Here is a 114,982-nt window from a genome sequence, read left to right on the forward strand (position 1 = left end):
CCGACGAGTCAAAGACGGCCCCCTTTACGGAGTCGGGCGCGGCCCCATGGCGCCCAACCCGTTTGTATGGCGGTAATACCCGGACGCATACACGCCCTTCTCGACGACGTCGTCGATGCCTCTCCATGCTCCGAGAACCCAGGACTGTCCCGATGAACCACCGGCTCCCGTCTCTATCATCCCTGGTGGCCTTCGAGGCCACGGTACGGCTGGGCTCCATGACGGCGGCGGCCGAGGAAGAGGGCACGACCCAACCCACCATCTCGCAGCGTATCCGTACCCTTGAGGAACGGCTGGGCCTGCCGGTGTTCGACCGCCACGGCGGTCGCCTGACGCTTACGGTCCAGGGGGAACGTTTCTTTCGGGACATCTCGCCCGGCCTCGAGTCGATTCGTGATGCCTGCGAACGACAGATTCAGCAGGGGCAGCGCCCATCGCCCTCGGTGGTGATCGCCGCTGGATCGGGCTTCACGCACCTCTGGCTACTGCCGCAGCTGCCGGCGCTCAAGCAGGCCTTCCCGGGCTTCACGTTCAAGCTGATGCCCATCGATCGTGCCGATGCCCCCGAACTGCAGGCCGCCGACATCGCCATCCGCTTCGGCCCTTACATGCCACAGGACAAGGGACGACTGCTGGTCAGCGAGGCGGTCTTTCCGGTGTGCAGCCCCGACTATGCAAGCGAGCAGGGCTTGGGCGGCACGCTGACGGCGGACCACCTGCCACGACTATCGCTGCTGCATCAGGACATCAAGGATCCGCGCTGGCTCGACTGGGCCCAGTGGTGCCGGCACGTCGGGCTGAGCCTGATGCCGCGGGACGACGTCTTCGCCTACCACAACTACGCCCTGCTGCTGAATGCCGCGCTCGCCCATCAGGGTGTGGCGCTGGGCTGGTCTCCGCTGGTCGAGGATTACCTGGCGAGCGGCCAGCTTATCGCCCTGGCGCCCCGAGTGACGCGCCAGGACTATGGCTACTGGCTCAGCGTCAAGCATCGCCACAGCGCAGTCACCGAACCGATCAGCGACTGGCTGGTCGATGCCATACATCGGCAGGCGGCCTGCGTGCATGCCTGAGAACGCCTGGGCGCGCCTACCGGTGGAGAAGGAGAGGTCATGCCTCCAGCGGAAGCTCCTTGCCGATCACCACCGGATCGAAGGGCGTGCGGGCGAATACCCGGCGCAGCATCGGCTCGAAGTGCTCGAGCGGCGGCGTCGGGTAATCGGGGTCGAAGGCGGCCTGATCATAGCGTTCGCAGAAATCGACGCAGCTCTGATACCAGGGGTGACCCCGGTAGCGGTCGCGCTCGTTCGGGTTCTCGCCAAAGTGGTGGGCGTAGTAGACCTTCTGGAACAGCCCGTGGTGATGCACCACCCAGGTGACCTCGCCACGTACGTAGGGGCGGATGATCGACGCAGCCAGCTGTGAATGATTGTAGGGTGCCAGCTCGTCGCCGAGATCATGCAGCAGGGCCCCAACGACCATGTCGTCGTCGGCCCCATCGGCCTCGGCACGGGCGGCCGTCTGCAGCGAATGCTCCAGCCGCGACACCCGGTAGCCGCTCAGGCTGTTATCCAGATGGCGCAGGGCACGCAGCAGGCGGTCCACCAGCCCCTGGTTGAACTCGTCCTCCAGGCGCTCGAGAAAGACATACTCTTCTCGGGTGCCGTCCTTCATCTGCCGGAATGCGACCTCTTCCATTTCAGGCGACCTCTTCGATCGGATCACGGTATTTCAAGAGGCTCGCGAAACGCTCGCGCGGGCCGTCGGTGTCGAGGTAACACCCCTGCAGGTGGCGATGTCCCTCATCGGTGTTGTAGCTGGTGCGCCCGTGCAGCACGCGACTGTTGTCGAACAGCATCAGCTCGCCGGCCTCGAGGGCGAAGCGAACCTCGTAGGCCGGGTCCGTGAGCAGTTCACCGAGGCGCTGGCGGGCCCGGTGGAACAGCCGCGTCTGGGCCTCGGAGAGCAGTGGTAGCGCGTCCAGCCGCGGACTGTAGTGAACACCGGTGGGGTGGCCATCGTCGTCGGTCTGGATCATGGTCCGGTGCGTGACCAGTTCGGTCCCGGCATCGATGAAGCGGAAGCGTACCGAGGTGGTCTTGAGCAACTCGTAGCCCTCGGGCGTCTCGTGACGTAGCTGCTCGAGCACCTTGAGGCTGTCGGCCAGGGTCGAGAGCCCACCGGAAGTCTCGTTGACCAGACAGTGCAGCAACTGGATGCCCGGCACCGGATTGCGATACGGATTGTCGGTGTGCGGGCCTAGCGCCACGCTGCGATAGGCCAGATCGTTGCCGCTGGGGCGCGAGTAGACCTCGAAATAACGCCCGAAGTTAGTTTCTTTGACGTAGCCGTAGTGGCCGCCGACCTGAAGGATGCGCTCGGGGTCGGTGGGCACGCCGTAAAGCACCAGGTAGCCGTAATGCAGATAGGCCTCCAGCGAGGCACGAAAGTAGGCCGGCTCCTCCAGCACCCGCCGCCAGTCGAAGCGCACGCGCTCCTGATCCAGGCTGGCATCCCAGGGCTCGGGAGCGGGAAAGGCCGTGGCATCGTCGAGTTCATCGGCCAGCACGCGAAGATCATAGGTCTCGCGATGCCCGTCGCTGAACGCGATAGCCGCATGGTACTCATCGACCCGGAAAGCGCTGACGAGCGTCAACGTCGCATCAATGGCGTGTGAATCGAACAGGCGCTGCCGGGTCAGCGGCTCCAGTTGGTCGGGGGCTTGGGTCCGTTCGCGCAGCCACAACGGGCTGATCTCGCGCGGCTGCTCACCGTCGTCGAGAACGATCGCCGGGGGCTGCTCGCGAACGACAAACGCATGATGGGTGGACATGTCGGACTTCCTCGGTTGGCTGGGGTCATCACGCTAGCGATCACGGGCATGATGACGATCGAGACGTCGCACGAGTAGAGTCGGCACCTTATTCCTTGGCATGCCATTTTCTTATGGCGGCTGGCGACTCGCTTCCTCAGTGCTGGCGAGTAATAAGGTCATTCAGTAGTTCCAGCAGCGTAGGGGGCGGTTCTCGTCTGGTCCCCTGTCGTCGTCGGCCTTATCATCGAAGGCCCATATTCAGGCCACTCACGACCGCCCCTTCATCGACGCGAGGATGCCATGTCACCATTCGTCTTCCTGCTGCCGGCGATCAAGCCCGCCAACAGCAGCCCGCCCCCCAGGATCCGACTCAGTCGCTCCCACCAGACTTCATGTCCGTAAGCAACAGGCCTGCTCCCAGGCCCGTCATCAATGCACCCAGAGACGCCAGCCCCGTGTGCTCCCGAAAGAACAGCACCACGCCAAATCCCAGCAGCATGGCACCGCCGATGACCCAGGCGCCCTTACTCAATGCATCCTCAATCACCGCCCCTCGCGATTCACGCCAGACTGCCCGACGACGAAACTCATATCGGCTTTGACAGTCTTGGTCAGGTGGACGAAACGTACCAATGACATCAAGCAGGACAGCAACGCTAACCTTGAAGAAGGAGAAGTTGCGGAAGAAAGCGGTGTGGATTCCGCTAACGAAACCTGATAATCAGCGCCGCCGCTGATGAATCAGACCCCGGCCATGCCGGGGTTTTTGCGTTTGGACAGCCACCCCGCGCCAACGACATACTGACAATCCGTTGCCAAGCGCACATGCCAACACCTGGAGAAGCTTCATGCCCGATAACGTGCATTTCTATCGCCCTGATGACGGCCATGGCCTCCCCCACAACCCCTTCAACGCCATCATAGGGCCGCGCCCCATCGGTTGGATTTCCTCGCAGAGCGCAGCAGGTACCCTCAATCTGGCGCCCTACAGCTTTTTCAACGCGTTCAACTACACGCCGCCGATCATCGGGTTCGCAAGCGTCGGCTACAAGGACAGCGTGCGCAACATCGAGGAAACCGGCGAGTTCTGCTGGCAGCTCTCGACCCGCGAACTGGCTGAGCCGATGAACCAGAGCTGCGCGGCGGTAGACGCTGAAATTGACGAATTCAGCCTGGCCGGCCTAACCCCCACTCCCTCACAGATCTTAAGCGTGCCCCATGTTGCCGAGGCACGCGTGGTCTTCGAGTGCCGGCTGAGCCAGATATTGCAGCTCACCTCTGCCGCCGGTGATGCCGTCAATACCTGGCTGGTGCTGGGCGAGGTGGTCGGTGTCCATATCGACCAGACCCTGTTGAAGGACGGCGTCTATCAGACCGCCGACGCAGGCCCCATCTTGCGTGGCGGTGGCGCTGCGGACTACTTCGAGATCACTCCTGAGCAGCACTTCGAGATGCATCGCCCTCGCTAGCGTCACCCCCTGTCAGTAACGATGAGACAGCTGTTTTCTGTCGTATCCACGCCAGTCCGCGCCGTGCTGATGCATGGCCAGCCGCCCGCCGATGAACCAGACTTAACGAATGGCGAGAATGCCCTAGCGAAGCACAACAGAGCTAAGTGGATGACCGGTGCGAAACGCGCCCAGGAGGAAGACATGGCAGGAGGATGGTCAAAAGATGGCGCCGTGCAGGAGCAGATCGACAGCACGATAGAAGACGCCCTCGAACGGGCGCGAAGCGAGCTGCCCCGGGGGGAAAGCCTGGAATACTGCGAAGAATGCGAGGCAAAGATTCCGCAAGCACGGCGAGAGGCCGTGAAGGGTGTACGCCTGTGCATCAATTGTCAGAGCGAACGCGACAAACAGCGTTCATCCGTCAGCGGCTACAACCGACGCGGCAGCAAGGACAGCCAGCTGCGTTAGGCTCTCTTCCTTTCTTTCATATCCGCCCACAACATTCAGACGACCGCAGCAAGCTGTCTAGGGACGCTTCAGTCTCTAGGTGCGCGCGAACAGTCAGGGAGGTATGGGCATTCACTCAGGGCTTCTTCTTCGCGAAAAAGCCCGGTGACGAGCGGCGTTCTTCTGGGGCAGGGCTCTCCACCGAGCAATAGGCCGTCAAGCGACGGCCTCGGCAGGCGACAAGGACGCCTGCCATCAGGGAGCAATCACCTCCCCTGTCCACCGCCGGCCATCGCGGGACGGCCGGCGGCACGGACTCAGCGGCTGCCGACCTCATGGTCAGCGAGCGCCTCCAGGGCACGGACGATGCCGGAATGGTCCCAGTCGGCTCCACCGTGGGCGACACAGGCCTGGAACAGCTGCTGGGCATTGGCGGTACCGGGCAGCGCAAGGTCGAGGCTGCGCGCGCCTTCCAATGCCAGGTTGAGGTCCTTCTGATGCAGCTTGATCTTGAAGCCCGGATCGAAGGTGCGGTTGATCATGCGCTCGCCGTGGACGTCGAGAATCTTCGACTGGGCCAGGCCGCCGAGCAGCGACTCGCGGACCTTGGCCACGTCGGCGCCGGCCCTGGAGGCGAACAGCAGGCCCTCGGAGACCGCCTCGATGGTCAGGGCGACGACGATCTGGTTGGCCACCTTGCAGGTCTGGCCGGCACCCTGGTCGCCGATATGGGTGATGGTCTTGCCCATGAGCTCGAACAGCGGCTTGGCGCGCTCGAAGCCTTTCGGGGTGGCACCGACCATGATGGTCAGGGCCGCATTGATGGCACCGCCCTCGCCGCCGGAGACCGGCGCATCGACGTACTCGCCGCCGGCCTCCTGGATGCGCTTGGCGAACGTCTGAGTAGCCAGCGGGGCGATGGAGCTCATGTCGATCACCAGGGTGCCCGGCTGGAGGCCCTCGATGACGCCGCCCTCGCCGAACAGCACCTGCTCGACGTCGGGGGTGTCAGGGACGATGGTGATGATCACCTCGGAGGCCTCGGCGACCGCCTTGGGATCGGCGAGCTCCTGCATGCCCTTGGAGGCCAGGGTCTCGTCCAGGGTGCCGCGCTTGACGGTGGAAAGCGTGTGGCCGGCGTCCAGCAGGTGGCCCGCCATGGGACGGCCCATGATGCCCAGTCCGATAAAACCGATCTTGCTCATGATGATTCTCCTGTCACGTTACTTGCTGACGTTGGGTCGTGATCGTCGTGCGGAAAACGTCGGTCAGGGCTCCAGGGGATGAGCGCCGGGGGCAAGACGACGCGAGGGTCCTACGCCATGGATGGCGTCGGTAGCGCCCAGGGAGGGGTTCACAGCGCCCTCGCGGCGTCTTGACGCCGGAACAGCTCATCCCGGCCCGGGGCCTGTCACAGCACTCCGGGGAAGCCCTTCCACCACCGCCATGATTCAGCGGACGGTGTCCAGCCAGCCCAGCCCTTCCCGGGTCCCCGCCTGGGGCTTGTACTCGCAGCCGATCCAGCCCTGGTAGCCCAGGCGGTCGAGGTGCGCGAACAGGAAGGGGTAGTTGATCTCGCCGGTGCCCGGCTCGTGGCGGCCTGGGTTGTCGGCCAGCTGGACGTGGGCGATGCGATCGAGGTGCTTCTCGATGGTCGGGGCCAGGTCCCCTTCCATGATCTGCATGTGATAGATGTCGTACTGCAGCTTCAGGTTTCGGCTTCCCACCTCGTCGAAGAGCGCCAGGGCCTGCGCGGTGCGGTTGAGGAAGAAGCCCGGGATGTCGCGGGTGTTGATCGGCTCGGCGATCAGCAGGATGCCCTCGGCCTCGAGCTTCTCGGCGGCGAAGCGCAGGTTGTCGACCAGCGTCTGGCGCGCCTCGTCATCGCTCACGCCTTCCGGCTGGATGCCGGCCAGGCAGTTGACCTGAGTATTGCCGAGCACCCTGGCGTACTCGATGGCACGGTCGACGCCGGCGCGAAACTCCTCGACGCGATCCGGGTGGCAGGCGATGCCGCGCTCGCCGGCGCCCCAGTCGCCGGCCGGCAGGTTGAACAGCACCTGGGTCAGGCCGTTGGCGTCGAGGCGCCGCTTGATCTCGGCGGCCTCGACATCATACGGGAAGAGGTATTCGACTCCCTTGAAGCCGGCCGCGGCGGCGGCCTGGAAGCGGTCGAGGAAGTCGACCTCGGTAAACAGCATGCTGAGATTGGCGGCGAACTTGGCCATATCGAACTCCTCTGGGTCGCTAACGTTGTAACGGGGCTTGGCTGGCGACAGGCCTTTTAGGAGGCGCTGTAAATACATCCCTGTACGCTACCGATTCCCTGCGGCGCTCTCGCATCCTGCTCCGCTTGCAGGGCCGGTGCTGGCCATCCATGGCCAGCCCGTTCGGAGCAGTGCTCCTCACCCCTGGAATCGGACCTCCTCTGCGGCCTGTCCCCGGTGTCCTTTGCGCTTTCTGTAAGGCAATCAGGCCAGGGCGGCGATGGAGCTCGGCGCATCGGCCACGTTCTCGGCCAGCGCCTCGAACTCGTTGATGCCGGCCAGATCGGTGCCCATGGAGATGTTGGTCACCCGCTCCAGGATCACCTCGACCACCACCGGCACACGGTGCTGCTCCATCAGTTCGCGGGCCTCGGCGAAGGCCGGGCCGATCTGGTCGGGCTCGGTGACGCGAATCGCCTTGCAACCCAGCCCCTCGACCACCGAGACGTGGTCCACCCCATAGCCGTTGATCTCCGGACAGTTGATGTTCTCGAACGACAGCTGCACCTGGTAGTCCATCTCGAAGCCGCGCTGGGCCTGGCGAATCAGCCCCAGGTAGGAGTTGTTCACCAGCACGTGGAGGTAGGGCAGGTTGAACTGCGCCCCCACCGCCAGCTCCTCGATCATGAACTGGAAATCATAGTCGCCGGACAGGGCGACGATCTCGGCGTCCGGATCGGCGCGACGCACGCCCAGGGCTGCCGGGATGGTCCAGCCCAACGGGCCCGCCTGGCCGCAGTTGATCCAGTGGCGCGGCTTGTAGACGTGCAGAAACTGGGCGCCGGCGATCTGTGACAAGCCAATGGTGCTGATATAGCGGGTGTTCTTGCCGAACGCCTTGTTCATTTCCTCATAGACGCGCTGCGGCTTGACCGGCACGTCGTCGAAGTGGGTCTTGCGCAGCAGGGTGCGCTTGCGCTCCTGGCACTCCTCGGCCCAGGCGCGGCGATCCTTGAGCCTGCCCGCGGCCCGCCATTCCTTGGCCACCGCCACGAACAGCTCGAGCGCCGCCTTGGCGTCGGACACGATGCCGTAGTCCGGGCCGAAGATGCGGCCGATCTGGGTCGGCTCGATGTCCACGTGAACGAACGTGCGATCCTCGGTATAGCTATCCAGCGCTCCGGTGTGCCGGTTGGCCCAGCGATTACCGATGCCCATCACGAAGTCGGACTCGAGCAGGGTCGCGTTGCCGTAGCGATGCGAGGCCTGCAGGCCGACCATGCCCGCCATCAGTTCGTGATCGTCCGGGATGGTGCCCCAGCCCATCAGGGTCGGGATGACCGGCACGCCGGTGAGCTCGGCGAACTCGGCGAGCAGGTCACTGGCGTCGGCGCTAATGATCCCGCCCCCGGCCACCAGCAACGGCTTGTCAGCCTCGTTGAGCATGCTCAGGGCCTTCTCGATCTGGGCGCGGCTGGCGGCCGGCTTGTAGGCCGGCAGCGGCTCGTAGGTGTCCGGGTCGAACTCGATCTCGGTCATCTGCACGTCGATCGGCAGGTCGAGCAGCACCGGACCCGGCCGCGAGCTGCGCATGATCTGGAAGGCCTGCTGGAAGACCCGCGGCACCTGGGCCGGCTCCCGCACGGTGATGGCCCACTTGGTGACCGGGCCGGCGATGGCCTGAATATCGACCGCCTGGAAGTCTTCCTTGTGCAGCTTGCTGACCGGCGCCTGCCCCGTGATGCACAGGATCGGGATGGAATCCGCCGAGGCCGAGTACAGGCCGGTGACCATGTCGGTGCCCGCCGGCCCGGAGGTACCGATGCACACCCCGATGTTGCCGGCCTTAGTGCGGGTATAACCCTCGGCCATATGCGAGGCGCCCTCGACATGGCGCGCCAGGACGTGATCCACCCCACCGACCTTACGCATGGCGGCATAGAAGGGGTTGATGGCGGCCCCGGGCAGGCCGAAGGCGACCTCGATACCTTCCTTCCTGAGCACGTGAACGGCGGCTTCTGCGGCGGTCATGCGAGCCATGGCGATTCCTCCTGAGGCGGTTTTTATTCTAATCACTCTTTGTATACAGAGGTTAGTTCGGCCTCACCATCGCGTCCAGTTTTTATGGAAAATGTTTCCACAAAAACTGCATAGTGGTAAATAACATTAAAATTCAGTTATTTATGAAAATAATTTGCCCTCATCATGCTCACTGAAACCACTGTGGCATTACTGAAATACCGCATCCCGCTCCACGCTTTAAGTGGCAACTATTGTATACAAATACTATTTACCCCCTTGCAGCATCGACTCCTCGATCCAGGCTAGACGAGCTTGCTGGCCATTCCATATATCGATCACTCATTCCAAACGCCAGCCGGGAGGCGCTAAGGAAGTGCAACAGCACACACGCACTGTGTTTGCTGACCGGCAGAGAATCAGCCGATCAGTCAGAGCTATCACGACGCCTGAACAAGCTTTTCTCCAGTTTCATTTACCTGTTCATACGCCAGAAACGACGACACCCGCCGAAAGGCGGGTGCCGAGACACATCGATTTCAATCTTGAGCCGATCAGGAGCGCTTGCTGTAGGGTAGCGCCATGTGTCGGTTGACATCCTTGTACAGCAAGTAACGGAAGGGCCCAGGTCCACCCGCATAGCAGGCCTGCGGGCAGAAAGCGCGTAGCCACATGTAGTCGCCGGCCTCGACTTCGACCCATTGCTGATTGAGGTGGTAAACCGCCTTGCCCTCGAGCACATAGAGACCGTGCTCCATGACGTGAGTCTCATCGAAGGGAATCACGCCGCCCGGCTGAAAGCTGACGATATTGACGTGCATGTCGTGGCGCATGTCGTCCTGATCGACGAAGCGGGTGGTCGCCCACACCTCGTTACAGTCCGGCATTACCGCGGGCTCGATATCGTTCTCGTTGGTGACGAAAGGCGCTGGCACCTCGATACCGTCAACGAACTCATAGGCCTTGCGAATCCAGTGGAAGCGCACCGGTGCGCCAGCCTCATTGCGCAGCTGCCAGTCAGTTCCTGGCGGGATGAAAGCATAGCCCCCCGGCACCATGTGGTGCTTCTCGCCAGCCAGCGTCAGCGCCATCTCGCCATCCACCACAAAGAGCACGCCCTCGGCGCCCGGATCAGTCTCGGGCCGCTCGCTGCCACCACCGGGCGAGACCTCCATGATGTACTGGGAGAAGGTCTCGGCGAAGCCGGACAGCGGACGCGATAGCACCCAGAGGCGAGTGTTCTCCCAGTGGGGCAGCTTGCTGGCGACGATGTCGCGGTACACGCCCTTGGGAATGACCGCGAAGGCCTCGGTGAACATGGCCCGGTCGGTGGTCATCACCTTCTGGCTCGGGTGGCCGCCCTGGGGGACATAGTACTGATGAGCGGACTGTCGCTGGCTCATGAAGTTGCCTCTTCGTTGCAGTGAGTCGTGACGGCCATGCCTTCCGGCAGGATCACGCGGATATCAAAAGGATGCTTGTCGCAGTTGTTGGCCTCTCCAACGCGGTCGATCACCGGCACTCGCCTGGACGCGCCAGCACCGACTGAAGGAGAGAACCTAGCTCAGGCATGCCAGCTCCTGCCAAACGCAGGACGGGATGGATAAACTACCCCGCCCGAGCGCTCGCGACGATGCGCCTGTAACAACGCGCTCAGGTCGCCGGGTGGTGTTCGGCCCAGTGCCGCGCGATGTCCACGCGGCGGGTCACCCAAACACGGTCGTGGGCCTCGATATGATCGAGGAAGCGCTGCAGCGCCCGGAAACGACCGGGGCGACCGAGAAGCCGGCAGTGCATGCCCACCGAGAGCATCTTCGGCGTGTCCTCGCCCTCGGCATAGAGGACATCGAAAGCGTCACGCAGGTAGGTGAAGAAGTGATCCGCGGTGTTAAAGCCCTGAGGGGCGGCGAAACGCATGTCGTTGCTATCCAGAGTATAGGGCACCACCAGGTGGCTATGCTCCCGGCCCTGGCTGTCCTTCTCGCGGGCCCAAAACGGCAAGTCGTCGCCGTAATAGTCGCTGTCGTAGAGGAAGTTGCCCTCGTCGAGCACCAGGCGCCGGGTATTGGGGCTGTCACGGCCGGTATACCACCCCTGGGGTTTTTCGCCGTACAGCGACTGGAATATCTCGATAGCACGGCGCATATGCTCCCGCTCGATATCTTCGGGCACGTTCTGGTAATGAATCCAGCGATAGCCGTGGCAGGCAATCTCGTGGCCGAGCTCCTTGAAGGCCTGAGCGACCTCGGGATTACGCTCGAGCGCCATGGCCACACCAAACACGGTCAGCGGCAAGCCGCGGCGCTCGAACTCGCGCAGGATCCGCCACACTCCCGCCCGCGAACCATACTCGTAGATAGACTCCATGCTTAGATGACGGTCGGGGAAGGAAGGCGCACCGATGATCTCGGAAAGAAACTGCTCGGAGCCTTCGTCACCATGCAACACATTGTTCTCACCGCCCTCCTCGTAGTTGAGCACGAACTGCACGGCGATACGCGCCTTGCCGGGCCAATTGGCCTGAGGGGGGGTGGCGCCGTAGCCAATCAGGTCGCGGGGGTAATCAGTAGGGGTCGGTGAGGTCATGGCAATGCATCCTTCTGGTTCTGTGTGCGCTCAGCGGCGTCGTAGCCCTATACAAGCGACATAAACTGTATACAAAAAAGGATAGATGGTGCTCAGGATGTATTCAAGGGCACGCCCCAAGCTCGCTGAAGCCGGATAGCCGCCGGGTGTCGTGACCGCCGCGACTGGCCGTTCGGGCTTTGCATACAGGGTAGCACCCAACAGATCAAGGTCGCGCCGCCAGTCGATAGACCTCGCCCTGTTCGGCCATTTTGGCCGCGTTCGCGAAAAGTTACCTACACTGGGGCTTGGGCATCGAACATGACAATGCTGGTGTTGCGCCCGAGTATTGCAAGCACATCGCAAGCCTCATACGCGCCTATTTTGTATACAATAATTAATCACTCATCGCCAATGCTCGTAGCCGAGATGCGGAAACCGTCAGCGCCATACTCTCTGTTCGTCAGTGGCACGCGCACGCTGGCATCGCGGCGAGGAGCTAGCATTACTCACTGCTCCAGAGCTAGGCGCCACAGGTGGCTGATACCAACGACCTAGCCAGGGCATAGGTGGCCACAGCGTTGCATCATTCATCGCTCGACCCCATGGTAGACTGCAACGATCTCACTTGGCGGAGCCCCGGCATACATGTCCCTCGAAGACCTGCACCTGACGCTACGTAACCTCACGCTGGACGACTACCCTCAACTCAAGACGCTGATGGATCGTGTCTATCACGACATCGGCGGCGCCTGGCCTCAGCACACCATCGAGCGCCTGATCGGCGAGTTCCCCGACGGCCAGATCGTCATCGAGGACGACAAGACCCTGATCGGCGTGGCCCTGACCGCTCGGGTCGACTACGAGGAGTTCTCCAACCCGCACCGCTACGACGACCTGATGGACCAGCGGGAGATCATTCGCAACGCGCCGGAAGGCGATGCCATGTATGGCCTGGATGTGCTGATCGACCCGGCCTACCGCGGCTACCGGCTCGGCCGGCGCCTCTACGAGGCGCGCAAGGACCTGTGCAAATCGCTGAACATGCGGGCGATTCTCGCCGGCGGCCGGATCCCCAACTACCACCAGCACGCGAGCGAGATGACCCCGGCTGAGTACCTGGAGCAGGTCTCGCGCAAGGAAATCCACGACCCCATTCTCTCCTTCCAGCTGGCCAACGACTTCCAGGTCAAACGCCTCTTGACCAAGTACCTGCCGGAGGACGAGAAGTCCCAGGGCTACGCGACCCTGCTCGAGTGGAACAACATCCTCTTCGAGCCGGCCGAGCGCGTGCTGGAGAATCGCCCGACCCAGGTGCGCGTGGGCGCGGTGCAGTGGCAGATGCGCGAGTTCTCCTCGGTGGAAGCGGTGCTTCAACAGGCGGAGTACTTCGTCGATGCGCTGTCGGACTACCAGAGCGACTTCGCGGTCTTCCCCGAACTCTTCAACGCGCCGCTGATGGGCCTGCAGGACCGCGCCGCCCAGCAGGATCAGATCGAGGCCATTCGTTTCCTGGCCGGCTTCACCGACCGCTTCAAGACCGAGCTATCGCGCATGGCGGTGTCCTACAACATCAACATCGTCGCCGGTTCGATGATCGAGGAGCGGGATGACGGCAACCTCTACAACATCGCCTATCTCTTCCACCGCGATGGCGACATCGAGGCCCAGGCCAAGCTGCACATCACCCCCCAGGAGCGCCGCGACTGGATCATCGAGGGCGGCGACGACCTGCGGGTCTTCGACACCGACGCCGGCCGCGTGGGCATCCTGATCTGCTACGACGTCGAGTTCCCCGAGATCTCGCGCCTGCTCGCCGACCAGGACATGGACATCCTCTTCGTGCCCTTCTGGACCGACACCAAGAATGGCTACCTAAGGGTGCGCCACTGCGCCCAGGCCCGGGCCATCGAGAACGAGTGCTACGTCGTGCTGTGCGGCAGCGTCGGCAACGTGCCCTCCATCGAGAACATGGAGATCCAGTACGCCCAGTCGTCGGTCTTCTCGCCCTCGGACTTCGCCTTCCCCCACGACGCCGTGCTCTCCGAGACCACGCCCAACACCGAGATGATCATGTTCTCGGACCTCGACCTGACGCGACTCACCGTGGTGCGCAACGAGGGCTCGGTGACCAACCTGAAGGATCGCCGGCAGGACCTGTTCGACCTGCGCTGGCGCGACTGGTCCTGGAAGTCTGGCTCCCGCCAGGACGATAGCTGATCCATGCTCGAGCACTGGCGCCGCTGGCGGGCCGCCCGGTTCGCCACCCGCCACCCCTTCCCCGCAGAGACCTGGGCCGAGGCCCGGGCTCGCTTGCCACTGCTTACGGCATTGAGCGATGAAGACGCCGAGCATCTGGGCAAGCGAGCCTGGGGCTTCGTGCATGCCAAGCGGCTCTCGCTGCACCCTGCCCTGGCCGATACGCCTTTCGACGAACCGGCTCGCCTGGCACTGGCCGCTCAGGCCTGTCTGCTGACCCTAGGCTGGTCGGACGCCGAGCATCATGAGGCCTTCGCCAATGTGCACGAGATCCTGATTCTGCCCGAGGCCTTCGAGCGCCGCGTCGAGGAACTGGACGAGGCCGGGGTCATGCATCAGTACGCCGATGAACGCGCCGGCGAGACCTCCTATCAGGGGCCGGTGGTGGTGGCCTATCCGGATCTCATGGAAAGCGGCGACTTCAAAGGCTTCAACGTGCTGATCCACGAACTCGCCCACAAGCTCGATATGGGCAACTCGCTGGATGTCGACGGCTTCCCGCCGCTACCGCGGGACATAGCCGCCAATGACTGGCATCGGGTCTTCACCGCGGTATGGGACGACCTGCAGGCGCGCCTCGCTCGCGGCGAGGACACCCCCATAGACGACTATGCGGCGAGCCATCCCGGGGAATGTTTCGCGGTCTGTTGCGAATACTTCTTCAGTGCTCCGGACCAACTCGATGAGGCCTACCCCGCCCTATACGCATTGCTTGCCCGCTACTTCCAGCAGGATCCGCTGACGCGGTTGAAAGCCCACTCCCAAGACTAAGCGGCGACTTTTACAATAGACCGCCCTGGCACGCTCTTTTGATCATTTATGTCTTATGATCACGAACTCGGCAGTGCAGCAACGACTTTTGGCCAGCTAGAATCATCCGCCGTCTCTCACAGAGAATAAGGATGACGCAGAATGCGTGCCCATTTCGGGATCCGGTCCGGATGAAATTTTCATGACAAGCAGGCTCAGCGTCCGCGGTGAGTAGACCGGCAGCCAGCGTACCCTTCGCGCCCGGTATGCCACTTTGGCCACCGGGCGCGTTGTCGTATGCTGTGCGTCCTCTGACCCATCACCTGCAAGGATCACGCATGCCACGCCCTCTTCTGATTCTCCTGCTGCTGCTCGTCGCCCTGCTGGCGATGGGGGGCCTGTGGCAATGGCTGGCCATGCATGACGTCTTGACCGTGGCGCGACTGCAGGCCATCGCCGCAGGCTCGGTGGCCTGGACGCAGTCACCATGGGCGGTCCTGCTGGTTGTGGCGGTCTATGCAGGCGCCTCTCTGATCATGTTTCCGCTCAGCCTGTTGGTGGCGGTGACCGGGCTTTTATTCGGCCCCTGGTGGGGCTTCGGCTATGCCCTGGCAGGCACACTGGCCGCCTCGATCCTGACCTACGGGGTGGGACGTCGACTCGGCCGCGAGGCACTGATGCGCTACGGCGGACGACATCTCAAGGGGCTGTCACGCTATCTGGCGGGCAGAGGCATTCGTACCATGACGGTGGTCAATCTCCTGCCGCTGGCCCCCTTTACACTCACCAACATGATGGCCGGTGCTTTTCACCTGCGCTTTCGTGATTATCTGATTGGCTCGATTATCGGCATCGTGCCGGGGCTTGTCGGCGTCACCCTGCTAGGCAGTCAGCTGGGGCAACTGGTCACCGCCGACAACAAGGGAGAACTTGCCATGGCGCTGGGGGGAATCATCTTGGGGGTGCTGGTGCTTGTCGGTCTCAAGCGCTATGCCGCGCGTCGCCAGCAACGATTGCCAGGGCAGATGGCCAAGCCAGGCGGATCACCATCCTCGAGCGAGCAAGCCTCTGACGAAAGCCCCTCCGCACAACAAGAAAAAGACGACGCAACCAAATCCTGAGGCGCTGGCAACAAGGGGGCGATTCGGTGCTGGACACGATGCGTATGCCTCGCCATGCGCCGTGCATTCATCAGGCGTCAGGCGTTACTTGGGCGTCACTTCCTTCGACTCTGGCTCGTCGTCCTCCTGGCTGCGGCCGATCAGCGGCTGCCATTCGGCATGCTCCCACTCCTCCTGAAGAATGGAGCGCAGTATCCGCCCACGGTGACAGAGCATGTACCACTCGGCACCCAAGCGGCTGCGCACCCGATCCCAGGTGCCATCATCGGCATGACTGAAGGGGCCACCCACGGCGATCGCGCCACGATAGACCTCCAGGCAACGACGGGCGCAGGCGGTTTCATCGAAGGCCTTGGCGGTAGCAAGCGCGCCCTTGGCCATCGCCTCTCGGCAATCGGGCCGGGCAAGCTCTATCATGGCATCGGCCATGGCTTCGCGATCATCACCGGGCAGAAGCCTGCCATTGTGACCATCCTTGAGCACCTCGCGTACCCCAGGGGCAGTGATGGCCACGACCGGCAAACCGGCGGCCATGGCTTCGACGACCACCATTCCCTGAGTTTCGCTATGGGAGGCGAAACCGAATACGTCCATGGCATGGTAGGCATCAATCAGCGCCTGTCCCTGCAGGCGACCACTGAAATGCAGCCGTGAGGCCACACCCATGCGCTCGGCAACGCCTTCCATCGCCGCGCGCGCGTCGCCATCACCGACCACCAGGCAGTGGGCCTCGGGCAGTTGCTCAAGCATTCGTGCCACCGCCTCGATGAGAAAGGGCAGGTTTTTCTCCCTGGCGAGCCTGCCGACATGTCCCACCACATAGGCGTCCTGCGGAATGCCGAGCGCCAGACGCAGCGCAGCACCATCACCTTGGGCAAAGCGCCGAGTATCAACACCACTAGGCACCACCCAGACATTCGGGTTGGCATCCCGCGCGAAGAGCAGCTCACGGATACTCTCGCTGGGCGCGATCACCGCTTCGCAAAGCCGCGTGTACTGGGTGGACAAGGCCACCGCAAAACGCTGCATGCGCGGCGAGTCGCCGGGCACGTAGTGAGTGTAGTGCTCGTAGAGGGTGTGATGGGTGAACACCAGCGGTAGCCCGTAGGTCTCAGCGGCCCGAGCCGCGGTATCGCCGAGCAGGAAGGGGTGGTGCGAGTGCACGATGTCGGGGTCGAAGGCCTCGATGGCCTCATAGAGCTGACCGGGAATCGGCACCGGCAGTGAGAAGTCACTGCCGTTGAAATGCTGGACAGCAGCGACGCGCACCACATCGTCTTCATCTTCCGGCTGCCCGGTCAATTTGGGGGCGACCACCAATACCTGATGCCCCTCAGCTTGCAGCCGTGTTTTCAGACGCTGAACAGACTCACTGACCCCGCCCACGATCGGACAGTAAGTGTTGGTGAACATCAGCACATTCACGCCATGGACTCCCTCGTCAGCGTTTCCTGGTTACGTCGGCCGCCGGCCCCAGCAGAGCTTGCCTCCCTTAAGATAGGCGATACTGCCAGGAAACCCAGACGTCACGCGACGGCGAGATCATACACCCCATGCAAGCCCACTCGCACCTATGCCCCTTCCCCCTTCGTCGAGTCAGCGCCCTTCAGCAGGCATCCAGGGGTAGACTGCCAGCAGCCCGACAACTCACAAGGAGTGACCATGACACATCGCATCGCGGTTCTCGCCGGTGACGGCATCGGTACTGAAGTCATGCCCGAGGGCGTGCGCGCCCTCGAGGCCGCCGCCGAGCGCTTTGACATCACGCTCTCGCTCGAGCCTTTCGACTTCGCTAGCTGCGACTACTACCTCGAGCACGGCCAGATGCTGCCGGATGACTGGCACGCCACTCTCGCCCAGTTCGACGCCATCTTCTATGGCGCCATCGGCTGGCCGGACAAGGTCCCCGACCACATCTCGCTGTGGGGCTCACTGCTCAAGTTTCGCCGCGAGTTCGATCAGTACGTCAACCTGCGCCCCTGCCGCCTGCTGCCCGGCATCGAGAGCCCGCTGGCCGGCCGCGTCCCGGGTGATATCGACTTTTATGTCGTGCGCGAGAACACCGAGGGTGAATATTCAAGCGTTGGCGGCACCATGTTCGAGGGCACCGATCGTGAAGTAGTGATTCAGGAGACGGTAATGACCCGCACCGGCGTCGATCGCGTGCTCAAGTACGCCTTCGACCTTGCCGCCACGCGTCCCAGAAAAAAGCTGACCTCGGCGACCAAGTCCAACGGCATCGCCATCACCATGCCCTGGTGGGATACGCGTGTGGCGGCGATGGCCAAGCACTACCCCAAGGTCGCGGTCGATCAGTTCCACATCGACATCCTGACCGCCAACTTCGTGCTGCACCCGGACTGGTTCGATGTGGTGGTGGCCAGCAACCTCTTCGGCGACATCCTCTCCGATCTGGGGCCGGCCTGTACCGGCACCATCGGCGTGGCGCCTTCTGCCAATATCAACCCTGAGGGCAATTTCCCGAGTCTGTTCGAACCCGTGCACGGCAGTGCGCCGGATATCGCCGGCAAGCACATCGCCAACCCTATCGGTCAGATATGGTCCGGCGCCATGATGCTCGAACATCTGGGCTACAAGGAAGCTGCCGATGCCATCGTCGCTGCCTTCGAGGCGGTTCTAGCTGAGGGGGGTACCCGCGTCCTGACCCCGGACCTTAAAGGCACCGGGTCGACACAGACACTTGGCCAGGCAATTGCCGAGCGTATCGCCGCCGGCTGATACGATACGACCCAGGTATCCGGCGGCTCTGGCGTCACATCATGAATCGCTTATGATGAAAATTCATTACCTACTGCCCAGGAGCCGCCATGCCGCTTCATGATCTGACTCGTCGGCCCTCGCGTCGCCAGCTCGCCGTCGCCCTGCCCCTCGTCGCCTCTGGGCTGCTCGCCGGCTGCACCGGCATCCCCGAGGGCACCCAGGCCGTCGACGACTTCAATCTGGACCGCTACCTGGGGCGCTGGTATGAGATCGCACGTCTCGATCACAGCTTCGAAGAAGGGCTCGACTGCGTCACCGCCGACTACTCCATGCGCGATGACGGCGGGGTGAAGGTGATCAACGCCGGCGTGAACCTCGAGACTGGCGAACCAAATGTCGCCGAGGGCAAGGCCTACTTCATCGATGAACCGAGCGTGGCCCGTCTCAAGGTCAGCTTCTTTGGCCCCTTCTATGGCGGCTATAACGTGCTGGAACTCGACACTGACTATCAGCATGCGCTGGTCGCCGGCCCCAACCGCGATTATCTGTGGATACTCGCCCGCACCCCAACCCTTGCCCCCGACACCTACCAGGCGTTGGTGGAACGCGCGGGCGAACTCGACTTTGCCATCGACGAGCTCATCAAGGTCGAACAGGGCGACGCCTGCCCACGCCGCTGACAACACCTGGCAAGCTGCGGGCCCTTTTCACTATCGCACCAGGCATTTTCATCAGCTCGACGTCTAGCCTTGTCGGCAAGGCAACGGATTCGGAAGGTGGGTTCATTGATCGTCTTGCGACGACCGTTCATGACAACAATCCGACAAGCAGGCGTCTCGATGATGGAGTTTCAAGCGGCGCGTTTCGCCGGCCACTGCCCGCCTTTGGCCCGGCATACTCACATCATTGACAGCCATGCTCGCCAACCTGGGTATCTGCATGCTGGATAACTGGCTCGATCAACTCCTCGATGATGTCACACCAGAACACAGTCATGGCCGGCTGCCCTTCGGCCACTACCGGCTGCACGGCCCCGGCATCCTGGAACTCAGCCCCAACGAGACGCTTCCCGGCGCCCGGGCTTGCGTGTTCTCGGCGGCGGTGCACGGTAACGAAACGGCACCGGTGGAACTCATTGGCGACCTGCTATCTCGGCTCGAGGCCGGGCTTATTCGCCTGGGCGCACCGGTACTTTTGCTGATCGGCAACCCACCTGCACTGCGGGCCGGCAAGCGCTTCATTACCACCAACTTGAACCGGCTGTTCCAGCGCGACCTGGACACGCCTGGCGAGGAACCGGATCGGGCCCGCGCATTGATGGCAGCGGCGGATGATTTCTTCGCCCGTCACGCGACACTGCCGCCCTTGCACTACGACCTGCATACCGCGATCCGCGACAGCCGCTTTCCGCGCTTCGCCGTGGAGCCCTACACCGAGTCCATCGCGACGCCATCGACACAATGGCAATGGCTGGCTCGCGCCGGCATCCAGGCGGTGCTCCACCAGCACTGCCATAGCTGGACCTTCTCGCATTACTCGCGTCATTATCACCGCGCTCAGGCATTCACGCTGGAACTCGGTCGCGTCGCGCCTTTCGGCGAGAATGACCTGGCCGCCCTGCGCCCCATGCGCGCCCTGCTCGAAGCGCTGGTCGAGGGTCATGAGCCCCCGGGATCACCCGCCGAGAGCATGAGCTTCTTTCGTGTCGAGCATGAGCTCATGCGCGAGTCCGACGACTTTGCTCTCTGCTTCGACGACGCCACACCGAACTTCTGTGAATTCGCGCCAGGTGAGCGGCTCGCCCGGGACGCCGAGGCCGGCGATTATGTAGTGGGACAACACCCGCAGCGAGTGGTCTTCCCCAACGCTCATGTCGAAATCGGCGCTCGGGCAGCCCTACTGGTCGTCGAGGTGCCGCCTCCAGACTGAAGCGGCTAGACGCTTCATGATATCGAGATACCCGTGGCAATTACCCACGAGAAAAAACAGTCGTATGAAACAGGCTTAATAGAATTACGTCCATTACAACAACAAGTTAGAGGAAACCTCCATGTCGCCCTACTCTTACACCCTAGACAAAAGTCGTAGCCCAAGGCCTTATATCTCCTCTGCCAGCCCGTTCCCAGGCTGATAGAATCGCCCCCTTTTCGCGCCAGCCACGCTGACTTCCTGCCCTGCCGTCACCCCGGCATGAGGCCCCCTGCACTGGAGCTCGAATCCATGGCCGCTACGCCTATTCCCCTGGAAGTACGCAACATCAAGAAACGCTTCGGTGACACCGAAGTGTTGAAGGGCCTGTCGCTCAAGGCCGAGAAAGGTGACGTCATCACCCTGATCGGTGCCTCTGGTTCAGGCAAGAGCACCTTCCTGCGCTGCATGAACCTGCTTGAGCAACCCAACGAGGGCGATTTGATCGTCCACGGCGAGGACATCCGTTTCAAGATGACCAAGCATGGGCGCGAGCCGGCCGACTGGAAACAGGTCGTGGCCATGCGTGCCAAGCTGTCGATGGTCTTCCAGAGCTTCAACCTCTGGGCCCACATGACGCTACTCGAGAACATTATCGAGGCGCCGATCCATGTGCTTGGCAAATCCCGCAAGGATGCCGTCGCCCATGCTCGTGAACTCCTCGAACGCGTCGGCCTGGCCGAGCGTGCCGACTACTATCCGGCCCAGATGTCCGGCGGACAGCAACAGCGTGGCGCCATCGCCCGGGCGCTGGCCATGGACCCGGAGGTGATGCTGTTCGACGAGCCCACCTCGGCGCTGGATCCGGAGCTGGTCGGTGACGTGCTCAAGGTCATGCGCGACCTCGCCAAGGAAGGCCGCACCATGATCGTGGTCACCCACGAGATGGCCTTCGCCCGTGATGTCTCCACCGAGGTGATCTATCTGCACCAGGGGCAGGTCGAAGAAGCCGGGCCGCCGGATGAAGTGCTCGGCAACCCCAAGTCCGAGCGCCTCAAGCAGTTCCTGGCGCCCAAGCACTGATGCGCCGCCGCGGAACAAGGAGACTCACATGATCGACCTGCATGGCTACGGCCCGCGCCTTTTCGAAGGCGCCATGATCACCATCCAGTTGGGGATATTGTCACTGATCCTCGCGCTGGTGCTGGGGTTGCTAACCGCCAGCGCCAAGATGTCACGCAGCTGGGCGCTACGCCGCATTGGCACCCTCTACACCACCATCATCCGCGGCGTGCCGGACCTCGTGCTGATGATGCTGCTGTTCTTCGGCGGGCAGATTGGTATCAACCAGGTCACCGACTGGCTCTACTATCAGTTCGATATCGACATCTTCATCAACGTCAACGAGTTCGTGGCCGGGGTGCTGACCATCGGCCTGATCTTCGGCGCCTACATGGGCGAGACCTTTCGCGGCGCCTTCATGGCGGTGGATAACGGCCAGATCGAGGCCGGCCGCGCCTATGGCATGAGCAACTGGCTGGTGTTCCGGCGCATCCGCTTCCCACAGATGATGCGCCACGCCCTGCCGGGCCTGTCGAACAACTGGATGGTACTGCTCAAGACCACCGCCCTGGTCTCGGTGATCGGCCTATCCGACATGGTGCGTGTGGCGGCCGAGGCCTCCAAGGCGACCCGCGAGCCCTTCACCTTCATGCTGATCGTTGCCGGCATCTACCTGCTGATTGCCAGCGCCTCCGAATGGGGCTTTGCACGGCTACAGAAACACTATGACGTCGGCTTTGGGGAGACCAACTGATGGAATCGCTCACGACCTGGATCGAGGGGCTGCTGGCCAACAACGACATCTTCACCCTGCAGACACTCTCCTATTACGGAGAAGGCCTGACCACCACCGTCCAACTGGTGTTCCTGTCCCTGATCATCGGCCTGGTGCTGGCGGTGCCGCTGGCCATCGGCCGCGGCTCGAAGCACCGCTGGATCCAGCTGCCGATCTTCTTCTACTGCTATGTCTTCCGCGGCACGCCACTGCTGGTTCAGCTTTACCTGATCTACTACGGCGTGGTGTTCATCGAGGGCATTCAGGACACCTGGCTATGGGTGATCCTCGAGAAGCCCTTCGTGCCCGCGCTGATCGCCTTCACCCTGAACACCGCGGCCTACACCACCGAGATCTTCCGCGGCGCCATCAAGTCCACCGCCCGCGGCGAGATCGAGGCGGCCCGCGCCTACGGCATGTCCTGGTGGCTGATGATGCGGCGCATCGTGCTGCCCAGCGCCTTCCGTCGTGCCCTGCCCGCCTACGGCAACGAGGTGATCTTCATGCTGCATGCCAGCGCGATCGCCAGCGTGGTCACGATCATGGACCTGACCGGTGCGGCACGCTTCGTCTATGCGCGTTACTACGCGCCCTTCGACGCCTTCCTGTTCGTCGCGGCCATCTATTTGTGCCTCACCTTCAGCATCCTCTACCTGTTCCGCTATCTCGAGAAGCGCCTCCTGGCGCATCTCAAACCATCGAGACAATAACGGCTTAGCGTCAAACAAGCGTTGGAAAGCAGGGCAGTATTGCCCCTGCTTTCCCCTTCCGACCGTCCCCGGGGTGCGCTATCTTGGCGGCGGACATCACCCACAAGGTGATTCACTACAATAACGGAGATATCCTCCATGAAGATCCAGACAGTCCTCGGCATCGGCCTGATCGGCGCCACCCTCTTCGCCGGTAGCGCCAACGCTGACGTACGCGACATCCGCATCGGCGTCGATGTCCCCTACGAACCGATGGAATTCCGCACGCCCGATGGCGAGCTGACCGGCTTCGACATTGAGCTTGGCAACGCGCTGTGCGCCGAAGTCGGCATCCAGTGCGAGTGGGTCGTGCAGGGCTGGGATGGCATCATCCCGGGCCTGATGGCGCGCAAGTACGACGCCATCATGTCGTCCATGACTATCAACGAAGACCGCCGCAAGCAAGTGCTGTTCTCCGACCCCTACTTCACGCCGCCCTCCGCCTGGTTCGCCCCGGTTTCGAGCGATATCCAAGCGCCCGCTCCGCAGACCCTGGAAGGCAGCACCATCGGCGTCCAGCGCGGTACCCTGCAGGACAACTACGTCACCGACAACTTCGGTGACGTGGCTGATATCAACCGCTATGCCACCGCCGACGATATGGTGCTGGACATGGACGCGGGCCGTCTGGATATCGTCTTCCTCGACTTCCCGGTCGGCAAGGCCACGCTGATCGACAGCAATGCCGGCGACTACAAGGTGATTGGCGAGATGATCACCGAGCCCAAGGAATACTTCGGTGACGGCTTCGGCATTGCCTTCCGCCAGCGCGATGAAGAACTGGCCCAGGCCTTCAATGAGGCGCTCTCCACCTTGAAGGACAACGGTACCTACGAAGAAATCTACAGCGACTACTTCGGCTCGAAGTAAGCCTCAACGCGCAAGACTCGTGTCTTGCCGCGCATGAACAACGGCCCCGAGGATATCGGGGCCGTTGGCGTTTAAGCTTGGAAGACGCCTTAACGCTATAGCATGGCGACAGCTCAAGTATATTCTCGCTTAATAAAGCGTTATTGATGATCAAATATCATATTTACACACCGATATTTTCCTGAATTTTATAAAAAGCCTATTATTAGCGACCGTTTTCAGTCATGAAGGTGGGTTGCCTTACGAAAGCGCGTTGGTGATATACCGAACAGCCGACTAAAGCAGCGCCTGAAGTGGGAGATATTAACAAAACCCGTCGCGACGGCAATATAGGTGAGACTTTTATTCGTATGTTGCAATAACTGTCGGGCTTGAGTTAGCCGCAACTCCAAATAATACCGTGACGGTGTTGCTTCAAGGCAACAGTTGAATAAGCGCTCCAACTGACGCCTCGAAATCCCGATCCAAGTCGCCATCTCTTCGATCGACAAGGGCTCATCAATGTTATTACTCATTAGCTCTAACGCATCCTTGAGTGCCTGAGGAAGGCTGAGGTCGCGATCGATGCTCATGACAGACGTATCAATGACTTCCGACATTTTGTCACAACTCAAGACTTCCTCAATGGCATTGATATAGACACCCTCACAGTCCTGACGGATGATCAACAACATCATGTCCAGCGAGCTATTGGCACCGGCACAGCTTGCCCGATCGCGATCCACAACACAGCTCCGATGAGAGACTACAACCTCAGGAAACTCTTCCGACATCATGCTTCGCCCATCGGGGTGGAACGCACATTCGTATCCGTCCAGCAAACCGGCCTCGGCAATGAAGTATGCACCATTCCACAACCCTCCCAGCAGACACCCGGCATGGCTTGCGGCTTTCAATTTAGCTCTAAGAGAATGGAAGGAGTGCATTTCGAGGCGATACCCGCCGCAGAGTATGAGGTAATCAAACTCTCCCTCATCTAGATCTTCCAGAGCATAATTTACAGCGACTTCGATTCCTATATCACTAAGAACCTTGTGACCGCCATCGCTGAAAACCGAAACTTCATACCTCACGTTCGACTTGACTAAATTGGCAGTTACCAGAGCATCCACAGCCCCCGTAAAGGCCATCAAGGAGAAATGCTCAAAAAGTATGAAGGCAGCCTTTTTTCTTCGAATTATCGGATCTTCACTAGCTAGAGCGTTAATGAAGGCTCTGTTCTTGCTAATTAGAAGGCTTTCAAATCTAGCACTTTTCACCATGATGTTTTTACCGGCGGTCTTTATAATCCCAACCGGACCTTGTTAAGAGGTGATGAAAGCCCTTACATACGCTCCTTGCATTAACTGCCATGAAACGTCTAAGCAAAGGGCAACTCCACACCAATACCGGCATACGAAGATGGCTGCGCCACCAATAGTACAATACTCGGCGTCGCCGCCGAGTATTGTGCATCTATGGCCTATAAAAGATTGGGTAGCCAAAGGATCAGATTCGGAAATGCCGTGAAGACGCCCACGGCACCCAACAGAATCACCCAATAGGGCAGCGAAGCCCAGGCAGCTTCAGGCAAGGACACTTTATTATGGGTGATCGAGCAAAGAACGAACAGGTTGAGCCCCACTGGTGGCGTGATCATGCCGATTTCCATCAACAACGTCACGATGATGCCGAACCAGACGGGATCGAAACCCAGGCTGGTTACCATCGGGAAGGTAATGGGTAGGGTCATCAGCAGCAGGGATATCCCGTCGAAGAAACAACCAAGCAGCAGATAGACAAGCACGATCAGAAGCAGGATGCCGTAGCGATCCAGCCCCAGACCAGAGATGGCATCGACTGCGGCCCTGGGCATCCCGAGCAGGCTAACCGCCTGGGACAAAATCACGGTGCCGATCAAGATCATGGCGATAGCTCCAAACATTATCGACGCATGCTTGAATGCTCCCCATAGCTTCTTGAGATCAAGATCACCCCAGGTCAAACCAAGCACGATGCTGGCCGTTACCCCAAGGGCTGCCGCCTCGGTGGGCGTTGCGATTCCCATGTAGATGGTGCCGAGCACAAAGAAAATCAGGATCGGTAGGGGCCAGACCTCTAGCAGGCCACGCCCCACTGCCCCCCAGTCCATCTTCTCCTCACGCGGCGGTGCGACCGCAGAACCAAAACTCGAACGCACCATGATCCAGCCAAAGAATGACGTAGCAATCATCAAGCCAGGCAGCATGCCTGCTATGAACAGCTTGCCGATCGAAACATTCTGGGTCGCCCCATAGATGAGTAGCGCCAAGCTAGGGGGAATCAGCAACCCCAGTGTGCCACCCGCAGCCAACGTGCCGACAATCATGCTGGGGGAGTAACCTCGCTTGCTAAGCTCAGGGTAACCAACAGAGCCGATCGCTGCCGCAGTAGAGGTGCTGGAACCGCTTACCGCACCAAAGAGCGTGCAGACGGCAATGTTGGTATGCAGCAACTGACCGGGAATCCGCCGGAAAAGCGGCGTCAAACCATTGTAAACCCGGGTCGAAACGCCGCTGGCCAACAATATGTCACCGAGAAAGATGAATAGCGGCACAGCACTGAGAGTGAATTCGGTCAGCAGGTTCCAGGCCGAGTTGATCGCCAGCGCCGACGCCCCTCCGGCCTGGAAGTGCAGCAGAATGAAACCGGTCAGCCCCAGCGCCGCGCCCAGTACGGCACCGCTGCCTAGAAATACCAGCAAGCCTGCGCTTAAAATCGCCCAACTCATGACAAGCCCTCCCCGGATGATTCATCGGCAGAGCCAGCAAGACTACGCAGCCCGTTTCTCACAACGATCAAGATGCACATCAACATCGACATCGGCATCAGTGCCATCCAGGGCCAAAGCAGGACCCCGCTAATCTCGGAACGCGAGCCGATCTGAAAAGAAAACATCATGAAGTCCCATGCCTGGTAGGCGAAGGTGGTGGCGAAGGCGATGAAGATCGCATTGGCGAAAATATCGGCCGCCACGGCCAGCCGGTGGGAAAGCGTACGCACCAGAAGATCGATGCGAATGTGCTGACTGGTATTCAACACGTGGGGAAGCGACAGGAACGAAAGGGAGAGAAACAGCAGACCGGAAAGCTCATCGGAAAACCCGATGGGGCTTCCGGCCAGATATCTCATCAGAGTACTGACCAGCACGAGGCCGGTCATGAAGATCCCTCCACATACGCCTATCAGGAATACCCCGTATACCAGTCTGTCCAGCAAAGTAGACAAGACTTTCATTACAGGCCTCTCTCAATTATGACTTATTGGGAATCATCCTGGAGTTCACTGGTGACGGTTTCGTAGTAGCGAATACCATCATCGCCAGCTTTACTGGCCATCTCGTGCCAGGCTTCCCAGGCTGCATCCACGAAGGTCTGTACATCCTCGTCCGAGAACGCCGGCAGCATCGTGATGCCCATTGCCTTGCGTTCCTCTCGTGCCTTGGCCTCGCGCTCAGGATCCACTGCTCGATCGCGGGTCTCTTGCCAAATTTCATTGCCAGCCCGGGTTAAGACCTGCTGCTGTTGCTCATCCAGGCTTTCCCAGGTGCGGTCGCTGACCCCGAACATCCAAGGTGAAGCGGCCCAGGGGTGGAGGTAAGCTTCGTAGTCGGTCACTTCCTGAAGGGAAACTGTCTGTGCAACAGTCGACAGATAATAGGCACAGTCCACTACGCCAGTCTGCAGGGCCAGATACATATCATTCTGAGGAATCACCTGGGCCGAGATACCGAGGCGATCAAAGGTTTCGACGAGGTGACCCGACCAGACGCGTACCTTCTTATCGCGCAGCCCCTCAAGGCTGTTGATTGGCTCCTTGCAATGCAGCCCCACATCAAACACCGGGGCGACGACACCACCGATCGTGTGAATGTCCCAGTCAGCATAGCCCTCGCGATACAGCTCACGCAGGGTGGGCAAGATCTCAAGATGCTGCTCCGCATCGGTGATCGCCCCTTGTGCATAAACAGAGGCCATTTCCGGGGCATCACGGTTGTAATATTCTCCGTACATCAGCGCCATGTCGACCATGCCGCGCTGCATGATGCGCAGCATATCGGCCTCTTTCAGGCCGAGCGAGCCTGCATGATAGACGTCGACCTGCAACTGGCCGTCGGAATACTCATCGACCAGCTCGGAGAAACGCTTTATTGAGGCTGCCTCGGGGCGCGATTCCGCCAGCCCACTGTGAAACTTCAGGGTCCGGACATCTGACCAAGCCTGAGAAGCAGACGCCATTAGTGCCAGGGTGATGCTTGTTACCAATATTGTTTTTTTCATTTCAGCTTTCCTTGGTTGGCAAACTCTTTAAAACATCTCACGAGGTCAGACCGGATCTGGCACTGAATACGAACATAATGAGCCCATATGCGACAAAATGTGCACTTTTACCTCTCGGCGGTGTCTATTTTTGTTGGCCTATCATACTTCCGAGCCACGCCCTAAACGTCGCTATCGGGCGTAAATCGCCACGACTGCCCAAACGCCACCGACCCCGCGACGATGTCGGGGTCGGTGGCGTTTGAAGAGACGTGACTGCCGCGATGACAACGTTAAAGTCGAGGATGCGCCCCGGGTACATGGCCACCCTCTTCGCCAGACACCTGGCCTGTCGCTCCTTCCAGGGGCCGAGCAAGTTCCTTGAGAATGCCGCACTCGCTGGCAAATCGCTGGCCCTGACAGCGCGTCCGCAAGTCCACAAGCGAGCGTTCGAGGCTCTGTAGCTGTGCAATGCGGTCCGCCACGTGGGCGAGGTGTGCATCGATCAGGTCGTCGACGTCCTGGCAGGGCCGCTCAGGGTGGTCGTGGTAATCCAGCAGTGCGCGTATCTCGTCCTGCGTCATATCCAGCACGCGACAATGGCGGATGAAGGCCAGCCGTTCGGCATGGGCTTCGCCATAGAGCCTGTAGTTGCCAGCACTGCGCGCAGGCGCCGGCAGCAGTCCCTCGCGTTCATAATAGCGGATGGTGACGACGCGACAGCCGCTGCGCTTCGCCAGTTCACCGATTTTCATCGCCGCGTTCTCCCGAGAGTCTTGAGTAAAAGGGCCTGTCTTAGGTGTTGACCCTATACTGACTATAGGGCTTGTCATGGCACAAGCCATGACCCAAGGAGTTCACGATGTCCGGTGATCACGTAAACGAGCAGGGACAACACCATGAACCTGCTCGTGCTGCTGGCGGCTGCTGCGGTGCCCAGTCGAGACAGCACCAACGCGACACAAAAGCCCAGAGCGCACCGCCCGGCAGCATGACGCTGCGCCTGCGTATTCAGGAAATGGACTGCCCCACCGAGGAAGCCCTGCTGCGCAAGGCGTTGGCCGACGCGCCCGGGGTAGCCGCCCTGGAATTCGACCTGATGGGCCGGGTACTGAGCATTCATCATCACGATGCTGACCCCGACAACCTGGCGGCACGCGTTCGTGATCTGGGCATGACACCCAAGCCACTTGATGCCGAGGGAATCGACACCGACAGCGAAGATGACTCGGCAACCGCTGCCGACTCCTTTGCCGTGCGCTGGGGCAAGCTGCTAAGCGCCACTGCCCTGGCGCTGGGGGCAGAGTTTATCGGCTGGACCGATATACTCGCCGCGACCTGGCTCTCGCCGCTGCTGGCGCTGGCCGCGATTGGTCTGGTCGGCCTCCCCACCTGGCGCAAGGGCTGGGTCGCGCTGCGCCATCGCAGCCTCAACATCAACGCCTTGATGAGCGTGGCGGTAACCGGCGCCCTACTGATCGGCCACTGGTCCGAGGCTGCCATGGTGATGGTGCTTTTCACCCTGGCCGAACGCATCGAGGCCCACTCGCTCGATCGTGCGCGTCGTGCCATCCGCGAACTGCTGGATACCGCGCCCGATAACGCGCGACGTCAGGCCCCGAATGGCGACTGGGAGACAGTGGCCGCCGCAACCGTCGCCGTGGGTGATGTGGTGCGCGTCCTGCCCGGCGAGCGCCTACCCCTAGACGGTGCCATCATTCGCGGCCAGCCGACGCTGGATGAATCACCGATCACCGGCGAGAGCCTGCCCCGCGACAAGGGACCTGGCGAGGCGGTCTTCGCCGGCACCATCAATTGCCATGGCGACTTCGATTACCGCACCACCCGGCCGGCCGATGACACCACCCTGGCGCGCATCATCCACGCCGTGGAAGAGGCCCAGGCCAGTCGCGCGCCCACTCAACGCTTCATTGATCGTTTCGCCGCTATCTACACCCCCGCTGTACTGGCGCTCGCCCTGCTCACCGCCCTGGCCTGGCCACTCCTTGGGGGCTTCACCTCAGTGCAGGGCACCTGGCTCGACGGCATCTATAGGGCCCTGGTGCTGCTGGTGATTGCCTGTCCCTGTGCGCTGGTGATTTCCACGCCCGTGACCATCGTCAGCGGACTGTCCGCCGCCGCCCGCCAGGGCATCCTGATCAAGGGCGGGCGCTTTCTCGAGCAGGGCCGCAAGCTCTCCTGGCTGGCACTCGACAAGACCGGCACCATCACTCAAGGTCGCCCTCGCCTGACGACCTGGTCCGCCTTGAAGGAAGACCTTAGTGACCCGCTTGATGAAGCAGACCGCGCACGGCTGGCACACCAGGCGGCAAGCCTCACCGCACGCTCGACGCACCCGGTTTCCCGTGCCATCCATGATGAACTCGCAAGCGACGCCGGCGAGGAGGATATCGGGGCCTTCCAGGAACGCCCGGGGATGGGGGTGGAAGGCGAGTTAAAAGGCTCGGCGCTGTGGCTCGGCAACCGGCGGCTGTTGCATCGCCATGGCCTTGAAAGCGACGCTCTCGAAGAACGTCTAGAAACCCTGGAACGTCAAGGGGCAAGCGTGGTGATGCTCGGTGACGCGACCCGCGTGCTGGCACTATTCGTGGTTCAGGACCCAGTGAGACCGACCAGTTTCGAAGCCATCCGGGCCCTGAACCGACTCGGGGTTCGCACCCTGATGCTATCCGGTGACAATCGCCAGGCGGTCGCCGCCATCGCCGCCGAGGCCGGCATCGACGAAGCCCGAGGCGAGCTGCTGCCCGAGGACAAGCTGGCCGCCATCGAAGCCTGCACGAGCAGCGGCGTGACCGGCATGGTCGGCGACGGCATCAACGATGCCCCGGCGCTGGCGCGTGCGGACATCGGCTTCGCCATGGGAGCGGCCGGTAGCGACGTGGCCATCGAGACCGCCGATGTGGCGCTGATGGATGACGACCTGGGCAAGCTGCCCACTTTCCTGCGCCTGTCAGGCGCGACCCGGGCCGTGCTGATCCAGAACATCGCCATCGCTCTCGGCCTCAAGGCGATCTTCATGGTGCTGGCGTTTACCGGCCATGCAACGCTGTGGATGGCGGTATTCGCGGACATGGGCGCCAGCCTGCTGGTCGTGGCCAACGGCCTGCGCCTGCTGCGCGCCGGGCATCGCTCAGACTGACGAGCCCAAGACGGGCAACCGCCGAAGAGTCGGCCCGGCCCCCGACGCGACAACAGCAGATCACATGATTTTCCAACACCCGCCAGCGACACAAGCGTCGCGGACAGGCGACAGCAGGTTTCACCCTTCCTGCGCATTGCCTTGCTAGGGTCATGGTCACGCGGTCGCCAATAACGCGATCGGCACTTCCACAAAGACAATGTGCTGAAGGAGAACGACCATGAAACTGAAACGTCATCTTTTCATTGCGGCTGCCCTCACGGGCACCCTGGTCCTGGCCGGCTGCGACAACGGGGACGACACCGAGCAGGCCACCCAGAACGAGGCGTCAAGCCAGACCGAGCAGGCCGCCCAGAACGGAGCGTCAAGCCAGACCGAGCAGCAGGCCAGCCAGACACTGCAGGGCAAGCTGGAATTCTCAGCTACCGAGACCCCACTGCCGGAAGAGGCCGAGGTAACGGTGAGCCTGAAGGACGTCGCCGAGGCGAATGACCCCACCGTGATTACTGAGACCACGGTGACTCCCAAGAACGGTGAACCCGTCGAGTTTGCCCTCGACTATGACGCCTCAGCCGTGACCGCAAGCCACGCTCACATCCTGCAGGCGACCCTGCATGATGGCGACGGCAACCTGCACTGGAGCACCAAGCAACGCCACACCGTCGAGATCGGTCCCGACGCCGAGCAGGGGCCCATCACCCTGGTACTGGAACCGGTGACCAGCGGTCCCTCCGGCGACGAGAGCCTGCAGGAGGCCCAGCAGGACATGCTCGAACCCGAGAAAGATTCAGGTGAAGCCACTAGCGAAGCCGCCAGCCAGAGCATGGAGGAAATCGACGAAAAGGCCACCGAGATGCAGGCGCCCACCACGAGCGAGGCCGACACGACCACCGCCCAGTAAGCCCCTCCTTCAACCAGGCCCCCCGAATCCCCCGGGCGGGCCTTTACATGAATGCTCGAGCAGATGTTCAGGCAATATGTGCCGGTCAACAGCGCGGCCCTTGGGCAATTCACGCAGATAGCTGGTGATTTGCGAGTCGTCCGAACAGGGGCAGGCTCGATACCTAACGCCTGCCATACAGGGTAGTTCGCTGACTATAGTTCGGCGCACCAAACTGACTATCGTTTAGAAGCTACAGTTGGGGGCAGGCAGGTGACAGGCGTAATATTTGACGGACGTCGTATTGAGCAGGCATTGAGCAAGCACAAAGGCACCCGGTATAAGCCCGCCGCGCGAAAGGAGGAGCCACCATGTCTCATCTGATGTTCGTCTATGGCACGCTGAAATTCGGGTTCGTGAACCATGCCGACCATCTCAATAATGCCGAGTTCATCGATCACGGCACGACCTGTGATGCCTACCCGCTGGTACTGCATGGCGATGACATGAGACCGGTGCTGGTCGAAGCCAAAGGCAAGGGTTACCTCGTCGCGGGTGAGCTCTACCGGGTCGATAGCCAAACCCTCGATGCCCTCGATAGCCTGGAGCGTGTCAATGACCACGACGGCTATCGCCGCCGACGTTTGACGATAAGCGACGACAAGGGCCAACAGCACAGCGCATGGGTCTACATGAAACCCTGCGCCTGGGTCGACGATGTACGCAGCGAGATGATGGCCGTCTTCAATGATGAGCGTCATCGTGCCTGAGCGCTCAAGTCGACTTGCAAGTGATCAGCGTACGGCCCGACGCCCGCCTTCCGACAAGGCGAAAATGTCTCATTGGACCGGCTGGGGCCAGTGGCTTGCCCTGATTACCATGACCGTGGACCACATCACTCGCTACCTGCTGCCTGATGGTTGGGACGCCGGATGGGCCAGCTCGTCAATCGGTCGCATCGCCTTCCCGCTGTTCTCGGCCATGGTGGCCTGGCATGGCCTCTTCAATACGCGCAACCCGCTGCGTTACGCGAAGCGCATCCTGATCATCGGCCTGGTTGCCCAACTGCCCTACATGACCATGCCGCGTGATGGCTTCCAGTTGAATATCTGCTTCACCCTGGCCGCTGGGCTTGCCGCCGGCATCCTGCTTCGCAACATGCTGTATCAAGAGCAAGGGTTTCGAGGCGTGGCTTTCCGGCATCCGAATAGCCATGATGGCCCATCCCGTCAGAGTCAACCGGTATCGGTGAACACTGGGCTTGCGGTCGCGAACCTGGTCATGCTGAGTCTGGCATGGTGGGTGCTTGGCGACTGGGTCGAATACGGTCATCTCGGCCTTGCCATGATCCCGCTTTACATGCTGGCGTTCTCACAGCTTGGCGGCTTATCAGCGGGCCGTTTGACAAGTCTTGCAGGCGCGGCAGCAACGCTTCCGGTGCTTCTCAATGCCGGCCTGATGAACAGTTCCGAAATGGCCAAATCCTTTACCGTCGCGACCAGCCTTACCATGGTGCTGCTGGCCGCCGGGGCATGGCGCTGGGTGTCACGAGTGCGATATCCGATGCCTCGACGGCTGTGGCTCGCCTGGTACCCCGCACACTTCGCGGTCATCGCCTTGCTGCTGCACTGGCCAGGCTAGGAAGGCATCTTTCCGGCGGGGGCATCTGGTGAGGAGAGGCTCGGCGCCAGGCGCCGGGCCTCGTCAAGCACTCCCGAAGTAGCGTTCACGATCTTCGGGGGTAATGTCGCTAATATGCAGCGGGAAATGCGCGTCGCCCCGATCGCGGAAGAAGTGCTGAAGGGTGCGCTCGATGGTCGGGAAGGCCAGCTCGTCCCAGGGCACTTCATGCTCATCGAAGAGCGCCACCTCAAGACTTTCGGGGCCCGCCTCGAAGCTGCCTTTCAGATCAGCGCGGAAGATCATGAAGACCTGATCGATGTGCGGCAGATTGATCAGGGTGTAGAGGTCATGAATGTCGACTTCGGCACAGGCTTCCTCGCGCGTTTCCCGGGCCGCGGCCTCGACGGTGGTCTCGGCGTTTTCCATGAAGCCTGCCGGCAGCGTCCAGTAGCCTTTACGTGGGGCGATGGCGCGACGGCACAGGAGCACCTTGTTGCCACTGATGGCGAGCGTACCGGCGACAATGCGCGGATTCTGGTAGTGAATGGTGCCGCAGTCATCGCATAAGAAACGCGGGCGATCATCACCTTCGGGAATGGCAAAACGGACATTTTGCCCGCACTGGCTGCAGAAATTCATGACGGTCCTCACGCGGCCTGTGGGATGCCCACTTGACGCTTTGACGGGGGCTGGTTACAAGGAAGGAAACCCTGTGGAAGACCCATGTTAGAGAAACTTCGCGATCGCCTGCAAGCACATGTCCCGCAACGTCTGGCGCTCAAGCTGCCGCGTGCCGCCGTATTGCTGCCGATCGTGGATCGCCCGGAACCAACGCTGCTGTTCACCCGCCGCGCCAATCATCTCAAACAGCATGGCGGCCAGGTGGCCTTCCCCGGAGGCAAATGGGAACACGGCGATGACGATCTCTTGGCCACCGCCCTGCGCGAGGCCGAGGAAGAAATCGCCCTTCCTCCTGAGCGCGTCCAACTGCTGGGGCGACTCAGCGACGTCATCTCCCTGCACGGTCTTCGTGTCACGCCCTATGTGGGGATGATTCCCGCCGACCTGCCGCTCGTCCCCGAACTCGGCGAGCTGGACGCCATCTTCGAAGTACCACTGACCCATTTCCTCGACGACAGGCGCACCCATACCGATGTGATCAGGGTCGAGGGCCGCGACTACTATGTCCCGAGTTACCGGGTGCCCCATCAGCGGATGCCTGGCTCCTCCCCCGCTCGCGGGGCGGCGGATACGCCTCAGGACGATGACCATGTGATCTGGGGTCTGTCGGCAATGATGCTGGTAGAGCTGCTGGCGGAGGGCTTCGCGATGCCCATCAACCTGTTCGAGCGACCGCCGGGCGAGCTATGCTACCGGCCCGAACGTCGTCTGAGTACGCCATGATGTCCGATACTCCCCTGCTCGACACGACCGCCCTGACAGGCCTCGTTGATGACCTGGTCGAGCATGGCTGGTGCGTGGCTCAAGGCCTCATCGACCCCGCTCTATGCCTCACTCTGCAACGCGAACTCAATGACCTCGCCGAGCGGGATGCTCTGAGCGCTGCCGGCATCGGCCGCGGCGAGGCCCACGAACTTCGCCGTGATATTCGCGGCGATGCCATCCACTGGCTGAACCGGGAGAGCCTGCCCCAGCGCCAGTACCTTGCCGCCATGGACACCCTGCAGCATGCGCTGAACATCGAGCTCTATCTGGGGCTCTTCGAATTCGAGGCGCATTTCGCTCAGTACCCGCCAGGCAGTTTCTATCAGAAGCACGTCGACAGCTTTCGCGGTCGCGCCAACCGGGTAATCTCGACGGTGCTCTACCTGAACCCTGACTGGCCCGATGACGGCGGCGGCGAGATGGCCATCTTCGATCCGGCAACACCCGAGCGCGAACTTGCGCGTATCCGTCCCGAAGCCGGAACCTTCGTGTGTTTTCTATCCGATACGGTGCCCCACGAGGTATTGCCGACCCGGTTACCCAGGGCCAGCATCGCCGGCTGGTTCCGCCGTAACGCCTCCCTCAACGGCCTCGTCGACCCGGCACGCTGAACGGAATGAGCGCCCGCTCACGCCGCGTAGTCGATGACCCGCCGATCACGGCGGATGGCGGCCATGAAGGGCATCAGCGCCTTATGCTCGGGATGCTGCTGATAGGCCTCCAGGGCCTCGAGCGAGGCAAATTCCGCGACCAGCGAGAGATCCGCCGAACTATCCGTGTGCAGCAGGTCGATGCCCACCTCCAGGCCAAGCAGGCCCTCGATGCGTCCATTCAGCGCCTCCAGCAGGCGCTTGGCCTCGGCGGCATTGTCAGCCTTGGTGCGTCCCTCGGCCTGCTCGTGCAGGGTCCAGAGTACGATGTGCTTGATCATGGTATGTCCTTAACAGTGGGCGTTGGGTCTAGCGTTGAGCCACATAGGCAGGGTATTTCGGCACGCGCGGTCACATTCAGCTGCATGAGACGAGACGCTCGCTAAGCATGTGGTGGCGCGCCGCCAGGCCATGGAAGAGCCGCTCGCGCAGCCAGGCATGACCGGCATCGGCGTGGTGGCGCTCGTGCCAGACCAGCCAGTAAGAAAACGCCGGCACCTCAACGGGCAGCGAGCGCACCGCGAGCGGCCAGTGATCGATCACGCTGGCCGCCAGGCAGCCCGGCACGCACAGCAGCAGATCGCTGTGCTGGGTGGTGGAGAAACTCGCCAGGAAATGCGGCTGGCGCAGGCTCACCCGACGCGTCAATCCCTCTCGCTCCAGTGCCAGGTCCACCGCACCGCGGTCGTCGCCGCCCATGCTGACCAGCTGATGATCCGCCGCCAGGAAATCGTCCAGGCCAAGCGTCGCCTTCGCGACCAGAGGATGATCCTCGCGCATCACGCACACGAAACGATCAGCGCCGATCTCGCGGCCATGCACGCTCGCCGGCACCCGTTCGCCGGGCACGCTGATTGCAAGCTCCGGACCACCCTCGTCGAGCTGGCGTTCGATATTGCCGCGATAACTCTCGATTTCCAGGCGCAGGTGCGGTGCTTCTTGCTTGAGCGTCCGCCACTGGGGTGCCAGGAAGGCGTGCATGCCATAGTCGGTGCTGGCCAGACTGAAACGTCGGCTAGTGCTGGCCGGGTCGAAGGTCGGCGGCGCCAGCAGCGCCCCCAGTTCCTGCAGTAGCCTCGCCAACGGCGGGCCCAGCTCCTCGGCCCGGGCCGTGGGCCGCAAGCCACGGTGGGTGCGCACGAACAATGGATCGTCGAAGGCCTGACGCAACTTGGCAAGTGTCCGCGACACGGCCGGCTGGCTGAGGTTGAGTCGCTCGGCGGCTCTGGACACACTGCGTGAATCAAGCAGTGCATGCAGGGTGACCAGCGCATTGAGGTCGTGGCGAGCAAGGTCGGCGAGATGCATGAATATTCCCTACGGCATGGGGGCGAGGCCCCGTGCTTCAAGGGCTGGCGATATTAGCTAAACACATATCATGATTAAGCTACATGCATTGGATAGATATTTCTGGCTTGCACTAATATGGAGGCATTTCCGGCCCTCGCCGGGCATAAGCTTTGACTGAACGCTTATCACCTCTCAAGGATCACCTTTCAAGGAGACAGCCCATGCAAAGCCGTTACTTCACCATCAATGATCATCCCCAAGGCACCCCAGCGCGCGAGCTTTTCGAACTGCACGAGACCGAGCTGCCGGCACTGTCGAACGGCGAGGTCCGGGTGCGCAACACCTGGCTCTCCGTGGACCCCTATATGCGCGGTCGCATGAGTGGCGTGACGACCTACATTGACCCCTTCGAGCTCAATGCACCGCTCGAGGGGGCGGCAGTGGGTGAAATCATCGAATCACTCGACCCCGCCTTCCCGGTCGGCACCAAGGTGCGCCACATGGCGGGCTGGCGAGATATCGCTCAGCTACCGGGCAACCAGCTTGAGCCACTGCCCTATTTCGACGTCCCGGATCAGGCCTACCTGGGCGTGCTCGGCATGCCGGGCATGACCGCCTGGACTGGCCTCAACCGTATCGCCGAGATGCAGCAAGGTGACAACGTACTGGTCAGCGGTGCCGCCGGCGCGGTGGGCTCTCTTGCCGTACAACTGGCCAAGGCCAAGGGTGGCAACGTCGTCGGCATCGCAGGCTCTCAGGAAAAGCTCGACTGGCTCGAGTCCAAGGGCGTCAAAGCGGTCAGCTACAAGGACAAGAACGCCGCCCAACTGACCGAGGCCCTTAACGAGGTCTGCCCCGAGGGCTTCGATGTCTACTACGAGAACGTCGGCGGCATATGCCTTGAAGCGGCACTGAACAGCCTGAAGGTCGGCGCACGTATTGCTGTCTGTGGCATGATCGCGCGTTATAACGAGGATACCCCCAGCGCCGGGCCGAGCAATATCGCCATGATCCTGATTCGCCGTGCTCGCATGCAGGGCTTTATCGTTTTCGATCACTGGGCTCACTATCCTCAGTTCATCGAGACCATCGGCCCGCAGGTGGCAAGCGGTGAGATCGACTACGAAGAGACCATCGAAGAAGGCCTCGAGCGTACCCCGGATGCCTTCCTGAAGCTCTTCGAAGGCGCCAACCGCGGCAAGATGCTGGTCAAGCTTTAAGCAGCGCCACGCGTGCACCCTTGACGCCATGCCGATATAAAAACGGCCGGACCCAAGCGGGTCCGGCCGTTTTTTTGGCCTAGGCTCTGGAGTCAGACTTTCTTGACGAACTCGGACTTGAGCTTCATCGCCCCGATGCCATCGATCTTGCAGTCGATGTCGTGATCGCCATCGATCAGACGGATGTTCTTGACCTTGGTGCCGACCTTGACCACTGAGGACGAGCCCTTGATCTTGAGATCCTTGATCACCGTGACGCTGTCGCCATCTTCCAGCAGATTGCCATTGGCATCACGATAGACCGGTGAGTCATCGCCGGCATCAGCCGAGGCATCCTTGGCCCACTCATGGCCGCAGCCAGGGCATACGAACATGGCGCCATCTTCGTAGGTGTAGTCGGCATCGCATGATGGGCAGTTGGGAAGATCACTCATGGCTCGGTCCTGGTTTTTTATGGCGGTGACGGGTCGTGACCCACCAAGCGGGGCACGAAGGCCGGCAAGCCTACCCGGTTTGCCGCCACCACTCCACCGTCGGGCCCATTCGCCGCCTGATCTGGGTAAGCCGACACTTGCTTTCAACTTTGTTTTCAACAACCCAGGCCCGCTGCCCCATCGCCAGCGGGCCTGGGTTGTTTCGCGGCCCCGTCCTGCATAGAGTTGATGTTCAAGGGGCACATTCACCGTGACCGCCGCCGAGACGTCGTCCTTTTCCTGACCCTCCAGTGAGGCGCCTGTTGATCGCTAAATTGCTGCATTTCATGAAGAAACTGGTTCGCCTCTTCACTCGACCGATGAAAAGCGACAAGGGGCGAGGCGGCGTCATCGTGCAAACCTATCGCGGTTATGGCACGCACAAGGAAGCTTTCGTCATGGGCCGGGTCTTTCGCCAGCCAGGCACCGGCAGACGCTGGAAAGAAGGGGGTACCTCTCGAGATCTGATCGATGTCCTACGCCGCGTGATTCGGCATGGCGTCCGCGATGCCTGGGTGGTGATGCGCATGGGCGATGCTCAAACCACCGTCAAGACGGACCGTGACGGCTACTTCTTTGCCCATATCGACATCAACCATTCGCTGCCTACCGACAGGCTCTGGCACACGGCCTCGCTCGAGGTGACATCAGAAAAAGATGCCATCAGCACAGACACCCAGGTCTATATTCCCCCTGCCAATACCGACCTCATCGTGATCAGCGATATCGACGACACGGTGATGTACACAGGCGTTGCCAACAAGCTCAAGATGCTCTATCGGCTGTTCATGGAAAAGGCGCATAGGCGTACCGCCTTTCCCGGCGTCGCCGCCTTCTACCGGGCGCTGTATGGCGGCGTCGAAGGCAACCGCAAGCGCCCCATGCTCTATGTGTCGCGCGGTCCCTGGTGCATCTATGACATGCTCGACATGTTCTTCAACCTGAACCGGATACCGGCGGGCCCCATTCTCTTTCTGCGTGAATGGGGGATACGCCTGTCGCGGCCATGGCCACGCAAGGCAGAGGATCACAAGGCGGATGTCATCCGCGATATGCTGGCGCTATATGTCGACCTGCCGTTCATTCTCATTGGGGACAGCGGCCAGCACGACCCCGAGGTCTATACCCAGATCGTCAAGGAGAACCCCGAGCGGGTGTTGGCGATCTACATCCGCAAGGTGGATAACGACCCGGAACGCGACATCGCCATCGAAAAGCTGGCCAACGAGGTCAGCCATACCGGCTGCCGGCTGGTGCTTGCGAGCACCAGTCTCGACATGGCCGAGCATGCGAAGACCCACGGATTTATCTCTGAAGAAGGGCTTGAGGCGGTGCGCGACGAACAATGACCTCGCGCCGCGCATCGGACAGAAAGAACACCTGCGCCTCGGCAGCGCGCACGAATCGCGCGAGTCTAACTGAAGGCGGTACTCAGATCCGGCTTCATGGTCGGGCAGAGACGAGCCAGACCCCACGCCAGAGCAATACCCGCCAGCGTGAGCCCGACCGGCAACCAGCTGAACATCACCCCGGAAGACAGATACAGGGCCAGGAACACAACGGCCATTACCCCGCTACCGAGCATGCGACCTGCCTTCACGCCGGTGATGACGATACTTGCCAGCACTCCAAGACAAGGGATCAGCACGCTAAACACGTGAATCATGACGCCCTGGCTGCTCTGGGCAACATAGGGCAACACCCAGCGCGCCACTCCCTCCCAGACCAGCAGATAAACGATCGCCGGGGCGGCGAAGCCACCGAGTAGGCGCAACATGGTGCGTGACGTTTCCTCGTCACCGGGCTTGGAAGGCTGGGGCATAGGCATAAGAAGAATCCTGAAGGGGGTAAAAGACAGCGTGCCTGCAGAGTTGGCCCAACAGTGCCAACTGAAATGCTTATTTCAGGTGCTATCGAGGGCGCTATTGAATCATTGCCATCCGGTTATTGCACCGCCACAGGCGACACGATGCGTCGGCCAACAATGATGTCGCTGCAGAGTAAGGGGCATGAAACGTGACGATAACCGCGCTTACGGCCTACTCGGCGCAATCAATACATTTTAGGGTGGCGTAATTCAGCGCCAGTCGCTTGGGTGAAATGTACTCGCCGCATTCGATGCATTCGCCGAAACACTCGTCGTCAATGCGCGTGAGCGCCAGATCGATGAAGCGCATCGTTGCCTCGCGACGACGTTGAGCGGCCTGCGCCATGGCTTGTGTCTGCAGTGCATCCATGCGCGTCAATCGCCCGGTGCTGGTCTGATCAAGCGTCACCGTATCACGACTATCTGCACTAGCCTCGCCCTCCTCTACCAGCTGCCGACGCTGTTCGAGCAGCGATTGGCGCACCTCGTCCATGTCCAGTTCGGGATGGTTCATCGCTGCCTCCTGATGATGAATGGGAAACCCACGCTAACGTTATCGAAGATAGCTGTCATGCTGATACGCTTGATCGGTAACTGGGCACGGAAACCACCCAAGTGGAGCACCTCTTGATGGCCAATAGGTTCATGAATAACGCAACGACACCCAGCACGTGGATATGTGCATTGCTGACCTTGCTGCTTTCATGCGGTATGGCACAGGCTCAGGATCTCGTGCTCAAGGATGCCAAGCTCAGCCTGTTACCGGGAGATATGCCGGGCGCCGGCTACTTCAGCCTGCAAAACAGGAGTGCTGAAACCCTGACGCTGGTGGGCGCCGAAAGCGATGTCTTCAAGAATACCGAGATCCACATGAGCATGGAAAAAGACGGCATGGCCAGCATGCAGGCGGTGCCGGCACTCGATATTGCCGCCGGAGACAATCTCGAATTTGCGCCAAAAGGCTACCACCTCATGTTCATGAACCGGCTAACGCCCTTGGCAGTAGGCGATGACGTGGAGGTAATACTGCACTTTTCCGATGGACAACAGCTAGCCGCGACCTTTGAGGTTGTGTCTCCCGCCACCCTACTCTGATCGCCTATCAGGATACCCATGATGCTCAAGTGGCTTTCTCTACTCTTGCTGATACTGCTGCTGGCAGGCTGCAGCGACCCGGACTGGCACACCACGGATATATCCGAGGCCATGCCCGACCTCGACTTGCGCCTGACGGACGAAAATGGCCAGCAAGTTGAGGAAGACGCCTTTGCGGGCAAGACGACCCTACTGTATTTCGGCTATACCCACTGCCCGGATATCTGCCCCACCTCGCTTGCCAAGATAGCAGCCGCGATCAAGCGACTCGATGAGCCAGAGCGCGACGAACTGCAGGTGTTATTCGTCTCGGTGGACCCCGAGCGCGATACCAAAGCGAGCCTGCGGCAATACACGGAGATATTCGGACCTCAATTCATCGGCCTTACCGGCGACAGTTCACAGCTTGATGCACTGACGAATCGCTATAAGGTGAGCTATAGCTACGGCGAAAAAGACGCAAACGGTCGCTATGATGTCTCGCACTCCAGCGGCATTTTCGTCTTCGATGAGCAAGGCCAGGCACGCCTGCTCATGCGTGGCAGCGATCCGATTTCCTCTATCGTGAATGACGTCGAGCGCCTGATGGCAGAAGGTTAAGTGACCAGGCGCTTTTAGACGGGAAACGATTCATGAGCACCCGTGCGCCCCGTGGTCACATGCCTATAGTCGGCCAGCCTGGCAGCCCCTTTCCCCTGCGATGCTGGCCAAGGCCTACTTGCCCTGCCACTTGGTCATCTCGAGCCTGGGCCTACCACCCGCCTGCCGATCGACGTTTATCAACCCAAGACGCCGCATCATCCCCACCTCGCTTTGGTCGAAGCGGCCTTCCGTTAGCCACCTATCGGTCGTAACCTGCAGCCTCACCCTGCCGACACAAGGATGTTGGATGTCTCCCGCCGATACGCTACGTCTGATTCTTCTCTCCACCCTATGGGGCATGTCGTTCATCTTCATGCGCGTGGCAGTGCCGGAATTCGGCCCAGTGCCATTGATTCTGGTGCGCATGGGAGTGGGCGCTCTCCTGCTGGTGCCCCTATTGCTGGGGGCGCGATACCTGCGCCTGGTATGGGAGAACAAGGGACGCCTGCTGGTGCTCGGCCTTGTGAACCATGTGCTGCCCTTCTGCCTGTTGGCACTGGCCACCACACGACTTGAAGCTGGCTTCACCTCGCTGATTAATGCGACAACCCCGATCTTCACCGCCCTGCTGGGCGCCCTGTTCTTCACCACACCGGTGCAGCGCCAGCAGTACCTGGGCCTGGCCCTCGCCTTCTTCGGCGTCTACGTGCTCTCGGCCAACCGCCTGGATTTCGCCCTGGGTGGCGATGGCTGGTTCATTCTCTCGGCGCTGGGCGCCACCTTCTGCTACGGGGTTGCCACCAACTACTCGAAGACCTACCTGTCTCACCTCCCTGTGCGCGTGCTGGCGGCCGGCAGTACCACCATGTCGGCACTAATGCTGCTGATTCCGGGGCTTCTACTCTGGCCGTCGGAACCGATCAGCACCGTGGCCTGGGGCAATGGGCTCGCGCTTGCAGCGCTCAGTACCACGCTTGCCTTCCTTCTCTACTTCGGCCTGCTATCAAGCGCCGGGGCCACCGCAACCTCGACGGTCACCTTCCTCGTGCCGGTGAGTGCGCTGCTATGGGGCTATTTGCTGCTGGATGAGGTGCTCAGCCTGCAGATAATCGCCGGCATGGCCATCACGCTAATCGGCACCGCTATCGCCACGCGCATGATCCGGCTGCCCAGCAAACGGCTGGCATAAGGGCTGATATAAGGGCTGATATAGACCAACCGAGGCTGAATCAAACGGAAAAAGCAGAATAGCCCCTGATAGCCCCTGATAGCCACTGATAGCCCCTGATAGCCACTGAGGATGCCGCTTTCTGAATGGATCTAACGGCTTGCGGGCGCCGCATCGCTCCGCCAATTACGCGCGTGAAGAGGCTTTCCCGCCGTGACGACCTTCAGGCCCGATGGCGTTCGAGTCGTCCCGGCAAAGGTCGTCGCTGGCAAGATATCCATCGCCCTAGCGGCCAGGACTTGAACCTCAGCGGTTTAGACCAGCAGTATAATAGGCGAGCATTAGTTTCGTACGCCTGCCCATGGTGGGGCTCAGTGAGTGAACGGAGTGAAGCACCGCTCGTCCCCCCAGGAGCATCATGGCGTAGCGTTTCTGAGATCATGAGGAGGTTTTCCTATGGTAGACCGTCTAGATCCTTATCCCACTCGCCTGACCGAACACCGCGACCCTCTCTCCCGCAAGGAGCCAATCGTCCATGCCCGCAACCAGCGTCGCTGGGAAGGCCCGTTGGATGAAGTGGCCCTCTCTCGCTTCGAACGGGATGGTTTTCTGTGGTTCAACGGCTTTTTCTCCCGGGACCGGATCGAGCCATTCTTCGATGAGCTCAAGCAAATGGCCAACGACGAATCGCTAATGCGCTCCGACCAGGTCATTCAGGACCCCAATAGCGGCGCCATCCGCTCCGTATTCGGTATGCACAAGCTCTCGGAGCACTTCGACCGTTTGACGCGCGACCCACGTATTCTTGGGATGGTGCGGCAATTACTGGGTAGCGAGGTCTACATCCACCAGTCGCGTATCAATGACAAGTACGGCTTCCAGGGCAGTGGCTTCGACTGGCATTCGGATTTCGAAACCTGGCACGCCGAGGACGGCATGCCTCGCATGCGGGCAGTGAGTGCGTCGCTGATGCTGACCGACAACAATGAGTTCAACGGCCCGTTGATGCTGATTCCCGGGTCGCATCGCCAATTCGTGCCATGCGTTGGCGAGACACCGGAAGCAAACTGGCTGGAATCCCTCAAGGCTCAGAAGCTGGGCGTGCCGGATCAGCAAGCGCTAGCGACCCTGGCTGAGCGAGGGGGTATTCAGGCCCCCAAGGGGCCGGCGGGGTCGTTGCTGCTGTTCGAATGCAACACGCTTCATGCGTCAAACGAGAACATGTCGCCCTGGCCACGCTCCAACCTGTTCTTCGTCTACAACAGCGTGGATAACGCGCTGCAAGAGCCTTATGCAGCCCCCTCTCAGCGTCCCGAATTCCTCGCTACCCGCAGCGACATCCAACCGCTGACGATGCATGACGATTTCCCGGAACTCGCAGGGCAAGGGGTCGACCCGCTGCACTAAACGTACTTCGCCCCCCTCTCCAAACCACGTAACGGCCGTGACGCCACCGTCACGGCTATTGTCATGGCACGCCTCCGGGATCAGAAGTTCGGCTTTCGCTTCTCGAGAAAGGCTGCCATGCCTTCCTTCTGCTCGCTGCCGGCGAAGCCCAGTGCAAAGAGGCTCGTTTCCAATGCCAGGGCGCTGTCGAGGTCCTGATCCATGCCGTCATGCACGGCCTGCTTGGCACTACGTACGGCCTTGGGACCATTGACGTTGAGCTGCTTGGCGAGTGTCTCGGCGTATTGCTCGAGCTCGGCCTGGGACATCACCTGATTGACCAGGCCGATACGCAAGGCTTCCTGGGCGTCGATCTTGCGCCCGGTGGTGATCAGGTCCAGCGCCATGGCCGGGCCGATGCGGCGCGGTAGTCGCTGAGTGCCGCCAAAACCGGGAATCACGCCGAGCAGCACTTCCGGCTGGCCAAACACCGCGTTGTCGCTTGCCACCGCCCAGTCGCAGGCCAACGCCAGTTCGCAGCCACCGCCCAGGCAGAAGCCGTTGACCAGCGCCACGACCGGTACCGGCAGGCGCTCTAGACGCTTGATGGTGGTCAATGCCTGACGGGCAAAGGCGTGGGCCTCGTCAGGAGTCTTGTCGCGCATCTCGGCAATGTCGGCACCGGCGACAAAGGCCTTCTCGCCCTCGCCGGTAATCAGGACCGCACGCAGATCCGCCTGACCCTCAAGATCATCAAGCATGCGGGCAAGCTCGGTGAAGAGCGCCGAGTTGAGGGCGTTAAGGGCCTTGGGGCGATTCAGGGTCAGGCGGGCAATACCGCTTTCGATAACCAGATGGACAGGTGCGTCTTGCATGATGCCTCCTTTAGCAGGATTCGTCCTCGAGAGCCGATGCGCGCTACCCGGCAGGCGCCCGGTTGGCACGAGATCCTAGCGTTGTCATGGACAAGTAAAAAACAGGGCCTAGGCTGTGTCTGAAAAGTCGACGAGCGAAGGCCAGACAAGGCAAAAATCGGCGAAAGAGCGGAGTTTACGGGGTGTAAATGAGCATCTTGAGCCGATTTTTAACGCCGTATGGACGAGCGCAGTACTTTTCAGACATTGCCTAGTTGTAGAGATGAAAGCCGCGCCCGCTTTTGCGCCCCAGATAGCCCGCCGCCACCATCCGCTTGAGCAGCGGGCAGGGACGGTACTTGGGATCGCCGAAGCCCTCCTGCAGCACCTCCATGATCGCCAGGCACACATCCAGACCAATCAGGTCGGCGAGCTTCAGCGGCCCCATGGGATGGGCGGCGCCTAGCTGCATGGCCTCATCGATGGCTTCGGGGCTGGCAGCGCCTTCCTGGACCAGAAAAGCGGCCTCATTGATCATCGGCACCAGCAGGCGATTGACGGCGAAACCCGGAGAATCGGCGATGGCCACCGGCGTCTTGCCCAGCGCCTCGGTGAGTTGCTCGATCGTGTCGACGGTGGCATCACTGGTCTGCTCGGCACGAATCACCTCGACAAGCCCAAGCACCGGCACCGGGTTGAAGAAGTGCATGCCAACCACCCGCTCGGGACACTCGCACACCGCCGCGAGGCGGGTCAGCGACAGCGAGGAGGTATTCGAGGCAAGGATGGTGTCGTGATTCAGGCGGCTAAGCTCCGTGAAGAGCGACTCCTTGAGCGCAGGATCTTCCGGGGCGGCCTCGATGATTACCTCGCGATCACTCAGGTCATCCAGGCTAGTGGTCAAGGTGAGGCATTCAAGCGCCGACACCCTGTCTGCGCTGGTTATTTTTTCCTTGTCGACCAGCCGGGCCAGGCCCTTGTCGATCTTTTCGCGAGCCCCGGACAGCGCGTCGTCGCGAACATCGTAGAGCATGACCTGATGATGGCTGGTGATCAGTACCTGGGCGATGCCCTGGCCCATGGTGCCGGCGCCGACGACGCCGATACGGCTAATGCTCATGCTGAGGGTCTCCGTGATCCTGCCGCGGCTGGCAACCACTGCCACCCACGGCGCTGAATAGGAAGGGACGATTAGGGGGAACGGCGAATCTCACTCATCGTCGCTCCTTGCTAGCCTACCTTGACATGACGAATGCTGCAGTGCCGAATAGGCGGAGTCTCAGTATTCGGGGCCGACCATCGACAGGCTGTCGATACCCGCCTCGATTACCGCTCGGTTGGCACGCCCCACCGGCAGCCAATGCCGCAGGGCGTAGTCGGCACTCGCCACTTTGGCGCGATAAAAGGCCTGATCGCCAGAACCTGCAATGAGTGCTGCATCCGCGACCAGCGACGCTTGCCCCATCTGCCAGGCACAGAGCACATGACCGGCAAGCGACAGGAAGGGGGTCGCGTAGGCCTGAACGGCATCCGCACCTTGAGCCGGATCGCGACCGGCATCGAGCACCAGCACCATGCTGGCTCTCAGGTCATCGACACCGGCCGCAAGCGCAGCGCCCTGATTGGTGAGGGCAGGCGTATCGGCGAGGCGGCCGGCTGTCGCGTCCATCTCATCGAGCAACGATGTAAGGGCGGCACCGTTATCCCGCGAGAGCTTACGGCCGGCGAGATCCAGCGCCTGAATGCCGTTGGTGCCCTCGTAAATCGGGGCGATCCGCGCATCACGCCACAGCTGAGCGGCGCCGGTCTCCTCCACATAGCCCATGCCCCCATGCACCTGCACCCCTAGCGAAGCGATATCCACGGCTTGATCCGTGGAGAAGGCCTTGACCACTGGAATCAGCACATCAACGCGTGCCTGAGCCAGCTCACGGGTCTCGGCGTCGGCGTGATGACGGGCACGGTCCATCTGCGAGGCACAGTAAAGCGCCAGGGCGCGCAAGGCATCGGTACGCGCCCGCATCGACAACAGCATGCGGCGCACATCGAAGTGATCGATGATCGCGGCCGACTCGCCACCGCGCGACCTGGGTGCCCGGCCCTGGCTGCGCTCTGCCGCGTAGGCGAATGCCTGCTGGGTGGCGCGCTCGGCAACGCCGATGCCCTGAATACCGACCTTGTGACGGGCCGCATTCATCATCGTGAACATGTGATTGAGCCCGCGCCCAAGCTCCCCCACCAGATAACCGATGGCACCCGCGCCTTCGCCGAAAACAAGCGTACAGGTGGGCGAGCCGTGAATGCCGAGCTTGTGTTCGATGGAAGCGCAGGTGAGGTCGTTGCGAGCTCCCAGCGTGCCGTCCTCTTCAACCAGGAACTTGGGCACCAGGAACAGCGAGATGCCCTTGTTGCCCTCCGGAGCATCCGGGGTACGCGCCAGTACCAGGTGGATGATGTTGTCGGCGGCCTCATGCTCGCCCCAGGTGATATAGATCTTCTGGCCGTGCAGGCGGTAGTGATCGCCGTCATCTGAGAGGATGGCCCGGGTGCGCACCTGAGAAAGATCCGAACCGGCCTGAGGCTCGGTAAGGTTCATGGTGCCGGTCCAGCTGCCTTCGATCAGCTTGGGCAGAAAGCGTGCCTTGAGCGCGTCGCTGCCGTGATTCGTCAATGCCTCGATGGCACCGGCGGTCAGCATCGGGCAAAGACCGAGTGCCATGTTGGCACCGTGCAGCATCTCCTGAACGGCACTCGACGCCACCTCGGGCAGGCCCTGTCCTCCCTGGGCCTCGGACACGCCGATCCCGTTCCAGCCACCTTCGACATAGGCCTGATAAGCCTCGATGAAACCATCAGGCACGATCACGGCCCCATCCGGCTGGCGACGACAGCCCTGACGGTCGCCGGCCAGGTTGAGCGGTGCCCAGACCTCACCGGCCAGCCGAGCGGCTTCTTCCAGCACTGCGTCCAGAAGGTCGGGGCCGGTGTCCTCGAACCCCGGCAGATCGAGAGAGGCGTGACCGAGGAGTGCCTCGAGCACAAAGCGGGTGTCGCGCAGCGGAGCGTGATAAGGCGTCATCGCGGCTATCTCTTGGGAAAAAGGATATCCGCGATACTAGGTTAGCGGCCCTTGGCGGAACCATTAGGCGAAAGCCGCAGCAACTGACGTTGACGTCAACGGATGACTGAAGTCTCACATCGTCAGATACCCGAATCTGGCTTCGGCGGCTCGCCAGCATCATCGTAGTAGGCGATGTGGGCATCATCGGCGCGAGGTGGCCCGACCACGGGCTCAGCGACCGCCACTTCGGGCACCGCCTTGGAGAGATCCTCGAGATGCTCATGCTCGAAAGCGCCCTGCACCAGCTCATCAGTGACGGCAAGCTCTGCTCCCACCAACGTCTGTGTCTGTGTTGCCACGAAAGGTGCCGTGGGCAGCGGTGCAGGACGCACGCTGCGCCGCCACACAAAGAAGCCGGCCAGGCCAAGCCCCACAGTGCCCATCGACCAGAAGAGGCCGCCATCACCAAGCGTGGCCATCACCGGGGTAATCAACGGCGGACTGACCATGGAGCCGAGGGCGTTGATCAGCAACAGCCCCTGGCTCATGCGCACCAGAGCCCCGGCCGGGGCCCGGTCGGCGGCATGGCCGACCGCGACCGGATACAGCGAGAAGACGCCGCCGCCGAGCAGGAACAGCAGCCCCGCCACCAGTCGCGGATCACTTGGCAGCAGCAGCAAGGCGATCGACAGGCCCGCCGTACAGGCGCTGATGATAATCAGTACCCACTGGCGGTCGTGCCTGTCCGACCAGCGACCAATCGGGTACTGCAGCAGCATGGCCCCGAGCACCACGACCGCCATCATCTGGCCGACCTGGGCGACCCCCAGGCCGCTGCGCTGCAGGTAGAGCGGCAACAGGCTATAGACGGCGGCCACCACAAGTCCCGAGCCGAAGCAGCCCATCACGCCGGTAGGCGTCAGGGTGATCAAGCGCAGCGGCGACAGCGGCTCGGCATGCTCGATCAAAGGCGAGACCCGCGGAATCATTGCCATCGGCAACACCGATAGCGAGGCCAGTAATCCCACCACCATGAAGGGCGCGGTCTCGACCATGGCCGTGGTCGCCCCAAGCAGCAGTTGACCGAGTACCCCGGCCGCGTAGACGGCAATCATGTACATGGCCAGCAGGCGACCGCGCACCTTGGTATCGCCGCTTGCCAACAGCCAGCTCTCGATGACCAGGTAGACACCCACCGTGGCCCAGCCGCCGATCAGGCGCAGCACGAACCAGCTGATCGGGTCTAACCACAGCCCCTGCAGCAGCACGGTGACCGCTACCAGCGAGGCGAAACAGCCATAGGCGCGAATATGCCCGATACGCAGCAGCAGGCGGTCATTGAACAGCGCACCCAATGCCAGGCCGATAAAGTAGGCCGACGATACCCAGCCGATCACGACAGCAGAGGTGCCCGCCGCGTCCAGGCGCAGCGTAATAAGCGTACTGAGAAAGCCATTACCGATGCACAGAATAAAAAGCCCAAGCAGGGGTGCCAGGGCCATGGACAGCAATTGCCGGGACATGAACATGCCTCACATCAACAAGAGGGGAGCACCGCCGTTGTAGGCGGAAGATGGGGCGCGAACCGGGCCCCTGGAGGAGAGGGCCATCGGCGCCGTTGTGCAGGAGGAAACCTTAGCTTTCAACGATGCATCATGGACAATCGCGCGGCGAATATACGCTCAGCCGGGCTCGCCGCCAAGTGCTATTTATCGGCTCGCACAAGGGCCTTAACCGCCGCGATGGTGCTGCCACTAGGAAGAAGAGCGCTTGAGAAGCACGACGTCGTGATCGGGGAAGATCACCTCCATGGCGAGGCGCTCAGCCAACCAGTGAAAGCTCGCCTCGCTGAAGAAGCACACATGGGTGGGATCGAGAATGTAGTGCCAGTCCACGAAGATCTCATGGCGGGTAACCCGCTTGGTCATCAGCCCCAACCAGCCACCGGGGCGCAAAAGGCCAGCCAGACGGGTGAGCTCGACACCGGGTGCAGCCATGTGTTCGACCACCTCGGTTGCCGTGATGAAATCATAGCGGCGCGACAGAGGGGCCCGGTCGGGGGCGAAGAAGGGATCGTAGACCGCCATCGGGTATCCCGCTTCCTCGAACATCACCGATAGCGTTGGCCCCGGTCCACTGCCCACATCGAGCCCCTCGGCACCAGCCGTCAGCCGCGCCTGCAGAGGCGTCTGCAGGCGCGAAAGGAAACGCCGATAGCCGGCATCCTGTGGCGAGTTCTGGTGCTGGTCATAGACCGCGCGCTCGGCGTCGGCTGCCAGATGCTGGTGAGACGGCACGAAGACCAGCTTGCAGACCTGACACTGCACGTAATCGCGACACGCATCCCGATGGTAGGCCACTGCATCGAGGGCGTCGCACAGCGGACAGGACAGAGGCTGGGTCATCGTCGTATGCTCATGGATATTTTCGCCGCCAAGCCTATCCTGTTCGCGCTGGCGGCCCAAGGAGGAACGTCATGCTGTCAGCTCTGGATCATCTGGTGATATACGTCGATGACCTGTCACGAGCGGTGGATTTCTACAGCCGGGTACTCGGCATGGACGCCAAGGAGCAGGATGCCAGCCATGCCGACCTGCACCTGGGCACCCTGATGCTGCGCCTGCAGCGAACCGACAACTCGACCGCTCCCCAGGCGGCGGCCCCCACAATCGGGGCGATGGAGCTTTCCTTCTCGAGCCGTCTGCCGCTTGAAGAGGTCGAGCACCATCTGGCCGCGCTTTCCGTCCCGGTGGAACTCGGTCCGGTGACATACGACGGTAGCAAGGGACCCGTGGACTCACTGTATCTACGTGACCCGGAAGGCAACCTACTGGAGATCAACCGTCCGCGGCGCTGATGGCAACGCCTGCCTGGGCAGGTATCATGTTGCAAAGACTCGCTTTTTATTCCGGATTTCACCCTTTACCGTTTCGCCGAAGGACGATGTCATGCCCCAGACGCCTGCACACGAGACACCTTCCTCGCCGCAGAATATGCCACGCCCGACACCACAGAAGCCCGATACCACCATGGCCATGGTGGTCTACGGCCTCTTGCTGGCCGGCATGGTAAGTGGTTTCACGCCAGTGATCGGCGTGGTCATCGCCTATGTCTATCAGGGTAAGGGACCGGACTGGCTCGATGCGCACTACCGCTATCAGATTCGCACTTTCTGGATCGGGCTGCTCTACGGCCTTATCGCCACGGTTCTGACACTGGTGGTCATCGGCGTACCGCTGCTGATCGCCCTGGCCGTGTGGATGATCATTCGCTGCGTGAAGGGCTTCAAGGGCCTGCAGGAACAGCGGCCACCGAGCAACCCCACCACCTGGCTGGTGTGACGCCTGATGAGTGATGAGATCTCCCGCCGCGACCGCCTCCAGGCCAGCGCGATTACCACCCTGTGGCGGGCCCTTTCCGGGCGCCGCCTCAGCACCCTGTGGCGGCTATCGCGGTGTGCGGGCCCACTGGTACACAGGCTCAGCAAGCGTGAACGCCATATCACCGAGGCCAACCTGGCGGTCGTCTATCCCGCGACCGACAGGACTCAGCGCCGTCGGCTCGCCCGCGATAGCCTGACCCATTCCACCGCCACCATGCTCGAACTGGGGTTTGCCTGGATGCATGATCCCGAGCGGGTAGAGTCGTCGATCGTCGAGGTGCACGGCCGTGAACTGCTCGATGACGCGAGAGCCGAAGGACGCGGCGTCATCGTGCTGGCCCCGCACTTTGGCAACTGGGAGGTGCTGAATTTCTGGCTCTCGGGTCATTTCCCTTTCACGGCCATGTACGAGCCGCCCAAGATTGCCCCCCTCGACCCGGTGATTCGCCATGGCCGCGAGCGCCGCGGTGCCCAGCTGGTACCGACCAATCCCCGCGGCGTAGCGGCTCTGCTCAAGGCGCTAAAGCGCTGCGAGGCAGTGGGCATCCTGCCGGACCAGGAACCCGACTGGGGCAGCGGTGTCTTCGCGCCCTTCTACGATCGTCCCGCCTACACGGCAACCCTGCTGCCAAAACTGGTAGCACGTACCCAGGCGCGGGTAGTGACCGGCGTCGCAAGACGCCTGCCCGGGCGCGGTTTTGCGCTTCACTTCCTGGCCGCCGATGAGCGAGTCTACGAGGCCGACGAGACGACTTCAGCCAGCGGCGTCAATGCCTGCGTCGAGTCTGCTATCGCCCTTGATCCCGCCCAGTATCAATGGGAGTACAAGCGCTATCGCAAGACCCCCGAGGAAGCTGCCGGCGACCCACATTATCGCCAAGCACGCATTTACTGAACAGAGAGCGTCCATGAGCCAAACCTATCTACCCAAGCAGGATACCCGCGTCACCCAGATCATCTATGTGCTCTATCTGGCCGGCCTGATCACCGGCAGTGTGACGACGCTGATCGGTGCCATCATGGCCTACGTCTACCGCGGTGATGCCTCGCCCTGGCTACAAGAGCATTATCGCTACCTTATCCGCACCTTCTGGATCGGGGTCCTCTATAGCATTGCCGCCTTCATGCTAGGGGTGATCGGTATCGGCTTTCTGGTCATGCCGCTGCTGGCACTCTGGCTGATCGTGCGCTGCGTGATCGGTATCAAGGCCGTGCGTGCCGACCAGCCGCCGGCCAAGCCCCGTTCATGGTTATGGTGAGTCGGCTGTGGTAAGAGGGTAACGCCACAAGCGCTTTAGAAACACGACTGAGGCGCTCGCACTCAGCGCGGCATGTCACTACTGAGCCTAGCTCCTGGTGTCTTCGCCAAGCGCCGCGGCAAAGGCCGCCGCGGCACTCGACCAATCCTGCTGCTGCCCCCGCGCGGCGGCGGCCCCTTCACGCAGCCGAGTCCGCAGGTCGCCATCCTCCAGCCAGCGGCGCAGCGCCGTGGCGAGGGCCTGAGCATCGCCGGGCTCGACGGCGAGACCCGCCCCCTCGGGCAGGGTGTGCTCAAGCGCTCCACCCGTGGTAGTGATCACCGGTAAACCATGCGCCAGTGCCTCGGTCACCACCATGCCGTAGCCCTCGTAGTAGGACGGCAACACGAAAAGATCCGCCTCGGCGTAATAGGCCGCAAGGGACTCGGGGGAACGAGTGCCGAGCAGAAAGACTCGCTCACCCAGACCCTGCGCCTCGATCATGTCCTCGACCCGCCTGGCATGTTCCGGGGCCAAGTCCAGCCCGCCGATACAATCGCACTCCCAACCAAGCTCGGACACCTCGGCCAGTGCCTCGATCAATACCTCATGCCCCTTGCGCGGCGTCAGGCTCGCCACACACAGCAGCCGCTGGGATTCCATGCCGTTATCGTCACGCGTAGCGCTAACCGACAGTGGAGCCTGCTGGACGCCCGGTTCGACCACATGAATCTGCGACGGCAGCACGCCGAAGTCAGCCAGCCGTTCGGCAGTGAACGTGCTGGTCGCGATCACTCGTTGCATCGCCATCAGCGCCAGGGCCTCGCTGGTCTGAAACCCGTCGCGCTCAATCCCGCTCAGGCCCGTCTCATCGGCCTGTGGATGATGCATCAGCGCCGTGAGATCGAGCCGTTCACCATGGCGGGCTACCACCTCCGGCAGACCGGCCATGACCATGGCATCGATCACCACCCGGGCACCGTCCGGCAGCTCGCCAAGGGTGCTTTCGAGGCTTTCGGTGGCCTGCTGGTCGGGCATCGGGAAACGCCCGGCCAGCCCTTCGACGGCGACGTCCCAACCACGCTTGCGCAACGCCTCCACGATGCGAGCATCGTAAACGTAGCTACCGGTAAGCTGGTCAGGGTCGCCGGCCACCAGCAGGGTCATGGCGGGAACATGGGAAGCGGCTGATATCATCCGTGACATCCTCGTCTCAGGGGGAAGCTTCAGGGGAAAACTGACAGTAAAACCACGAGGCTAGCACACCCGGGACTGGCAAGGTCGAGGCAAGATGTTAGACTGTCGCCACTCGCTTGACGGGGTGCCGGTGATACCGGCTGAGACCGCCCAACGCCGTGCTTCAGCACGACACAGGACGGATCCCGTTGAACCTGATCCGGCTCGTACCGGCGTAGGAATCAAGCGGTGGCCGGCGAGCCTTGGTACACGCCTTTCCGACCACACCCTTCCCTTGATTGACCTGCCTGGCTCGAGCTCCGGATCATGACCGCCACCGGAGGCCAGATGGGTTACTGCTTCAACGACCTTACCGCTGCCTGTCATCACGACTGGCGACACTATATCGAGCACGATTTCGTGCGCCGACTCGGCGCCGCCACCCTCGATCAAAAGGCCTTTCGCCACTACCTGCAGCAGGACTATCTGTTCCTGATTCACTTCGCCCGTGCCTATGCCCTGGCGGCCTACAAGAGCCGCACGCTGAGTGATCTGCGACACGCCCAGGCGGGCCTCTCGACCATCCTCGACGTGGAGCTCGACCTCCACATCGCCTACTGCCGCGAGTGGGGTATCTCGGAAAGTGATCTGGAAACACTGCCCGAGGCCCGCGCGACGCTGGCCTATACCCGCTATGTGCTCGAGACCGGACAGCGCGGCGATCTGCTGGATCTCCACGTGGCCCTGGCACCCTGCCTGATCGGCTACGGGGAGATCGCCTCCTGGCTCAATGCCCAGCCCTTTACGGTCCGCGGCGACGCCAACCCCTTCGATGCCTGGATCGCCATGTACGAAGGTCCGGACTTTCAGGAGGCGATGGCAAGCGAAATCAGCTGGCTCGATAATCGCCTTGCGGAAGTCGGCCCGCGACGCTTCGAGGAGCTTCGCCAGGTGTTCAGTGAGGCCACCCGGCTTGAAATCGACTTCTGGCAGATGGGGCTTGATCAAGGCGATTGAGTGCCCTGCCGAAAGCCGTTCGGTCAGGTGGTGCCGAATGGTATGTATCAACCACCACACCGGAAGCTTAGGCTTCCATCACTCGCTTGACGGGGTGCCGGTGATACCGGCTGAGATCATCCAACAGGCGCCTTGGGCGCCTGACAGGACGGATCCCGTTGAACCTGACCTGGCTAATTCTTTCGAGAGGGTACCAGCGTAGGGATCAAGCGACAGGCAGGCCGCCGTTCGGGCCCGCCCCTGTCTCTCCTTCGCTTGTCCTCCCCAGACTATTGGGAGAACACATTAGATGAGCAATACCCGCCACTTTCTCAACGAGCAGGCCCGCGTCGATGCGGCCGCCATTGCCCCCCTGCCCGGTTCGCGCAAGATTCATGTCGAGGGTTCCCGCCCGGACATCCGCGTGCCCTTTCGCGAAATTGGTCTGTCGCCGACCACCACCGCCGACGGCGTCGAGGACAATCCGCCGCTGCTGGTCTACGACACCTCCGGGCCCTACACCGACCCAAATGCCGACATCGATCTGCGTCGCGGCCTGAAAGCCCTGCGCGAGGCCTGGATCAATGAACGTGATGACACCGAATGGCTGGATGGTCCGACCTCAGAGTACGGGCGCCGCCGCGCCAATGACCCGATGCTGGCCCCACTGCGCTTCGAGCTGGGGCGCACGCCGCGCCGGGCCAAGGAAGGCAAGAATGTGACCCAGCTGCACTATGCCCGCCAGGGCATCGTCACCCCGGAGATGGAGTTCATCGCCATCCGCGAGAATCAGCGCCGCCAGGCGCTGGGTACGCAGGAGGTCGAGCGCATCCTCGGCCACCAGCACGCCGGCCAGGGCTTCGGCGCGCGCCTGCCTGAGGAAATCACGCCTGAGTTCGTGCGCGACGAGGTCGCCGCCGGCCGGGCGATCATCCCCTGCAACATCAACCACCCGGAAACCGAGCCGATGATCATCGGCCGCAACTTCCTGGTGAAGATCAACGGCAACCTGGGCAACTCGGCGGTCACCTCCTCGATCGAGGACGAGGTCGACAAGATGACCTGGGGCATCCGTTGGGGCTCGGACACCATCATGGATCTCTCCACCGGGTCGAACATCCATGAGACCCGCGAGTGGATCATCCGCAACGCCCCGGTGCCGATCGGCACCGTGCCCATCTACCAGGCGCTGGAGAAGGTCAACGGCGTGGCCGAGGACCTGACCTGGGAAGTATTCCGCGACACCCTGATCGAACAGGCCGAACAAGGCGTCGACTACTTCACCATCCACGCCGGCGTCTTGCTGCGCTATGTGCCCCTGACCGCCAAGCGCACCACCGGCATCGTCTCGCGCGGCGGCTCGATCATGGCCAAGTGGTGCCTCTACCACCACCGGGAGAGCTTCCTCTACACCCACTTCGAGGACATCTGCGAGATCTGCAAGCGCTATGACGTGGCCTTCTCGCTGGGCGACGGCCTGCGCCCGGGCTCGGTGGCCGATGCCAACGACGAGGCCCAGTTCGCCGAGCTCGAGACCCTGGGCGAGCTGACCCGTATCGCCTGGCGGCACGACGTCCAGGTGATGATCGAGGGCCCCGGCCACGTGCCCATGCACCTGATCAAGGAGAACATGGACAAGCAGCTCGAGGAGTGCGATGAGGCGCCCTTCTACACCCTGGGGCCGCTGACCACCGACATCGCGCCCGGTTATGATCACATCACCTCCGGCATCGGCGCGGCGATGATCGGCTGGTACGGCTGCGCCATGCTCTGCTACGTGACCCCCAAGGAGCACCTGGGCCTGCCCAACAAGGACGACGTCAAGACCGGCATCATCACCTACAAGATCGCCGCCCATGCCGCCGACCTGGCCAAGGGGCACCCGGCCGCCCAGCGCCGCGACAACGCCCTGTCCAAGGCACGCTTCGAGTTCCGCTGGGAGGACCAGTTCAACCTGGGGCTGGACCCGGACACCGCCCGCGAGTACCACGACGAGACCCTGCCCAAGGACTCGGCCAAGGTGGCGCACTTCTGCTCGATGTGCGGGCCCAAGTTCTGCTCGATGAAGATCAGCCAGGAGGTGCGCGACTACGCCCGGGAAAAGGGCCTCGACGGCGATCAGGAAGCGGTGATGCAGGGCATGGAGGAGCAAGCCGAAGCCTTCAGGGCCGCCGGCGCCAAGCTTTACCACGAGGTCTAGGTCAAGACTTTCGTTCGTATCGCAAAAAGGCCCCGCTTCGGCGGGGCCTTCTCTTGAAGCCGCGTAAGAGGCGATCCTCTAAAAGGCGCCATACCCTAACGGCATGCGGCTCATATTGTTCTCGACCCGTTTGACACCCGGCTGGCTTTCGGCGGCGAGCTGCACCGCTTTCATTTCCTCATCACTCGCCACTAATCCCCACAGCTCGACGACACCATCCTTGACGATGACGTTGACGCGCACGGTGTTGAGCTTTTCTTCGAGCTCCTGGTTGAGCGCATCACGTAGACTGCGATCATCTTGCGTACCCTCTTCAGCGGGTGGTGTGCTGGCAAGGCCCTGCAACAGATTGGCACGGCTCACGATACCCACGACTTTCCCGTCTCGGGTCACCGGCACTCGCTTGATATGGCGTTTCTCAAGCAGCCGAGCAATCTCGGCGACGGAGATGTCCTCTTCCACATCGACTACCGGGTGGCTCATGATGTCCTTGGCCACCTGGCCATGGGTCTTGATGTAGCTGGCCGCTTTTTCGGACCCCACCAGAGCCCGCCACCAGGGCTCACCGTTGTCGTCCTGGCCATCGGCGCGTCCCATCAAATCCCCTTCGCTGACCATTCCCATCAGGCGCTGGTCATCGTCGACGACGGGGACCGCACTGATACGATGATCCAGCAGCACACGGACAATTTCCTGCACGTCTGTCTCAGGTGAGACACTGATGACCTTGGTAGTCATGACATCGGCAGCACGCATGGCACATCCTCCTGATGAAAGCTAATAACACAGAGCCCGTTGGTAAGCCTCGTGTTGGGTACTTGCCAGGCATCGATGCGAGAAGTGCAAGGCAGATAATTCCGTAAAGGCATAACTAAACTCTAGTGCTGCTACAGGATAGCCACAAGCCGATAGCCACAAGCCACTATCTCAGTACGTCCTCACCTGACGTGCATGGGGTAGAAACGATCACGCGCAACGTATTCGCGGGCTAGGCATCGCTACCTCAAATAAACCGGTAAGGAAGAACTGAAGCCAACAAAAAGGGCGGCCCTGTTGGGCCGCCCTTTTCATCTACATCTGACACCTACATCCATGAGGTTCAAACGCTATCTGGATGTGAGCCTGTCACCCACCAATCAGCGCCAGGATGATACGCTCCCCGTAGCCCCAAAGGAGCACGGTCAGCCCAAGCAGGGCCTCCAGTACCAGCACGCCGATACCCAGCGTGGAGCTTGAGACGATGAAGCCCTCCTCGCTACTGATGCCCAGAAAGGACGGGATGCCCAGATAGAGCAGATAGGCGGTGTAGCAAAGGCCAATGATACCGGCCAGCAGGCACAGCCAGATCAGTGGATAGATGGCCACGAGGCCGCTCAAGAACATCGGCGTGGCCACATAGCCAGCGAACACGATGCACTCACTCTGTTTCGGGGGAGTCGACGTGAAACGCTTGGCCAAGGCGCGAATCACTTTGCCTACCGAATACACCGCCGCGAGGATCACCAGATAGAAGACAATCCCTGCGCCCAGAGCATCCAGATACCCCAGCTGTATATGGGTATCCCCACCTAGCCCCCACCCCACTTGGGTGGTGCCAATATAGGAGCAGATGACCGGAATAGCAGCCAGCAACAGCACGTGATGCTCGTAAAGGTGCGTGAGCGTCTCGCGCTCTCCCTTGATCTGCTTCCATTCACGTTGCGGATGGGCCATCAGGCCCCAAACATGCGTCAGCATCCAGACACCTCCCTCTATCTGCAGGCAAGATCAGCTGAGCCGACCTCAGGTACACGCATGATACGTGCGACAAACACAGTATAGACATGCGCAAGGGGGAAGCGTCGACGACAGTTTTCACTGCCGTCTCAACGCTTTGGGTTCAGCATGGCGAGAACCCATGAAGAGGTCAGCGCAGCGAGGTCCAGAGCAGCGGCGCTTGCGGCAGGGCGGCATCCACCGACATCATCAGGCTCAGTGCCGTGATGGTGAGGATGGAAAAACCAAATACGCTCTTGGCCCAGCGTTGCTCATCCTGGGCACGATACCCCTTGCACGCCAGGTACAACCAATAGCCTCCCATGACCAGGGCGACCGTGAAGTAACCAGGACCTGCGTAGCCCGCAATGCTCAGGGCAAGCGTCGCCGGAATGAAGGCCAGGATCCAGCCGAGGATATGGTGCTTGGCACGATGGACGCCCCGCACCACCGGCAGTACCGGAATCGATGCCGCGCGATAGTCTTCCAGGCGGAAGATCGCGATCGCATAGGAATGCGGCATCTGCCACAAACAGAAAATGGTCAGCAGCGTCATGGCACCGGTATCGAAGGTGCCACTGACCGCACAGTAACCCACCACTGGGGGTACGGCGCCCGAGAGACTACCGACCAGCGTGCCGTATTCGGAGTGACGCTTCATCCACAGGCTGTAGACGCCGACATAGATCACGAAACCGAAGGCGGCCAGCCCCACCGTCAAGGCGTTGGTGCCCAGGGCCAGCAGGCCAAAGCCAGCAAGCCCCAGCGCTGTCGCGAACCACAGCGTGGCGGCCGAGGTCACTCGCCCCTGCACCAGCGGACGATTCTGGGTACGCCGCATCACGCGATCGATATCTTGGTCGATGACGTTGTTGTAGGCACACCCGGAAGCAATGACCAGCGCCAACCCCACCACCGCTGACATGAACAGCAGCAGATCGAAATCGCCCTGGGCGGCCAGGAAGTAGCCGCCCAGAACAGAGATCAAGTTACCGCCGATGATGCCCGGCTTGGTGAGTGTCAGGTAGTCCTTGAGCATGGAAGGCGTCTGCGTCAGCCGATCATCATGTTGAGATGAAGATGATGCATGATCCACAAGGAACCTCCGATGACTAGGACCAGAATCGTCACGGTGAAGACGAAGGACATGAAATTCCAGCCTTCATCGGCCTTGGTATTCATATGCATGAATAGCACCAGCTGCACCAGCAGCTGAGCAACGGCCGTCGCAACGATGATGATCACGGTCGCCAAGGTATCAAAGGCACCCGTCATCACCGCCCCGAAGGGAATGATGGTCAGGACGATCGACAATATCAGGCCAACCACATACGACTTGACGCTGCCATGACTGTTGTCGTGAGACGTGTGTGAGTCGCTCATATCACAGGACTCCCATCAAGTAGACGAAGGAGAATACGCAGATCCAGACGATATCCAGAAAGTGCCAGAACAGGCTCAGGCACATGATCCGCGGACGGGTAACGTCGTTCAGACCTTTCTGCTTGAGCTGAATCAGCATGACCAGGATCCAGATCAGACCGAAGATCACGTGCAGGCCGTGTGTGCCGACCAGCGTGAAGAAAGCCGACAGGAAGGCGCTTTGATCAGGCCCATGCCCCAAGTGGATCAGGTGCTGAAATTCGTAGAGCTCCAGGCCTATGAATCCAGCCCCGAGCAGAAAGGTGATCAACAGCCATTTCTGTACTGAAGCCACGCGTCCGGCATTCATCGACAATACGGCCATGCCGTAGGTAAAACTACTGATCAACAGCAGGAAGGTGCTGATCAGAATCAACGGCAGATCGAAAATATCAGCCGGTGACGGACCACCGGCCGTGCCCCTCAGGAGCACGGCATAAACGGCAAACAGTGAGCCGAAGATCACCAGGTCGCTCATCAGGTAGACCCAGAAACCGAAGATCTTGGTGCCCGCGGTATCGTGATGATCGTCGTGATGATCATGGTCATGCCCGTGGGCATGACCTTGGTTGCTAAGAGTATCGGTTGCCATGATTAGCTCTGAGTCCCCAGCCGAGTTGAATGCGCAAGATCACCCTTCCTCTTCACGCGCTGACGATTCTCGCGCTCGATACGCTCCACTTCCGCCGCAGGGACGTAGTAGTCGACGTCATCGTTGAAGATCCGCGCCATGAAGGTGGCAAACACACCGAGTCCACCTGCGATCACCAGCCACCAGATGTGCCACACCAACGCGAAGCCAAAGATGGTGGCAAATAGCGCGATGATGGGGCCTTCCCAGGTGTTTTTGGGCATGTGGATATCCTGGTAGGGCGGCTCGGACAGCGGCGGTACGCCACCGTTGGCCTGCTTGTCGTCCCAGAACGCATCCACACCCTTCACCTCAGGCAGATGTGCAAAGTTATAGAACGGCGCCGGCGATGACGTTGCCCACTCCAGCGTACGCGCATCCCAGGGATCGCCCGTCACATCTTCGTTCTGCTTGCGATCACGAATGCTGACGTAGAACTGGATCAAGGTGCAGGCAATACCCGCCGCTATGATCAACGCACCGACCCAGGCCACGATCATCAGCGGCTGCCACTCGGGGTTGCTATAGGACTGCATGCGACGCACGGCACCGAAGAAGCTCAGCACGTACAGCGGCATGAAGGCCACATAGAAGCCGATGATCCAGCACCAGAAGGAGCGCTTGCCCCACTTTTCGTCCAGGGTGAAACCGAACGCCTTCGGGAACCAGTAGGTCAGACCCGCCAGCATGCCGAACACCACGCCGCCAATGATGACGTTGTGGAAGTGAGCGATGACGAAGAGGCTGTTGTGAAGCACGAAGTTCGCCGCCGGAAGCGACAGCATCACCCCGGTCATGCCACCGAGGGTGAAGGTGATGATGAAGCCGAGTGTCCACAGCACGGGAGAGGTGATCTCCAGACGGCCGCGGTACATGGTGAACAGCCAGTTGAAGATCTTCACGCCCGTAGGAATGGCGATGATCATCGTCATGATGCCGAAGAAGGCATTGACGTTGGCACCGGCCCCCATGGTGAAGAAGTGGTGCAACCAGACCACGAAGGACAGAATCGTGATCGCCACCGTGGCCCAGACCATGGTGTTGTAGCCGAACAGGCGCTTCTTGGCGAAGGTCGCGATGACCTCGGAGAAGACACCAAATGCCGGCAGGATCAGGATGTACACCTCAGGATGGCCCCAGGCCCAGATGAGGTTGACGTACATCATCATGTTGCCACCGAGATCGGTGGTAAAGAAGTTCATGCCCAGGTAACGATCCAAGGTCAACAACGCGATGGTTGCGGTCAGGATCGGGAAGGAGGCAATGATCAGGATGTTCGCGCACAGCGACGTCCAGGTGAAGATCGGCATGCGGAACAGCGTCATGCCCTTGGTGCGCATCTTCAGGATAGTGACGAAGAAGTTGATCCCCGTCAGCGTCGTCCCTATCCCTGATATCTGTAACGCCCATATCCAGTAATCCACCCCGACCCCGGGACTGTAATCGAGTCCCGATAGAGGCGCATAGGCAAGCCAGCCGGTCTTCGCGAACTCACCGATGAAGAGCGACACGTTGACCAGCACCACACCCGAGGCAAACAACCAGAAGCTCAGGTTGTTGAGGAACGGGAAGGCGACGTCACGCGCACCGATCTGCAGCGGCACCACCAGGTTCATCAGACCGATGACCATGGGCATGGCGACGAAGAAGATCATGATCACGCCATGAGCCGTGAAGATCTGGTCATAGTGTGACGGTGGCAGGAAACCTTCCGCACCGGCCGTGGCCATCGCCAGCTGAGAGCGCATCATGATGGCATCCGCGAAGCCGCGAAGCAGCATCACCAGGGCCACGATGAAGTACATGATACCGAGCTTCTTGTGGTCGATGGAGGTAATCCATTCCTTCCACAAGTAGCCCCATTTCTTGAAGTACGTGATGGCAGCCGTCAGACCGATCCCGCCCAACACGATGGCCGAAACGGTCACCATGATGATCGGATCGTCGAACGGAACCGCCTCTAGACTGAGTTTTCCGAACATAATTTACTCCGCTGCCTCCGCGCTCTTGGGCTCGCCGTGAGACTCGTCCGATTCGCCGTGGCTTTCGTCGCCGTGGCCTTCATCGCCATGACTGCCATGACCGAAGCCGTCGGCGTAGCTGTCAGAGAATGCTTCTACACGCTCTGCGTGGTCACCGCCGGCATGAAAGCTCTTGATGATGCTCTCGTAGAGAGCAGGGGATACCTCGGAGAAGTACTGAATCTCACTGTCCTCGGAGGGCGCAGCAAGCTCGTAATACTCCTCAGGGAAGGTCAGTGATTCAGACGATTCACGGACCTTGGACACCCAGGCCTCGAAATCCTGCTGGGATCCGACATGAGCGTCGAACGTCATATCCGAGAAGCCGGCACCGCTATAGTTGGTGGAACGACCAGGATAGACCCCTTGCTCATCGGCGATCAGGTGAACATCGTTATCCATACCCGCCATGGCATAGATCTGACTGCCCAGACGCGGAATGAAGAAAGAGTTCATCACCGAGCCAGACGTCACCCGGAAGCGCACCGGTGTATCTTCGGGGAAAGCTATTTCGTTGACTGTCGCAATACCCTGCTCCGGGTAGATGAACAGCCATTTCCAATCAAGCGATACCGCCTCGATGACCATTGGCTCCTGACCACCTTCCTCAACATCGAGAGGCTTGTGGGGATCCAGGCTGTGCGAGGTATACCAGGTCAACACCGCCAGGAAGGCAATGATCACGCAGGGCACGAACCACACCACGGCCTCGACCTTGTTGGAGTGATGCCAATCGGGGCTATAGGTCGCATTCTTGTTGCTGCGACGATAGCGCCAGGCAAACGCGATGGTCATCACGATCACCGGAATGACAACGATCTGCATCAAGCCGAACGCGGTCAGAATCAGGGTTCGCTGCTCTTCCCCGATCTGCCCCTTGGGATCCATCAGAGCCGAATCACAGCCTGTCAAAAACAGGGCAAGCGACACGAGCACGAGCGGACTCAGCACACGTAAGTACTTCTTTCTTATCATCCTACGACCTCGTCAGGGCACGAAATCAGGCTAATCTCATAGGGATATAAAATTAGCCGGCTAGTGTATGCACGCAGCAAACGCTCACATCTATGCCTTGCTAGGCCATGCATGATGACCGCAAGCAGCATCCGATAAAGCAGGTTGCTAACACGCACCGCAGCCAGACCTTTTGAGCAAACACTCGGCTACTACAAAGGTCTGGCTACATTGACCGCGTATCCTCGGAGATATGACATCCCCGCGACAGTGACGATTTGTCGCAGGGTGTCGCAGAAAGCGCACAGGGAGGCGGCTCGACACGCTGATAAGGCCAGGCGTGGGGCGCTGAATGACATCAAGCAGGCGATGAAAACGTTAAAGGAGGCCGTTGAGAAACTTCCGAGCATGCAGCTCAGGTCTGGCAGGCCACGTCTTGCCGCCTGCAACAGCCTGGCACGTCCAACCCAGACATCGCGCTCATCGTGGGAACAAGAGAAAGAGCAAACTAGCGTTTGTACGAAAAATTATTAGGCGCTCAATCTCCTTTGGTATTATGCCATCAGCAGACACCTGCTCCTCCCATGAGTGCCCTGACGCTCTCACAAAAAAGTCATATCAAGGCAACCCCTTTATGTCCGCCCTTTCTTTGCGCAGTGCCCTCCCCCTTCTCGGCACGAGCGCCTTACTGGCATTTTCCAGTGCGCCGCTGCAGGCAGCAGACATGGACCCGCTCTGGTCCTTCGCCAATGTATCGGTGAACTATCTCGACTGGTCAGAGGGAACCGAGACCCGAACGTCGACCAACGCCGCCAAGAGTGACTTCACCTATCTCGAGCTCGAGGGTGGTGCAGGCTTCAGCTGGGGCGAGGTCTACGGTTTCCTCGACCTGGAGAATCCAGGTAACGATCAGTTCGATGAGAAGAGCGGTGGCAAGGACAACCTGCGCACCGCCGGGAAACTGACCTCCCACCTCTACCTGGGTGAGTCGCCCTTCACGATTTACGCCCACGTCTACGATTTCCGCGACTATGGCTACAACGGTCGTGAGCAGGATCAGGTTCTCGGTGTCGGCTATATCCACATCTTCGATAACGGCTTGTGGTTCAAGCCCTTCCTCGGCGCGGCACGTGTTCAGAGTGACGGCTATACCGGCATGAATGGCTACATGGCCGGCTGGGTACTGGGCTATGACTTCGAGGCCATGGGCCAGCCGTTCAGTCTGACTAACTGGCATGAACAGACCTTCAACCGCGACGACGACTATCTCGACCAGAACTATGTCGGTGGCAAGGCGGAAAGCGTTGGCACCAACGGAGCGGTTTCATTATGGTGGCACCCACTTTCAAGTGTGACTGCCGGCGTTCAGTACCGTTATTCGGATAACAAGCTGGGCAGCCCAGAAGATTACCAGAACGCCATTATCTACACGCTCAAGTACAACTTCCTGTAATCCCCTGGCCCGTACCCATCTCCCGTTCCGACCAGTGGCACGGGCCGCATTCGCTGCCATGAAGGACTTCCCATGACCATAATCATGAGCCTGGTGGGGATGGCGACGCTCATCCTGATCGCCCTTACGTTTTCCACCAACCGTCGCGCCATCCGCCTGCGTACCGTGGGTGGCGCCTTCGCCATCCAGGCGGGTATCGGTGCTTTCGTGCTATATGTGCCGTTTGGCCAGGCCGTGCTCAAGACCATCTCGGATGCGGTCAGCCAGGTCGTGAGTTATGCCAACGATGGCATCGACTTCCTGTTCGGCGGGCTCGCTGATCCATCAGCCGTAGGCTTCGTCTTCGCCATCAAGGTGCTGCCGGTCATCATCTTCTTCTCGTCGCTGATCGCAGTGCTCTACTACCTGGGCATCATGCAGTGGGTAATCCGCCTGCTCGGCGGCGCGCTGCAGAAGCTGCTCGGCACCTCGCGCACCGAGTCGCTGTCGGCCACCGCCAACATCTTCGTTGGCCAGACCGAAGCGCCGCTGGTCGTGCGTCCTTTCATCAACAACATGACCTCCTCGCAGCTGTTCGCCGTCATGTGTGGCGGCCTGGCGTCAGTGGCAGGCTCGGTGCTGGCCGGCTATGCGGCGCTGGGCATTCCCATGGAATATCTTGTTGCGGCCTCCTTCATGGCGGCGCCGGGCGGCCTGCTGTTCGCCAAGCTGCTGATGCCGGAGACCGAGACACCCAAGGATGATGACCCCGACGCCATTCAGCACATCGAGGACGAGGACAAACCGGCCAACGTGCTGGACGCCGCCGCCACAGGCGCCAGCTCCGGCATGCGCCTGGCCGCCAATGTCGGTGCCATGCTGCTGGCCTTCATCGGCCTGATCGCGCTGGTCAACGGCATCATCGGCGGTGTCGGCGGCTGGTTCGGCATGGCATCGCTGAGCCTGGAGCAGCTGCTGGGCTGGCTGTTCTCGCCACTGGCTTTCCTGCTCGGCATTCCCTGGGAAGAGGCCACCCTGGCCGGCTCCTTCATCGGCCAGAAACTGGTGGTCAACGAGTTCGTCGCCTACATCAACCTGGCGCCCTACATCGAGGGTGAAAAGATGGTCGCCGCGACCGGAGCAGCGATGTCGTCGCACACGGTGGCCATCCTGTCCTTTGCCCTCTGCGGCTTCGCCAACCTGTCCTCGATCGCCATTCTGCTTGGTGGACTTGGCAGCCTCGCCCCCGGGCGCCGTCACGAGATCGCCCGCTTCGGCGTGAAGGCCGTGCTGGCGGGCACTCTCTCCAACTTGATGTCGGCCACCATCGCGGGCTTCTTTATCGCCCTGGCCGCCGGCTAACGTCGCGCCCTGACTGTTGGCCGTGTTGCTGCTGGGGGCCGCGGCCATCGGGGCGGCGCTATGCCGCCTCTGGCTTCGCTGCTCGTCCCGAGCCGCTAGCCTTCACCCGGCGAGCCCTTGTGGCGTTGCCCACCAGGCGGCACGACACGTCCGGCCTCTCCGGGCGAGCGGCCCAGCACATCACGTCCAGAGGCCGCATCCGCCCCATCCTGCTCCGGCGCCTCTCCGTCCAGCGTCTCGCCGCTCTGGCCTGCCATCTGAACGCTCAAGCGCGGCATGGCGACCTCCAGGCCATCTTCTTCCAGGCGCTGCTTGAAGCGCAGGTTAACGGCGCGCGCCACGTCCCACTGCATGGCAGGCGCGGTGCGCATGTGCATCCGCAGTACAGCCGCCCCCTCCTGGAAGCTCTCGATGCCCTGCATCTCGAGCGGCGACCAGATGTTATGGCGCATCACGGGGTCATGGCGGAGTTCATTGACGATCTCGCGCACCAGGGTGATGCCATCGTCGATCTTCATCGCATGGGGAATACGCAGGCGCATCAAGGCGATGCCGTACTGGCGAGACATGTTGTGAATCGACTGGATCTGGCTGAAGGTGATGGTGTGCACGATGCCATCGATATCACGCAGGCGCACCGTGCGCAGGGTCAGCCCTTCGACGGTGCCCAGATGACCGCCGAGCTTGACGAAATCATCGATCGCCAGCGAATCCTCGATGAGGATGAAGATGCCCGTGATCAGATCCTGCACCAGCGTCTGGGCACCGAAGCCGATCGCCAGGCCGATCACACCGGCACCGGCCAGCAGCGGCGTGACATTCACGCCCAGGTTGGCCAGCGCCACGATTGAGGCAATCACCACGATGGTGGCGAAGATCACATTACGGATCAGTGGCGTAATGGTCTGCGCCCGGGAACTATTGCCCCGGCGCCCGCGGGAACGCGCCGAACGCAACAACGCTCGCTGGATGGCCGTATCGGCAAATATCCAGGCCAGCCAGGCCACCAGCAGCGTGACACCGATGCCAATCAGCGCCTGACCGATCCGCGCCCCGGCTGCATCCTGGCCGACGCCAAGCAGCGAGCTGCCCCATACCCGCATCGACAGCTCGGCAAAGATGGCCCAGCACAGCATGTGCGCCAAGGCATAGCCGACACGCTCCAGTCGCCGACGATACTGCGACACCCGCTTGCGCCCCTCGAGAGCCATGCCATAACGACGCAACAGCCCCGTCACCACCAGCGTCAGGATCAGCAGCGCTGCCGTTCCAATCGCCCGGGGCAGCGCCCCGCCAGCATCTCCCACGGTGACCACCAGCGCCATCAATGACACCCCTACCAGCAGCAGAGCCGGCACATGCCAGAGTCCACCTATCACGCGCACCACATCATTGGTGGTGCTGTGCGCCTTGCGTTGCGAATAGGGGCGGTTGCGGATCAGATGCTTGATCGGCTGCTTGAAGCGCAGGATGAAGCCACCACTGATCAACGCCGCCAGCAAGTTGGTGACCATCGACAGGAAGCCGGCCAGGTCGCTACCCAGTTGGGCAATCAAGCGTCCGGAATCCAACGCATCACCCAGTGCCAGCAATGCCCCGATAAGGAACAGCCGCTTCAGCGCTCGGGTGCGCAGATAGCGAACGGCGATGTAGCGATGCCCGCGAGTGAAGGCCGAGAAGACGACCTCGCAGAGCGATGACAGCAGGCGCCCACAGAGCGCCACATAGGCCGTCACCAGCGCAAGGCTCACGGCCGCGTTGGGGGTCATGAACTGCGATACCGCAAGCATCGTGGCAAAAGCGACCACCCAGGGCAGCAAACGCCGCAGAAAATGCACGCCCAGTAGCCACGCCTTGGGCTCACGTGGCAGTTCCAGCGGTAAACCGAAGCGTCGCGCCAGCGACCGTACCAGAGCCATCAGTAACAGCAGTAACCCGACCCAAACCGACAGCATCACCGAGGCTTCGACAGCCAGGCGAAATAGTTCGACATTACCGGCATTGCTTGCCAGCTCGCCCACATCCTGCCATGCCTGAATCAGTCGCTGCTGCCATAACTCCCACGGCGACTTCCCCCCTTCTGCCTGGTCGCCAAGCTCGGTGAAGGTATCCGCCAAGGCACCCAACAGCCCCTGAGGCCCCGCCTCGACATCGCTCCCCTCGACCTGAGCGGCACTCTCGCGCAGTGCCTTCAGCTCTTCGAGCAACGCGCCTCTCTTTTCCGCGTTATCCAGCGTCGCGATCACGGTATCCAGTGATTCGACGACCGCCTTGGGGTCCGGCTCGCTTGAGGACGAGTCGCCGGCAAGCCCCGTAAGTCCGAGCCCCGCCTGAGCATTCGCCATGGAGGGCACCAGCAGCATCGTCAAAAGGACGACCAGCCCCCAGATCAACCGTTGACTGACAAGCACAGAGCGCGGTGCAGGCGAGGACATGAAGACTCCCGACGTAACTGACAGTGAAAAGACGCCAGTGAGTCACCGGCAGGGCAGGAGGGCCCGGGCCGTAAGGGTAAAGGAATGACTGCGCCAAGGCACCCCGTCACCACTCACCGACAAGCGGTGGCCGCCCTGGCCGGCGGCCGGTCGAGATATGATAGGCTAGATCAGCCAATTCAGGCTTACGGGAGTGCCGCATGGATCCGCAATCGCCCCCTGTTACTACCAACTGGGAAGGCAGTCTCCGCCGTGTCGGCGTCGAGATAGAGTTTGCTTGCGTCTCGCCTGCGGCAGCGGCGAACCTGGTGGCAGAGCAGTTCGGTGGCCAGGTCATCGCGCTCAACCCCCATCGCTGGCGCGTCGACAACACTCGCTGGGGGGAGTTCACCATCGAGCTCGATGCCAAGATGGTGCACCCGGATGACAAGGTCACCTCCGCACTACCGAGTAGCGACGATGAATGGGCGCGCCAGCGTCATCAGTGGCACATCGAGCTTCACACCCGTTCCCGTGAGCTTTTGGGTGATGTGGTGGCCGGCCTGGTGCCTACCGAGATCGTCTGTCCGCCAGTGGCCTGGAATGAGCTCGGCGAGCTCGATGCCTTGTTCGGTGCATTGCGCCGCCATGGCGCCAAGGGCACGGACGATAGCCTGCTCTATGGCTTCGGGTTGCATCTCAACCCCGAGGTCCCCGGTACTGATGCCGACAGTCTGCTTGCTCACCTGCGGGCCTATCTGTTGCTCGCGCCATGGCTGCGCGATCAGATTGACATCGATATCACACGGGAAGTGCTGCCGCACGCCAACCCCTTTCCCAAGGCGTACGCCCTGAAGATACTCGACCCGGATTATGCACCGGACCTCGACACCCTGATCAACGACTACCTGCACGACAACCCGACGCGCAACCGCGAGCTCGACATGTTGCCGCTTTTCGCCTGGCTGCGCCCGGACCATCCCCACGGCCTGTTCAAGAACGAACTGGTCAAGCCACGACCCACCTTCCACTATCGCCTGCCCAATGCCCACCTGTCGGCAACGGACTGGGGCTCGGTGGTGGAATGGGACCGCTGGCTAGCCGTAGAACGTCTTGCCGCCGATACCGAGCGGCTTGCCGAACGTGCCAATGAATACCTCAATTTTCATTCCCGCTCGCCCATGACACGCTGGCTTGAGCGGCTCAAGCATTGGATGAAGGACGAATGACCCGACCTCTGATCGGCATCACCACCTCTGACCGCAAGAGCCGTCTTGCCTGGTTTTTCGACTGGCTGGCGGTATGGCGTCATGGAGGACGCCCTCTGCGGCTGTCTCCCTCACGTCCGGTGCCAGAGAAGCTCGACGGTCTCATCATCGGCGGCGGCGATGATATCGAAGCCAAGCTGTATGGCGGCGAAGTGCAACTCGATGTACGCGTCGACCCCGATCGTGACGCCCTCGAGCTTGACCTGCTGGAGCGTTTCATTCCGACACACTGCCCGGTGCTCGGTATCTGTCGCGGGGCTCAGCTCATCAATGTCTATCTGGGCGGCACGCTGGACGCCGACATCTACACCACCTATGAAGGGCTAAAGCGCCGGCGTACCGTGCTACCGCGCAAGACCGTCGATATCGTCGCCGACAGCCTGCTGCACCGCATCCTCGACGTCAGCTGGTGTCGCATCAACAGCCTGCATCACCAGGCGGTTCAGGAGGCAGGCGATGGCATCGCGATTGTCGCCCGCGACCGAGACGGCCTGGTGCAGGGGATAGAATCCCGTAAGCATGATTTCCTTATCGGCGTGCAATGGCATCCTGAATGGTTGATCTTCAACCGCCCCCAGCAACGCCTGATCCGCGCTCTGGTCAAGGCCTCATCCTGAGCGTTTTCCGGCGCCACCCAGCATTGCCTGGCCCCCCCCTAACGACAACGGCCACCCCGGTTAACCGGGATGGCCGTCTTGTGCTAACCATCTTGCAACTGCTTATTCACTGTCCGCGCCGCTCGCGACTATTCGTGTCTGCTACCCGGTGTCTGCCGCAGCTTTCTGTTCTTGGCTTTTCGAACAAACAGGCCAAATCAGCGCGGGGAACAGGCGTTAGCCTTCCAGGCGCGCATCCAGCGTGATATTGGCATTGAACAGCTTGGAGACCGGGCAACCGTCCTTGGCCTTGTTGGCAGCATCATCGAACGTTGCCTGATCGGCGCCAGGAATCTTCGCCACACAGGACAGGTGCACGGCGGAAATAGTGAAGCCGCTGTCATCCTGATCAAGACTCACGGTCGCCTCGGTCTTGATGCTCTCGGGCTCGAGACCGGCCTCACCAAGCATCATCGAAAACGCCATGGAAAAACAGCTGGAGTGGGCGGCACCGATCAGCTCTTCGGGGTTGGTACCCGCCTCGCCTTCGAAGCGCTGCTTGAAGCCGTAGGGGGTGGATGAAAGCGCGCCACTTTCGGTCGAGACCGTGCCCTTGCCCTCTTTCAGGCTACCTTGCCATTCTGCGGAACCTGTCTTCTTGATGCTCATACTGCCTCCTTATAGAGATAGTGCTGCTCGTAAAGATGCTCACGGATGATGAAGGTACAGACTCATGCATCGGTGCATTCGGCATGCCCCAGGGATCATCCCCACGAAACGGGGCATGCCTGACACCCAAGTATTGGCTTGGCCTCAGTGATTACCCCAGCGCGTCCATGGCCGCCTGATAATCGGGTTCGTCCTTCAGCTCGCCGACCAGCTGACTGTGAATCACCTGATCCTGCTCGTCGAGCACCACCACCGCCCTGGCCGTCAGGCCGGCCATGGGGCCACTCGAGAGCGCAACACCGTAGGCACGGTGAAACTCGGGGTGACGAAAGGTCGATAGCGTCTCGACGTCATCCAGACCCTCGGCGCCACAGAATCGCCTGGCGGCGAATGGCAGGTCGGCCGAGACCACCATCACCACGGTGTTATCCAGCTTCGACGCGTATTCGTTGAACTTGCGCGTCGAGGTAGCGCAGGTCGGCGTATCAACGCTTGGGATAATGTTCAGAACCTTGCGCTTGCCGGCATAGTCGGCAAGGGTCACGTCATCCAGAGCCTGGTTCGTCAGGGTAAAGGCCGGAGCCGTCTGACCGCTCTGGGGCAAGTCGCCGTCGACGTCGACGGGAGTACCAGCACGGGTGATCTGCGTCATGTCACCTCCTGTGAAGTCAGGCTTTCTGGATGAAAGCCCGGGAAATCCTTCGTCTACCCTATCAATGGCGACGATGGCAGAGGGAATCAAGTGCCATCTTTCAAGTGCGTGGCTCACCGGCCTTCGTCAACTCGGCCAACTGGCTCGCCAGAGCGTCACCACCCAAGGCCGTCATCGCGGCGGCGTTGCGCTCGGGAATGGCCTCCGGATCGGGATAGTGAGCCAACGCCTCGGCAATGGCATCCTCGCGCAGCAGATGCAGCATCGGCCAGGGCGAGCGATTGGTGTAATTGGCGGGATCGTCTTCCTCGACACCATCGAAGCAGTAGTCCGGATGAAAGCTCGCCAACTGATAGACGCCCTCGTAACCCTGTTCCTCGAAGAGCGCCTCGGCGACCCCCAGCAAATCCAGGTAGTCATCGAAGTCGTTCACCCCGTCGCTTAACACCAGCAGTGTCGTGGCAAAGCTTTTGTCTTCATCCAACCGACGGCACTCGTCGAGCAGCGCGCCCAGGGTCTCGTTCCAGTCATGAGCGGACACCGCCACGTAGCGGATCGTATCGCGTTCTACCTCGCGACCGGCGAAGGGGCAAAGGTTGTGCCCCACCACAAAGGTTTCGGTCCAGGCACGGGATGCCGCAAGGGCTTTCTCGGCAAGGGCACGATTGGCAAGAGCATGCTGGCCAATAACGGTAGGAGCAGTGTAAGAAGCGGAGGTCATCGGCAGCTCGGAGCAGAAAAAGAAGAAGAAACGACAGTGTAGCCGATCAACCCACCTTCAGGGCGGTACAGGGTGGGTGATGCACGATGAATCAGACAGCGCAGCAGGCTTAACCTGGCAAGGACTCAACCGCCGGCCCGTCTTCGATCTCGCCGCGAGGCCAGGCGATCGGCAAGCCGTGTCGGCTCAGGCAGCTTGGTGCGGCCTAGGCAGGCCACTGTCCAATCGAGCGCCGTGGCAAGCGACACACGATGGCCCGGTGACACAAAGACCGGTTTGATGCCGACCCGTGAACGCAACACGCCACCAATGACGTCATCACCATCGACAAGCGGCGTCCAGTCGCCACGACTGGCGGGCACCTCATCGTGGCGACCACACAGCCGCGTCTTGGCGATACCGATGGTGGGCAACTCTAGCCATAATCCCAAGTGGCTGGCTATGCCGAGCCGTCGCGGGTGAGCGATACCCTGACCATCAACCATCACCAGGTCGGGACGTCGCGAAAGGAGCGAGAAAGCCGCAAGTGCCGCCGGCAGCTCACGGAAGGCCAGCAAGCCAGGCACATAGGGAAAGCGGGTAGGCTCGCGATGCACGACCTCCTCGAGCACGCAAAGACCAGGCCAGGCCAAAACGACAACGGCGGCGCGAGTGGTCGCGCCGCCGTCTTCGAAACCAATATCCACACCGGCAATACAGGTAACCTCGCCGATCCGATCGTCATGCACCACCTGAACCGCCAGTCGCTTCTGCAAGGCAACCGCCTCTCTTGGCGTCATGTCCCAGCCGTGCAGCCCGGCTGACAAGGGCCAGCTCATCACCGGTGAATCGTCTGTCGTTGTAACGCTACCTGTGGTCGTAACGCTGTCTATCCTTTTAATGCTGATGGCATCAATCCCAGAACGCGTACCGATCAAGGATTCCGTATCAATCGCAGAAGCCCCAGCCTTCGAGCAGCATGCGAATCTTCTCGACTCGGGCGCGGTTCTTGCCCAGGTCGGTCAAGCCGAGACGCGAGGCGCTGCGCACATGGCAGACGCCATCGTCTTCCGACCAGAAGAATTCCAGATCGTCGATGAAGCCCAGCGGCGAATGGCATTCCGCGTGCAGGTAGGTGTCGGTCGCGGTAACCACCTCGGCCTGTTCGCAGCCGGCAATCGCCGTCTGCAGCCGCTTCATTAGTTGCGCCGGTGTGCGATCACCAAGCTGAATGGGGTCAACATGATGCGTCGCATCCTCGGCCTCGCTGGAGACGCTACTATGCCAGTCATCGCAGTCGGCGAGATGGCCATCATGGATGCCAAGGTTGTCGGGGCGCTTGCTGGTCAGCGGATTAGTGATCATAGGCTGAATCCTTACTTCTGTTCGCGTGTTGTGTGGTTGTTGTGCGCGGGTGATGTGCTGTCCGGCCAATAAAACCAATGCCTCAAACTTTAGGCACCACATTAGAAACAGGTGTGGGACCGAAGAACGTTGCTCAGATGCCGTCAGCGAGCTTAGTTAGCAGAGTCTGGACCCATGGCAACTAACCTTTAGTCAAGTTCACATGGCACGCCTTTGCAAGCCTCGCGAAACGGGAATTCTCCGAGGCCCTAGACGCTGAATCCACGCTCGTCTGATCGTGAAAGCGGCAAGCCCCCTGCAGCGCAGGGCCCATCGGCAGTATGATAGTGGCCTGCCATTCATGGACGCCGCGGAGCCCGCCTTGAAGCTGATTCACACCTCGGACTGGCACCTCGGCCAGACCTTTCACGGCCAGGAGCGCCACGTCGAGCACCAGGCCTTTCTCGCCTGGCTGCTCGAGACCCTGATCGCCCGCCAGGCTGACGCCCTGCTGGTCGCCGGCGACCTGTTCGATGTGGTCAACCCATCACTCAAGGCGCAGGAGCTCCTTTACGATTTTATCGTCGAGGCCCACCAACGCCTGCCGGCCCTGGATATCGTGTTGATCGCCGGCAACCACGACAGCGGCAACCGGGTCGAGCTGCCCGCCCCCCTGATGCGGCGCTTGAATACCCATGCCCTGGGCCGCGTGCACTGGCGAGACGATGGCGAGCTCGACGCCGAGCGTCTGCTCGTGCCCCTCACCGATAGCGACGGCGAGACCCGCGCCTGGTGCCTGGCGTTGCCCTTCCTGCGCCCGGCCGAGGTGACCGGCCGCAAGGGCCTCACGGCCAGAGACAGTGAGAGCAATGGCGCCAATGAGCGCAATGACTACGTCGCCGGCATCGGTGCCGTCCATGAACAGCTGATCAATGCCGCCCGAGAAAAGCGAGAGCCTGATCAGGCCCTGATCGCCATGAGCCATGCTCACCTGCGCGGCGCGGCTGTTTCTGAGGGCAGCGAGCGGCCGATCGTGATCGGCGGTGAGGAATCGCTCTCGGCGAGTCTTTTCCCTGACGACATCTCCTACGTGGCGCTTGGGCATCTGCACCGTCCGCAGCAGGTCGGTGAGCCGCGCATTCGCTACAGCGGCAGCCCCATCCCGCTGGACTTCAGCGAGGTTGATTACCCCCATCAGGTGGTCGAGGTGACGCTTCAGGGCGATGCCCTCGCCGGTACCGAAACGCTGCCAATCCCGCGCAGCGTGGCGCTGATTCGCCTGGGCCCGGCCGAGCTTGAGAGCGTGCTTGCCGAGATCAATGCCGTGGAAGACGACCCCGAGTTGCCCACCGAGCGCTGGCCCTGGCTCGAGGTTCGCGTCGACCTGGATGGCCCGCAGCCCGACCTGCGTGGCCGCATCGATGCGGCGCTGGAAGGTCGCGCCCTGCGCCTGCTGCGCATCCACACCCGCTACCCCAAGGCCCGCGGCGAAGCGCCCGGATCGCGCCGGGTGACGCTGGATAGCCTCGGCCCCCAGGCGCTGTTCGCCCGCGCCTGGGAAGAAGAGTACGGCGAGCCCGCCGACGATCAGGTAAAACGCGACTTTGCGCTGCTCGTGCAGGATGTGATGGACGCGGAGGCAGACGCATGAAGATTCTCGCCATCCGTCTCGAGAACCTCGCCTCACTGTCCGGCAGCCAGACCCTCGACTTCACCGCCGCGCCCCTTAGGGATGCCGGCCTGTTCGCCATCACCGGCCCCACCGGCGCCGGCAAGAGTACCCTGCTCGACGCCCTCTGCCTGGCGCTTTACGGCAATACTCCGCGGCTGCGTGGCGCCCGCCAGGACCAGGCACGTGTACCGGACAGCGGCGACACCGATGTCACCAGCTTCGACCCCCGCACCCTGCTGCGCCGCGGGGCCAGTCAGGGCCATGCCGAGGTCGACTTCCTCGGTCGCGATGGGCGCCGCTACTGCGCTCGCTGGGCAGTGCGTCGTGCCCGTGGCAAGCCCGATGGTCGCCTGCAGGGCGCGGAGCAATCGCTCACTGACCTGGATGCCGATCGCCTGCTGACCGCCCAGAAACGCGAGTTCGACCGCCAGCTTCCGGCCGTGCTGGGGCTCAATTTCGACCAGTTCACCCGCGCCGTGATGCTTGCCCAGAGCGAGTTCGCCGCCTTCCTCAAGGCCGACGACAACGCCAGAAGCGACCTGCTCGAGAAGCTCACCGATACCGCCGAGTATTCACAGCTTTCTATCGCCGCCTACCAGCGGGCCAAGACCGCGCATCAGGCGGTCGCCAGGCTGAATGCCCACCTGGCCGATGACCAGCCCGCCGACCCCGAGACCCGCGCCGAACTCGAACACGCCGCCAAGGCCACCCAACAAGCGCTCACTCACCTGCAAACCCAGGAAGAATCGCTCAAGGCCCAGAAACGCTGGCACGATGACGATGCGCGCCTTCACGATGCCTATCGCCAGGGCCTGACCCAGCAGCACAACGCCGAGGTCCGCTGGCAGGCCCTCGCTCCCGCTCGCCGCGACCAGGCGTGGCGCCGCCTGATCGCCCCCAAGCGTCACCGCCTCGCCCGCCAGGCCGAACTGCCCGGCAAAATCAGGCGTCTCGAAGAGACCCACACCCGCACCCAGAAAGCGCGGGAAGACGCCGAAGCCTCCGAGCAGGCCGCTACTCAAGAGAGCGAAAAGGCCGAGCAGGCGCTGTTGAATGCCAGCCAGGCCCGTCGCGAGGCCGAGCCACATCTCCGTCAGGCCCGTGAACAGGCGCAGCGCCGTGACAACCTGGCGCAGCAACTGACAAAGCTTGAAGCCGAGCACCAGCAGCGCCAGCACCAGGTGAGTCAGCTCAATGAGGCGCGCCGCCAGGCCGAGAGCAAGCAGCAGGAGCACCAGCAACGCCGCGACGACTGGCAAGCCACGCTGAAAAACCTGATGGGCGAGCACAGCGAACTGAGTGCCGCCCGCCAAGCGGCGCAGCAGGCCCATGATCAGGCCGCGCGTCGTCAACTGGCCTTGAGCGAGCTTGCAAGCCGCTGGCAGGAAAACACCCAGGCCCATGAGCAACAGCAGGCCCTCGCCAAGCGCCTCGATGACGACGAGACACGCAAGGCCAGGCTCATGGAACAGGGCAAGGCCGCCCGTCAGCGACTCGACGAGCGACACCAGCATTACTCGAGCGTGCAGGCCTTTATCGAGCGCAATCGCGCCGTGCGCAGCGAGAGCGTGATCAAACTACGCGAGCAGCTTCAGGAAGACGAACCCTGCCCGGTATGCGGCGGCCACGACCACCCCTGGCGCCACCAGCCGCCCGCCACGCCCGAGGCCGCGCAGCTCAAGGCCCAACAGGACGACGAGGAGCGCCAACTCAACGAAGCGCGGAGCGCCTATGACAAGGCCCAACAGGCCCGTGATGAACTGCTAGGGCAATACCGAGCGCTGGAAAGCTCGCTTGAGCAGCAGCGACGCGACCTTCACGCCGCCGAGCAGCGCCTGGCCAAGGCCCAGAAGGCCCTCGCCGAGCAGCCATTGAGTGCAGAGCTCAACGCCATCGATGCCGCCGAGCGCGATGACTGGCTCATTAAGCAGCGACAGCAAAGCGACAGCGCCCGTCAGCACCATGAACAGGCGCTGGACGCCCTGAACCGCGCCGAGGCCGAGCTTGCGCCGCTGCAAGAGGCACTGCGCAATGACGAGCGGGAAATCGGCCCACTGAAAGCGAAGCAAGACGCCGCCGAGAAGGAGCTGACTAGCCTTGCCGAGCAGATTCCACCGCTAAGAGAAGAGCGTGACGAGGCCGACCGCCAGCTCAAGGCTCTGCTCGGCGAGCATGCCTCCGCCGATGCCTGGCAACAGCAACTGGAAAGCGAAGAGACAACCGCCCGCCATGCCCGAGACACGGCGCTTTCAACACGCCATGAGGCGCAGCGCAAACTCGGTGAGCTTAAACAGCAGGAAAGCCACGAAGCCACTCAGCTTCAAAGACTGCACGAGGAACGCGAGCCCCTGGAGCAAGAGCTAACTGAATGGCGACACGCCAATCCATCACTGGATGACGACACCCTGGCCCACTTGCTGGCGCAACCAGACGACGAAGCCCAACGCCAGGAAGAGGAGATTCGCGAGGCCGATCACGCCCGCCAGCGCAGTGATGCCAGCCTCAGCGAGCGCCGCCAGGCCCTGCTTGAGCACCGCCAGAATCAGGGGTTGGCAAGCGAAGAAGCATCACTGCCGCATGGCGCCACAGAGGGTGGTGGAGATGAGGGTGGTGAGAAGGAAGGTGGTGAGAATGAGAGGGATGAACGCGAGAGCGACGCCCTCTTGAGCGAGTGCACGGAGGAGGAAATTCAGCGCCGCCAGGCCCAGCTTGACGAGGAGCAAGCCGAACTCGCACCCAAGCTGGCCGCCGCCCAGCAAAGCCGCGACGATGCCGTGCACGCCCTGCGCGACGACGACCGCCGCCGCATGCGCCAGCAGGAAGCCCAGGCAGAGCTAGACGCCGCCCGCGTCGAGCAGCAGCGCTGGGGGCGCATCAGCGCCCTGATCGGCTCCGCCGACGGCAAGGCCTTCCGGCGCATCGCCCAGGCCTACAATCTTGAGCTGCTGCTCGACCACGCCAACTCACACCTCAGCAACCTCGCCCCCCGTTACCGGCTGCGCCGGGGTGGCAGCCCTCTCGGTCTGTTGGTCGAGGATCACGATATGGCCGATGAGCAGCGCTCGGTGCACTCGCTTTCCGGCGGCGAGACCTTCCTCGTCTCGCTGGCATTAGCCCTCGGGCTCGCCTCCATGGCCTCCGGCGAGCTCGCCATCGAATCGCTGTTCATCGACGAGGGCTTTGGCAGCCTCGACCCGCAGTCCCTGGCGCTTGCCATGGAGGCACTGGATGGGCTGCAGGCACAGGGGCGTCGGGTCGGCGTGATCTCGCATATTCAGGAAATGCACGAGCGCATCCCGGTGCAGATCCAGGTCACCCCGCTCGGCAACGGTGCCAGCCGACTGACGCTGGTGGGAGACTGAGGCCATTGGGCCGGTATTTTCCCAGCTGGCGAGCACTAACATACAAGAAGATGGACCACACCAATTCGCATGACACCGCAATGGACGCACCACACGGACCAGGAGAGCAGGATGACAAAGGCCCTAGACACCGCCACGCGCAGCATACTGATCACCGGCTGCTCGAGCGGCATCGGCTATGCCGCAGCGCATGCCCTGTCGAAGCGCGGTTGGCGGGTCTTCGCCACGGCGCGGGCCGAGGCCGACGTTAAGCGGCTGGAAGAAGAAGGCCTTGAGGCGTTAGCGCTGGATCTGGATAGCAGCGACTCGATTCAGGCCGCAGTGGAAACAGTGCGGGAGCGCACCGGCGGGCGACTGACAGCGCTGTTCAACAACGGCGCCTACGGCCAGCCCGGCGCCGTGGAAGATTTGAGCCGTAATGTGCTGCGCAAACAGCTCGAGACCAACCTGCTCGGCACCCATGAGCTCACTACCCTGGTGCTGCCGATGATGCGCGCCCAGGGGCACGGCCGCATCGTGCAGAATAGCTCAGTACTCGGCATTGCCGCCCTGCCCTATCGCGGCGCCTACGTATGTTCCAAGTTCGCTCTTGAAGGCCTCACCGATACCCTGCGCATGGAGCTCAAGGGCAGCGGCATTCATATCAGCCTGATCGAGCCCGGCCCTATCACCAGCCGCTTCCGCGAGAATGCCTACCGCGCCTTCCAGGCGCATATCGATACCGCCGCGAGCGCCCATGCCGACACCTATCAGAAGGTAGAAGCGCGGCTAGCCGGCAGCGACAGTGGTGGCGCCTTCACCCTCGGCCCCGAAGCCGTGGTGAAAAAGCTGATCCACGCGCTGGAAAACCCACGCCCGCGCCCCCGCTACGCAGTAACGGTGCCTACGCATCTGTTCGCAGCGCTGAAGCGGATACTGAGCACCCGCGGCATGGACCGAGTGCTGCTGCGTTCCACCAAGAGTGAGCGGGAGTGAGTGCCGACAGAAAGCCGATGCGGCCTCCAGTTTGCCGCATAGAAGTGTTCAACCTAAAACCGCCCGAATGGGCGGTCTTCGCCTGAAGACACATTCGGAGATGTCATAGGCATCTCCAGCTAATAGATTTCCGCTGTCGGCCAGAAGCAGACATCATGGAGATAACTGCCCGGGAGATGCCTCACCCGGGCAGTTACCATTACCTAAAGACGTTAAAACGTCATATATGGCTGAGCCTCAACAGCGCGAAACTGGTAGACATTCCAGTCATCCTGCTTTGGACCAGGCATACCCGGGGTGCCGATGGGCATACCCGCCAAGCCTATACCGTCTGTGTCGGGTTGCTCCTCGAAGAGCCGCTCCACTGCCTCGAAGGGCACGTGACCCTCAATGACATACTCGCCCATCTCGATGGTGTGACAGGAACCCAGTCCGTAGGGAAGTCCGGCTCGCTCCTTAAGCTGACCGATTGGTACGTCGTCTACGATGGCAACCCTGACGCCAAGCGCCTCAAGCTGGCGGGCATACTCGTCGCAGCAGCCACACTGGGGATTCTTATAGAGGGTCGCCGCATCGGGCAGAGCGGCCTGGACAGTGCCGGCGCCGATCAGCAGCGCAGCGGAGACAAGCAACGTGGGGGCAAAACGTATCATGAGCGATCCTCCCGGGAACGACGAGACGTAAAGAGATACTTGCTGAGGGCGGCGATACCAAGACCGAGCAGAAGCATGACGCCCAGGGGCATCAGCCAGCTCATCCAGCCCATCGAACCCATCAGGGCAAAACAGTCGTTGGCGTACATGGTGTGGCTCCTGACGTAAAGAGTGGGTGAGCCGGTAACGAGCAAATACGTCGTTACCGAGAAACCAGGCATCGTCAGGACTTGGGAGGTTCTCGGGGCGGCGGGGCGATGAACTCGACCACGGCCGGGTCAGAGAGGTCGGCGAGGGCGTCCGGTGGGACGCGGGGGACGAAGGGAGATGCGCTCAGTGCCGCGCAGGCACCACAGACGGCGCCAGAATGATCGAGCATATCGACTTGGGAAGCGCCGCAATCGACGGCACAGCTGTCGTCCATTGCCGCATGGCCAGGCTGGCTGGCGACCAGCAGCAGCACCGCGAGCAGCAGCAGCACCGCGAGCAGCATCGCCATCAGGCGAGTGCTTCGAGTGTGCGGCGGGTAGCGCAAGGTGCCGGCCATGCGAGGATCCTCCTCTTCGTCGAATCATTGTGCCCCGATCGGGATGGCGCGCGACATGATCCAGGGCAAGGGAAGGGTCACCGGTATGGCGCCCACCTAGGAGGCGGACGCCGGACGACGCGGCGGGCGATGGGTGGAGACGGCGCCGCTGGCGGCGATACCAAGGCCCGCGGCCAGGGCGATGACGAGAATCCGCTTGTGCTTGACCATAAACCTTCTCCTCATCTTTCTCGTGGCAGGAAGATCTTTCTCGACAGGGGGATGTTTCGAGCTTGTACCATGAGTCTACGACCTCGGTGTTACCCAAGGATCAAGGGATTTAAAGTTCAGTCTCAGTTCAGGTTCTTGAGGTATAACGAAGGCTCCCCTGATACGACATAAGAGGTTTGATGATGCGCAAGTCACTGCTGGCCATGACACTTAGCCTTGCTGCTGCCTCGGCTATCGCCGCCGGGGAACATGGTGGCTCCCACTCGGCCACGCCGGATGCCAAAGTCGACCGTACCGTCCAGATCGAAGCGGGCGACATGTGGTTTGGCCCCGAGGAGCTCAACATCACCGCTGGAGAGACCATTCGCTTCAGAGTCACCAACACTGGCAACCTGCAGCACGAATTCGTGATCGGCGATGCCGAGGCCCAGGAAGCGCATCGTGAGATGATGCAGGCGATGGGAGATAGCCATGGCGATGGCCACGATGGTCACGGCGGTCATGACATGGCGGAGGGCGCGCATGGCGGCAAGATGCCGTCCATGACCCTGGCACCGGGCGAGACGACGGAGCTGATCTGGACCGCTCCCGCTGACGTGGATACGCTCGTCTATGCCTGCAATATTCCCGGCCATTACGAATCAGGGATGTTCGGGGAGATCAACCTTGGCGGGTGACTCTGACGCATGAAGCTCTTACTGCTTGAAGACGACGACTTGCTGGCAGAGAGCCTAGTCGAGTCTCTCAAGGACAGTGGTTACCGGGTTGACCTAGCCACCTCCTTGAAAGCAGCCGAGGCGTTCATGGCTACCGAGGCTTACGAATTAGCGATCCTAGACCTGGGCCTTCCCGATGGCTCGGGTCTCGACCTGCTCAAGCGATGGCGCCAATCGGGCCAGGGCCTGCCAGTGCTGATTCTGACGGCTCGGGATACCTGGGAAGACAAGGTCGTCGGGCTGGAAGGCGGGGCGGATGATTACCTGACCAAACCCTTCCACGAAGCCGAACTCATCGCCCGGATCAAGGCGCTACTGCGCCGCAAGTCGGGGCGGCTTTCCCGGGATCTCACGCTCGGTAGCGTTTCCCTGGATGAAGCCAACCAGTGCGTCCGGATGGCGGAAGGCCCCTGGCACCCCCTCACTGGCACCGAGTTCGTTCTGCTGCGCTACTTCATGCACCATCCGGGGCGCGTGCTCTCCAAGGAGCACCTCCTCAACCAGCTCTACGCCCTGTCGCAGGATGCCGCCGCTCCCAACCTCATCGAGGTCTACATCGCACGGCTACGCCGCTACCTTGGGAAATCAAGTATCCAGACCCGTCGCGGCCAGGGCTATGTCTTCGTTGCGGATTGATCGTCGCAGCCTGCGCATCCGGTTGCTGGCGTGGCTGTCGGGGATCGCCCTACTGGTCACCGGGCTGACCTGGCTACTGCACGGGATACTGCTCAATGACCTGGCTCGGGACTTCCTGGGGGAACGGCTCGAACGCGAGGCCGATCACGCCATCGAGCAACTGCGCCGCGACCACCTGACCACCGCCCGCTTCCTGGACTCGGCCAGCCGCGGTTTCGAGATTTTCCATCACCTCTATGTACTGCGCCTGGGGGAAGAGGTCTCGGCCTCTCATCCACGCTGGCATGCAGCGCTGTTGACACTGCTGGACAGGGACGAGGCGCTGGTCGAGGTGCGTGAGGCTGGTCAGCACCTGCTGGTCTATCGTCAACCCTTCACCCTCGACAACACACAGGGGGTGCTGCTGATCGGGGAGGACTTCTCCCAGGTGGAGGCGGGTCTTCATCGTCTGCACTGGTGGGTCGGCGGCATTGCCGCCAGCCTGCTGCTCTTGCTGGTGGTGCTCAACCTGCTGGCCGTCAGCCGGGGGATGGTGCCGCTATCGCGGCTACGCGACCAGCTCAGTGAGCTGCAGGCCGGTGAGCGCGATCGTCTTTCTCTGGACGTCCCGTCCGAGCTCGACAGTCTGGTCGGGCAGCTCAACCGCTTCATGGATGAGATCGATGCCCGCCTGCAACGCTCCCGGGACTCGGTAGCCAACCTATCTCACGCGCTGAAGACACCCCTGGCTGCCGTCATTCAGGTGCTGCGCGGCTCTCGCCCCATCGATACCTCGCGTCGCCAACGCCTCGTGGAGCGCCTGGAGGAAATTCACACTCAGCTCGGCGCCGAGCTTCGCCGCTCGCGCATCGCCGGTCCCAATGCCGGACGCCTTGCCGATCCCTGTCGCGAAGCCTGTCGACTGATCGAGATGTTCCGCACCCTTTACCCGAACAAGCGCTTCATGCTGGAGATGCCTGAGGGCGCTAGCCACCGCATCCCCATCGAGTCGCAGGACCTCTCGGAGATGATCGGCATCGTGCTGGACAACGCCGGCAAATGGGCGACCGAGGAGGTTCGCTGCAAGATAGGCCTGGAGCATGGCCTTAGCCTGCGGGTCGAGGATGACGGCCCCGGGGTGGCAAATGATGATCTCGCCCATCTCGGTGAGCGCGGGTGGCGCCTGGACGAGTCACGTCCTGGCTATGGGTTGGGCCTGTCGATACTGAACCAGCTCTTGAAACGCTATGCCGCGAAGGTCCAGTTCGGGCACAGCCCCCTAGGCGGCCTGAGCGTGGAACTTCACGTATCCTTCGCAAAGGACGCGCCGTAACCTGGCATTTTCAGGCGTGATTCAGCTTTCCCCGTCATGATGGCGCATTCTGACATCGACGGGAGTCACACATGGCACGTTCCAGCGTCATTACGCATCCGCTGTCGCGCCGACAGTTGCTCAAGGGTGGGGCCGCACTGGGCATCGGCTCGGCAGCCGCCCTTGGCCTGCGCCCTGCCTGGGCCAACCCTTGGGGTCAGACCAATGTCTATTCTAAAGGAGTCGAAGAAGGCCCCGAGGTGTCGTTGGCCATCCGCCGGGAGTCGATCCTGATCGACGGCAAGGAGGCACGGCCGTTCAGCATCAACGGCACCAGCCCCGGGCCGATGATCCGACTCAAGGAAGGCCAGGACGCCGTACTCAAGGTCACCAACCTGCTCAACGAGCCCACGTCCATCCACTGGCATGGCCTGATCCTGCCGCCTGAGATGGATGGCGTTCCGGGAGTGAGCTTTCCCGGCATCGCGCCGGGCGAGACCTTCACCTACCGTTTCCCCGTTCGCCAGAACGGTACCTACTGGTATCACAGCCACTCCGGCCTGCAGGAGCAGCTCGGCCATGCGGGTCCGCTGATTATCGATGCCGCCGAGCGCGAGCCCTTCCGCTACGACCGTGAGCATGTGCTGCTGCTCACCGACTGGACCTTCGAGGACCCCATGTCGGTCTTCCGCAACCTGAAGACCGCCGAGGGCTACTACAACTTCCAGGAGCGCACCATCGCCGACTTCTTCGCAGACGTGCGTGAGAAAGGCTTTGCTGCCACCGCCGAGATGCGTGGTATGTGGGCGAAGATGCGCATGAGCTCGCGCGACATCGCCGACGTCACCGGCAGCACCTACACCTACCTGCTCAATGGTCATTCCCCCGAAGAGAACTGGACGGCGTTGTTCCAGGCCGGCGAGCGGGTCCGCCTGCGGGTGATCAACGGCTCGGCGATGTCCTACTTCGATGTGCGTATTCCCGGATTGAAGATGACCGTGGTGGCAGCCGACGGTCAGCCGGTGCAGCCGGTACCGGTCGACGAGTTCCGGATAGGGGTGGCCGAGACCTACGACGTGCTGGTCGCGCCCGAGGACGACACGGCCTATACGATCTTCGCCGAGGCAATGGATCGCAGCGGTTACGCCCGCGCCACCCTTGCGCCGCGCGAGGGCATGGCCGCCGAGATCCCCGAGCGACGCAAGATTGCCGACCGCGGCATGGAGGCCATGGGGGCCCACGGCATGGAGGGCATGGACCACTCCGGGATGGGCCGCTCAGACATGCAGGGTATGGATCATTCCGGCATGAACGGCTCGGACATGCAGGGACTGGATCACTCCAGCATGCAGAGCATGGATCATTCCGACATGAGCGGCTCGGACATGCAGGGCATGGACCACAGCAACATGCGGGGCATGTCAGGTGAACAGAACAGGATGAACGCCAATGGCATGCTGGCGGCAGGGGCGGCGCAGCCAGGCTCTCGCTACAACCAGGCCGGTATCGGCATCGATCCCGACACGCGCCGGGTGCTGGTCTACCGCGACCTCAGGGCCTTCACCCCCTGGCCGGACCGCCGCGAGCCGCAACGTGAGCTGGAGCTGCACCTCACCGGCAACATGGAACGCTACATGTGGTCCTTCGACGGCAAGAAGTTCAGCGAGGTGACGGGGCCCATCCATTTCGAGAAGGACGAGCGGCTTCGCCTGATCTTGGTCAACGACACCATGATGGAGCATCCCATCCACCTCCACGGCATGTGGATGGAACTGGAGAACGGCCAAGGCGAGCTGATCCCGCGCAAGCACACCCTGAACGTCAAGCCCGGCGAGCGTGTCTCGGCGCTGATCACCGCCGACGCCGAGGGCAGCTGGGCCTTCCACTGCCACCTGCTCTATCACATGGATGCCGGCATGTTCCGGGTCGTCAAGGTCTCGTAAGGAGAAGGCATGAATACCAGAATCCCCATGATCGTGGCCGGTGTCGTGCTGGCCACGGCCACGCTCTCCGTCGCCCAGGCCGATGGCGGCTATGATGCCCCGGAGGGCTGGCCCGCCCCCATGACCGAGCACCACATGGCCATGGCGCTGTTCGACCGACTCGAATACGCCGTGCCCGACAAGGGCCATGAGGAGCTGGTCTGGGACTTCCAGGCCTGGTATGGCGGGGACGTCAACCGGGTCTACCTGAAGTCCGAGGGTGAGAACGTTCAGGACGATGGCGAGGATGCCGAGTTCGAATCGCTGGAGCTGCTCTACAGCCGGCTGATCGCCGACTTCTGGGAGCTGCAGGGCGGTGTCGGTTACCAAGGCGGCGTCTTCTCCGATGACCACGCCGAGCGCGGCTACGGGGTGATCGGCTTGCAGGGTGTGATGCCTTACGGCATCGAGACCGACCTAGCACTGCAGGTGAGCGACGCGGTTGACGTCTCAGCGAGCCTTGAGGGCGAGTACGATCTGCGCCTGACCCAGCGTCTCTATCTTCAGCCGCGCACCGAGATCGCCTTGGCCGCCAGCGAGGTCGAGGAATTCGGCGTCGGCGAGGGGCTCAACTCGGTGCGCGTCGGCATGCGCCTGGGCTATGAGGTGACCCGGCGCTTTGCGCCCTATGTTGGCGCCTACTGGGAGAAGCAATACGGCGATACCGCCGACATCGCCCGGCATCATGGCGATCCCACCGAGGATACCGGTGTCGTCGCCGGCGCAAGGCTGATGTTCTGACCCGCTAATCCATCTCGCCCGCGACGCCACCCTCCGCGGTGGCGTCGTCGCCTCTGGCGTCCGGCGTTTGGATTGATCCGGGTCAACCATGACAGCCATCACGTTCAGCCTGGATTCAGTCAGTGCCGCCACACTGGCAGTCATTACAGGAGATGCCACCGGGAGGTACCCATGAACAAGAGAGCACAACAGCGCCTGACGATGGCCTGGCTGCCGCTGGCAGGCATCATCGCCACTGGCGGCTACCTGATGGCGGCAGGCCATCAGCTGCACCTCTATCAGGGGTTGCCGCTGCTGTTCCTGATCGCCTGCCCCCTCATGCACCTCTTCCTGCATCGCCACCATGGTGGCCGGCATGATCAAGGCGACGGTAACTGAATCCTGGATAGCGAAGGAAGGAGGTTGACCATGCCACATCACGATCATCGCCCTGGCGTTTCAGAAGCGTCGCTGGTCACTCGAAAGCTGAAGATAAAGCCCGACGCGGCAGAACGTATCTCGGCGGCAGTGACCGAGATCGACTCGCTGTCTGGCCTCGACGTCGTGTCTTACGACCCGGACCACCGTAAGCTCCGCCTGGCCTACGATGCCAAGCGGTTGTGTATCGATGATATCGAGGAGGTACTGGCACGGCATAATGTAGGGATCAGCGCCGGACGCTGGAACCGGATCAAGGAGGACTACTACCGCTTCATCGACCAGAACGTGAAGGACAATGCCAAGCAGAAACCTTGGAGCTGTCACTGATTCACATAAAGGCGAGTCGTTGAGCGGGAGCGCGACATGACGCGTGTGCAATGGCCGAGGCGATGGCTCTTGTGGCCGGAGTGGCAGTGGTCTTGTTCACGTTTCTGCTGAACGTGCCCTGGGAATTCCTGCAGTTGCCACTGTCTGGGCATGCCCTGGCTATAACGGTGGGACTGGAGGGGCACCGCCACCGTCATCGCCCAGCGCTGGAGCTACTCGCCGATGATGCCCACCCTGCTCTGGCTGGGGACCGGCCTCATGCCCCTGCCGCAGTGGCTGGTCTTGCTCCTGATGATTCAGTGGATCTCCTCTCGCCACTTCATCGGCACCGCCGCCCTCCTGAAAGACGCCGATTGACCCTTGGGCGACACAAGGGTTCTAAGATAGGAAGTGCTGGCCCTTAGCACACCCGAGCACGTACCTCACTGCCCCGCCATCTACGACGTTGAAACGAAAGGTGAAGCATGGACAGATCGCCGCAATACAAGAAGAACAGCCTTTCCCTTGTCGGGGCCATCGCCCTGGGGACCGGAGTGATGATCGGCGCCGGTATCTTCGCGCTGACCGGACAGATGGCGGAGATGACCGGTGAGCTGTTTCCTCTGGCCTTCCTCTCGGCGGCCATGATCGTCGGCTTCAGCGCCTACTCCTATGTCAAGATGTCCAATGCCTATCCGTCCGCCGGCGGCATCGGCATGTACCTTCACAAGGCCTATGGGCCCACGTTGCCCACCGCCTTTCATGCGCTGCTGATGTACTTCTCCATGGTGATCGCCCAGAGCTTCCTGGCGAGGACCTTCGGCTCCTACACCCTGGAGTTGTTCGATGGCGGCAACCGGTCCCTCCTGGTGCCTTTGCTGGGTGTCGGCCTGCTGATCGCGGCCTTCCTGATCAACCTATCCGCCAACAAGATGATCCAGGGGGTCGCATCGGTGCTGGGGGTCATCAAGATAGGTGGCATCATCCTGTTTGGCGTGGTGGGCATGTTGGTGGCCGACGCCATCGGCATCCGGACGACGACCGAAGCACCGGCGCCCAGCGTCTCAGGGTTCCTGGGGGCAACCGCGCTCGGCATCCTGGCCTTCAAGGGGTTCACCACCATCACCAACAGTGGCGCCGAAATCCAGAATCCGCACCGTAACGTTGGCCGGGCCATCATCGTCTCGATCGCCCTGTGCGTGGCGATCTATGCGCTGGTGGGCTTTGCCGTCGCCAGCAACCTGTCGCTGACGGAGATCATCGCGACGAAGGATTACTCGCTGGCCGCGGCCGCACGCCCCGCCCTGGGGGAGACCGCCGTCTGGTTCACCGTCCTCCTCGCCATGCTGGCCACGGCAGGCGGCATCATCGCCAGCGTGTTTGCGGTGTCGCGGATGCTGGCGATGCTGACCGAGATGAAGCTGGTGCCTCATCGCCATTTTCATATGCCTGGCAGCATCCAGAAGCACACCCTGGTCTATACCATCGTGCTCGGCCTCATGTTGACGGCGTTCTTCGACCTGAGCCGCATCGCCGCCCTGGGCATCATCTTCTACCTGGTGATGGACATCGCCATCCACTGGGGAGTGTTTCGCCATCTTCGCGATTCCGTGGCGGCCCACCCGGCTATCCTGGTCACCGCGATCGGCCTCGATCTGTTGGTGCTGGCGGGCTTCCTCTGGGTCAAGGCCACCACAGACCCGCTGGTGCTGTACGTTGCCGCCGCGGCGATGGCGATCATTCTGATCGCGGAATACGCCTTTCTTTCCACGCGTCCCGCGCAGGACGCCGACCACCATGTCCCTTCGCATGATGCGAAGGGGAACAGCAGCAGGGAGGAGTGAGCATGACCCAGGAACACGCGCATGAGGTGACGGATCCCGTCTGCGGCATGAAGGTCGATCCTCACCAGACCGACCACTGCGCCTCTCACGACGGGAAGACATGGTACTTCTGTTCTGCCAAGTGCCGGCAGAATTTCGAAGGAGACCCTGACGCCTACCTACAGGGCGACGACACACCCTCCGAACCGGCGCCGCCTGGCACGATCTACACTTGCCCGATGCATCCCGAGGTCCGTCAGGAGGGCCCCGGCGACTGCCCCATCTGCGGCATGGCGCTGGAACCCGAGACGGTCAGCGCCGATACCGGGCCTTCCGAAGAGCTGAAGGACATGACGCGACGCTTCTGGATCGGGCTGGTCCTGGCGCTGCCGGTGTTCATATTGGAAATGGGCGGCCATGTGTTCGGCCTCGATCACCTGATCGCCCCGCAGGTCTCGAACTGGATCCAGCTCCTGCTGGCCACGCCGGTGGTCGCCTGGGCGGGCTGGCCCTTCTTCCTGCGCGGTTGGCGCTCCATCGTGCGGCGCAGCCTCAACATGTTTACCCTGATTTCCATCGGCACCGGGGCGGCACTGGTCTACAGTCTGCTGGCGACCACCGTGCCCGGCATCTTCCCCGAGACTTTCCGCCAGGCCGATGGCTCGGTGGCGGTCTACTTCGAAGCCGCCGCTGTAATTGTGGTGCTGGTCCTGCTCGGTCAGGTGCTGGAGCTGCGTGCCCGGGAGAAAACCTCGGGGGCGATTCGCGCCCTGCTCGATCTGGCGCCGGCCACCGCGCGGCGACTCGACAATGACGGCCAGGAGGAAGAAGTCTCCCTCGACCAAGTACAGGTCGGCGATCGCCTGCGCGTTCGCCCCGGCGACAAGGTGCCGCTGGACGGCGAGGTTCTGGAGGGGCGCTCCAACATCGATGAGTCGATGGTCACCGGCGAGCCGCTGGCGGTGCGCAAGGAGGCTGGCGGCAGCGTGATAGGCGGCAGCATCAACGGCCAGGGCTCGTTCATCATGCGCGCCGACAAGGTGGGCCGCGACACCATGCTGTCGCAGATCGTGCAGATGGTGGCTAGCGCCCAGCGCAGCCGCGCACCCATCCAGGGGCTAGCCGACAGGGTCGCCGGCGTCTTCGTGCCGGCGGTGATCCTGGTGGCCGTGGTGGCCTTCATCGCCTGGTCACTGTGGGGACCGGCGCCGCCCATGGCCTTCGGCCTGATCGCCGCCGTCAGCGTGCTGATCATCGCCTGCCCCTGTGCCCTGGGGCTGGCCACCCCCATGTCGATCATGGTGGGCGTGGGCCGTGGGGCCCAGGCCGGCGTGCTGATCCGCGATGCCGAGGCGCTGGAGCGCCTGGAGAAGGTCGATACCGTGGTCGTCGACAAGACCGGCACACTCACCGAGGGCAAGCCCCGCGTGACCGAGCTGGTAACGGCAGGCGACTTCGACGAGAGGGAACTGTTACAGCTGGCCGCGGGGCTGGAGCGCGGCAGCGAGCACCCCCTGGCCCAAGCGATCGTCGAGCGAGCCAAGGAGGAGGAACTGACGCTGTCCGAGGCCACGGACTTCGACTCCCCCAACGGCAAGGGCGTGGTGGGCAACGTCGACGGTCATCGCGTGGCCCTGGGCAATCGCCTGCTGATGGAGAGCGAGGAAGTGGACCTTGCCGCGCAGCAGGACGAGGCCGAACGGCTACGCGGCGACGGCGCCACCGTGATCTTCGCCGCCGTGGACGGCCGCCTGGCGGGCCTGCTGGCTATCGCCGACCCTATCAAGGAGACCACCGAGGCGGCCATTCGTGCGCTGCAGGCGGATGGCATTCGCGTGGTCATGCTCACCGGCGACAACCGCACCTCTGCCGAGGCGGTGGCGCGGCGCCTGGGGATCGACGAGGTGGAGGCCGAAGTGCTGCCCGAGGACAAGGGACGCGTGGTGCAGCGCCTGCGTGACGAGGGCCGCGTGGTGGTGATGGCCGGCGACGGCGTCAACGACGCCCCCGCCCTGGCGACCGCCGACGTGGGCATCGCCATGGGTACCGGTACCGACGTGGCCATCGAGAGCGCCGGCGTGACCCTGCTGCGCGGCGACCTGACCGGCATCGTCGAGGCGCACCGTCTGTCGCGGGCGACCATGCGCAATATCCGCCAGAACCTCTTCTTCGCCTTCGTCTACAACGCCGCGGGAGTGCCGATCGCCGCCGGCATCCTCTACCCCTTCACCGGCATGCTGCTGTCGCCGATCATCGCCGCTGCCGCGATGTCGCTCTCCTCGGTGAGCGTGATCGCCAATGCGCTGCGTCTCAGGCTCGTGAAGTTGAAATCACCCGACTGACAAGCCAAAGAGGATACCAATCGACTACTGGCTACAAGACCAGCGGATATAATGCGCCCCGTTGGCAACATCGCCACGGGGCCTGCCTCATCCGATTTCAGCCAGAAGCAGACATTGGTCTAAATGGTTCGCGCTGCGACGCAGGTTCAAAAAGCAGACTTCTGGGACTCCGAGCATTCCCAGTAGACCGCATCCAGGTCAAACGCTTCTTTATAACATTTCGAGCAACCTCATCTCTCGGTGTCATGATTCCATGCGACGCGTTTCCACTCACCGCTCGACTGCCACCAAGCACCTTCGGACCGACGCCAACAACTTTGGTCATTGTTACCAGCAGGCCATGTGTTGCGCTCTCCAATCAACAGCCAAATTGGGGTTACTGCTTCTCTCGCGCAGTACTTTCTTAGTGTCTCTTCACATATCAAAACCGCAGACTTGTCTTCAACGGAACTTAAAACCTTGATCAGCTCGTTGCCATCGACGTCGACCCAGGACCTCGTGCTATTTTTTGCAAGCTCGACACCTAAGTCTTCTGCCAGCCATCTCTGCGGCATATACTCTCTAAAACCTTCTTGGATTGTTTTATCCAAATGGCTCTCCCAAGAGTACCTTGCCACGGTGTTTGAGAATTTTATTCCTGATGAGCCTCGAAGATATTCAGAGAATTTTTCCGACTTCCAAGTATCCCTCCAATAAGCCTCCAACAAGAAAGGACCATCTGTTTGCTCGCGCGGTTGTAAATCTAAAACATCCAAAGACTGGTGCTCTTTCAAGTCTTCAACAAAGCCATCCACATCATTTGATTTTATAAACACGCAATACAGAAAGCGGAATTCTTCGTATCGAGCGCCATGCAAACCTCGCCGAGGTTCGGGATAGTTTTGTCTTTCACAATTAAATTCATAGAGGGCTCGCCATCTCTTTCCTTTTAAATCAATACGATGCAACTTTTCCTGCAGATTCTTGACCGGATCTTCTTGGAAAGGCCAAGCCTTGAGGTCCTCTTCTAAGACCTCGGTCAGCCTCACTTTAGGCTCAACCATCCAGTCTTCGCCGACTTCCGACCGCGCTGAAAAACGAGAAAGAGTAGGCAGTATCGTTGGCTCAACATCCCTGCGAAAATTCTGGTCAGAATACTTGTATATAACTGGAAACTCTGGCCATTCGTTCAAGCACCAAAAATTATCAGACAACCGTGCTGCGATTTCGTCCAACGCTATCCTCTGATACTTCTTGCCGATCCTTTCCAAGTCATTTTCATACCTAGAACCATATGTACCGTGACCGTCTCGCGGGAATAGTTCATTTGACCAACCGAGTTCATATGCCCGCTTGGTAATCCATAACCTACACTGCTGAATGTCGACATGTTCGTACTTAGAATGACTTCCACCCTCATTTAGGTAGTCTTTCGAAAATCTTAATTTCTCGGCTTCCGACAAGAGTCCTTCTACTCTAGCACGTGAAGCCAGTAGCTCTTCCACAGCCTCATTTTCTTTTTTTTCCGCCTCTTCCTCGGATACTTCTTGATCAGTCATGTACTTTAGCATCCATACAGACGGTCTAGAGCGAACTTTCTCAAATGCATCAAGCGCCTCTACCCTTTCCGCACTGGGCGAGATGATGTCTTCGACGAATTTCTTCTTAACTTCGTCGACGGACATTGGCAAAGAGCCGGTCACTGGTGCAGTAAGAAAGGGTCTAACGCGGCCAGGGATTGTATATTTTCCAAAGTCCCCCCATTCGCTTGACGCAGAATTGAAGATCGCCTCTGACCCACGCCCCTTTGCAATCTCTTGAATTCCTTCAGAAGTAAGGTCGAATTCTGGAGGAGCAGAACTGTAAGGCGGTTTACATCGCCCCAAATCGATGTCCGTGCTCAGACAGTTTCTAGCTTCTGCAAGCTCGATGATACCTAGCGCGTAGTCCCTAGTTAACAGAGCAACTGGTGGTTCGCCGTCCGCGAAAACAGCCTTCCATACAGCGCCTGAGTAGGAGCTTAGGCGCTCTCCCGATTGATCAATACAACAGGATCCGAATGCAGCAGAATACACCCTTTCTATAAGGTATGAATCGTTACAATCTGCCAGCTTCGCTAAAACAAATTGGAAAACTTTGGATTGGCGTAAAAAAATCGATGTTAAAGCCTTTGAAGCTTGATCCCGTGTCGTCCTACGGGAAGAAGTGAGAAACCAAGCCAGTACTAACCCAGCAAGTTCAAGATGCCTAGTGTCAGCACTCGTCGCCCCATTTGCCCAGGATATGAGACGATCGATTTGGTTTCCTTCTTCAGTGCTGGCCCAGTTGACCCAATTTGTCCAATAGCTGTCGCGATCTGGCATTGTATGCTTGATCAGCCAATCATGCAGGAATGTAGCATTCCAAGGATGATCAATAGTCATAGACACTTCGACTAACAGTGCCAATTTATCTACCCAATTCTCATCAAGCTCGTTAAGTAGTTCCAGGCTGCGATCCGTAAATGCGCCCAAACGACGCCACTTGCAGCTTGTTTCGTAGGATTCTTGCAGAATGTGGTTGTCTGAAAAAAGGTCTATTCCCTCAGGGAGGGTGTCCGCGAATTCGACGGAAAAGTGCTCTGGATAAAGTGTAGAAATAGCCCCTAGAAGCCCGGCGTGGCTGTATGAGAAGCCTTTGCTAACGTCACCATCGAAGAACAAAAACAACAACTCGCCACCGGGATCAAAAGCAGCACACAGTCGGTCTTTATTTAGCTGATTAACGATTGCTTGCGCCATTAGATGATCTTGAAAGCGCTGAAATGCGAACCGAATACGATCCTGCAAAGGGTTCAGTGGATCGCTTTCCTCACTGAAAGGAGGAGGGTCACGCCGTAGCACGCTGGAGCGGGTCAGAACAACCAACCAAGTCGTATTCGCTGGCTTGGAAAGCTGTGAAAACTCCTTGTTTACGATTTGGTCGGCTACCGAAAACTCCACGAAGTCTTCTCCGGTTTCGACCATTTTTCCTGCTATTGATTGGACGGCTTTCTTAATGGCCGTTGCGAAGAGATCGTGATCAATGCTCATCAGTCCAGAACGCATTGACAACGAGTCTAGGTAAAATGACATCAACTGCGAAATTCCGTGAAGCCCTTTGGGAAACTCTACCTCGCCTTTTGCCTTCAGCGCTTCGCTGGTGCTCTTCAAAAAAAGTGGGTTCCGAAACTCCGGAGATAACCATGGAGTATTCGGTCGGGCTATACCCTTGGAGTCCAAATACTTTTCTGCTGCCGCTTCCATTTCCTGAATGGTTTGAAAGCCATCTACTCGAAAGGTGCAAGCCTTTTCGATAATCGATTTTGGAAAAGCAAAAGACAAATACTCTTCACGGCAAGAGAACACAAGTGCCAAGTATGGATAGTCTTTCGCTTGTGTTAACAAACCTGCAATTCGATCTCGCCAGAATTCAGCCCCCACACCCTCGTTGATAGCATCTATCATCACTAGCGCGCGTTTACCTTGGCGCTCAGCGGCAACACTCAGAAGGCCCAAAATTTCAGCGGAAGTTCCCTCCTGAATATCAAGTAGAGCACCGACCTGCCCCCAGACTTCTGTGTCAGAAAAACTCTGTCCAACTAAAAGAACGGTTGGCTCCGCATTTGATAGCCGGTTATCAGCTACATGCGCAAGCAGGTGCGACTTTCCCGCTCCCGCAGGGCCGGTAACAATCGCGAATCGGGCACGCTCTGCTCGCAAGTTATTACTATCTGTAAGCGACTTGAGTTTGTTGATCGCACTATGAGCACTCGACATCCATGAATTGATTTCATTAAGATGATGCTTCTCTGAGTCTGCTTCGGAATCCTGCCTGACAGCAGTCAAAACGGCTTCCAATGGTCGAAGCGCTTCACGGAAAGCCTCCAACGCATCTCGAACCGTCGTTATGTGCCACTTATCCCGAAAATTGGATGAGAAGGCATCCTCTGTATCAAGTAAATCAAGCCAAGCCTTCTCTGCAAGATCAATGTCCGACTGGCTGGGCTGTTGAGAAATCTTGGTAAAATTTATTGATGTAACACGCTGATTTCCTAATTCAGCATAGCATTCTCTAACGTTTGCCATTGTGGATGGCCCACGAACCATGGCATCAAACATAGCCTCTAGCGATGTATGGACGTGTTCGGAGGGACTGTACCTTTCTTCCAGCAAGCCTTTCGCTATAAGAAAATGTTCCTCGAACCAACTCACACCAAGGACCTGCTCCCCGAACCAATGTCGCAAGAGACCGTTATTCCCTTCTTGGAGGAGCATCTCGTTGATGTCGGTTGCTGTCCAAGGCTCGAACTTAATGCTCAACCCCTTTTCTTGGGCCCAGCCTGTCCACTTCTCAACTCTAGCCTCCCACTTTTCCCAAGCGGATTTGCCAGCTCCCTTGTACTGACGCTTATGGGTAAGATTGATGGGTAGAGCCACCACGTAGTTCGTGAGTTCTGGATGTACTTCCAGCGCGCGCTTCACAGACTCATCAATCTGTGCCCACTGGCTAGAGCCAAGCTGTAAAAAATACTTGGCTTGATAGCCTAACTTCGATCCGTCGTTACGTATCCAAAGGGCCTCTACTCCACCATCCCCACCGCTCCCCTCAATCCGCTGGAACTCTTCTGCTCCATTAGGGCGTTGTCGCTTAGCCAGCAGGCAAAGAAGCTCTTCAAAGGACTCTCGTTGGCCCTGATCAAAGGCATTTATCTTCGCAAAATTCAACAAAACACTTTTCCTATTATTCGTTCGTCAAACGCCACTTCGCAAGCAACCAGAACATGCATTCAGTGCTCTTTGATCAATTAGATGCTAATTGCCAAAGTTTTCATGTTTTCGCGCGAGCAGCAATTGTCTGCTGTCCGCCCTTCGCACCGATGGCCAGCATCATGCTGCGCTAGACGCCTAGATCTGGAAAGGCTCGTCAGCTGCCGAAACTTATCCATCAGCATAGTCTAAACTACGGCATACGACCATGAGCGGACTTTCAGGATACGCTGATACAACTCACGCAACACCGGGCAATTTGGAGCGCAGCGGAAAATTGATCCGTGTGCTTGGGCTTGTCACACAAAGTTTGAAGGCCCTCTCTGTATACAATCTTGGATATACCTGAAGACTGTGTACATCGCATTTACGTTAGCAGTTGCTTCTGGAACATCCAGCAAGTCATTTACATGTGCAAGACTCGCGTGGTTTCGCAGTGTAGAGAACGCGTCTATCGAAGCGGCAAATGAATTGAGTACCCTTGTAACCTCTTGAGCCCTGTGACCTGAAGCTACCAACGCCGGGTGTAACTTTCGAAGTTCTTTGAACGCCTTAGATGCTGTAGAATCATTAGGTAGATTAATTTGGTTATCAGTGCAAAGTTTAACCAAGTAACCATGGAGTGCAGTGTGTGCACGATCAATTGCGCTTGAAGCATCTACGGTACCGATTAGTGCCTTGGCATCTCCCAGAGCTCTAATCACCGAAGTCGAAATCGATTCGGTAACTTCCGGCGCGGCGACACCCCCAGAAGTTTGAATTAACTGGTCATTGATAATTTGAAAGTGATCCTGGTTGGCAATCAAAATCTGATTGATATGTTGTACGGTAGGAACAGTAACGTTGCTACGCTCTAATTCCTTAAGTGCGTCATAAATAGCTGCAATAAAATTCGGAGCATCTTCCGCAGCATCTTGAGCCTGTCGAGCCATATCAGACTCTGCCCAGTCAAGGGAAGAGCTACGGGCATAGCGCTCACCAGAAACTTTGCAGAATTTCTGCTTGAATACTTCAATTATGTGTTGCTGGCTCGTTGTCCCTGACACCCTCTGAATCAATGAGCTGAAATTATCTACAGCCCGATTACTGAGCGGTGTGGCATCTCCCATGGGGAATCTAAGCTCGCTTGCCATTTGAAGCGACATCATTTGCTCCGTATTTATGTATAACGTCGTGCTCTGGGGAAAGCCGAAGCACAGCGTAGGCTTGTCCCTAGCAACACTTTGTTAGGGCATTCCTCGGGCAATCGGGTAAAACCGTGTAGCAACATTTCTTGCCTCACCTTCAACCATAGCGTCATGCACAAACTTTCGTTTTGAAACCAGCCTGATGCATTTCAGCCCAGATTCATCATATGTACCCAGCTTGACAAGATATTCATCACCGAAGTCGATATAAACGGGACATGTGGCATCAAGCCAAGTCTTTCTTGGCCTAACCCAATCGTATTGATGGTAGCCGTTATAGGAATTCTTCACCTCTTCCTCAATCTCACGCATGCCATGAACCCAACCGCCGCGCAATGTAGCTTTTGTAACCGACGGATCGTCCACAAGTGCTTCAGACAGGCGGAAAAACATCCCGGCATTTGCCCCGTTCATATGCCGTTTTGCTTTACTCCAAATCAAGTCCTGAGCCAGTTCTGACTTTGGGTCAGGCAGCATATGATAAATATCGAAATTATATTGGAATACAGTTCCGTCGATCACCCAAATCAGATTCTGATAGAAGTTTTCGCGAGAAACTCTCTCAGCATCGGTCATGCTGGAATGCTGAATTTCGATCACGATTCCAGTTGGTGTTTTAACATCTGCCCTATGGATCTCTCCATCTTCAGCCACATGTAAAACCTCTCGACAAACTAATGGAAATTTGTTTTTCCATTCTCTATGCCATAGCGTCTCATTTTCCCACCACGGATCACATTGCCTGATTCTATGGTGAGCCCAGTGATGCATTACTCGGGGCCCACATTTAGCGATAGCCTCGGCACCACAGATAGGACAATTCCCTCTACCTCCAGAAAATGCCTCTACATTTTCGCCGTCTATTAATGCCAGTTGCATAGTTGTGTGCCCGAGCCCTCGATTGCCCTAAAATAGATTATCGTGCCGGCAGCATAACACGGCTGAATTAGCATGCCGCTTTCGCCGGAAGGGCTGCTTTGAGTCGTCAACAGCCACACCACGATCAGATTAGCTTGAAGCTCTGCAACCGGCCAAAAGCTGCCTGCGGCAGTCCTGCAAATTTAAGCTAGTTTTCCGTTACTCTGCTTCCGGGCTTGCTGGTAAAAGGATCCCTTGCCAATCCACCACGCTTATCCCGTCATAGGCGGCCTCGAACTCACGCAAGCCGACGTGTGCGGGATGCGCTTCAACGGCACGCTCAACGAGGAGCTTCGTGGTGGAGCCATCTCCGGCGACACGATACTTTTCTGCAAGAGCTAGACAGGCCGCCGCCTCAAGCAATCGCGGCGCATGAAGTCCTTTGGGTCGCGTCCGCTCGGTAAAGTACCGCTCTAGGACAACCTGATGCTCCTCAAGCGTCCATTCCTCGTGAGCATTAAGAACCGTTGAGACGATAACCGCTTCAATGCTAGGGCGCGTAGCCTCCGCCTCATGATTGCTTAAGAAGTTGTCAAATCCAGGCGTTCTCAAATCTGGTGGAACCATCAAATTGTAAAGGATGTGCAGCAAAAGTAGTGCAGGACGGTGAACGGCTGCCGCCTGGGGTAATAAGCGCTCCACGTCGGCAAGCATCGGCCGTAAATCAACAAGCTGGGCGCCGGGATCGCGGTGGAGAACCGCTGCGGTCAGGCTGAGCATACCCTCCAATCGTCGACGCGCCTCTGCCGGGTTGACTAGTGGCCGCCACACCCAGTATCGGGGAGCCATCGGGACCGAGACGACACCCGCCTGCTCAAGCGTATAGTCATACGTTTCCTTTTGGATCTTCGGACTCTTGGCGACGAAGGATTTGATGACATGGCGTGTAAGGCGAAACAGTCCTTGAAACGTCAGCGCGGGTCGACGCTCGACAGTGGTTGTTTCCCGATGCTCATGCGATAAGGCGATAGGAGACGGTAGCGATCGCAGTTGATGAATATATGCGGAGCGCACCCCATAGGCTTGGCGAAGAGCCGCATCAAGTTCGTAGCGAGCAACGGGGTGTGAGCCTGCAGCCGGGTGGCGGAAGTAGTAGGCATTAACATGAGATTTAACAAATGCGCGGTAGCGTCGCGCTAACGCAACATGCTCGCTTTTAAGAATGGCCGCCCGAACAGAATCTGCCTGAGATGTGCTTAGATCAACAAGAGCGCCGTCAACCGTATTCCGCTTTCGGTCATCAAGGTCAGACCAGGCTGGAGAAAAGCCATCGAAGTCTTGGGCGAGAGACTCCACGGACGACACGATCAGGGTATAGGCGAGTGCGAGATCGTCGGGGATTCGGTGCAGGCCGGCAACAAAATTCCTCATGGCGCGCATAGCGCCCAGATAATTCTGCCGCTCCAAGGCGAGTAGTTCGTTGACAAATGCGACAAATTCGTCAGCCTGCTCGTCAGATATATTGATTGAGCGGTCAAAGAAGCCAGCAATGAACCCATCGGGAGACTCGTAGGACGAGAATCCGGGGCGCCCTCCGGTGAGGCCGCGGACTGTCTCCTGATCACGCGAGAAAACTCCGCCGAGACCGAATGAAGCGACCACAGCGAAATCATCGAGAAAAGGTCGTACCGTGTGAGAAACCAAAACTCCAGGCTCTGGGTCAGCCTTCTCGATCCGCTCTTCGATCTCGTAAACTAGGGCAATGTCTCCCGAATTTGAACCGGCTGACCTCAGGGTCCCAGCTGCAGTGACAATTTCACGCTCATACGGAAGGCGAACATTAGCGTAGAGCACACCTGTCAGCTGGTTTTTTCTTCCTACACCTCGCTCGTATAACTTACCAGTATTAATCTGCAGCACGATCTTTTCCCATCATTTTTTCGACACATAATCAGCAAAATAGATGCGCACTAACATAGATTTAGTCGCGCAAACATTGCGATCTAGCACAGAGTATCAAGTGCCCGCTTTGGGTCGATAGCAGCCTCTTTCTCATCACCCATCACTCACCTCCCTGACGAAACACCAGATACTGATGCTCACACTTTCGGCAGGTGGCGGTGTAGTTTGGGCCGTCCTTAGTCACCTTGACGCTTTTCCATCCGCACGACGGGCACGGCTGCTTCATGGAGGTATTGGCACCACAACTTCGACATTTCACGTAGTAGCCATATTGCCCATATAGGCCGTTCAGCTGCTCGGTTTCACCGCATGATTTGCAAGAAACCAGGTCAACAGCAGGCATAGCTTGAACCGCAGGGCTGTCACTGGCGGCGGGCTGGCTGCTGGCCAAAGAAGCAGTCGCCTCCTCATGAATGGGCGCGGCATTCATTGGGCCATAAGCCGTGACTAGCGCTTCTTCCACCACATGACTGCATGTTTTCTCTATATTTTGAACGGTGCGAAGCTGATCGGTATGAGACAGAAGAAAATTGCTGATGTTTTGTAGCTCGCGCTTTGAAAATCTGGGCTTGGTCTTGAGGATCGCCAAGGGAATGTTACCCACGATCTCTCGAACCTTCTTGACCAGAAACTCGGTCTTGACGACCTGTTTGGAGACAGATTTCGGCATTTTGTCACGATGAAGGATGGCAGTACTGGAGACGGCACAAATCTCCTGCCAATCACGGCCACCCACTTGCGTCTGAATACCGAGCACCTTGGCCACCAGTTGTTCAATGTTGGCGCTCATCAAGCGATGCAATAGCTTCTTCTGCAACTCAGCCTGGCGGAGCGGGGACGGAATCCCGGCCCACGCTCCCTTGTAGCTACGCGACCACTCCCCTTCGGCATTGACCTTGACCTCGCCGACGATGCTCTTGGATTCGATAATGATGAAACCAAACGGGTGGATCACCAGATGATCGATCTGCGCACGCTCACTCTGATACTCGATGCGAAGATCATTGATGATATGGATTTGGTCGTGTTCGCCGAACTCGCGGCGAAGATGGAAGGCGACATCCTGTTCCTGCTTGTGACCGTAGAAGCCACGCGTGTCGGTGTCACAGTCGTCGGCGCCGGAGTAGGCATCCTTATCCTTGAGTATCATCTTTCGTTCCCTGAAGGCGTTGCCGGTCACGCCATTGACCGGCCAGCATCTATTTTATTAGCTGACTATAACAGGTGCCGCATCGGCATACAGGCCAACCGAATAGGTAGGCGAAGCAAACGACAACGGCAGCATCCAGAAGCAACTTGCTTACGCCAAGAGGGGAGCATCACGCGCCATGCTATCCCCTCTTCAAGCCGCTACGCCGAAGAGCGCCCCTACCCCGGCGGTTAGCCCCATCGCTAAGGCGCCCCAAAAGGCGACGCGCACCACTGACGCAACAATCGGGGCACCGCCCGCCCGTGCAGCCAGCAGACCCAATAGCGCCAGGAAAACAAGCGAGCTGCCAGAAAGCCCCCACATGAGCGTGGCAGCCGGCAGTAACACGACCATCAATAGCGGCATTGCGGCACCCACCGCAAAGGTGGCCGCCGAGGCGAAAGCGGCTTGCACAGGCTTGGCGGCCAAGGTTTCCGATATGCCGAGTTCATCTCGCGCATGCGCGCCAAGCGAGTCGTGTTCCATCAGTTGCGTTGCGACCTGGCCGGCCAGTTGCTCATCGAGGCCACGTTCGACATAGATGGCTTTGAGTTCTGCGTGCTCTTGCCTGGGGTTGTCGGCGAGCTCTTGTTTCTCCCGCGCCAGATCCGCGCTTTCGGTATCGGACTGTGAGCTGACCGACACATACTCGCCGGCCGCCATCGACATGGCACCTGCGACAAGGCCGGCCACACCCGCCACCAGAATCGTCTCTGTCGTGGCGCCCGACGCCGCCACGCCCAGCACCAGGCTCGCCGTGGAGACTATGCCATCATTCGCGCCAAGCACAGCCGCGCGAAGCCAGCCAATGCGGTGCGTTCTATGTCGTTCGGTGTGCTGCATGCGGCCTTCCTCGTGGTGTGTCATTTTCCAGCTTGCTGATTGTTACTCGACGCTCGCCCGTATCAACTCAGCACCAGGTACCAATCACTCTATGTGGCACTGAGTAAGACTATCCATTGATGGACTTGGCGTATCGATTGTTCATGCACAAAAAAAAGCGGCCGTCAGACACATCTGACGGCCGCTTTCCCACTACATTAACGACTTAGCGAATCACAAAGACCGAGCAACCGGCATGACGCACCACCCGCTCGGCTGTCGAACCGATAAAGTAGTCGGTGAATCCAGGCCGGCTGGCCATCATCAGGATGGCATCGGCACCAATCTCCGAAGCGTATTCGAGAATCTGGTCATGAGCGCCGCCTTCTCGGGTGACGACATTCATGGTGACGTTCTCCACCTTCAGCGACTCGGACAGGCTCTGCAGCTGGGCCTGAGCCTCCTGTTGATGTTCAGCGTACTGGCTTTCCCCTAGCTGAATCATCAACGCTTCCTTGTGGACTGTAATCGGGTCCACATAGAGCAAGGTGATGCTGCCCGCGCCATCAATCAACAAGCGGGCCGACTCCCGCAGCCTAGCGAGCTGCTCTTGATGAACGAGATCGACTGGAATCAGGATGTGATTGAACATGGATTCACCTCAACTCATGACTTTGTTGGGCAGCCAAAGCACGATCTCCGGGAAAATCATGCACAGGATTAGCACGACCAGGTTCACCGCTATAAATGGCGTGACTGATCGGTATATTTCCCCCATTCCGACATCCGCCGGTGCAATCCCCTTCAGGTAGAACAGAGCGAAGCCATAGGGCGGAGTCTGCACGGCAATCAGGATGTTGAGAATCATCAGGACACCGAACCAGATGGGGTCATAACCCAGCGAAACGGCAATCGGCGTAAACAGGGGCGCACACATCAGTACGATGATGAACTCATCGATGATGAAGCCCAGCAGCAACATGATCAGCTGGAACATGATGATGATCATGATGGGCGGCAGGTCCAGGCTAGCGGCGAGATCGGCCACCATGCTCTGTACCCCCATCAGCAAATGGAAATTGCTGAAGACCGAGGCACCGAAGATGATCCACATGGCCACGCTGACCAAGGTGGCAGTCTGAAACCCTGCAGACTGCAGCATGGCGGGCCTGAAACGCTTGAACAGGATCGCAAGCAGAATAGCCCCGACAACCCCGATGGCGCCCGACTCGGTCGGGGTGGCAATACCCGTGATGATGCTGCCCAGCACAACGAAGATCAGCAGTAGCGCGGAAAGGCCATCGCGCAGGATGAGAAACTTCTGCTTGGGTGTGGGGGCAGGCTCATCGTTATTATCCGTGTCCCGGGGAGCACGAGACGGATTAAGCCAGCAACTGACAACCACATAGGTGATCAGCAGTACGATCGTCAGCAACGCCGGCATCATGGCGCCAAGAAACATGCGCCCGACCGAGTTCTGGGTCGCTGCGGCGAACATGATCATGGGAATACTGGGCGGAATCAGGATACCCAGGCCACCGCCTGCCATGATGACGCCAAGCGCCAGTCGTCTGTTATAGCCACGGTTCAGCATCGGACGCAGGGCGATACTGCCGGAGGTCATGATGCCAGCACCGATGATGCCCACCATGGCACCAATCATCGAGCATACCCCGATAACGCTGATGGCCAGAGAACCACGCACGCGACCGAGCAGCAGCTGACTGGCGTTGAACATGGCATCGCCGATGCCTGACTTGGTAAGCAACTGCCCCATGTAGATATACAGGGGGATAGCCAGGAGGATGAAGCTGAAGAAGGTCGATTCCAGAGTGGTTGGAATGACATTAAAGATGCCCTCGCCCCAGGTCGTATAGCCAATCGCCATGGCAATGCCGCCCAGCGCGAGGCCGACAGGGGCGCCCAGGGCGAAGAAGATCAGGATGCACAGCAGCAGCACCCCAGTCAGCAGTTCAATCCCCATGATGAGTCCCCTCTTTTTGTTTCAGCAGCGGGGTCCCCGTCGCTAGATAATAAACATCGTTTAATGTGTCCCGCGCCAATTGGGCAATAAAAAGCCCACAGGCAATGATCATCATTATCCAGAAGTGATACATGGGCGGCGCCCACTCACTTTCGCGGCGGTAATCGTATTCCAGGGCCTCAAACAGCTTGCCGGTACTCACCTTCACGATAATGATCAGGAAGAAGATACCTAGGGCGAAACCAATGATGTTGAAGACACTCTTGGCCTTGGGTGAGACCTTCAGATAGAGAATGTCGACGTTGATGTGTGCCCGCTTCTGCTGGGCATAAGCGCCACCCAGGGCCGTAATATAGCCGAACAGAAACAGTGACGTGTCGTAGGCCCAGATGGTGGGACTACCGAGTACATAGCGGGCGAACACTTCAAAGGCGACGATGCCGGCCAATAGCGGCATCAGGTAGGAAGCTGCTTTGCCCGTCAGCATGACAATGAAATCAATACTGTGGCAGAGCCCCCTCAGAAACGTATGGAACATAAGGGATCTCCTGAAATCATGAAAAGGCGGAAAGCACCGCGTACTTTCCGCCTCGTTTTTGGCCTTCTCGTTTCTGAGAATGATTGAGCCGACACCTCAAGCTCAGTGTCGGCTCAACAAGAAAGTGCATTGGTGCATTTCCATCGGCCGAAAGTCCGATAATGGCCATGAAAAGCGGGGGAAGTCACAACACGCCGCCCGCTTTCAAGAGCGCTAATGCAGTAGGCGAAACGCCCATTGCATTATCAGTAACCGGTCTCATTCAGGATTTCGATCAACTGCTCGCTGTATTTACCCTGTTTGGCATACTCTTCACGCAGCGTCTCACCAGCTTCAGCCCATGCTTCCTTGTCGGCTTCGCTCGGCTCCGGGCTCCACTTCATGCCATTGGCCTTCATTTCTTCTATGGCCTCGCTTTCCCACTCCTGAGACTTGGTCAGCTGCTGCTCGGCATGAATCTCGGTGGCCTCGCGCACGGCTGCTTTCAGCTCATCGGGCAGCTTGTTCCAGGCATTGCGATTAACCACGATCGGCAGAACCTGCGCGCCGGCCAGCGGCAGCGGGTACATGTACTTGGCGACTTCAACATGGTTACCGTCGCGGTGGTCGATCATGTTGCTGCCGATAGAACCGTCGATGACGCCGGTAGCAAGACTGGTGTAAATCTCGCTCCAGGCCATGGAAACGGGAGAAGCCCCCAGGTTACGCAGGAACTTGCCGTAGGCGCCGGGCGCACGAATCTTCAGCCCCTCAAAATCTTCTACCGACTCGATCGGCTCTTTGGTCAGGATATAGACCGGCGGCTGGATGTAGGGCTCGAGCCATACCAGACCCTGGGAACCATAGGCCTCTTCCAGAACCTCGCCCCAGCCCTTCTCGTGGAACAGGCTGTAAAGCTCATCGGTATCAGAGGTACCGCCCGGCAGGCCAATCTCGACGACACCGGCCGGCAGCTCACCGGCGTGCATCGACTGGAAGGGGGCACCCATGGTGATAAGCCCGGATTTTACTGCGCCCAGCAGGCCAGTGGTGCCAACACCTTCGCCGGAGTAGAGAACCTGTACATTAATGCGGCCATCGGAGAGCTCCTCGATGTTCTCGCCAAGATTCTCGTAAAGCTCGCCAAACGCGGTTCCCCGACTGTAAAGGTTGCTGAATCGCCAGTTGTATTCTGCGGCAGCCACATCGGCGGCGGCGACGCTGAATGCCAGACCTAGCCCAAGCGCTGATGTAGAGAGCTTCTTCTTGAATTTACGATAGTTATTCAACATCTTTTTATCCTTAGAGGGCCTATCGAGTGTTCACAGGGATGCAACATTAGTCTACAAAATTATTGCAGCTCTAGCTCGGCTTTTGTGTGGCGCCAGCCAGCGTCGAGACGAACCGAACGCTTCCAAGCATAGCCGGCCATTGTCGCGTTATACAATCGACGCCCCATCCTGGTCCCCGTAGCCAAGCGGCACCTTTGCCCAATGCTCGCCCCGGTATCTAGCCGTGTTGGCATAGGCCTTTCTATATCCAGCCATTGCTTAGCGAAATCGACGTGACGGGCATTATCACCACCTCGCGCCCTATCTCATGCCCTATCCCGACTGCCTGCCGGCCCGTGATAAACTCCTGACCGCCGCTTTCTCAGGAGCCCGATCATGAATGCCACCGCTTTGCTCGAGACCCTGGTGGGTTTTGCCACCGTCTCTCGCGACTCCAACCTGGAACTGATCCGCTTCATCGAAGGCTACCTCGATGATCATGGCGTGCCCTACCAGCGCATCGAGAACGATGATGGCAGCAAGGCCAACCTCTTGGCGCGCATTGGGCCAGCTGTCGAGGGGGGCGTGGTGCTATCCGGGCACACCGACGTGGTGCCGGTAGATGGCCAACCCTGGTCGAGCGACCCTTTCACGCTGCGTGACGGCGGTGACGAGCGCCTCTATGGTCGCGGCACCTGTGACATGAAGGGCTTTATTGCCTGCGCGCTGGCTCAGGTGCCGCAGTGGGTCGAACAGACCCTCGAGCGGCCGATCTACCTAGCGTTTTCTTACGATGAGGAAGTCGGTTGCCTGGGCGCACCGAGCCTGATCGAGCGGCTGATGGCCGACGAGCCGCGCCCGGCGGCGGTGATTGTCGGCGAACCGACGCTGATGGCACCGGTGGTGGCCCACAAGGGCATCACCAATCTGCGCACCACTGTCACCGGCCAGGCCGCCCATTCAAGCCAGGTGTATCAGGGCGTCTCGGCGATCCACGTCGCCGCGCGGCTAGTTACCCGCATCGAGGACATCATGGAGGAGCTGAAGGCCGAGGGACGTATCGACGAGGCGTTCAACGTGGCGCATTCGAGCCTTCACGTGGGGCGCATTCAGGGCGGCACGGCAATCAACATCAAGGCCCGGGAGTGTCACTTCGACTGGGAGATTCGCCACCTGCCAAGCGACAGCTTCGAGACGCTCTATTCACGCTTCGAGGATTACGCCCGGGAAATCGAGGCCGAGATGCAGGCGCGCTCGCCGGGCACCGGCATCGTCACCGAGCATATTACCCAGACGGTACCGGCACTCGCCGACCGCGATAACGCCGAGGCAGTGGCGCTGTGCCGCCAACTGCTCGGTGACAAGCCCAATGAAGCAGTGGCCTACACCACCGAGGCCGGCCAGTTTCAGGGCGTGGGGCTGCCTACCGTGATCTGCGGGCCGGGCAGCATCGGCCAGGCGCACCAGCCCGACGAATACGTGGAACACGAGCAGCTCGCAGCCTGCGACCAGTTCATGCAGGCGCTGGGCAAGGCGCTTCACCCGGCCTGAGCCTCCACCCACGAGACCACTGCAGGGAAGCACGCATGCCACGACTGCTGCTGATCAAGACGGGGGACAGTTTCCCCGATGTCGCCGCCGACTACGGTAATTTCGAGGCTCTGTTCCAGGCCCGCCTGCCCGACCATACGCTCGAGGTCTGGGATGCACGGGGCGGTATGCCGCCACCCGCCCATGACGCACTCGATGGCGTACTGATCACCGGCTCCCATGCCATGGTCAGCGACGCCGAGCCCTGGAGCGAGGCGCTTAAGCCCTGGCTTCGCGAGGCCTGCGAGCGCAACCTGGCATTACTCGGCGTCTGCTACGGCCATCAGCTAGTGGCCGAGGCGCTGGGCGGAACCAGCGGCTATCACCCGGACGGCCGCGAAACCGGCACCTTCGAGGTCGCGCTCACCGAGGCCGGCCGAGCAGATGCCCTGCTGGGCGCCCTGCCCGACCGTTTCCCGGCGCATCTGACCCATGCTCAGTCAGTGCTCACGCCTCCGGCAGGGGCGGTGGTGCTGGCACACAACGCCCACGACTCTTACCAGGCGCTTCGACTGGGGCCTCGCCAATGGAGTGTGCAGTTCCATCCGGAATTCACCGCGCCGGTGTTACGGGCCTACCTCGAGCATCAGCGCGAGGGCCTCGCCGAGGCCGGCCAGAATGTGGCGGCCTTACGCCATGGCATTCAGGAAACACCCGAGGCCAACGCCCTGATCAATAACTTCGTCGTGCTGGCGACAGCGTCTACCGAAACCGGCTAGTGATAGCCGGCTTGCTCATATGTTCAACATATGACAACTTGAATTTACATTTTGCCGGACAAGAGCCTACGTGAAGGACAAGCAGCAAAAGCCCAGTCAGCGCGTCAGCGTCGCCGAATATCTGGCCGAGGAAATATTCTCTGGCCGCTATCAGGCTGGCGACTACGTGCCCAAGGAAGTCGATCTGTGTGAGCAATTCGCCATCAACCGCTCGGCGGTGCGAAGCGATCTGCGCCAATTGGTCGATGTCGGCATCATCGAGCGCATTTCGGGCCATGGCTCAAAGGTTCGCGAATATTCCGAGTGGAATATCCTCGACCCGACCGTCACCGGCTGGATGACGCGCTACGCCGCGCCAAACCCCAAGGTCCAGCGCGAGATCCTGTCATTCCGACTGGATGTTGAACCCTATGTCGCCATGATGGCTGCCCAACGCGCCACGGCGCGCGACCTGGTCGCGATAGAGGAAGCTTTTGAAGGCATGGGCCAGAACATGCGCGAAGATGCCGGCCCGGAAGAAAGGCGCTTGCACAGCGATTACGACGTGGCCTTCCATGTCGCGATCTACAAGGCCACCCACAATATTGTCTGGGCGCAGCTTTCTCACATTCTGCGCCCCTCCATCTACTTGCTGATCAAGATGTCCAACGTCAGCACCACTGATCCCGAAGCGAGCCTCGAGTGCCACCGCAAGATGATGGAGGCCATCCGGACCCGCCGCCCACACGAAGCCTTCCGTGCCGCTCAAGCGGTGCTGGCCGGTACGGCCAACGCCTTGGGCATCAAACCCGGCGAATCGGTATTGGGCAGCAGCATCAATCTGACGCCGGACACCTGAGCGACCGACATTTGAACGACAGACATGGCTCAACCGCCACACAGGCGGCCAAGCCGGTAATCCCACTATTCGATAAACGCCTCTACCGTGCGCCGGTGCCCAAGCAATGCCGCATCGGCCAGGTGACGCAGCGGTGCAATATCGACATCGCTTTCCCCTGCCTTGAGTAGCTCAAAGAAGTGCGCATAGACGCCCTGATACTCTCGCTCCGGCTCGTCGATCACGACGTCGCCATCGAGAATCAAGCGCGCGCCACCGCCTTCAAGCGTCAACACACCAGTCTCGGTCTCGATGCGCATGTCCCAGCGCGGCGGATCCTCATGCCGGAAGTCGAAATCGGCATCCACCGCGACGCCGTCGGCGGTGCTAAAGGAAAGCTTGGCGGCAATCGGCGTCTGGCAGTTTTCCGGCACTTCAAGATCGGCGTGCTTGAGAAAGAACGGAGCGGGCATAAGCTGCGTGATAATCGACAGCGCATTGATCCCCGGATCAAAGACGCCCATGCCACCGGCCGCCCAGATCCAGTCCTGCCCTGGGTGCCACACCCGCACGTCTTCATGCCAGTCGATGGTGACAGCGGTCACCGTTCTGTCCTTGAGCCAATCAAGGGCGCGACGGATGCCTGGCGCAAAGCGCGAATGCCAGGCGGCGAACAGCACGCTGCCGTTCGCCTCGGCCAGAGCCTTGAGATCCTCGGTCTCGGCAAGCGTCGCCCCCGGGGGCTTCTCGAGCAACACCGCCTTGCCGTGCACAAGCGCCTGGCGGGCCAGTTCATGGCGTAGGTGCGTTGGCGTACAGATCGCGATGGCATCCAGGTCAGGCTCCGCCTCGAGCATGGCCGCGAGATCCGCATAACCGGCGATGCCTGGCAGCTCGGCGAAGGGGTCGGCTACGGCGACAAGCTCGATGCCCGGCGTGGCCTCGATGGCCGCCAGGTGCTGATCGCGCACGATCTTGCCAACCCCGACGATCCCCAAGCGAAAATGGGACATGACACACTCCTGCTAATAAAAACAATCGGACAGCAGTCTAGCGTCGTGACCTAGCGTCACAACAGCACGCACCGCCAATCACAGGCCATCGACCCGCTTGATCCAGGCCGGCGCGATTAGTCGAGACCAGTCACGACAGGCCCGACAAGATCAGGACAACACCAACGCCTGCTGACATCCGTTTCAATGGTTATCCCGCGGCGGACTGCGGCGGGCCACATCGCGATACTCGGTCGCGCCCTTAAGAATCATGCCGCGATCCAGCGGGTCGACCATCGAGCGCTGAATCTCCTGCCAGGGGGTCTGATGCGCCGGGTAGGCATAGCCACCGGCGGCATCGAGCCGTGCTTGGCGCCTCGCCAATTCGTCTTCATCAATCAGCAGATGCACCTCGCAGCGGCCCAGGTCCACCCGCAGGCGGTCACCGCTTTCAAGCAGCGCAAGGGGCCCGCCGGTTGCCGCCTCCGGCGAGGCATTGAGGATCGACGGCGAACCCGAGGTGCCCGATTGGCGGCCATCCCCCAGGCACGGCAACGATTCGATACCCTGACGAATCAACGCCTCGGGTGGCTGCATATTGACCACCTCGGCACCACCGGGATGACCCACCGGCCCGGCACCGCGCATCACCAGAATGGTGGTGGCATCGATCTCGAGCGCCGGGTCGTCGATGCGCGCGTGATAATCCTCCGAACCATCGAAGACCACCACTCGGCCCTCGAAGGCTTCGGGGTCGGCGGGATCGTCAAGGAAACGGCGCCGAAAGTCTGCGGAGATCACACTGGTCTTCATCAACGCCGAGTCGAAGAGGTTGCCCTTGAGATTGAGGAAGCCGGCATGAGTGACCAAGGGGTTATCGAAGCGGCGTATGACCTCGGCGTCCTGAGTCTCGCGCCCGGCCACGTTGTCGGCCAGGGTGCGCCCGTTGGCGGTCAGCGCCCCGCCATGCACCAGCCCGTGTGCGAGCAGTTCTGACACTACCGCCGGCACGCCGCCGGCACGATGGAACTCCTCGCCCAGATAGGCCCCCGCCGGCATCACGTTGGCCAACAGCGGCACCGCATGCCCGAGCCGCTGCCAGTCATCGTTGTCGAATTCGACACCAGCGTGGCGGGCGATGGCATTGATATGAACCGGCGCGTTAGACGAGCCTCCCAGCGCCGAGCAGGTGACCACGGCATTCTCGAACGCCTCGCGGGTCAGGATATCGAGCGGGCGCAGGTCTTCCCACACCATCTCGACCGCGCGTTCGCCGGTCGCATAGGCGATCATCGCGCGCTCCTTGTAGGGCCCGGGGATCATCGCCGAGCCGGGCAGGCTCATGCCCAGTACCTCGGCCATGGAGTTCATGGTCGAGGCGGTGCCCATGGTATTGCAGTGGCCCACCGAGGGCGCCGAGTCGCTGGCCCGTGACAGGAACTCGGGATAGTCGATATCCCCCGCCGCGAGCCGCTTTCTAAGCTCCCAGATGATGGTGCCGGAGCCGACGCGCTCGGCACCGCGCCAGCCGTTTAGCATCGGACCGCCAGACAGCACGATGGCCGGGATATTGACCGTGGCGGCCGCCATCAGACAGGCCGGTGTGGTCTTGTCGCAGCCCGTGGTCAGCACCACGCCATCCAGCGGATAGCCGTGCAGCACTTCGACCAGACCCAGGTAGGCCAGATTGCGATCCAACGCCGCCGTAGGTCGGCGCACGTTCTCATGAATGGGATGCAGCGGGAATTCGAAGGGCACGCCACCGGCGGCGCGGATGCCATCCTTGACCCGTTTGACCAGCTCGATGTGGTGGCGGTTGCACGGGGTCAGATCCGAGCCGGACTGAGCGATGCCGATGATCGGTCTGCCCGAGGTCAGTTCGTCGAGCGTCATGCCGTAATTCAGATAGCGCTCGATGCACAGCGCCGTAGTGCCGGGATGCTCGGGGTTATCGAACCAGTCGCGCGAACGCAGCTGGTCGGGGGAGAGCCGGCGTGACTCTTGGGCCATGTCTGCACCTCTATTGTGATGATGGCGTCGTTACCGCCAGATAAAAGTTAAACATACCAACTATATGTTGGACATGGACAGCTGACCGGAGAAGACCGCTCCGAGCAGCCAGGCTCTCCCGAAGACGACCTCCCCGGCGCCATGCCAAAAGCCTCCCACAAGCTCCTCGCCGGCCTGGCGCCGCTGCCACTTACGGGTGAGCCTAGAGCGATGTCGCATACATTCTTCAACATGGCGCACCAAGAACGGTAAGCGGATGCCCTGCCTGCACCATAGAGCCTCCAACAATCCAACACGGTTTCTGCCATGGTCTATACCACCGCCATCTTGCTGAGCCTGATCGCCTATTTCGTTATCGGCCACTTGGCCGGGCGACGGGTCAAGCACCTCGACGACTACCTTGTCGCCGGGCGCAATGCCCCGACCTTTCTCATCCTCGGCACCCTGGTCGCCAGTTACCTGAGCACCAGCGCCTTCCTCGGCGAGACCGGGTTCGCCTACCAGGGCTATCCCTTCGTGATGCTGATCTTCGCCGCCTTCAGCACCTCAGGGTGTCTGCTCGGCGCCCTGGCCTTCGGGCGCTACCTGCGGCGTAGCGGCACCCTGACGGTGCCCGAGTTCTTCGGTAAGCGCTTCGCCTCCAAACGCGTCCAGCGGATCGCCGGCCTGACCACCGTGCTGGGCCTGGGCGCCTACCTGCTGGGCGTGATGCAAGGCGCCGGCATCATGTTCGAGGAGCTCACCGGCATGCCCTACTGGGTCGGCCTGGTGCTCGTGTGGCTGACCTATACCGGCTTCATCCTCTACTCCGGCTCGCCGGGGGTGATGCTGACCGATACCCTCATGTTCGTGATCTTCTCCGTCGCGGCACTGGGCGGTTCGATCTACATCATCCACGACCTGGGCGGCTGGCATGGCGTGGTCGAGGGGCTTCTGACCCAGAGCGACAAGCCTGGCATCGCGCTATGGCACGGCGTCATCGAGGGCGACGGCGCGACCTTCTCATCACCGGGCGAGGCACTGATCTGGGGCCTGACCCTGGGCCTGGTATGGGCCGCCGTGCTGGCGGCGAGCCCCTGGCAGTCCAGCCGCTATCTGATGGCGCGCAACGAGCATGTGGTCATGCGCTCGGCGATGCTCACTGCGGTGTCACTGGCGGTCTTTTACGCCCTGATGATGATGACCGGTGCGGCCATCAACCTCTACGACCCGACCCTGGATGGCGAACGCGCCATGGTGTGGGCGGCCCTCAATATCCTGCCGGCCTGGCTGGGCGTGGTGATCCTCACCGGCGTCTTCGCCGCCGGCTTGTCCTCCTGCTCGACCTTCCTGTCGATCATCGGCTTCAGCATCTCCAACGACATCATGCCGGCCAGCCGCAGCGATGCCGCAGCGATGCGCACCAGCCGTATCTCGGTGCTGGGCGCTGGCCTGATCGCCCTGATCCTGGCGCTGTTCCAGCCGCCGGCCGTGATGGCCGTGGTGTGGTTCGCGGCAACCCTGTTCGCCTCCTCCTGGGGCCCGGTGGCACTGATGAGCATCTGGAGCCGCCGGATCACCGCCGCCGGCGCCGGATGGGGGTTGACCGTCGGCTTCGTCGGCAACCTCATCCTGTCGCTGATGGTCCAGGCCGAGTGGATCACGCTGCCCACCTACCTG

107 protein-coding genes and 2 riboswitches (1 of these 109 only partly in view) are annotated in these 114,982 nt (G+C 60.6%); of the genes, 52 read left to right on the forward strand and 55 right to left on the reverse strand.

All coding sequences use genetic code 11. From position 1 onward, the window contains the following. Positions 1-152 precede the first annotated feature (152 nt). On the forward strand, positions 153-1,073 hold the full coding sequence (locus tag HF027_RS00745) for a LysR substrate-binding domain-containing protein (protein ID WP_168011944.1): 921 nt from the start codon (positions 153-155) through the stop codon (positions 1,071-1,073). A 37-nt stretch (positions 1,074-1,110) separates the two neighbouring features. On the opposite strand, the gene HF027_RS00750 is transcribed toward HF027_RS00745, so the two are convergent. The 3 genes from HF027_RS00750 to HF027_RS00760 form a co-directional block, all read right to left on the reverse strand. After that, positions 1,111-1,698, reverse strand: coding sequence for an HD domain-containing protein (locus HF027_RS00750; protein WP_168011946.1), 588 nt, complete (start codon positions 1,696-1,698; stop codon positions 1,111-1,113). A gap of 1 nt (position 1,699) precedes the next feature. Continuing rightward, on the reverse strand, positions 1,700-2,833 hold the full coding sequence (locus tag HF027_RS00755; RefSeq protein WP_168011948.1) for a TauD/TfdA family dioxygenase: 1,134 nt from the start codon (positions 2,831-2,833) through the stop codon (positions 1,700-1,702). A gap of 352 nt (positions 2,834-3,185) precedes the next feature. Continuing rightward, positions 3,186-3,362 (reverse strand): hypothetical protein, encoded by a 177-nt coding sequence (locus tag HF027_RS00760; protein WP_168011950.1) that lies wholly within the window; start codon positions 3,360-3,362, stop codon positions 3,186-3,188. 301 nt (positions 3,363-3,663) lie between these two features. On the opposite strand from HF027_RS00760, the gene HF027_RS00765 reads away from it, so the two are divergent. Together HF027_RS00765 and HF027_RS00770 are read left to right on the forward strand one after the other, a co-directional pair. Then, positions 3,664-4,284 (forward strand): flavin reductase family protein, encoded by a 621-nt coding sequence (locus HF027_RS00765; protein ID WP_168011952.1) that lies wholly within the window; start codon positions 3,664-3,666, stop codon positions 4,282-4,284. A gap of 183 nt (positions 4,285-4,467) precedes the next feature. Then, positions 4,468-4,734 carry a DksA/TraR family C4-type zinc finger protein gene (locus HF027_RS00770; protein WP_168011954.1) on the forward strand — a complete coding sequence of 89 codons (267 nt, stop codon included), beginning with the start codon at positions 4,468-4,470 and terminating at the stop codon, positions 4,732-4,734. Positions 4,735-5,030: 296 nt separating this feature from the next. Here HF027_RS00770 and HF027_RS00775 read toward each other — a convergent pair whose 3' ends face one another. The 5 genes from HF027_RS00775 to puuE form a co-directional block, all read right to left on the reverse strand. Further along, positions 5,031-5,918, reverse strand: coding sequence for a 2-hydroxy-3-oxopropionate reductase (locus HF027_RS00775; protein ID WP_168011956.1), 888 nt, complete (start codon positions 5,916-5,918; stop codon positions 5,031-5,033). A 246-nt stretch (positions 5,919-6,164) separates the two neighbouring features. Further along, complete coding sequence (hyi, locus tag HF027_RS00780) at positions 6,165-6,941, reverse strand: hydroxypyruvate isomerase (protein ID WP_168011958.1); 777 nt, start codon at positions 6,939-6,941, stop codon at positions 6,165-6,167. A 243-nt stretch (positions 6,942-7,184) separates the two neighbouring features. Next, positions 7,185-8,960, reverse strand: coding sequence for a glyoxylate carboligase (gene gcl / locus HF027_RS00785; protein WP_168011960.1), 1,776 nt, complete (start codon positions 8,958-8,960; stop codon positions 7,185-7,187). A 533-nt stretch (positions 8,961-9,493) separates the two neighbouring features. Next, the gene (locus tag HF027_RS00790) at positions 9,494-10,342 is read right to left on the reverse strand and encodes a bifunctional allantoicase/(S)-ureidoglycine aminohydrolase (RefSeq protein ID WP_168011961.1); all 849 of its coding nucleotides are present in this window, start codon (positions 10,340-10,342) and stop codon (positions 9,494-9,496) included. A gap of 250 nt (positions 10,343-10,592) precedes the next feature. Next, positions 10,593-11,525: an allantoinase PuuE gene (gene puuE, locus HF027_RS00795; protein ID WP_168011962.1), complete on the reverse strand. Its 933-nt coding sequence runs from the start codon at positions 11,523-11,525 to the stop codon at positions 10,593-10,595. Positions 11,526-12,152: 627 nt separating this feature from the next. Between puuE and HF027_RS00800 the strand changes: the two genes are divergently transcribed. The 3 genes from HF027_RS00800 to HF027_RS00810 all read left to right on the forward strand — a co-directional run bounded on the left by HF027_RS00800 (position 12,153) and on the right by HF027_RS00810 (position 15,634). Next, a complete protein-coding gene (locus HF027_RS00800; RefSeq protein WP_168011963.1) occupies positions 12,153-13,724 on the forward strand; it encodes a carbon-nitrogen hydrolase family protein in 1,572 nt (523 codons plus the stop codon). Between the two features lie 3 nt (positions 13,725-13,727). Next, the gene (locus tag HF027_RS00805) at positions 13,728-14,534 is read left to right on the forward strand and encodes a M90 family metallopeptidase (RefSeq protein ID WP_168011964.1); all 807 of its coding nucleotides are present in this window, start codon (positions 13,728-13,730) and stop codon (positions 14,532-14,534) included. A 317-nt stretch (positions 14,535-14,851) separates the two neighbouring features. Next, the gene (locus tag HF027_RS00810; protein WP_168011965.1) at positions 14,852-15,634 is read left to right on the forward strand and encodes a TVP38/TMEM64 family protein; all 783 of its coding nucleotides are present in this window, start codon (positions 14,852-14,854) and stop codon (positions 15,632-15,634) included. Between the two features lie 84 nt (positions 15,635-15,718). On the opposite strand, the gene HF027_RS00815 is transcribed toward HF027_RS00810, so the two are convergent. After that, positions 15,719-17,059 carry a glycosyltransferase gene (locus HF027_RS00815; protein WP_245184389.1) on the reverse strand — a complete coding sequence of 447 codons (1,341 nt, stop codon included), beginning with the start codon at positions 17,057-17,059 and terminating at the stop codon, positions 15,719-15,721. Positions 17,060-17,296: 237 nt separating this feature from the next. Here HF027_RS00815 and HF027_RS00820 point away from each other — a divergent pair, with 237 nt between their 5' ends. The 7 genes from HF027_RS00820 (at position 17,297) to HF027_RS00850 (ending at position 23,719) form a co-directional block, all read left to right on the forward strand. Next, on the forward strand, positions 17,297-18,373 hold the full coding sequence (locus tag HF027_RS00820) for a tartrate dehydrogenase (protein WP_280730162.1): 1,077 nt from the start codon (positions 17,297-17,299) through the stop codon (positions 18,371-18,373). 89 nt (positions 18,374-18,462) lie between these two features. Then, positions 18,463-19,035, forward strand: a complete 573-nt coding sequence (locus HF027_RS00825) for a lipocalin family protein (protein WP_168011967.1) — start codon at positions 18,463-18,465, stop codon at positions 19,033-19,035. A gap of 259 nt (positions 19,036-19,294) precedes the next feature. After that, positions 19,295-20,284: a succinylglutamate desuccinylase gene (locus tag HF027_RS00830; protein WP_168012254.1), complete on the forward strand. Its 990-nt coding sequence runs from the start codon at positions 19,295-19,297 to the stop codon at positions 20,282-20,284. A 291-nt stretch (positions 20,285-20,575) separates the two neighbouring features. Next, positions 20,576-21,346 carry an ABC transporter ATP-binding protein gene (locus HF027_RS00835; RefSeq protein ID WP_168011968.1) on the forward strand — a complete coding sequence of 257 codons (771 nt, stop codon included), beginning with the start codon at positions 20,576-20,578 and terminating at the stop codon, positions 21,344-21,346. Between the two features lie 28 nt (positions 21,347-21,374). Continuing rightward, complete coding sequence (locus HF027_RS00840; protein ID WP_168011970.1) at positions 21,375-22,079, forward strand: ABC transporter permease; 705 nt, start codon at positions 21,375-21,377, stop codon at positions 22,077-22,079. Next, the gene (locus tag HF027_RS00845) at positions 22,079-22,810 is read left to right on the forward strand and encodes an ABC transporter permease (RefSeq protein WP_168011972.1); all 732 of its coding nucleotides are present in this window, start codon (positions 22,079-22,081) and stop codon (positions 22,808-22,810) included. The genes HF027_RS00840 and HF027_RS00845 overlap by 1 nt, the downstream gene beginning before the upstream one ends. Before the next feature lie 138 nt (positions 22,811-22,948). Next, positions 22,949-23,719, forward strand: coding sequence for a transporter substrate-binding domain-containing protein (locus HF027_RS00850; protein WP_425338647.1), 771 nt, complete (start codon positions 22,949-22,951; stop codon positions 23,717-23,719). A 218-nt stretch (positions 23,720-23,937) separates the two neighbouring features. On the opposite strand, the gene HF027_RS00855 is transcribed toward HF027_RS00850, so the two are convergent. The 5 genes from HF027_RS00855 to cadR form a co-directional block, all read right to left on the reverse strand. Next, on the reverse strand, positions 23,938-24,981 hold the full coding sequence (locus tag HF027_RS00855) for a GlxA family transcriptional regulator (RefSeq protein WP_168011974.1): 1,044 nt from the start codon (positions 24,979-24,981) through the stop codon (positions 23,938-23,940). Between the two features lie 200 nt (positions 24,982-25,181). Further along, the gene (locus tag HF027_RS00860) at positions 25,182-26,468 is read right to left on the reverse strand and encodes a TRAP transporter large permease (RefSeq protein ID WP_168011976.1); all 1,287 of its coding nucleotides are present in this window, start codon (positions 26,466-26,468) and stop codon (positions 25,182-25,184) included. Beyond that, on the reverse strand, positions 26,465-26,899 hold the full coding sequence (locus HF027_RS00865) for a TRAP transporter small permease (protein ID WP_245184391.1): 435 nt from the start codon (positions 26,897-26,899) through the stop codon (positions 26,465-26,467). Before HF027_RS00865 ends, HF027_RS00860 begins: the two co-directional genes overlap by 4 nt. A 98-nt stretch (positions 26,900-26,997) precedes the next feature. After that, on the reverse strand, positions 26,998-28,017 hold the full coding sequence (locus HF027_RS00870) for a TRAP transporter substrate-binding protein (RefSeq protein ID WP_168011980.1): 1,020 nt from the start codon (positions 28,015-28,017) through the stop codon (positions 26,998-27,000). 272 nt (positions 28,018-28,289) lie between these two features. Then, complete coding sequence (cadR, locus tag HF027_RS00875) at positions 28,290-28,751, reverse strand: Cd(II)/Pb(II)-responsive transcriptional regulator (protein ID WP_168011982.1); 462 nt, start codon at positions 28,749-28,751, stop codon at positions 28,290-28,292. Positions 28,752-28,858: 107 nt separating this feature from the next. Between cadR and HF027_RS00880 the strand changes: the two genes are divergently transcribed. The 4 genes from HF027_RS00880 (at position 28,859) to HF027_RS00895 (ending at position 33,677) form a co-directional block, all read left to right on the forward strand. Continuing rightward, complete coding sequence (locus HF027_RS00880; protein ID WP_168011984.1) at positions 28,859-31,156, forward strand: heavy metal translocating P-type ATPase; 2,298 nt, start codon at positions 28,859-28,861, stop codon at positions 31,154-31,156. A 220-nt stretch (positions 31,157-31,376) separates the two neighbouring features. Further along, positions 31,377-32,057 carry a YbaY family lipoprotein gene (locus HF027_RS00885; RefSeq protein WP_168011986.1) on the forward strand — a complete coding sequence of 227 codons (681 nt, stop codon included), beginning with the start codon at positions 31,377-31,379 and terminating at the stop codon, positions 32,055-32,057. A gap of 350 nt (positions 32,058-32,407) precedes the next feature. After that, positions 32,408-32,806, forward strand: coding sequence for a gamma-glutamylcyclotransferase family protein (locus HF027_RS00890; protein ID WP_168011988.1), 399 nt, complete (start codon positions 32,408-32,410; stop codon positions 32,804-32,806). A 64-nt stretch (positions 32,807-32,870) separates the two neighbouring features. Continuing rightward, positions 32,871-33,677, forward strand: a complete 807-nt coding sequence (locus tag HF027_RS00895) for a TraX family protein (protein ID WP_168011990.1) — start codon at positions 32,871-32,873, stop codon at positions 33,675-33,677. Between the two features lie 63 nt (positions 33,678-33,740). Here the strand turns inward: HF027_RS00895 and HF027_RS00900 are convergent, their stop codons facing one another. Beyond that, positions 33,741-34,298 carry an NUDIX hydrolase gene (locus HF027_RS00900; protein ID WP_168011992.1) on the reverse strand — a complete coding sequence of 186 codons (558 nt, stop codon included), beginning with the start codon at positions 34,296-34,298 and terminating at the stop codon, positions 33,741-33,743. Positions 34,299-34,382: 84 nt separating this feature from the next. Between HF027_RS00900 and HF027_RS00905 the strand changes: the two genes are divergently transcribed. Further along, entirely contained in the window at positions 34,383-35,063 is a 681-nt protein-coding gene (locus HF027_RS00905) for a CoA pyrophosphatase (protein ID WP_168011994.1), read from the forward strand. Further along, positions 35,063-35,716, forward strand: a complete 654-nt coding sequence (locus HF027_RS00910; protein WP_209316374.1) for a 2OG-Fe(II) oxygenase — start codon at positions 35,063-35,065, stop codon at positions 35,714-35,716. The genes HF027_RS00905 and HF027_RS00910 overlap by 1 nt, the downstream gene beginning before the upstream one ends. A 17-nt stretch (positions 35,717-35,733) precedes the next feature. On the opposite strand, the gene HF027_RS00915 is transcribed toward HF027_RS00910, so the two are convergent. Further along, a complete protein-coding gene (locus HF027_RS00915; protein ID WP_168011998.1) occupies positions 35,734-36,036 on the reverse strand; it encodes a Dabb family protein in 303 nt (100 codons plus the stop codon). A gap of 76 nt (positions 36,037-36,112) precedes the next feature. Then, the gene (locus tag HF027_RS00920) at positions 36,113-37,063 is read right to left on the reverse strand and encodes a LysR family transcriptional regulator (RefSeq protein WP_168012000.1); all 951 of its coding nucleotides are present in this window, start codon (positions 37,061-37,063) and stop codon (positions 36,113-36,115) included. Positions 37,064-37,266: 203 nt separating this feature from the next. Between HF027_RS00920 and HF027_RS00925 the strand changes: the two genes are divergently transcribed. Further along, the gene (locus HF027_RS00925) at positions 37,267-38,265 is read left to right on the forward strand and encodes an NADP-dependent oxidoreductase (protein ID WP_168012002.1); all 999 of its coding nucleotides are present in this window, start codon (positions 37,267-37,269) and stop codon (positions 38,263-38,265) included. A gap of 92 nt (positions 38,266-38,357) precedes the next feature. Here the strand turns inward: HF027_RS00925 and HF027_RS00930 are convergent, their stop codons facing one another. Beyond that, complete coding sequence (locus tag HF027_RS00930) at positions 38,358-38,699, reverse strand: zinc ribbon domain-containing protein YjdM (RefSeq protein ID WP_168012004.1); 342 nt, start codon at positions 38,697-38,699, stop codon at positions 38,358-38,360. A gap of 302 nt (positions 38,700-39,001) precedes the next feature. Between HF027_RS00930 and HF027_RS00935 the strand changes: the two genes are divergently transcribed. Next, on the forward strand, positions 39,002-40,087 hold the full coding sequence (locus tag HF027_RS00935) for an App1 family protein phosphatidate phosphatase (protein WP_342448691.1): 1,086 nt from the start codon (positions 39,002-39,004) through the stop codon (positions 40,085-40,087). Between the two features lie 65 nt (positions 40,088-40,152). Here the strand turns inward: HF027_RS00935 and HF027_RS00940 are convergent, their stop codons facing one another. Then, positions 40,153-40,566, reverse strand: a complete 414-nt coding sequence (locus tag HF027_RS00940; protein WP_168012006.1) for a hypothetical protein — start codon at positions 40,564-40,566, stop codon at positions 40,153-40,155. Between the two features lie 211 nt (positions 40,567-40,777). Then, the gene (locus HF027_RS00945; RefSeq protein ID WP_168012008.1) at positions 40,778-41,119 is read right to left on the reverse strand and encodes a TraR/DksA family transcriptional regulator; all 342 of its coding nucleotides are present in this window, start codon (positions 41,117-41,119) and stop codon (positions 40,778-40,780) included. A 116-nt stretch (positions 41,120-41,235) separates the two neighbouring features. Between HF027_RS00945 and HF027_RS00950 the strand changes: the two genes are divergently transcribed. The 4 genes from HF027_RS00950 to thpD all read left to right on the forward strand — a co-directional run bounded on the left by HF027_RS00950 (position 41,236) and on the right by thpD (position 44,857). Then, complete coding sequence (locus HF027_RS00950; RefSeq protein WP_168012009.1) at positions 41,236-41,700, forward strand: copper chaperone PCu(A)C; 465 nt, start codon at positions 41,236-41,238, stop codon at positions 41,698-41,700. 18 nt (positions 41,701-41,718) lie between these two features. Further along, complete coding sequence (locus tag HF027_RS00955; RefSeq protein ID WP_342448692.1) at positions 41,719-42,300, forward strand: SCO family protein; 582 nt, start codon at positions 41,719-41,721, stop codon at positions 42,298-42,300. A gap of 289 nt (positions 42,301-42,589) precedes the next feature. Further along, positions 42,590-43,471: a DMT family transporter gene (locus tag HF027_RS00960; protein WP_168012011.1), complete on the forward strand. Its 882-nt coding sequence runs from the start codon at positions 42,590-42,592 to the stop codon at positions 43,469-43,471. A 435-nt stretch (positions 43,472-43,906) separates the two neighbouring features. Next, a complete protein-coding gene (gene thpD, locus HF027_RS00965; protein ID WP_168012013.1) occupies positions 43,907-44,857 on the forward strand; it encodes an ectoine hydroxylase in 951 nt (316 codons plus the stop codon). An 80-nt stretch (positions 44,858-44,937) separates the two neighbouring features. On the opposite strand, the gene HF027_RS00970 is transcribed toward thpD, so the two are convergent. From HF027_RS00970 to HF027_RS00990, 5 genes are all read right to left on the reverse strand, one after another. Next, entirely contained in the window at positions 44,938-45,711 is a 774-nt protein-coding gene (locus tag HF027_RS00970) for an enoyl-CoA hydratase-related protein (RefSeq protein WP_168012015.1), read from the reverse strand. A gap of 250 nt (positions 45,712-45,961) precedes the next feature. After that, the gene (locus HF027_RS00975; RefSeq protein ID WP_168012016.1) at positions 45,962-46,810 is read right to left on the reverse strand and encodes a 3-hydroxybutyryl-CoA dehydrogenase; all 849 of its coding nucleotides are present in this window, start codon (positions 46,808-46,810) and stop codon (positions 45,962-45,964) included. Positions 46,811-46,969: 159 nt separating this feature from the next. After that, entirely contained in the window at positions 46,970-48,769 is a 1,800-nt protein-coding gene (locus HF027_RS00980; protein WP_168012017.1) for an acyl-CoA dehydrogenase, read from the reverse strand. A gap of 122 nt (positions 48,770-48,891) precedes the next feature. Next, positions 48,892-50,274, reverse strand: coding sequence for an MFS transporter (locus HF027_RS00985; RefSeq protein ID WP_168012018.1), 1,383 nt, complete (start codon positions 50,272-50,274; stop codon positions 48,892-48,894). A gap of 231 nt (positions 50,275-50,505) precedes the next feature. Further along, the gene (locus HF027_RS00990) at positions 50,506-51,156 is read right to left on the reverse strand and encodes a class I SAM-dependent methyltransferase (protein ID WP_168012019.1); all 651 of its coding nucleotides are present in this window, start codon (positions 51,154-51,156) and stop codon (positions 50,506-50,508) included. A gap of 71 nt (positions 51,157-51,227) precedes the next feature. Between HF027_RS00990 and HF027_RS00995 the strand changes: the two genes are divergently transcribed. The 4 genes from HF027_RS00995 (at position 51,228) to HF027_RS01010 (ending at position 53,392) form a co-directional block, all read left to right on the forward strand. After that, positions 51,228-51,608 (forward strand): VOC family protein, encoded by a 381-nt coding sequence (locus tag HF027_RS00995; protein ID WP_168012020.1) that lies wholly within the window; start codon positions 51,228-51,230, stop codon positions 51,606-51,608. Positions 51,609-51,744: 136 nt separating this feature from the next. After that, positions 51,745-52,092 carry a DUF4870 family protein gene (locus HF027_RS01000; RefSeq protein ID WP_245184407.1) on the forward strand — a complete coding sequence of 116 codons (348 nt, stop codon included), beginning with the start codon at positions 51,745-51,747 and terminating at the stop codon, positions 52,090-52,092. A gap of 6 nt (positions 52,093-52,098) precedes the next feature. Further along, complete coding sequence (locus HF027_RS01005; protein ID WP_168012022.1) at positions 52,099-53,028, forward strand: lysophospholipid acyltransferase family protein; 930 nt, start codon at positions 52,099-52,101, stop codon at positions 53,026-53,028. Between the two features lie 13 nt (positions 53,029-53,041). After that, positions 53,042-53,392: a DUF4870 family protein gene (locus HF027_RS01010; RefSeq protein ID WP_168012023.1), complete on the forward strand. Its 351-nt coding sequence runs from the start codon at positions 53,042-53,044 to the stop codon at positions 53,390-53,392. A gap of 87 nt (positions 53,393-53,479) precedes the next feature. Here the strand turns inward: HF027_RS01010 and HF027_RS01015 are convergent, their stop codons facing one another. Beyond that, positions 53,480-54,568: a glycosyltransferase family 4 protein gene (locus tag HF027_RS01015; protein ID WP_168012024.1), complete on the reverse strand. Its 1,089-nt coding sequence runs from the start codon at positions 54,566-54,568 to the stop codon at positions 53,480-53,482. Positions 54,569-54,678: 110 nt separating this feature from the next. Next, positions 54,679-54,806: riboswitch (TPP riboswitch) on the forward strand. Positions 54,807-54,895: 89 nt separating this feature from the next. On the opposite strand from HF027_RS01015, the gene tenA reads away from it, so the two are divergent. Both tenA and thiC read left to right on the forward strand, forming a co-directional pair. Then, positions 54,896-55,564, forward strand: coding sequence for a thiaminase II (gene tenA / locus HF027_RS01020; protein WP_168012262.1), 669 nt, complete (start codon positions 54,896-54,898; stop codon positions 55,562-55,564). An 80-nt stretch (positions 55,565-55,644) separates the two neighbouring features. Continuing rightward, a riboswitch (TPP riboswitch) is annotated at positions 55,645-55,786 on the forward strand. A 67-nt stretch (positions 55,787-55,853) separates the two neighbouring features. After that, complete coding sequence (gene thiC, locus HF027_RS01025) at positions 55,854-57,743, forward strand: phosphomethylpyrimidine synthase ThiC (RefSeq protein WP_168012025.1); 1,890 nt, start codon at positions 55,854-55,856, stop codon at positions 57,741-57,743. Positions 57,744-57,821: 78 nt separating this feature from the next. On the opposite strand, the gene HF027_RS01030 is transcribed toward thiC, so the two are convergent. From HF027_RS01030 to cyoA, 7 genes are all read right to left on the reverse strand, one after another. Then, positions 57,822-58,499, reverse strand: coding sequence for a CBS domain-containing protein (locus HF027_RS01030; RefSeq protein ID WP_168012026.1), 678 nt, complete (start codon positions 58,497-58,499; stop codon positions 57,822-57,824). 369 nt (positions 58,500-58,868) lie between these two features. Then, positions 58,869-59,480 (reverse strand): Yip1 family protein, encoded by a 612-nt coding sequence (locus tag HF027_RS01035; protein ID WP_168012027.1) that lies wholly within the window; start codon positions 59,478-59,480, stop codon positions 58,869-58,871. Positions 59,481-59,649: 169 nt separating this feature from the next. Beyond that, complete coding sequence (gene cyoE / locus HF027_RS01040) at positions 59,650-60,594, reverse strand: heme o synthase (RefSeq protein WP_168012028.1); 945 nt, start codon at positions 60,592-60,594, stop codon at positions 59,650-59,652. Beyond that, complete coding sequence (gene cyoD, locus HF027_RS01045; protein WP_168012029.1) at positions 60,552-60,881, reverse strand: cytochrome o ubiquinol oxidase subunit IV; 330 nt, start codon at positions 60,879-60,881, stop codon at positions 60,552-60,554. The genes cyoE and cyoD overlap by 43 nt, the downstream gene beginning before the upstream one ends. Before the next feature lies 1 nt (position 60,882). Beyond that, positions 60,883-61,512: a cytochrome o ubiquinol oxidase subunit III gene (gene cyoC, locus HF027_RS01050; protein ID WP_168012030.1), complete on the reverse strand. Its 630-nt coding sequence runs from the start codon at positions 61,510-61,512 to the stop codon at positions 60,883-60,885. 2 nt (positions 61,513-61,514) lie between these two features. Further along, positions 61,515-63,533 carry a cytochrome o ubiquinol oxidase subunit I gene (gene cyoB / locus HF027_RS01055; RefSeq protein ID WP_168012031.1) on the reverse strand — a complete coding sequence of 673 codons (2,019 nt, stop codon included), beginning with the start codon at positions 63,531-63,533 and terminating at the stop codon, positions 61,515-61,517. Between the two features lie 3 nt (positions 63,534-63,536). Continuing rightward, on the reverse strand, positions 63,537-64,547 hold the full coding sequence (gene cyoA, locus HF027_RS01060) for a ubiquinol oxidase subunit II (RefSeq protein ID WP_168012032.1): 1,011 nt from the start codon (positions 64,545-64,547) through the stop codon (positions 63,537-63,539). A 613-nt stretch (positions 64,548-65,160) separates the two neighbouring features. On the opposite strand from cyoA, the gene HF027_RS01065 reads away from it, so the two are divergent. Beyond that, positions 65,161-65,979, forward strand: coding sequence for an outer membrane protein OmpK (locus HF027_RS01065; protein ID WP_168012033.1), 819 nt, complete (start codon positions 65,161-65,163; stop codon positions 65,977-65,979). Positions 65,980-66,051: 72 nt separating this feature from the next. Beyond that, positions 66,052-67,320 (forward strand): NupC/NupG family nucleoside CNT transporter, encoded by a 1,269-nt coding sequence (locus tag HF027_RS01070; protein ID WP_168012034.1) that lies wholly within the window; start codon positions 66,052-66,054, stop codon positions 67,318-67,320. 95 nt (positions 67,321-67,415) lie between these two features. Here HF027_RS01070 and HF027_RS01075 read toward each other — a convergent pair whose 3' ends face one another. After that, entirely contained in the window at positions 67,416-69,755 is a 2,340-nt protein-coding gene (locus tag HF027_RS01075) for a mechanosensitive ion channel family protein (protein WP_168012036.1), read from the reverse strand. Positions 69,756-69,955: 200 nt separating this feature from the next. Between HF027_RS01075 and HF027_RS01080 the strand changes: the two genes are divergently transcribed. Together HF027_RS01080 and HF027_RS01085 are read left to right on the forward strand one after the other, a co-directional pair. Next, on the forward strand, positions 69,956-70,963 hold the full coding sequence (locus HF027_RS01080) for an amidoligase family protein (RefSeq protein ID WP_168012037.1): 1,008 nt from the start codon (positions 69,956-69,958) through the stop codon (positions 70,961-70,963). Beyond that, positions 70,960-71,619: a gamma-glutamyl-gamma-aminobutyrate hydrolase family protein gene (locus tag HF027_RS01085; protein ID WP_168012039.1), complete on the forward strand. Its 660-nt coding sequence runs from the start codon at positions 70,960-70,962 to the stop codon at positions 71,617-71,619. The genes HF027_RS01080 and HF027_RS01085 overlap by 4 nt, the downstream gene beginning before the upstream one ends. 216 nt (positions 71,620-71,835) lie before the next feature. Here HF027_RS01085 and HF027_RS01090 read toward each other — a convergent pair whose 3' ends face one another. The 5 genes from HF027_RS01090 to HF027_RS01110 form a co-directional block, all read right to left on the reverse strand. After that, positions 71,836-72,267: an OsmC family protein gene (locus HF027_RS01090; RefSeq protein ID WP_136253390.1), complete on the reverse strand. Its 432-nt coding sequence runs from the start codon at positions 72,265-72,267 to the stop codon at positions 71,836-71,838. A 151-nt stretch (positions 72,268-72,418) separates the two neighbouring features. Further along, a complete protein-coding gene (tpx, locus tag HF027_RS01095; RefSeq protein WP_168012040.1) occupies positions 72,419-72,919 on the reverse strand; it encodes a thiol peroxidase in 501 nt (166 codons plus the stop codon). 100 nt (positions 72,920-73,019) lie between these two features. After that, entirely contained in the window at positions 73,020-73,640 is a 621-nt protein-coding gene (locus HF027_RS01100; protein WP_168012042.1) for a DUF1415 domain-containing protein, read from the reverse strand. A gap of 125 nt (positions 73,641-73,765) precedes the next feature. Next, the gene (nfi, locus tag HF027_RS01105; RefSeq protein ID WP_245184393.1) at positions 73,766-74,458 is read right to left on the reverse strand and encodes a deoxyribonuclease V; all 693 of its coding nucleotides are present in this window, start codon (positions 74,456-74,458) and stop codon (positions 73,766-73,768) included. A gap of 109 nt (positions 74,459-74,567) precedes the next feature. Further along, positions 74,568-74,984: a DUF1499 domain-containing protein gene (locus tag HF027_RS01110; protein WP_168012044.1), complete on the reverse strand. Its 417-nt coding sequence runs from the start codon at positions 74,982-74,984 to the stop codon at positions 74,568-74,570. 361 nt (positions 74,985-75,345) lie between these two features. Between HF027_RS01110 and HF027_RS01115 the strand changes: the two genes are divergently transcribed. The 3 genes from HF027_RS01115 (at position 75,346) to HF027_RS01125 (ending at position 80,972) form a co-directional block, all read left to right on the forward strand. Beyond that, positions 75,346-76,614 (forward strand): exonuclease SbcCD subunit D C-terminal domain-containing protein, encoded by a 1,269-nt coding sequence (locus HF027_RS01115; protein WP_168012046.1) that lies wholly within the window; start codon positions 75,346-75,348, stop codon positions 76,612-76,614. Next, complete coding sequence (locus HF027_RS01120; protein ID WP_168012048.1) at positions 76,611-79,997, forward strand: AAA family ATPase; 3,387 nt, start codon at positions 76,611-76,613, stop codon at positions 79,995-79,997. The genes HF027_RS01115 and HF027_RS01120 overlap by 4 nt, the downstream gene beginning before the upstream one ends. Positions 79,998-80,108: 111 nt before the next feature. Beyond that, positions 80,109-80,972, forward strand: coding sequence for an SDR family oxidoreductase (locus tag HF027_RS01125; RefSeq protein WP_168012050.1), 864 nt, complete (start codon positions 80,109-80,111; stop codon positions 80,970-80,972). Between the two features lie 212 nt (positions 80,973-81,184). Here HF027_RS01125 and HF027_RS01130 read toward each other — a convergent pair whose 3' ends face one another. From HF027_RS01130 to HF027_RS15730, 4 genes are all read right to left on the reverse strand, one after another. Next, a complete protein-coding gene (locus HF027_RS01130; RefSeq protein WP_168012052.1) occupies positions 81,185-81,625 on the reverse strand; it encodes a DUF411 domain-containing protein in 441 nt (146 codons plus the stop codon). Next, complete coding sequence (locus HF027_RS01135; RefSeq protein ID WP_168012054.1) at positions 81,622-81,774, reverse strand: hypothetical protein; 153 nt, start codon at positions 81,772-81,774, stop codon at positions 81,622-81,624. The genes HF027_RS01130 and HF027_RS01135 overlap by 4 nt, the downstream gene beginning before the upstream one ends. Positions 81,775-81,848: 74 nt before the next feature. Further along, positions 81,849-82,172, reverse strand: coding sequence for a hypothetical protein (locus HF027_RS01140; RefSeq protein ID WP_168012056.1), 324 nt, complete (start codon positions 82,170-82,172; stop codon positions 81,849-81,851). A 96-nt stretch (positions 82,173-82,268) separates the two neighbouring features. Then, complete coding sequence (locus HF027_RS15730; protein ID WP_280730163.1) at positions 82,269-82,397, reverse strand: hypothetical protein; 129 nt, start codon at positions 82,395-82,397, stop codon at positions 82,269-82,271. 164 nt (positions 82,398-82,561) lie between these two features. Between HF027_RS15730 and HF027_RS01145 the strand changes: the two genes are divergently transcribed. The 10 genes from HF027_RS01145 (at position 82,562) to HF027_RS01190 (ending at position 92,639) form a co-directional block, all read left to right on the forward strand. Continuing rightward, positions 82,562-83,059 carry a cupredoxin domain-containing protein gene (locus HF027_RS01145; protein WP_168012058.1) on the forward strand — a complete coding sequence of 166 codons (498 nt, stop codon included), beginning with the start codon at positions 82,562-82,564 and terminating at the stop codon, positions 83,057-83,059. Between the two features lie 9 nt (positions 83,060-83,068). Continuing rightward, positions 83,069-83,734, forward strand: a complete 666-nt coding sequence (locus HF027_RS01150; RefSeq protein WP_168012060.1) for a response regulator transcription factor — start codon at positions 83,069-83,071, stop codon at positions 83,732-83,734. Then, positions 83,715-85,046 carry an ATP-binding protein gene (locus HF027_RS01155; protein ID WP_168012062.1) on the forward strand — a complete coding sequence of 444 codons (1,332 nt, stop codon included), beginning with the start codon at positions 83,715-83,717 and terminating at the stop codon, positions 85,044-85,046. Before HF027_RS01150 ends, HF027_RS01155 begins: the two co-directional genes overlap by 20 nt. Positions 85,047-85,117: 71 nt before the next feature. Then, positions 85,118-86,968: a copper resistance system multicopper oxidase gene (locus HF027_RS01160; protein WP_168012064.1), complete on the forward strand. Its 1,851-nt coding sequence runs from the start codon at positions 85,118-85,120 to the stop codon at positions 86,966-86,968. A 9-nt stretch (positions 86,969-86,977) separates the two neighbouring features. After that, the gene (locus HF027_RS01165; protein WP_168012066.1) at positions 86,978-87,748 is read left to right on the forward strand and encodes a copper resistance protein B; all 771 of its coding nucleotides are present in this window, start codon (positions 86,978-86,980) and stop codon (positions 87,746-87,748) included. Positions 87,749-87,919: 171 nt separating this feature from the next. After that, positions 87,920-88,126, forward strand: a complete 207-nt coding sequence (locus tag HF027_RS01170; protein WP_168012068.1) for a DUF2933 domain-containing protein — start codon at positions 87,920-87,922, stop codon at positions 88,124-88,126. A gap of 30 nt (positions 88,127-88,156) precedes the next feature. Further along, positions 88,157-88,495 carry a cation transporter gene (locus HF027_RS01175; protein WP_168012070.1) on the forward strand — a complete coding sequence of 113 codons (339 nt, stop codon included), beginning with the start codon at positions 88,157-88,159 and terminating at the stop codon, positions 88,493-88,495. Positions 88,496-88,717: 222 nt separating this feature from the next. After that, entirely contained in the window at positions 88,718-88,852 is a 135-nt protein-coding gene (locus tag HF027_RS15735) for a hypothetical protein (protein ID WP_280730164.1), read from the forward strand. A 107-nt stretch (positions 88,853-88,959) separates the two neighbouring features. Next, a complete protein-coding gene (locus HF027_RS01185) occupies positions 88,960-90,318 on the forward strand; it encodes an APC family permease (protein ID WP_168012072.1) in 1,359 nt (452 codons plus the stop codon). A gap of 2 nt (positions 90,319-90,320) precedes the next feature. After that, complete coding sequence (locus tag HF027_RS01190; protein ID WP_168012074.1) at positions 90,321-92,639, forward strand: heavy metal translocating P-type ATPase; 2,319 nt, start codon at positions 90,321-90,323, stop codon at positions 92,637-92,639. A 230-nt stretch (positions 92,640-92,869) separates the two neighbouring features. Here HF027_RS01190 and HF027_RS01195 read toward each other — a convergent pair whose 3' ends face one another. The 10 genes from HF027_RS01195 to HF027_RS01240 all read right to left on the reverse strand — a co-directional run bounded on the left by HF027_RS01195 (position 92,870) and on the right by HF027_RS01240 (position 107,216). Next, a complete protein-coding gene (locus HF027_RS01195) occupies positions 92,870-97,366 on the reverse strand; it encodes an NACHT domain-containing protein (protein ID WP_168012076.1) in 4,497 nt (1,498 codons plus the stop codon). A gap of 338 nt (positions 97,367-97,704) precedes the next feature. Next, complete coding sequence (locus tag HF027_RS01200; RefSeq protein ID WP_168012078.1) at positions 97,705-98,550, reverse strand: abortive infection family protein; 846 nt, start codon at positions 98,548-98,550, stop codon at positions 97,705-97,707. An 81-nt stretch (positions 98,551-98,631) separates the two neighbouring features. Continuing rightward, positions 98,632-99,471: a competence protein CoiA gene (locus HF027_RS01205; protein ID WP_168012080.1), complete on the reverse strand. Its 840-nt coding sequence runs from the start codon at positions 99,469-99,471 to the stop codon at positions 98,632-98,634. Positions 99,472-99,669: 198 nt separating this feature from the next. Beyond that, positions 99,670-101,370 (reverse strand): hypothetical protein, encoded by a 1,701-nt coding sequence (locus HF027_RS01210; protein ID WP_168012082.1) that lies wholly within the window; start codon positions 101,368-101,370, stop codon positions 99,670-99,672. 142 nt (positions 101,371-101,512) lie between these two features. Further along, positions 101,513-102,562, reverse strand: coding sequence for a nuclease-related domain-containing protein (locus HF027_RS01215; protein ID WP_168012084.1), 1,050 nt, complete (start codon positions 102,560-102,562; stop codon positions 101,513-101,515). A gap of 192 nt (positions 102,563-102,754) precedes the next feature. After that, on the reverse strand, positions 102,755-103,444 hold the full coding sequence (locus tag HF027_RS01220; RefSeq protein ID WP_168012086.1) for a VIT1/CCC1 transporter family protein: 690 nt from the start codon (positions 103,442-103,444) through the stop codon (positions 102,755-102,757). Positions 103,445-103,649: 205 nt separating this feature from the next. Continuing rightward, positions 103,650-104,075: a universal stress protein gene (locus tag HF027_RS01225; protein WP_168012088.1), complete on the reverse strand. Its 426-nt coding sequence runs from the start codon at positions 104,073-104,075 to the stop codon at positions 103,650-103,652. A gap of 9 nt (positions 104,076-104,084) precedes the next feature. After that, complete coding sequence (locus HF027_RS01230) at positions 104,085-105,407, reverse strand: TRAP transporter large permease (RefSeq protein WP_168012090.1); 1,323 nt, start codon at positions 105,405-105,407, stop codon at positions 104,085-104,087. After that, a complete protein-coding gene (locus HF027_RS01235) occupies positions 105,397-105,945 on the reverse strand; it encodes a TRAP transporter small permease subunit (RefSeq protein ID WP_136253414.1) in 549 nt (182 codons plus the stop codon). The genes HF027_RS01230 and HF027_RS01235 overlap by 11 nt, the downstream gene beginning before the upstream one ends. Positions 105,946-106,190: 245 nt before the next feature. Then, positions 106,191-107,216: a TRAP transporter substrate-binding protein gene (locus HF027_RS01240; RefSeq protein WP_168012092.1), complete on the reverse strand. Its 1,026-nt coding sequence runs from the start codon at positions 107,214-107,216 to the stop codon at positions 106,191-106,193. Positions 107,217-107,591: 375 nt separating this feature from the next. Between HF027_RS01240 and argE the strand changes: the two genes are divergently transcribed. From argE to HF027_RS01255, 3 genes are all read left to right on the forward strand, one after another. Further along, on the forward strand, positions 107,592-108,746 hold the full coding sequence (gene argE, locus HF027_RS01245) for an acetylornithine deacetylase (protein WP_168012094.1): 1,155 nt from the start codon (positions 107,592-107,594) through the stop codon (positions 108,744-108,746). Between the two features lie 35 nt (positions 108,747-108,781). Then, complete coding sequence (locus tag HF027_RS01250) at positions 108,782-109,504, forward strand: glutamine amidotransferase (protein WP_168012096.1); 723 nt, start codon at positions 108,782-108,784, stop codon at positions 109,502-109,504. 70 nt (positions 109,505-109,574) lie between these two features. Next, positions 109,575-110,342: a FadR/GntR family transcriptional regulator gene (locus tag HF027_RS01255; protein WP_168012098.1), complete on the forward strand. Its 768-nt coding sequence runs from the start codon at positions 109,575-109,577 to the stop codon at positions 110,340-110,342. 65 nt (positions 110,343-110,407) lie between these two features. Here the strand turns inward: HF027_RS01255 and HF027_RS01260 are convergent, their stop codons facing one another. Next, positions 110,408-111,334: a Gfo/Idh/MocA family protein gene (locus tag HF027_RS01260; RefSeq protein WP_168012100.1), complete on the reverse strand. Its 927-nt coding sequence runs from the start codon at positions 111,332-111,334 to the stop codon at positions 110,408-110,410. 183 nt (positions 111,335-111,517) lie between these two features. Continuing rightward, the gene (locus HF027_RS01265; RefSeq protein ID WP_168012102.1) at positions 111,518-113,323 is read right to left on the reverse strand and encodes an IlvD/Edd family dehydratase; all 1,806 of its coding nucleotides are present in this window, start codon (positions 113,321-113,323) and stop codon (positions 111,518-111,520) included. Positions 113,324-113,629: 306 nt separating this feature from the next. Here HF027_RS01265 and HF027_RS01270 point away from each other — a divergent pair, with 306 nt between their 5' ends. Then, positions 113,630-114,982: the 5' portion of a sodium:solute symporter family protein gene (locus tag HF027_RS01270; protein WP_168012104.1), read on the forward strand. 390 nt of this gene lie beyond the right edge of the window; the window shows 1,353 of its 1,743 coding nt (coding positions 1-1,353); the start codon lies at positions 113,630-113,632; its stop codon lies beyond the right edge, outside the window.

Origin of the sequence: Halomonas salinarum, from assembly GCF_012062845.1 — a bacterium.
GTDB classification, from domain to species: Bacteria; Pseudomonadota; Gammaproteobacteria; order Pseudomonadales; family Halomonadaceae; genus Onishia; species Onishia salinarum.

Excerpts from the sequence above, each read along its gene's own strand:
- HF027_RS00745 (WP_168011944.1), top strand. The coding sequence starts at position 153 with ATGAACCACCGGCTCCCGTCTCTATCATCCCTGGTGGCCTTCGAGGCC.
- HF027_RS00750 (WP_168011946.1), bottom strand. The coding sequence starts at position 1,698 with ATGGAAGAGGTCGCATTCCGGCAGATGAAGGACGGCACCCGAGAAGAG.
- HF027_RS00755 (WP_168011948.1), bottom strand. The coding sequence starts at position 2,833 with ATGTCCACCCATCATGCGTTTGTCGTTCGCGAGCAGCCCCCGGCGATC.
- HF027_RS00765 (WP_168011952.1), top strand. The coding sequence starts at position 3,664 with ATGCCCGATAACGTGCATTTCTATCGCCCTGATGACGGCCATGGCCTC.
- HF027_RS00770 (WP_168011954.1), top strand. The coding sequence starts at position 4,468 with ATGGCAGGAGGATGGTCAAAAGATGGCGCCGTGCAGGAGCAGATCGAC.
- HF027_RS00775 (WP_168011956.1), bottom strand. The coding sequence starts at position 5,918 with ATGAGCAAGATCGGTTTTATCGGACTGGGCATCATGGGCCGTCCCATG.
- hyi (WP_168011958.1), bottom strand. The coding sequence starts at position 6,941 with ATGGCCAAGTTCGCCGCCAATCTCAGCATGCTGTTTACCGAGGTCGAC.
- gcl (WP_168011960.1), bottom strand. The coding sequence starts at position 8,960 with ATGGCTCGCATGACCGCCGCAGAAGCCGCCGTTCACGTGCTCAGGAAG.
- HF027_RS00790 (WP_168011961.1), bottom strand. The coding sequence starts at position 10,342 with ATGAGCCAGCGACAGTCCGCTCATCAGTACTATGTCCCCCAGGGCGGC.
- puuE (WP_168011962.1), bottom strand. The coding sequence starts at position 11,525 with ATGACCTCACCGACCCCTACTGATTACCCCCGCGACCTGATTGGCTAC.
- HF027_RS00800 (WP_168011963.1), top strand. The coding sequence starts at position 12,153 with ATGTCCCTCGAAGACCTGCACCTGACGCTACGTAACCTCACGCTGGAC.
- HF027_RS00805 (WP_168011964.1), top strand. The coding sequence starts at position 13,728 with ATGCTCGAGCACTGGCGCCGCTGGCGGGCCGCCCGGTTCGCCACCCGC.
- HF027_RS00810 (WP_168011965.1), top strand. The coding sequence starts at position 14,852 with ATGCCACGCCCTCTTCTGATTCTCCTGCTGCTGCTCGTCGCCCTGCTG.
- HF027_RS00820 (WP_280730162.1), top strand. The coding sequence starts at position 17,297 with ATGACACATCGCATCGCGGTTCTCGCCGGTGACGGCATCGGTACTGAA.
- HF027_RS00825 (WP_168011967.1), top strand. The coding sequence starts at position 18,463 with ATGCCGCTTCATGATCTGACTCGTCGGCCCTCGCGTCGCCAGCTCGCC.
- HF027_RS00830 (WP_168012254.1), top strand. The coding sequence starts at position 19,295 with ATGCTGGATAACTGGCTCGATCAACTCCTCGATGATGTCACACCAGAA.
- HF027_RS00835 (WP_168011968.1), top strand. The coding sequence starts at position 20,576 with ATGGCCGCTACGCCTATTCCCCTGGAAGTACGCAACATCAAGAAACGC.
- HF027_RS00840 (WP_168011970.1), top strand. The coding sequence starts at position 21,375 with ATGATCGACCTGCATGGCTACGGCCCGCGCCTTTTCGAAGGCGCCATG.
- HF027_RS00845 (WP_168011972.1), top strand. The coding sequence starts at position 22,079 with ATGGAATCGCTCACGACCTGGATCGAGGGGCTGCTGGCCAACAACGAC.
- HF027_RS00850 (WP_425338647.1), top strand. The coding sequence starts at position 22,949 with ATGAAGATCCAGACAGTCCTCGGCATCGGCCTGATCGGCGCCACCCTC.
- HF027_RS00855 (WP_168011974.1), bottom strand. The coding sequence starts at position 24,981 with ATGGTGAAAAGTGCTAGATTTGAAAGCCTTCTAATTAGCAAGAACAGA.
- HF027_RS00860 (WP_168011976.1), bottom strand. The coding sequence starts at position 26,468 with ATGAGTTGGGCGATTTTAAGCGCAGGCTTGCTGGTATTTCTAGGCAGC.
- HF027_RS00865 (WP_245184391.1), bottom strand. The coding sequence starts at position 26,899 with ATGACCGGCCTCGTGCTGGTCAGTACTCTGATGAGATATCTGGCCGGA.
- HF027_RS00870 (WP_168011980.1), bottom strand. The coding sequence starts at position 28,017 with ATGAAAAAAACAATATTGGTAACAAGCATCACCCTGGCACTAATGGCG.
- cadR (WP_168011982.1), bottom strand. The coding sequence starts at position 28,751 with ATGAAAATCGGTGAACTGGCGAAGCGCAGCGGCTGTCGCGTCGTCACC.
- HF027_RS00880 (WP_168011984.1), top strand. The coding sequence starts at position 28,859 with ATGTCCGGTGATCACGTAAACGAGCAGGGACAACACCATGAACCTGCT.
- HF027_RS00885 (WP_168011986.1), top strand. The coding sequence starts at position 31,377 with ATGAAACTGAAACGTCATCTTTTCATTGCGGCTGCCCTCACGGGCACC.
- HF027_RS00890 (WP_168011988.1), top strand. The coding sequence starts at position 32,408 with ATGTCTCATCTGATGTTCGTCTATGGCACGCTGAAATTCGGGTTCGTG.
- HF027_RS00895 (WP_168011990.1), top strand. The coding sequence starts at position 32,871 with ATGTCTCATTGGACCGGCTGGGGCCAGTGGCTTGCCCTGATTACCATG.
- HF027_RS00900 (WP_168011992.1), bottom strand. The coding sequence starts at position 34,298 with ATGAATTTCTGCAGCCAGTGCGGGCAAAATGTCCGTTTTGCCATTCCC.
- HF027_RS00905 (WP_168011994.1), top strand. The coding sequence starts at position 34,383 with ATGTTAGAGAAACTTCGCGATCGCCTGCAAGCACATGTCCCGCAACGT.
- HF027_RS00910 (WP_209316374.1), top strand. The coding sequence starts at position 35,063 with ATGTCCGATACTCCCCTGCTCGACACGACCGCCCTGACAGGCCTCGTT.
- HF027_RS00915 (WP_168011998.1), bottom strand. The coding sequence starts at position 36,036 with ATGATCAAGCACATCGTACTCTGGACCCTGCACGAGCAGGCCGAGGGA.
- HF027_RS00920 (WP_168012000.1), bottom strand. The coding sequence starts at position 37,063 with ATGCATCTCGCCGACCTTGCTCGCCACGACCTCAATGCGCTGGTCACC.
- HF027_RS00925 (WP_168012002.1), top strand. The coding sequence starts at position 37,267 with ATGCAAAGCCGTTACTTCACCATCAATGATCATCCCCAAGGCACCCCA.
- HF027_RS00930 (WP_168012004.1), bottom strand. The coding sequence starts at position 38,699 with ATGAGTGATCTTCCCAACTGCCCATCATGCGATGCCGACTACACCTAC.
- HF027_RS00940 (WP_168012006.1), bottom strand. The coding sequence starts at position 40,566 with ATGCCTATGCCCCAGCCTTCCAAGCCCGGTGACGAGGAAACGTCACGC.
- HF027_RS00945 (WP_168012008.1), bottom strand. The coding sequence starts at position 41,119 with ATGAACCATCCCGAACTGGACATGGACGAGGTGCGCCAATCGCTGCTC.
- HF027_RS00950 (WP_168012009.1), top strand. The coding sequence starts at position 41,236 with ATGGCCAATAGGTTCATGAATAACGCAACGACACCCAGCACGTGGATA.
- HF027_RS00955 (WP_342448692.1), top strand. The coding sequence starts at position 41,719 with ATGATGCTCAAGTGGCTTTCTCTACTCTTGCTGATACTGCTGCTGGCA.
- HF027_RS00960 (WP_168012011.1), top strand. The coding sequence starts at position 42,590 with ATGTCTCCCGCCGATACGCTACGTCTGATTCTTCTCTCCACCCTATGG.
- thpD (WP_168012013.1), top strand. The coding sequence starts at position 43,907 with ATGGTAGACCGTCTAGATCCTTATCCCACTCGCCTGACCGAACACCGC.
- HF027_RS00970 (WP_168012015.1), bottom strand. The coding sequence starts at position 45,711 with ATGCAAGACGCACCTGTCCATCTGGTTATCGAAAGCGGTATTGCCCGC.
- HF027_RS00975 (WP_168012016.1), bottom strand. The coding sequence starts at position 46,810 with ATGAGCATTAGCCGTATCGGCGTCGTCGGCGCCGGCACCATGGGCCAG.
- HF027_RS00980 (WP_168012017.1), bottom strand. The coding sequence starts at position 48,769 with ATGACGCCTTATCACGCTCCGCTGCGCGACACCCGCTTTGTGCTCGAG.
- HF027_RS00985 (WP_168012018.1), bottom strand. The coding sequence starts at position 50,274 with ATGTCCCGGCAATTGCTGTCCATGGCCCTGGCACCCCTGCTTGGGCTT.
- HF027_RS00990 (WP_168012019.1), bottom strand. The coding sequence starts at position 51,156 with ATGACCCAGCCTCTGTCCTGTCCGCTGTGCGACGCCCTCGATGCAGTG.
- HF027_RS00995 (WP_168012020.1), top strand. The coding sequence starts at position 51,228 with ATGCTGTCAGCTCTGGATCATCTGGTGATATACGTCGATGACCTGTCA.
- HF027_RS01000 (WP_245184407.1), top strand. The coding sequence starts at position 51,745 with ATGCCACGCCCGACACCACAGAAGCCCGATACCACCATGGCCATGGTG.
- HF027_RS01005 (WP_168012022.1), top strand. The coding sequence starts at position 52,099 with ATGAGTGATGAGATCTCCCGCCGCGACCGCCTCCAGGCCAGCGCGATT.
- HF027_RS01010 (WP_168012023.1), top strand. The coding sequence starts at position 53,042 with ATGAGCCAAACCTATCTACCCAAGCAGGATACCCGCGTCACCCAGATC.
- HF027_RS01015 (WP_168012024.1), bottom strand. The coding sequence starts at position 54,568 with ATGATATCAGCCGCTTCCCATGTTCCCGCCATGACCCTGCTGGTGGCC.
- tenA (WP_168012262.1), top strand. The coding sequence starts at position 54,896 with ATGGGTTACTGCTTCAACGACCTTACCGCTGCCTGTCATCACGACTGG.
- thiC (WP_168012025.1), top strand. The coding sequence starts at position 55,854 with ATGAGCAATACCCGCCACTTTCTCAACGAGCAGGCCCGCGTCGATGCG.
- HF027_RS01030 (WP_168012026.1), bottom strand. The coding sequence starts at position 58,499 with ATGCGTGCTGCCGATGTCATGACTACCAAGGTCATCAGTGTCTCACCT.
- HF027_RS01035 (WP_168012027.1), bottom strand. The coding sequence starts at position 59,480 with ATGCTGACGCATGTTTGGGGCCTGATGGCCCATCCGCAACGTGAATGG.
- cyoD (WP_168012029.1), bottom strand. The coding sequence starts at position 60,881 with ATGAGCGACTCACACACGTCTCACGACAACAGTCATGGCAGCGTCAAG.
- cyoC (WP_168012030.1), bottom strand. The coding sequence starts at position 61,512 with ATGGCAACCGATACTCTTAGCAACCAAGGTCATGCCCACGGGCATGAC.
- cyoB (WP_168012031.1), bottom strand. The coding sequence starts at position 63,533 with ATGTTCGGAAAACTCAGTCTAGAGGCGGTTCCGTTCGACGATCCGATC.
- cyoA (WP_168012032.1), bottom strand. The coding sequence starts at position 64,547 with ATGATAAGAAAGAAGTACTTACGTGTGCTGAGTCCGCTCGTGCTCGTG.
- HF027_RS01065 (WP_168012033.1), top strand. The coding sequence starts at position 65,161 with ATGTCCGCCCTTTCTTTGCGCAGTGCCCTCCCCCTTCTCGGCACGAGC.
- HF027_RS01070 (WP_168012034.1), top strand. The coding sequence starts at position 66,052 with ATGACCATAATCATGAGCCTGGTGGGGATGGCGACGCTCATCCTGATC.
- HF027_RS01075 (WP_168012036.1), bottom strand. The coding sequence starts at position 69,755 with ATGTCCTCGCCTGCACCGCGCTCTGTGCTTGTCAGTCAACGGTTGATC.
- HF027_RS01080 (WP_168012037.1), top strand. The coding sequence starts at position 69,956 with ATGGATCCGCAATCGCCCCCTGTTACTACCAACTGGGAAGGCAGTCTC.
- HF027_RS01085 (WP_168012039.1), top strand. The coding sequence starts at position 70,960 with ATGACCCGACCTCTGATCGGCATCACCACCTCTGACCGCAAGAGCCGT.
- HF027_RS01090 (WP_136253390.1), bottom strand. The coding sequence starts at position 72,267 with ATGAGCATCAAGAAGACAGGTTCCGCAGAATGGCAAGGTAGCCTGAAA.
- tpx (WP_168012040.1), bottom strand. The coding sequence starts at position 72,919 with ATGACGCAGATCACCCGTGCTGGTACTCCCGTCGACGTCGACGGCGAC.
- HF027_RS01100 (WP_168012042.1), bottom strand. The coding sequence starts at position 73,640 with ATGACCTCCGCTTCTTACACTGCTCCTACCGTTATTGGCCAGCATGCT.
- nfi (WP_245184393.1), bottom strand. The coding sequence starts at position 74,458 with ATGAGCTGGCCCTTGTCAGCCGGGCTGCACGGCTGGGACATGACGCCA.
- HF027_RS01110 (WP_168012044.1), bottom strand. The coding sequence starts at position 74,984 with ATGATCACTAATCCGCTGACCAGCAAGCGCCCCGACAACCTTGGCATC.
- HF027_RS01120 (WP_168012048.1), top strand. The coding sequence starts at position 76,611 with ATGAAGATTCTCGCCATCCGTCTCGAGAACCTCGCCTCACTGTCCGGC.
- HF027_RS01125 (WP_168012050.1), top strand. The coding sequence starts at position 80,109 with ATGACAAAGGCCCTAGACACCGCCACGCGCAGCATACTGATCACCGGC.
- HF027_RS01130 (WP_168012052.1), bottom strand. The coding sequence starts at position 81,625 with ATGATACGTTTTGCCCCCACGTTGCTTGTCTCCGCTGCGCTGCTGATC.
- HF027_RS01135 (WP_168012054.1), bottom strand. The coding sequence starts at position 81,774 with ATGTACGCCAACGACTGTTTTGCCCTGATGGGTTCGATGGGCTGGATG.
- HF027_RS01140 (WP_168012056.1), bottom strand. The coding sequence starts at position 82,172 with ATGGCCGGCACCTTGCGCTACCCGCCGCACACTCGAAGCACTCGCCTG.
- HF027_RS15730 (WP_280730163.1), bottom strand. The coding sequence starts at position 82,397 with ATGAGGAGAAGGTTTATGGTCAAGCACAAGCGGATTCTCGTCATCGCC.
- HF027_RS01145 (WP_168012058.1), top strand. The coding sequence starts at position 82,562 with ATGATGCGCAAGTCACTGCTGGCCATGACACTTAGCCTTGCTGCTGCC.
- HF027_RS01150 (WP_168012060.1), top strand. The coding sequence starts at position 83,069 with ATGAAGCTCTTACTGCTTGAAGACGACGACTTGCTGGCAGAGAGCCTA.
- HF027_RS01155 (WP_168012062.1), top strand. The coding sequence starts at position 83,715 with ATGTCTTCGTTGCGGATTGATCGTCGCAGCCTGCGCATCCGGTTGCTG.
- HF027_RS01160 (WP_168012064.1), top strand. The coding sequence starts at position 85,118 with ATGGCACGTTCCAGCGTCATTACGCATCCGCTGTCGCGCCGACAGTTG.
- HF027_RS01165 (WP_168012066.1), top strand. The coding sequence starts at position 86,978 with ATGAATACCAGAATCCCCATGATCGTGGCCGGTGTCGTGCTGGCCACG.
- HF027_RS01170 (WP_168012068.1), top strand. The coding sequence starts at position 87,920 with ATGAACAAGAGAGCACAACAGCGCCTGACGATGGCCTGGCTGCCGCTG.
- HF027_RS01175 (WP_168012070.1), top strand. The coding sequence starts at position 88,157 with ATGCCACATCACGATCATCGCCCTGGCGTTTCAGAAGCGTCGCTGGTC.
- HF027_RS15735 (WP_280730164.1), top strand. The coding sequence starts at position 88,718 with ATGATGCCCACCCTGCTCTGGCTGGGGACCGGCCTCATGCCCCTGCCG.
- HF027_RS01185 (WP_168012072.1), top strand. The coding sequence starts at position 88,960 with ATGGACAGATCGCCGCAATACAAGAAGAACAGCCTTTCCCTTGTCGGG.
- HF027_RS01190 (WP_168012074.1), top strand. The coding sequence starts at position 90,321 with ATGACCCAGGAACACGCGCATGAGGTGACGGATCCCGTCTGCGGCATG.
- HF027_RS01200 (WP_168012078.1), bottom strand. The coding sequence starts at position 98,550 with ATGTCGCTTCAAATGGCAAGCGAGCTTAGATTCCCCATGGGAGATGCC.
- HF027_RS01205 (WP_168012080.1), bottom strand. The coding sequence starts at position 99,471 with ATGCAACTGGCATTAATAGACGGCGAAAATGTAGAGGCATTTTCTGGA.
- HF027_RS01215 (WP_168012084.1), bottom strand. The coding sequence starts at position 102,562 with ATGATACTCAAGGATAAGGATGCCTACTCCGGCGCCGACGACTGTGAC.
- HF027_RS01220 (WP_168012086.1), bottom strand. The coding sequence starts at position 103,444 with ATGCAGCACACCGAACGACATAGAACGCACCGCATTGGCTGGCTTCGC.
- HF027_RS01225 (WP_168012088.1), bottom strand. The coding sequence starts at position 104,075 with ATGTTCAATCACATCCTGATTCCAGTCGATCTCGTTCATCAAGAGCAG.
- HF027_RS01230 (WP_168012090.1), bottom strand. The coding sequence starts at position 105,407 with ATGGGGATTGAACTGCTGACTGGGGTGCTGCTGCTGTGCATCCTGATC.
- HF027_RS01235 (WP_136253414.1), bottom strand. The coding sequence starts at position 105,945 with ATGTTCCATACGTTTCTGAGGGGGCTCTGCCACAGTATTGATTTCATT.
- HF027_RS01240 (WP_168012092.1), bottom strand. The coding sequence starts at position 107,216 with ATGTTGAATAACTATCGTAAATTCAAGAAGAAGCTCTCTACATCAGCG.
- argE (WP_168012094.1), top strand. The coding sequence starts at position 107,592 with ATGAATGCCACCGCTTTGCTCGAGACCCTGGTGGGTTTTGCCACCGTC.
- HF027_RS01250 (WP_168012096.1), top strand. The coding sequence starts at position 108,782 with ATGCCACGACTGCTGCTGATCAAGACGGGGGACAGTTTCCCCGATGTC.
- HF027_RS01260 (WP_168012100.1), bottom strand. The coding sequence starts at position 111,334 with ATGTCCCATTTTCGCTTGGGGATCGTCGGGGTTGGCAAGATCGTGCGC.
- HF027_RS01265 (WP_168012102.1), bottom strand. The coding sequence starts at position 113,323 with ATGGCCCAAGAGTCACGCCGGCTCTCCCCCGACCAGCTGCGTTCGCGC.